The 115,343-nt window shown below is 42.6% G+C and carries 109 protein-coding genes and 2 tRNA genes (2 of these 111 cut by a window edge); 34 read left to right on the top strand and 77 right to left on the bottom strand.

Annotation, left to right across the window (positions count from 1 at the left end; translation table 11 throughout):
* From G509_RS0109720 to G509_RS0109685, 8 genes are all read right to left on the bottom strand, one after another.
* Window positions 1-504, bottom strand: the start of a protein-coding gene (locus G509_RS0109720) for a tetratricopeptide repeat protein (RefSeq protein ID WP_026991355.1). Its footprint begins 1,191 nt before the window's first position; only the first 504 of its 1,695 coding nucleotides appear in the window; it begins with the start codon at window positions 502-504; its stop codon lies beyond the left edge, outside the window.
* 43 nt (window positions 505-547) lie between these two features.
* Window positions 548-1,480, bottom strand: coding sequence for a PstS family phosphate ABC transporter substrate-binding protein (locus G509_RS0109715; RefSeq protein ID WP_026991354.1), 933 nt, complete (start codon window positions 1,478-1,480; stop codon window positions 548-550).
* A 33-nt stretch (window positions 1,481-1,513) separates the two neighbouring features.
* Window positions 1,514-1,750 carry a hypothetical protein gene (locus G509_RS0109710; protein ID WP_026991353.1) on the bottom strand — a complete coding sequence of 79 codons (237 nt, stop codon included), beginning with the start codon at window positions 1,748-1,750 and terminating at the stop codon, window positions 1,514-1,516.
* Between the two features lie 12 nt (window positions 1,751-1,762).
* Entirely contained in the window at window positions 1,763-2,587 is an 825-nt protein-coding gene (locus G509_RS0109705; protein ID WP_026991352.1) for an energy transducer TonB, read from the bottom strand.
* A 30-nt stretch (window positions 2,588-2,617) separates the two neighbouring features.
* Window positions 2,618-3,172, bottom strand: coding sequence for an ExbD/TolR family protein (locus tag G509_RS0109700; protein WP_026991351.1), 555 nt, complete (start codon window positions 3,170-3,172; stop codon window positions 2,618-2,620).
* Window positions 3,173-3,192: 20 nt separating this feature from the next.
* Window positions 3,193-3,840 carry an ExbD/TolR family protein gene (locus G509_RS0109695; RefSeq protein ID WP_026991350.1) on the bottom strand — a complete coding sequence of 216 codons (648 nt, stop codon included), beginning with the start codon at window positions 3,838-3,840 and terminating at the stop codon, window positions 3,193-3,195.
* Between the two features lie 90 nt (window positions 3,841-3,930).
* On the bottom strand, window positions 3,931-4,794 hold the full coding sequence (locus G509_RS0109690; RefSeq protein ID WP_026991349.1) for a MotA/TolQ/ExbB proton channel family protein: 864 nt from the start codon (window positions 4,792-4,794) through the stop codon (window positions 3,931-3,933).
* A gap of 639 nt (window positions 4,795-5,433) precedes the next feature.
* Window positions 5,434-6,777, bottom strand: coding sequence for an FAD-dependent oxidoreductase (locus G509_RS0109685; RefSeq protein ID WP_026991348.1), 1,344 nt, complete (start codon window positions 6,775-6,777; stop codon window positions 5,434-5,436).
* Window positions 6,778-6,958: 181 nt separating this feature from the next.
* Between G509_RS0109685 and G509_RS23325 the strand changes: the two genes are divergently transcribed.
* A complete protein-coding gene (locus tag G509_RS23325; RefSeq protein WP_026991347.1) occupies window positions 6,959-7,117 on the top strand; it encodes a lmo0937 family membrane protein in 159 nt (52 codons plus the stop codon).
* A 142-nt stretch (window positions 7,118-7,259) separates the two neighbouring features.
* On the opposite strand, the gene G509_RS0109675 is transcribed toward G509_RS23325, so the two are convergent.
* The 22 genes from G509_RS0109675 to mraZ form a co-directional block, all read right to left on the bottom strand.
* Entirely contained in the window at window positions 7,260-10,361 is a 3,102-nt protein-coding gene (locus G509_RS0109675) for an efflux RND transporter permease subunit (protein WP_026991346.1), read from the bottom strand.
* A 9-nt stretch (window positions 10,362-10,370) separates the two neighbouring features.
* Window positions 10,371-11,459, bottom strand: coding sequence for an efflux RND transporter periplasmic adaptor subunit (locus tag G509_RS0109670; protein ID WP_026991345.1), 1,089 nt, complete (start codon window positions 11,457-11,459; stop codon window positions 10,371-10,373).
* Window positions 11,460-11,462: 3 nt separating this feature from the next.
* Window positions 11,463-12,728 carry a TolC family protein gene (locus tag G509_RS0109665; protein WP_035738807.1) on the bottom strand — a complete coding sequence of 422 codons (1,266 nt, stop codon included), beginning with the start codon at window positions 12,726-12,728 and terminating at the stop codon, window positions 11,463-11,465.
* 147 nt (window positions 12,729-12,875) lie between these two features.
* Complete coding sequence (locus G509_RS0109660; RefSeq protein ID WP_026991343.1) at window positions 12,876-13,265, bottom strand: hypothetical protein; 390 nt, start codon at window positions 13,263-13,265, stop codon at window positions 12,876-12,878.
* A gap of 84 nt (window positions 13,266-13,349) precedes the next feature.
* Window positions 13,350-14,255: a leucine-rich repeat domain-containing protein gene (locus G509_RS21805; protein ID WP_051200102.1), complete on the bottom strand. Its 906-nt coding sequence runs from the start codon at window positions 14,253-14,255 to the stop codon at window positions 13,350-13,352.
* A gap of 74 nt (window positions 14,256-14,329) precedes the next feature.
* Window positions 14,330-16,882 carry an alkaline phosphatase PhoX gene (locus G509_RS21800; protein ID WP_051200100.1) on the bottom strand — a complete coding sequence of 851 codons (2,553 nt, stop codon included), beginning with the start codon at window positions 16,880-16,882 and terminating at the stop codon, window positions 14,330-14,332.
* Window positions 16,883-17,132: 250 nt separating this feature from the next.
* On the bottom strand, window positions 17,133-18,956 hold the full coding sequence (locus G509_RS0109645; RefSeq protein WP_026991342.1) for a cytochrome-c peroxidase: 1,824 nt from the start codon (window positions 18,954-18,956) through the stop codon (window positions 17,133-17,135).
* A gap of 246 nt (window positions 18,957-19,202) precedes the next feature.
* Window positions 19,203-19,276 (bottom strand) — tRNA-Arg (locus tag G509_RS0109640).
* Window positions 19,277-19,352: 76 nt separating this feature from the next.
* Window positions 19,353-19,802: a GatB/YqeY domain-containing protein gene (locus G509_RS0109635; RefSeq protein ID WP_026991341.1), complete on the bottom strand. Its 450-nt coding sequence runs from the start codon at window positions 19,800-19,802 to the stop codon at window positions 19,353-19,355.
* An 89-nt stretch (window positions 19,803-19,891) separates the two neighbouring features.
* Window positions 19,892-21,886, bottom strand: coding sequence for a cell division protein FtsZ (gene ftsZ / locus G509_RS0109630; protein WP_035738806.1), 1,995 nt, complete (start codon window positions 21,884-21,886; stop codon window positions 19,892-19,894).
* Between the two features lie 12 nt (window positions 21,887-21,898).
* Window positions 21,899-23,314 (bottom strand): cell division protein FtsA, encoded by a 1,416-nt coding sequence (gene ftsA, locus G509_RS0109625; protein ID WP_026991339.1) that lies wholly within the window; start codon window positions 23,312-23,314, stop codon window positions 21,899-21,901.
* 5 nt (window positions 23,315-23,319) lie between these two features.
* Window positions 23,320-24,042 carry a cell division protein FtsQ/DivIB gene (locus G509_RS0109620; protein WP_026991338.1) on the bottom strand — a complete coding sequence of 241 codons (723 nt, stop codon included), beginning with the start codon at window positions 24,040-24,042 and terminating at the stop codon, window positions 23,320-23,322.
* Window positions 24,029-25,378: a UDP-N-acetylmuramate--L-alanine ligase gene (gene murC / locus G509_RS0109615; RefSeq protein WP_026991337.1), complete on the bottom strand. Its 1,350-nt coding sequence runs from the start codon at window positions 25,376-25,378 to the stop codon at window positions 24,029-24,031. Before murC ends, G509_RS0109620 begins: the two co-directional genes overlap by 14 nt.
* 106 nt (window positions 25,379-25,484) lie before the next feature.
* Window positions 25,485-26,579 carry an undecaprenyldiphospho-muramoylpentapeptide beta-N-acetylglucosaminyltransferase gene (murG, locus tag G509_RS0109610; RefSeq protein WP_026991336.1) on the bottom strand — a complete coding sequence of 365 codons (1,095 nt, stop codon included), beginning with the start codon at window positions 26,577-26,579 and terminating at the stop codon, window positions 25,485-25,487.
* A 97-nt stretch (window positions 26,580-26,676) separates the two neighbouring features.
* On the bottom strand, window positions 26,677-27,990 hold the full coding sequence (locus G509_RS0109605) for an FtsW/RodA/SpoVE family cell cycle protein (RefSeq protein WP_026991335.1): 1,314 nt from the start codon (window positions 27,988-27,990) through the stop codon (window positions 26,677-26,679).
* Window positions 27,991-28,027: 37 nt separating this feature from the next.
* The gene (gene murD / locus G509_RS0109600; protein WP_026991334.1) at window positions 28,028-29,359 is read right to left on the bottom strand and encodes a UDP-N-acetylmuramoyl-L-alanine--D-glutamate ligase; all 1,332 of its coding nucleotides are present in this window, start codon (window positions 29,357-29,359) and stop codon (window positions 28,028-28,030) included.
* Window positions 29,360-29,361: 2 nt separating this feature from the next.
* Window positions 29,362-30,591, bottom strand: coding sequence for a phospho-N-acetylmuramoyl-pentapeptide-transferase (mraY, locus tag G509_RS0109595; RefSeq protein WP_026991333.1), 1,230 nt, complete (start codon window positions 30,589-30,591; stop codon window positions 29,362-29,364).
* A gap of 5 nt (window positions 30,592-30,596) precedes the next feature.
* Window positions 30,597-32,057: a UDP-N-acetylmuramoyl-L-alanyl-D-glutamate--2,6-diaminopimelate ligase gene (locus G509_RS0109590; RefSeq protein WP_117590895.1), complete on the bottom strand. Its 1,461-nt coding sequence runs from the start codon at window positions 32,055-32,057 to the stop codon at window positions 30,597-30,599.
* On the bottom strand, window positions 32,057-34,054 hold the full coding sequence (locus G509_RS0109585) for a penicillin-binding protein (RefSeq protein ID WP_026991331.1): 1,998 nt from the start codon (window positions 34,052-34,054) through the stop codon (window positions 32,057-32,059). Before G509_RS0109585 ends, G509_RS0109590 begins: the two co-directional genes overlap by 1 nt.
* Window positions 34,045-34,392, bottom strand: a complete 348-nt coding sequence (locus G509_RS0109580; protein WP_026991330.1) for an FtsL-like putative cell division protein — start codon at window positions 34,390-34,392, stop codon at window positions 34,045-34,047. The genes G509_RS0109585 and G509_RS0109580 overlap by 10 nt, the downstream gene beginning before the upstream one ends.
* Window position 34,393: 1 nt before the next feature.
* Window positions 34,394-35,290, bottom strand: coding sequence for a 16S rRNA (cytosine(1402)-N(4))-methyltransferase RsmH (gene rsmH, locus G509_RS0109575; RefSeq protein WP_026991329.1), 897 nt, complete (start codon window positions 35,288-35,290; stop codon window positions 34,394-34,396).
* Window positions 35,277-35,747 (bottom strand): division/cell wall cluster transcriptional repressor MraZ, encoded by a 471-nt coding sequence (gene mraZ, locus G509_RS0109570; protein WP_026991328.1) that lies wholly within the window; start codon window positions 35,745-35,747, stop codon window positions 35,277-35,279. Before mraZ ends, rsmH begins: the two co-directional genes overlap by 14 nt.
* 430 nt (window positions 35,748-36,177) lie before the next feature.
* Between mraZ and G509_RS0109565 the strand changes: the two genes are divergently transcribed.
* Together G509_RS0109565 and yihA are read left to right on the top strand one after the other, a co-directional pair.
* Window positions 36,178-36,939, top strand: coding sequence for an alpha/beta fold hydrolase (locus G509_RS0109565; protein ID WP_026991327.1), 762 nt, complete (start codon window positions 36,178-36,180; stop codon window positions 36,937-36,939).
* A gap of 476 nt (window positions 36,940-37,415) precedes the next feature.
* Complete coding sequence (gene yihA / locus G509_RS0109560) at window positions 37,416-38,036, top strand: ribosome biogenesis GTP-binding protein YihA/YsxC (RefSeq protein WP_026991326.1); 621 nt, start codon at window positions 37,416-37,418, stop codon at window positions 38,034-38,036.
* 74 nt (window positions 38,037-38,110) lie between these two features.
* Here the strand turns inward: yihA and G509_RS0109555 are convergent, their stop codons facing one another.
* Window positions 38,111-39,292, bottom strand: a complete 1,182-nt coding sequence (locus tag G509_RS0109555) for an alkaline phosphatase family protein (RefSeq protein WP_051200097.1) — start codon at window positions 39,290-39,292, stop codon at window positions 38,111-38,113.
* Between the two features lie 246 nt (window positions 39,293-39,538).
* On the opposite strand from G509_RS0109555, the gene G509_RS0109550 reads away from it, so the two are divergent.
* Entirely contained in the window at window positions 39,539-40,630 is a 1,092-nt protein-coding gene (locus tag G509_RS0109550) for a helix-turn-helix domain-containing protein (protein ID WP_026991324.1), read from the top strand.
* A gap of 18 nt (window positions 40,631-40,648) precedes the next feature.
* On the opposite strand, the gene gldC is transcribed toward G509_RS0109550, so the two are convergent.
* On the bottom strand, window positions 40,649-40,996 hold the full coding sequence (gene gldC, locus G509_RS0109545) for a gliding motility protein GldC (RefSeq protein WP_026991323.1): 348 nt from the start codon (window positions 40,994-40,996) through the stop codon (window positions 40,649-40,651).
* A complete protein-coding gene (gene gldB / locus G509_RS0109540) occupies window positions 40,996-41,958 on the bottom strand; it encodes a gliding motility lipoprotein GldB (RefSeq protein ID WP_026991322.1) in 963 nt (320 codons plus the stop codon). Before gldB ends, gldC begins: the two co-directional genes overlap by 1 nt.
* 82 nt (window positions 41,959-42,040) lie before the next feature.
* Between gldB and nadE the strand changes: the two genes are divergently transcribed.
* Both nadE and G509_RS0109530 read left to right on the top strand, forming a co-directional pair.
* A complete protein-coding gene (gene nadE / locus G509_RS0109535) occupies window positions 42,041-42,847 on the top strand; it encodes an NAD(+) synthase (protein WP_026991321.1) in 807 nt (268 codons plus the stop codon).
* Window positions 42,848-42,921: 74 nt separating this feature from the next.
* Complete coding sequence (locus G509_RS0109530) at window positions 42,922-43,551, top strand: response regulator transcription factor (protein ID WP_026991320.1); 630 nt, start codon at window positions 42,922-42,924, stop codon at window positions 43,549-43,551.
* Between the two features lie 229 nt (window positions 43,552-43,780).
* Here the strand turns inward: G509_RS0109530 and dnaG are convergent, their stop codons facing one another.
* Both dnaG and G509_RS0109520 read right to left on the bottom strand, forming a co-directional pair.
* Window positions 43,781-45,787, bottom strand: coding sequence for a DNA primase (gene dnaG, locus G509_RS0109525; RefSeq protein WP_026991319.1), 2,007 nt, complete (start codon window positions 45,785-45,787; stop codon window positions 43,781-43,783).
* Window positions 45,788-46,082: 295 nt separating this feature from the next.
* A complete protein-coding gene (locus G509_RS0109520) occupies window positions 46,083-47,507 on the bottom strand; it encodes an SDR family oxidoreductase (protein ID WP_026991318.1) in 1,425 nt (474 codons plus the stop codon).
* 234 nt (window positions 47,508-47,741) lie between these two features.
* Between G509_RS0109520 and G509_RS0109515 the strand changes: the two genes are divergently transcribed.
* Window positions 47,742-48,206, top strand: a complete 465-nt coding sequence (locus G509_RS0109515) for a nucleotidyltransferase substrate binding protein (protein ID WP_026991317.1) — start codon at window positions 47,742-47,744, stop codon at window positions 48,204-48,206.
* Window positions 48,203-48,511, top strand: a complete 309-nt coding sequence (locus G509_RS0109510) for a nucleotidyltransferase domain-containing protein (RefSeq protein ID WP_026991316.1) — start codon at window positions 48,203-48,205, stop codon at window positions 48,509-48,511. Before G509_RS0109515 ends, G509_RS0109510 begins: the two co-directional genes overlap by 4 nt.
* An 8-nt stretch (window positions 48,512-48,519) precedes the next feature.
* Here the strand turns inward: G509_RS0109510 and G509_RS0109505 are convergent, their stop codons facing one another.
* The 10 genes from G509_RS0109505 to G509_RS0109460 all read right to left on the bottom strand — a co-directional run bounded on the left by G509_RS0109505 (window position 48,520) and on the right by G509_RS0109460 (window position 61,232).
* Window positions 48,520-49,425, bottom strand: a complete 906-nt coding sequence (locus G509_RS0109505) for a cation diffusion facilitator family transporter (RefSeq protein WP_026991315.1) — start codon at window positions 49,423-49,425, stop codon at window positions 48,520-48,522.
* A 229-nt stretch (window positions 49,426-49,654) separates the two neighbouring features.
* A complete protein-coding gene (locus tag G509_RS0109500; RefSeq protein WP_026991314.1) occupies window positions 49,655-50,671 on the bottom strand; it encodes a hypothetical protein in 1,017 nt (338 codons plus the stop codon).
* Window positions 50,672-50,705: 34 nt separating this feature from the next.
* On the bottom strand, window positions 50,706-51,437 hold the full coding sequence (locus G509_RS0109495; RefSeq protein WP_154657766.1) for a hypothetical protein: 732 nt from the start codon (window positions 51,435-51,437) through the stop codon (window positions 50,706-50,708).
* Entirely contained in the window at window positions 51,424-51,984 is a 561-nt protein-coding gene (locus G509_RS0109490) for an RNA polymerase sigma factor (RefSeq protein ID WP_026991312.1), read from the bottom strand. The genes G509_RS0109495 and G509_RS0109490 overlap by 14 nt, the downstream gene beginning before the upstream one ends.
* Before the next feature lie 163 nt (window positions 51,985-52,147).
* Entirely contained in the window at window positions 52,148-53,353 is a 1,206-nt protein-coding gene (locus G509_RS0109485; protein WP_026991311.1) for an aspartyl protease family protein, read from the bottom strand.
* A gap of 216 nt (window positions 53,354-53,569) precedes the next feature.
* Complete coding sequence (locus G509_RS0109480; protein WP_026991310.1) at window positions 53,570-54,547, bottom strand: polyprenyl synthetase family protein; 978 nt, start codon at window positions 54,545-54,547, stop codon at window positions 53,570-53,572.
* 271 nt (window positions 54,548-54,818) lie between these two features.
* Window positions 54,819-55,877 (bottom strand): dual-specificity RNA methyltransferase RlmN, encoded by a 1,059-nt coding sequence (gene rlmN, locus G509_RS0109475; protein WP_026991309.1) that lies wholly within the window; start codon window positions 55,875-55,877, stop codon window positions 54,819-54,821.
* 93 nt (window positions 55,878-55,970) lie between these two features.
* On the bottom strand, window positions 55,971-56,585 hold the full coding sequence (locus tag G509_RS0109470; protein WP_161627176.1) for a hypothetical protein: 615 nt from the start codon (window positions 56,583-56,585) through the stop codon (window positions 55,971-55,973).
* A 38-nt stretch (window positions 56,586-56,623) separates the two neighbouring features.
* Complete coding sequence (locus tag G509_RS0109465) at window positions 56,624-58,906, bottom strand: T9SS type A sorting domain-containing protein (RefSeq protein WP_026991307.1); 2,283 nt, start codon at window positions 58,904-58,906, stop codon at window positions 56,624-56,626.
* A 40-nt stretch (window positions 58,907-58,946) separates the two neighbouring features.
* The gene (locus G509_RS0109460; RefSeq protein WP_035738803.1) at window positions 58,947-61,232 is read right to left on the bottom strand and encodes a T9SS type A sorting domain-containing protein; all 2,286 of its coding nucleotides are present in this window, start codon (window positions 61,230-61,232) and stop codon (window positions 58,947-58,949) included.
* A 261-nt stretch (window positions 61,233-61,493) separates the two neighbouring features.
* Between G509_RS0109460 and G509_RS0109455 the strand changes: the two genes are divergently transcribed.
* Window positions 61,494-62,135, top strand: coding sequence for an O-methyltransferase (locus G509_RS0109455; RefSeq protein WP_026991305.1), 642 nt, complete (start codon window positions 61,494-61,496; stop codon window positions 62,133-62,135).
* On the opposite strand, the gene G509_RS0109450 is transcribed toward G509_RS0109455, so the two are convergent.
* The 18 genes from G509_RS0109450 to G509_RS0109365 form a co-directional block, all read right to left on the bottom strand.
* On the bottom strand, window positions 62,094-62,708 hold the full coding sequence (locus tag G509_RS0109450) for a phosphatase PAP2 family protein (protein WP_026991304.1): 615 nt from the start codon (window positions 62,706-62,708) through the stop codon (window positions 62,094-62,096). The genes G509_RS0109455 and G509_RS0109450 overlap by 42 nt on opposite strands.
* 4 nt (window positions 62,709-62,712) lie before the next feature.
* Window positions 62,713-63,018 (bottom strand): Sec-independent protein translocase subunit TatA/TatB, encoded by a 306-nt coding sequence (locus tag G509_RS0109445; protein WP_026991303.1) that lies wholly within the window; start codon window positions 63,016-63,018, stop codon window positions 62,713-62,715.
* Window positions 63,019-63,134: 116 nt separating this feature from the next.
* Window positions 63,135-63,422 carry a type II toxin-antitoxin system RelE/ParE family toxin gene (locus tag G509_RS0109440; RefSeq protein ID WP_051200095.1) on the bottom strand — a complete coding sequence of 96 codons (288 nt, stop codon included), beginning with the start codon at window positions 63,420-63,422 and terminating at the stop codon, window positions 63,135-63,137.
* A complete protein-coding gene (locus tag G509_RS21795; protein WP_035738802.1) occupies window positions 63,422-63,652 on the bottom strand; it encodes a hypothetical protein in 231 nt (76 codons plus the stop codon). The genes G509_RS0109440 and G509_RS21795 overlap by 1 nt, the downstream gene beginning before the upstream one ends.
* A 112-nt stretch (window positions 63,653-63,764) precedes the next feature.
* Window positions 63,765-64,802, bottom strand: coding sequence for a T9SS type A sorting domain-containing protein (locus G509_RS0109430; RefSeq protein ID WP_026991301.1), 1,038 nt, complete (start codon window positions 64,800-64,802; stop codon window positions 63,765-63,767).
* Window positions 64,803-64,933: 131 nt separating this feature from the next.
* Complete coding sequence (locus G509_RS0109425) at window positions 64,934-67,192, bottom strand: M1 family metallopeptidase (RefSeq protein WP_026991300.1); 2,259 nt, start codon at window positions 67,190-67,192, stop codon at window positions 64,934-64,936.
* A gap of 5 nt (window positions 67,193-67,197) precedes the next feature.
* Window positions 67,198-67,701: a DUF6702 family protein gene (locus tag G509_RS0109420; RefSeq protein ID WP_026991299.1), complete on the bottom strand. Its 504-nt coding sequence runs from the start codon at window positions 67,699-67,701 to the stop codon at window positions 67,198-67,200.
* Between the two features lie 68 nt (window positions 67,702-67,769).
* Window positions 67,770-68,351, bottom strand: a complete 582-nt coding sequence (locus tag G509_RS0109415; protein ID WP_026991298.1) for a MiaE family protein — start codon at window positions 68,349-68,351, stop codon at window positions 67,770-67,772.
* Between the two features lie 97 nt (window positions 68,352-68,448).
* Window positions 68,449-69,828 (bottom strand): formimidoylglutamate deiminase, encoded by a 1,380-nt coding sequence (gene hutF, locus G509_RS0109410; RefSeq protein WP_026991297.1) that lies wholly within the window; start codon window positions 69,826-69,828, stop codon window positions 68,449-68,451.
* Between the two features lies 1 nt (window position 69,829).
* A complete protein-coding gene (locus G509_RS0109405; protein WP_035738799.1) occupies window positions 69,830-70,624 on the bottom strand; it encodes an N-formylglutamate amidohydrolase in 795 nt (264 codons plus the stop codon).
* Between the two features lie 692 nt (window positions 70,625-71,316).
* The gene (locus G509_RS0109400; RefSeq protein WP_026991295.1) at window positions 71,317-72,141 is read right to left on the bottom strand and encodes a hypothetical protein; all 825 of its coding nucleotides are present in this window, start codon (window positions 72,139-72,141) and stop codon (window positions 71,317-71,319) included.
* Between the two features lies 1 nt (window position 72,142).
* A complete protein-coding gene (locus G509_RS0109395; RefSeq protein ID WP_026991294.1) occupies window positions 72,143-72,883 on the bottom strand; it encodes a carboxypeptidase-like regulatory domain-containing protein in 741 nt (246 codons plus the stop codon).
* A complete protein-coding gene (locus tag G509_RS0109390; protein ID WP_026991293.1) occupies window positions 72,873-73,661 on the bottom strand; it encodes a hypothetical protein in 789 nt (262 codons plus the stop codon). The genes G509_RS0109395 and G509_RS0109390 overlap by 11 nt, the downstream gene beginning before the upstream one ends.
* On the bottom strand, window positions 73,654-74,403 hold the full coding sequence (locus G509_RS0109385; RefSeq protein WP_026991292.1) for a hypothetical protein: 750 nt from the start codon (window positions 74,401-74,403) through the stop codon (window positions 73,654-73,656). The genes G509_RS0109390 and G509_RS0109385 overlap by 8 nt, the downstream gene beginning before the upstream one ends.
* A complete protein-coding gene (locus tag G509_RS22835; protein ID WP_051200092.1) occupies window positions 74,396-75,160 on the bottom strand; it encodes a hypothetical protein in 765 nt (254 codons plus the stop codon). The genes G509_RS0109385 and G509_RS22835 overlap by 8 nt, the downstream gene beginning before the upstream one ends.
* A complete protein-coding gene (locus tag G509_RS0109375) occupies window positions 75,157-75,900 on the bottom strand; it encodes a hypothetical protein (protein WP_026991291.1) in 744 nt (247 codons plus the stop codon). The genes G509_RS22835 and G509_RS0109375 overlap by 4 nt, the downstream gene beginning before the upstream one ends.
* Before the next feature lie 5 nt (window positions 75,901-75,905).
* Entirely contained in the window at window positions 75,906-76,607 is a 702-nt protein-coding gene (locus tag G509_RS0109370) for a hypothetical protein (protein ID WP_026991290.1), read from the bottom strand.
* Window positions 76,600-77,331 (bottom strand): hypothetical protein, encoded by a 732-nt coding sequence (locus G509_RS0109365; RefSeq protein ID WP_035738798.1) that lies wholly within the window; start codon window positions 77,329-77,331, stop codon window positions 76,600-76,602. Before G509_RS0109365 ends, G509_RS0109370 begins: the two co-directional genes overlap by 8 nt.
* A gap of 112 nt (window positions 77,332-77,443) precedes the next feature.
* On the opposite strand from G509_RS0109365, the gene pepE reads away from it, so the two are divergent.
* Together pepE and G509_RS0109355 are read left to right on the top strand one after the other, a co-directional pair.
* The gene (gene pepE / locus G509_RS0109360; RefSeq protein WP_026991288.1) at window positions 77,444-78,151 is read left to right on the top strand and encodes a dipeptidase PepE; all 708 of its coding nucleotides are present in this window, start codon (window positions 77,444-77,446) and stop codon (window positions 78,149-78,151) included.
* Window positions 78,152-78,561: 410 nt separating this feature from the next.
* Complete coding sequence (locus G509_RS0109355) at window positions 78,562-79,002, top strand: hypothetical protein (protein WP_026991287.1); 441 nt, start codon at window positions 78,562-78,564, stop codon at window positions 79,000-79,002.
* A gap of 42 nt (window positions 79,003-79,044) precedes the next feature.
* Here the strand turns inward: G509_RS0109355 and G509_RS0109350 are convergent.
* Window positions 79,045-79,117 (bottom strand) — tRNA-Gly (locus G509_RS0109350).
* Between the two features lie 126 nt (window positions 79,118-79,243).
* Between G509_RS0109350 and G509_RS0109345 the strand changes: the two genes are divergently transcribed.
* Together G509_RS0109345 and G509_RS0109340 are read left to right on the top strand one after the other, a co-directional pair.
* On the top strand, window positions 79,244-79,681 hold the full coding sequence (locus G509_RS0109345; protein WP_026991286.1) for a GNAT family N-acetyltransferase: 438 nt from the start codon (window positions 79,244-79,246) through the stop codon (window positions 79,679-79,681).
* A 221-nt stretch (window positions 79,682-79,902) separates the two neighbouring features.
* Window positions 79,903-81,495, top strand: coding sequence for a L,D-transpeptidase family protein (locus tag G509_RS0109340; RefSeq protein ID WP_026991285.1), 1,593 nt, complete (start codon window positions 79,903-79,905; stop codon window positions 81,493-81,495).
* Here G509_RS0109340 and G509_RS0109335 read toward each other — a convergent pair.
* Complete coding sequence (locus G509_RS0109335) at window positions 81,478-82,179, bottom strand: murein L,D-transpeptidase catalytic domain family protein (RefSeq protein WP_026991284.1); 702 nt, start codon at window positions 82,177-82,179, stop codon at window positions 81,478-81,480. The two genes, G509_RS0109340 and G509_RS0109335, sit on opposite strands and share 18 nt — an antisense overlap.
* 327 nt (window positions 82,180-82,506) lie before the next feature.
* Here G509_RS0109335 and gpmI point away from each other — a divergent pair, with 327 nt between their 5' ends.
* From gpmI to G509_RS0109315, 4 genes are all read left to right on the top strand, one after another.
* Window positions 82,507-84,027, top strand: coding sequence for a 2,3-bisphosphoglycerate-independent phosphoglycerate mutase (gene gpmI / locus G509_RS0109330; RefSeq protein ID WP_026991283.1), 1,521 nt, complete (start codon window positions 82,507-82,509; stop codon window positions 84,025-84,027).
* Window positions 84,028-84,301: 274 nt separating this feature from the next.
* Window positions 84,302-85,120 carry a type I methionyl aminopeptidase gene (gene map / locus G509_RS0109325; protein WP_026991282.1) on the top strand — a complete coding sequence of 273 codons (819 nt, stop codon included), beginning with the start codon at window positions 84,302-84,304 and terminating at the stop codon, window positions 85,118-85,120.
* 56 nt (window positions 85,121-85,176) lie between these two features.
* Window positions 85,177-85,548, top strand: coding sequence for a GxxExxY protein (locus tag G509_RS0109320; protein WP_026991281.1), 372 nt, complete (start codon window positions 85,177-85,179; stop codon window positions 85,546-85,548).
* 55 nt (window positions 85,549-85,603) lie between these two features.
* Window positions 85,604-86,371 (top strand): class I SAM-dependent methyltransferase, encoded by a 768-nt coding sequence (locus G509_RS0109315; protein WP_026991280.1) that lies wholly within the window; start codon window positions 85,604-85,606, stop codon window positions 86,369-86,371.
* Window positions 86,372-86,537: 166 nt separating this feature from the next.
* On the opposite strand, the gene G509_RS0109310 is transcribed toward G509_RS0109315, so the two are convergent.
* Entirely contained in the window at window positions 86,538-89,345 is a 2,808-nt protein-coding gene (locus G509_RS0109310) for a M16 family metallopeptidase (RefSeq protein ID WP_035738796.1), read from the bottom strand.
* 164 nt (window positions 89,346-89,509) lie between these two features.
* Between G509_RS0109310 and G509_RS0109305 the strand changes: the two genes are divergently transcribed.
* The 3 genes from G509_RS0109305 to pruA all read left to right on the top strand — a co-directional run bounded on the left by G509_RS0109305 (window position 89,510) and on the right by pruA (window position 93,337).
* Window positions 89,510-90,775, top strand: coding sequence for a type IX secretion system plug protein (locus G509_RS0109305; RefSeq protein ID WP_026991278.1), 1,266 nt, complete (start codon window positions 89,510-89,512; stop codon window positions 90,773-90,775).
* A 113-nt stretch (window positions 90,776-90,888) separates the two neighbouring features.
* Window positions 90,889-91,275 carry a Co2+/Mg2+ efflux protein ApaG gene (gene apaG, locus G509_RS0109300; RefSeq protein ID WP_026991277.1) on the top strand — a complete coding sequence of 129 codons (387 nt, stop codon included), beginning with the start codon at window positions 90,889-90,891 and terminating at the stop codon, window positions 91,273-91,275.
* A gap of 436 nt (window positions 91,276-91,711) precedes the next feature.
* Window positions 91,712-93,337 (top strand): L-glutamate gamma-semialdehyde dehydrogenase, encoded by a 1,626-nt coding sequence (gene pruA, locus G509_RS0109295; RefSeq protein ID WP_026991276.1) that lies wholly within the window; start codon window positions 91,712-91,714, stop codon window positions 93,335-93,337.
* A 70-nt stretch (window positions 93,338-93,407) separates the two neighbouring features.
* Here the strand turns inward: pruA and G509_RS21785 are convergent, their stop codons facing one another.
* Window positions 93,408-93,875, bottom strand: coding sequence for an endonuclease domain-containing protein (locus tag G509_RS21785; protein WP_051200090.1), 468 nt, complete (start codon window positions 93,873-93,875; stop codon window positions 93,408-93,410).
* Between the two features lie 82 nt (window positions 93,876-93,957).
* Window positions 93,958-94,587, bottom strand: a complete 630-nt coding sequence (gene rsmG / locus G509_RS0109285) for a 16S rRNA (guanine(527)-N(7))-methyltransferase RsmG (RefSeq protein ID WP_026991275.1) — start codon at window positions 94,585-94,587, stop codon at window positions 93,958-93,960.
* Between the two features lie 110 nt (window positions 94,588-94,697).
* On the opposite strand from rsmG, the gene G509_RS0109280 reads away from it, so the two are divergent.
* From G509_RS0109280 to G509_RS0109250, 7 genes are all read left to right on the top strand, one after another.
* A complete protein-coding gene (locus tag G509_RS0109280) occupies window positions 94,698-95,792 on the top strand; it encodes a fatty acid desaturase family protein (RefSeq protein ID WP_026991274.1) in 1,095 nt (364 codons plus the stop codon).
* A gap of 21 nt (window positions 95,793-95,813) precedes the next feature.
* Entirely contained in the window at window positions 95,814-97,001 is a 1,188-nt protein-coding gene (locus tag G509_RS0109275; RefSeq protein ID WP_026991273.1) for a pyridoxal phosphate-dependent aminotransferase, read from the top strand.
* Between the two features lie 139 nt (window positions 97,002-97,140).
* Window positions 97,141-97,395, top strand: a complete 255-nt coding sequence (locus tag G509_RS0109270; protein ID WP_026991272.1) for a type II toxin-antitoxin system Phd/YefM family antitoxin — start codon at window positions 97,141-97,143, stop codon at window positions 97,393-97,395.
* Complete coding sequence (locus G509_RS0109265) at window positions 97,385-97,648, top strand: Txe/YoeB family addiction module toxin (protein ID WP_026991271.1); 264 nt, start codon at window positions 97,385-97,387, stop codon at window positions 97,646-97,648. Before G509_RS0109270 ends, G509_RS0109265 begins: the two co-directional genes overlap by 11 nt.
* Window positions 97,649-97,724: 76 nt before the next feature.
* Window positions 97,725-98,891, top strand: a complete 1,167-nt coding sequence (purT, locus tag G509_RS0109260; RefSeq protein ID WP_026991270.1) for a formate-dependent phosphoribosylglycinamide formyltransferase — start codon at window positions 97,725-97,727, stop codon at window positions 98,889-98,891.
* Window positions 98,892-98,960: 69 nt separating this feature from the next.
* Window positions 98,961-99,446: a nuclear transport factor 2 family protein gene (locus G509_RS21780; protein ID WP_051200088.1), complete on the top strand. Its 486-nt coding sequence runs from the start codon at window positions 98,961-98,963 to the stop codon at window positions 99,444-99,446.
* Window positions 99,447-99,483: 37 nt separating this feature from the next.
* Complete coding sequence (locus G509_RS0109250; protein ID WP_242604884.1) at window positions 99,484-100,161, top strand: YiiX/YebB-like N1pC/P60 family cysteine hydrolase; 678 nt, start codon at window positions 99,484-99,486, stop codon at window positions 100,159-100,161.
* A 111-nt stretch (window positions 100,162-100,272) separates the two neighbouring features.
* Here the strand turns inward: G509_RS0109250 and G509_RS0109245 are convergent, their stop codons facing one another.
* The 7 genes from G509_RS0109245 to G509_RS0109215 form a co-directional block, all read right to left on the bottom strand.
* Window positions 100,273-100,590, bottom strand: a complete 318-nt coding sequence (locus G509_RS0109245) for a hypothetical protein (RefSeq protein WP_026991268.1) — start codon at window positions 100,588-100,590, stop codon at window positions 100,273-100,275.
* Between the two features lie 36 nt (window positions 100,591-100,626).
* On the bottom strand, window positions 100,627-101,052 hold the full coding sequence (locus G509_RS0109240) for a hypothetical protein (RefSeq protein ID WP_026991267.1): 426 nt from the start codon (window positions 101,050-101,052) through the stop codon (window positions 100,627-100,629).
* 78 nt (window positions 101,053-101,130) lie between these two features.
* Window positions 101,131-102,120, bottom strand: coding sequence for an aspartate-semialdehyde dehydrogenase (locus tag G509_RS0109235; RefSeq protein WP_026991266.1), 990 nt, complete (start codon window positions 102,118-102,120; stop codon window positions 101,131-101,133).
* A 193-nt stretch (window positions 102,121-102,313) separates the two neighbouring features.
* Window positions 102,314-102,709, bottom strand: coding sequence for a large-conductance mechanosensitive channel protein MscL (mscL, locus tag G509_RS0109230; RefSeq protein ID WP_026991265.1), 396 nt, complete (start codon window positions 102,707-102,709; stop codon window positions 102,314-102,316).
* Between the two features lie 59 nt (window positions 102,710-102,768).
* Window positions 102,769-105,216 (bottom strand): bifunctional UDP-N-acetylmuramoyl-tripeptide:D-alanyl-D-alanine ligase/alanine racemase, encoded by a 2,448-nt coding sequence (locus tag G509_RS0109225; protein ID WP_026991264.1) that lies wholly within the window; start codon window positions 105,214-105,216, stop codon window positions 102,769-102,771.
* Between the two features lie 4 nt (window positions 105,217-105,220).
* Window positions 105,221-105,637 (bottom strand): type II toxin-antitoxin system VapC family toxin, encoded by a 417-nt coding sequence (locus tag G509_RS0109220; RefSeq protein ID WP_026991263.1) that lies wholly within the window; start codon window positions 105,635-105,637, stop codon window positions 105,221-105,223.
* Window positions 105,637-105,894, bottom strand: coding sequence for a DUF6364 family protein (locus tag G509_RS0109215; protein ID WP_026991262.1), 258 nt, complete (start codon window positions 105,892-105,894; stop codon window positions 105,637-105,639). The genes G509_RS0109220 and G509_RS0109215 overlap by 1 nt, the downstream gene beginning before the upstream one ends.
* Window positions 105,895-106,002: 108 nt before the next feature.
* On the opposite strand from G509_RS0109215, the gene G509_RS0109210 reads away from it, so the two are divergent.
* Window positions 106,003-106,338, top strand: a complete 336-nt coding sequence (locus G509_RS0109210; protein ID WP_026991261.1) for a hypothetical protein — start codon at window positions 106,003-106,005, stop codon at window positions 106,336-106,338.
* Here the strand turns inward: G509_RS0109210 and G509_RS0109205 are convergent, their stop codons facing one another.
* Window positions 106,339-106,965: a thymidine kinase gene (locus G509_RS0109205; protein ID WP_035738794.1), complete on the bottom strand. Its 627-nt coding sequence runs from the start codon at window positions 106,963-106,965 to the stop codon at window positions 106,339-106,341.
* Window positions 106,966-107,066: 101 nt separating this feature from the next.
* On the opposite strand from G509_RS0109205, the gene G509_RS0109200 reads away from it, so the two are divergent.
* The 3 genes from G509_RS0109200 to G509_RS0109190 are packed head-to-tail and all read left to right on the top strand — an operon-like array spanning window position 107,067 to window position 110,250.
* On the top strand, window positions 107,067-108,680 hold the full coding sequence (locus G509_RS0109200) for a hypothetical protein (protein WP_026991259.1): 1,614 nt from the start codon (window positions 107,067-107,069) through the stop codon (window positions 108,678-108,680).
* Complete coding sequence (gene rsmI / locus G509_RS0109195; protein ID WP_026991258.1) at window positions 108,680-109,405, top strand: 16S rRNA (cytidine(1402)-2'-O)-methyltransferase; 726 nt, start codon at window positions 108,680-108,682, stop codon at window positions 109,403-109,405. Before G509_RS0109200 ends, rsmI begins: the two co-directional genes overlap by 1 nt.
* Window positions 109,406-109,437: 32 nt before the next feature.
* Complete coding sequence (locus G509_RS0109190) at window positions 109,438-110,250, top strand: hypothetical protein (protein WP_026991257.1); 813 nt, start codon at window positions 109,438-109,440, stop codon at window positions 110,248-110,250.
* Window positions 110,251-110,418: 168 nt separating this feature from the next.
* Here G509_RS0109190 and G509_RS0109185 read toward each other — a convergent pair whose 3' ends face one another.
* Window positions 110,419-112,047 carry a hypothetical protein gene (locus G509_RS0109185; RefSeq protein ID WP_026991256.1) on the bottom strand — a complete coding sequence of 543 codons (1,629 nt, stop codon included), beginning with the start codon at window positions 112,045-112,047 and terminating at the stop codon, window positions 110,419-110,421.
* Between the two features lie 447 nt (window positions 112,048-112,494).
* On the opposite strand from G509_RS0109185, the gene G509_RS0109180 reads away from it, so the two are divergent.
* The 3 genes from G509_RS0109180 to G509_RS0109170 all read left to right on the top strand — a co-directional run.
* The gene (locus tag G509_RS0109180; RefSeq protein ID WP_026991255.1) at window positions 112,495-113,169 is read left to right on the top strand and encodes a response regulator transcription factor; all 675 of its coding nucleotides are present in this window, start codon (window positions 112,495-112,497) and stop codon (window positions 113,167-113,169) included.
* A gap of 2 nt (window positions 113,170-113,171) precedes the next feature.
* On the top strand, window positions 113,172-114,548 hold the full coding sequence (locus tag G509_RS0109175) for a sensor histidine kinase (RefSeq protein ID WP_026991254.1): 1,377 nt from the start codon (window positions 113,172-113,174) through the stop codon (window positions 114,546-114,548).
* Window positions 114,549-114,688: 140 nt separating this feature from the next.
* Window positions 114,689-115,343: the 5' portion of an adenine nucleotide alpha hydrolase family protein gene (locus G509_RS0109170; protein ID WP_026991253.1), read on the top strand. Its footprint extends 68 nt past the window's final position; the window shows 655 of its 723 coding nt (coding positions 1-655); the start codon lies at window positions 114,689-114,691; its stop codon lies off the right edge, out of view.

Genomic DNA, 115,343 nt, shown 5'->3' with positions numbered 1-115,343 from the left:
GTAGTAAGCCTCACCTAAATAAAGGTAAGCAGGTGCATATTTAGCATCTTTGGCTACAGCTTTGTTAAGCACGGCAACCGCTTTTTTATAATCGGGCTTGCCCGCATAAATGTAAGCGCGGCCAATGTAAACCAATTGCTCTACATCTCTTTTTTTAAGGTCTTTTTCTACAGCATCAAATTTTGCCTGGGCACCGGCAGCATTGCCGTTGTTAAGGTCGATATGGCCAAGGCCAATATCATTAAAGCTGGCATTATCTTTTGCAGCTTTACCTTTAGTAAAAGTAGCCGCAGCAGAATCCTGCTCCATTTGTGTTAAGTATACATCGCCTAACAAAAAGAAGTTTTTTCCATCTTCCGGTTTCGATGCAATCAGCGATTTTAAAATTGTTTTTGCCTTTTGGTATTGTTCAGCATCAATTGCTTTCTTGGCCTCGTTTGCATCCTGTGCATTTGCCATACTGAAAAGCAATAACGATAAACCGAGGAATTTAAATTTATTCATAATCATTTTAATTTCTCCTTTTTATTAATATTTAGTGGTTATTTTATAGTTCACTTCTAACTTCTATCTCTCTTGTGGGCATTGTTGCAGGCACTAAACCCGACTTTAAAATTAGCCTTTGTCCAGACTCAGCAGTTAGGTAGGTTTCAAAACCTATGCCCAAACCGTTTTTGCCCTGATAATTTAACACATACAGCTTGCGTGTAATTGGGTATAAGCCCGCAGCTATGTTGCTTTGAGATGGTTTGTAATATTTTTTGGACGACTTATCAATTTTAACATTATCAACGCCTAAAACACGCACGTTTTCTACATATTTTTCCCATCCTAATGGGGGTTGCACCAACCAGTTTACCCCAATTATGCCAATAGAACCGGGATTTTCGTGAACGTATTTTAATACAGCCTCGGTATCTTTAAGAGAATAAACATCGGTAGTGGCAATTTTAGTTACACCCGCCTGCTTAAGCAGCAGTTGTACCGTACCCGAATTTGAATTATCAAAAATAAGCTTTTTTACGGTAGCCGACGGCTTGCCCTGCAATACTTTGTAAACTTCCTGCAGGTTAACAACCGTATCTGTAGATTTTTTATTGGTAATAAGCGCCAGGGCATCGGTAGCAAAAAATGTTACCCTTGGTGTAATACCCTGCTTTGTAAAATGCGCTTCTTCCTGGGTAGTAAGTGGCCTTGCCAGTACTGCAACATTTGCAGAGTCTTTAATAAGTGCATTTACAACTTCGCTCTCGGCGCGGTTTACCTGTTTTATGCGGGCTTTAGGATAAATGCTATGAAATACAGCCAATGCATCTTCTATAATGGGCTGGGCTGTGGTATCTACATAAAGCGTTAAGTTACCCGATGTCATGGTTTCTACAGGGGCAGCGTCTCCAGAACCCGAAACTTCCTGCTTGCAGGAAAACATGATTGCCGATGTTACTACAACCCCCAATGTAATGCTAAAGCTATTTTTCATTTTATTTATAATTGAACCGATTAAATGTGCCGCTTATTGGTCTTTATAATTTTGGATAACCCTTATAAACCTAAAAAAAGCATACACCAAAAGTATAACACCCATGGTTAGCCTGCCCGTTTGGGTTATATTAAAAGGGTTACGATCCCAAAAAATAAACATAAGGCCCAAAACCAGGTATGCAATAAATACGAGTATGCCAAAAACAAGCAGAAATCGCTTTTGGGGCGATTTCTGTGTTTCGTAGCGCGATCTTCTTCCAGTAACCATCGCTATTCTAATTTATGATTTTATGTTAATTGTAATAGGCAGGTTGTATGATGCCCTTACCGGTTTACCGTTCTGGATACCCGGCGACCATTTAACTTTAAGCGACTTAAGTACACGTTCTGCTTCTTTACCAAGGCCGTAACCCGGGTCTCTAAGAACTTTGATAGCTGTAAGCGTACCATCTTTCTCAACAACAAAAGAAACGTATATTTTAGCGTTCATATCATTATCTAATTCCGGCACACGGAAGTTTTTGTTAACATAGCTGTAAAAAGCAGCTATACCACCTGGAAACTCCGGCTGTACCTGTAAACCTGCAGAACTGTATACTGCATTATCAGGAGCTTCTACACCTTTATCAAGGTCGCCCGATGGTTTACCTATGTTGATATCGCCTGTTGGGCTGGCCTCTGCGTTACGAGAACTTGGGTCGGCCTCTTTAAATTGTGAAATCTTAGGTGGATCTTCCGGTACTTCTTCTTTCTTGGCAGCCTCAAGTGGTTTGAATTTTACTTCTTCCACGATTGATTTTGGCGCCTGGTACACTTCTACCGGCGGCGGTGGCGGAGGTAAAACCTCTACCGGTGGCTCCGGGATATCAACTACCTCTATAATTTGGTCTACCTGCTCTTCTTTCTCTTTTGGAGATAATTCGCCCAAATATTTATAAATAATTGGAGAAGATGCAGCAGTAACAAAAAATATACTTCCTATGATAATAGCTAACGTAGTAGTTTTTGGATTTTCTGACCTAAGCTGGTAAGCGCCGTACTTTTGGTTACGCCCCTCAAAAACCAGGTCTATCCATTCTGTTTTAAATATATTCAGTTTTGACATAATCTATATTTTTTGGTTTAACGCCAAAGCTTAATATAAGCCTGTTTGTTTTAACAGGTCTATCTCTGCAGGTGTAATATCACCTATAGCATATAACTGCACTTTGTTAATAGCCATTTCATCTAATATATCTACAAGGTTGCGGTAGCTGGCTACATCACTTGCTTTTATATTTACAATAAGACCTTCTTCTTCGGGCTTATCAGTATTAGCTTTTGCAATGGCAGTGTTTTTTAAGATATCTTTCCTGATACTGTTTTTACCATAAGCAGCTTCTGTAGGTGCAATTGTAGGTGTTTCAAATTTACCCATGTACCAAAGCAGCTTATTATCTTTACCAATAAGTATAGTCATCATCCTTGCTTCAGGAATCTTAGTATTGTCTTTTGGCTCATTTTTTGGATCCTTATCCGGCATTGCCAAAGGCATCGACTGCGGTTTTGACAGCGTTGTGGTAAGCATAAAGAAGGTAATTAATAAGAAAGCCAAATCTACCATCGCGGTAAGGTCTACCCCGGGGTTTGATTTTTTACTTCTTACTTTACCGCCCTTGCCACCGTCGCCGCCGGTATTTAATTCTGCCATTTTATATTATTTTTATAATATTAAAAATCTTCGTTTCTTAATCCTGTAACAAGATAGAATTTGTTTTTCTTCTGAGCCTGCAGGATATCAATAATCCTCTTGATAGTAGGATAATCTTCTTTCGCATCACCTTTTATAGCAATATCAAGGTCTTTATATTTAACCGTTTCATCGCCATCGGCAATACGTGCATCAAGCACAGCCTTTTCGGCTTCCCTTGCCTGCTCTACCCAGTCTCCAAGCTGGTTACCAACAGAATCGTAAGGAATACCTTTTTGCATATTTGGTGCATTACGCTCGTTAACACTAAGGGCTAATAAGCCTTTAAGCTGGTTAAGCGGCACACCAAAACCATCCATACCCACAAATTTTTTAATTTCTTCCTGAGTAAAAGTAACATTGTATTTTGTAGCCATACGCGATAGCGTACCTTCTCTTGCTGCTCTTGGAATGGTAAAAAACACCTGCTTATCTCCAACAGATATTGTAGCTACACCCTCTTCAGGAAGCTTATCCAATACCGTAGAAACAGGCGTATCAACCGGCTTTGGCTCTGGTTGCTTTGCAGTGGCAGTCATTACGAAGAACGACAGCAAAAGAAACGCAACATCGCACATAGCGGTCATGTCTATCCTGGTACTCTTCCTTGATATTTTAACTTTAGCCATTATTGTTTTTTATTAGCTTACAGACCCCAAAAGTGCCTTATATTAATTAACGCACTTTTGGCCTGTAATATTATCAAATACTCTTTTTAATTATGCGTTGTTAGCACGAGCCCTAAACCTTCTGTAAGTTTGGGTAATTGTGAAACCAGCCTCGTCAATAGAGTAAGTAAGTTTGTCAATTTTAGATGTAAACACGTTGTAAGCAATAATTGACACAGTTGAAGTACCAATACCTGTAGCTGTGTTAATAAGTGCCTCAGAGATACCTACAGCAAGCTGAGCAGAATCTGGCGTTGTACCGGCACCAAGTGCAGAGAACGCTTTAATCATACCCGATACTGTACCAAGTAGACCAACAAGTGTACCAATAGATACAAGTGTAGAAAGGATAACAAGGTTTTTCTCTAACATTGGCATTTCAAGAGAAGTAGCCTCTTCTAATTCCTGCTGAATAGCAGCTTCTGCCCTTTCGCTATCAAAACCTTCTCTTTTAACTTCTTCATATTTTAAAAGACCTGCTTTTACAACGTTAGCAACAGTACCTTGTTGTTTATCGCACTCAGCCATAGCCTCGTTAATGTTACCAGCTTTAATCTGAGCCTGTACTTTAGCCACAAAAGACTCTAAGTTACCTTTACCGGCAGCTTTGCTTATTACAAAAAACCTCTCTATAGAGAATACAAGAGCCATTAATAATAATCCAAGTAGCGCAGCAACAATAACACCACCTTTATATACTGTACCTAAAAAGTTACCATTAAGCGGGTGACCGGCTTCGGCTCCTTTTTCAGTCATTTCTTTAGCGTTTTCAAAGTTTGCAGGAGCACCCATTATAAATTTCCATACAAGAACCCCAACTAATAAACATACAACGATAGCTAATCCAGCAAATATATTGGACCCTTTAGAACTACCTTCTTTTTTTTCAACTTTTTGAACAGATGCGTTTGCCATTTTTTTTAAATTTAGTTTTCTGATTTTTTAATAATAATCTCTTACTTGTTAAAATTATTTTTTACATAAGAATGGCAAATTTATATTATTAGAGGATAAAAAAAAACAAAATGATTTTTTTTATCAATTCTTAACAATAATTTATTGCAACATTAATCAAATCCAAACACCAATTAATTAGGAATTGTTTATGCAAAATCAATTTTTACTCACTCAAAACTACCATTCGTTATAAATTATTTTAAATAAATATAGATTGCCTATAAATAACACAAATTACATTTGTTTATTGTGTGGCCTCTTAAATTTTATTTTAACACCTTTTATTTATGGTTAAATTAACCATTTGCGCCTTACTAAAACGATTATACTAAAGTAAATTCCTACAATAAAATATTTTTAAATCGATTTCGGACTTTATTAGTATACCAATCTTATATAGAATTAAATGTACGAAAGTAAGACGGATTAATTGGCACTACCCTACCAGTTATTTTTAACTGTTTGCAGCACCACACTCACTTTACCCTTAACATTAACTTTACAAACGGTTGTTTTTAGCAACCATTTGTGTTAACTATTTAAGGCCATTACATAGTATAAAACACCAATTATATTAAACCGGCTATCTAAGAAATACTATTGCTCTAACAGCTCCAGTATGCGTGCATCTACAATGGGCTTATCCCAGTTGTTTTCTATACCTTCCATGCGCATTACTTCGTCCATTATTGCCTTTTGCCTGTCGCCTATTGCAAGGGCCTCGCTGTAGGGCCTGTAACTAAAGGTTACCCTACTGTAAAGGGGCAGCCACTTATCGGGGTACTTTTCAGAAAATCGTTTCTCTATCTTTTTTTGCAGGTGAAATTTATCATCAGCCGTTTTAGAGCTCATCTCTAAAAAGTTTCGGTAAGACAGCTCAGCAATAGCATCGGCATTAGGTTTGCGGCTCTTTTCGTATTCTTTAAATATGGTTGTCCAATCGTCGCCATACTGCTCCATCATCTGGCTAAGTATGGTAATATCTTCAAAACCGGCATTCATGCCATGCCCGTAAAACGGCACTATGGCGTGGCAGGCATCGCCAATAAGAGCAACTTTGTCCTGAAACGTCCACGGAAAGCACTTCATGGTAACCAGCGTACTGGTAGGGTTTTTAAAAAAATCTTCAACCAGATTGGGTATAACATCTACCGTGCTTGGAAAATGCGTTGCAAAAAACTGCTCCAGCGTTTCTTTATCCTTAAGCGATTCGAACGACTTTTCGCCTTCAAACGGCATAAAAAGCGTACAGGTAAAGCTGCCATCCATATTAGGCATGGCTATAAGCATAAAATCCTGCCTTGGCCATATATGGAATGAGTTTTTGTCTAATTTATGGGTACCATCTGCATTCGCCGGAATGTTAAGCTCTTTGTAACCCATGTTTAAAAATTCCTGAGAATAGTTAAACCTGTTTTGGCGCTGCATGCGGTGGCGAACTCGTGAAAAGGCACCATCGGCACCAAAAACCATATCATAATCCAAATCGGTCCAGGCGCCCCTTTCGGTTTCGCCGGTGTGTAGTGTAGCTGTTTCCAGGGATACATCCCACACGCGCGACTCGAAAAAAAAGTTTACTCCTTCGGCTTCGGCCAGGCTAACCATTTTGCGGTTAAGCAGTCCACGCGATATAGAATAAATGCTCTCGCCCTCTTTACCATAATACTGGTAGGCCAGCGGCTGCCCTACAAGGTGTATGGCGCGCTTTTCTAAAGGTATGGCCAGTTTTCGTATTTCGTCTCCCAAACCTACCTCGTCTAACGCGCGCCAGCCGCGGTGCGACATAGCAAGGTTAATAGACCGGCCGGAAAATTGAATTTTTCTTATATCGGGGCTTCTATCGTAAACATCTACAGTGTGCCCTGCTCTTTTAAGGTATATTGCCAGCAGCGATCCTACAAGTCCGGAGCCTACTACTGCAATTTTTAAGGGAGTTTGCATGAAAATATATTCTATATACTATACAAAAGTACTTAATTAATGCGGAGGGGGATTTTTTTTAGTAAATAATTTGCAATGAATTTATTAAGAAAACTTTGGCTATTAAAGGATTCTTAATGAATTAACACCCGCTTGTATTAATGAGTAATTTTATCTCACTAACTTTTAAAAACATAGTATCATGAGAGATTTAATCTGGTTAATTGTTGTAATCCTTATAATAGGATGGCTTGTAGGATATTTTGGCTTTGCAGAATCTGTTGGTAGCCTTATCCACATATTATTAGTATTGGCTATTATTGGTATTCTTTACAGGCTTGCCGTGGGCAGAAGGCCGTAAACTTTTACTCAATAACCTACCTACTTACAAAAGCAAAAAAAATCCCCGTTTGGGGATTTTTTTATGCCTTAAATTAAAACAGAAATCGCCCGAAGAATACTCTCCAGGCGACTTCATCTCACATAATTAACCAACAACTATATTATTCCATTAAATTTTGATGCTTTTTGCGCATGGCCCAGTAAAAGAAGTTAGGGAACACCAACAGTGTAAATACCGTAGCTGTTACCAAACCGCCAATAATAGATATGGCAAGGGGTTTTTGGGATTCTGACCCGATACCGGTTGAAAGTGCCGCCGGCATTAGCCCGATGGCTGCCATTAAGGCCGTCATTACCACGGGCCTGGTTCTGGATTTTACCCCCTGTATAATAGCATCTGTAAGCGATAGCTTGGCCTTGAGGTTGGTATGAAACTCTGAGACGAGTATTACCCCGTTCTGGATACAGATACCCAGGAGCGCAATAAACCCTACCCCTGCCGAGATACCAAAGTTAATGCCCGTTATTTGCAGCGCCAGGATACCGCCAATTACCGCAAACGGCACATTGATGAGCACCAACAGCGAATCTTTTATATTGCCGAACATTATAAACAGCAGCACAAAAATGAGCACTAACGATATGGGCACTACCTGCGCCAGCTTGGCACTTGCCCTTATCTGGTTTTCGTACTCGCCCGTCCAGCCCACGGTATAGCCATCGGGCAATTTTAATGTTTTTACCTTGGCCTGAGCCTCGGCAATGGCACCACCAAGGTCGCGGTCGCGTACAGAGAATTTAACCCCAATAAAACGTTTGGTATCATCGCGGTACACAAAGGCAGGGCCGGTCTCGGTAGTAACGCTGGCAATTTCTTTAAGCGGCACTTTGCCCCCACGAAGTGTTGGCACCATAAGGTTCATAATATCTTCTTCATCTTTACGGTACTGCTCTTCGTAACGCAGCCTGATGTCAAATTTCTTTTCGCCTTCGTATTTCTGGCTGGCGGTTTTACCGCCAATGGCCATTTCTATAATGCCCTGTGCATCGCGTTTTTGCACACCGTAGAGCGCCATTTTTTCTTCGTCGAACTTAACGCTAATGCCCGGCTGCCCTAAGTTGCGCAGTACACCAACATCTTTAATACCGTCTATAGGTTCTATTTTTTTCATTACCTCGTTGGCAATTTTATCTAAAACCTGTAAGTCATCGCCATAAATTTTTACCGCGTTAGATGCTTTAAAACCGGCAACAGCCTCGGCTACGTTATCTATAACCGGTTGGCTATAGTTATAGGTAATGCCCTGGTACTTACTCAGTTTTTTATTCATCTCCTCAATCAACCCATCAACGGTTAGGTCGCGTTTCCATTCTTCGTGAGGCTTCAGGTCGACCTGAAACTGCAGGAATCCAAATCCGTTAGGGTCGGTACCATCGTTACTACGGCCGGTTTGCGAAAGCACATCGTTAACCTCTGGGAACGATTTAAGTTCTTCGCGAATTTTGCGGGCTGTTTTTACACTCTCTGTAAGCGAGTTGCTAATGGGCAGTTCTGCCGTTACCCAAAGTGCGCCCTCATTAAGTGGCGGCAAAAATTCTGTACCCATAAATTTGGCCGAAAACAGGGTAACCACCAATATTACAACCGACACGATGATAGAGGTACGTTTGTTTTTAAACGTAACGCCAATGCCTTTGCCTACAATTTTATCGAAAAAGTTTACAACGGGGTTGTGTTTTTCTTTTACATTTTTTCTAAGCAGTATAGAGCATAATACCGGCACTAAGGTCAGCGTAAATATTAATGCACCCAATAAGGCAAAACCAAGTGTCCATGCCAGGGGCGAGAACATTTTACCTTCCACCTTTTCGAATGCAAAAATGGGTAGCAGGCCTGATATGATGATCAGCTTACTAAAAAATATGGCCACACCAAGTTTGGTGCCTTCTTTACGGATTAATCCAAGCTTAGACAGTTTATTAAAACGGTCTGGCCCTATACGGTGCTGGAGCTGGTCGAGCGCTACAAAGAGCCCCTCTACCATTACAACGGCACCATCTATAATAATACCAAAATCTACCGCGCCCAGCGAGAGCAGGTTAGCACTCATGCCCTTTAATTTTAGGCACAAGAACGCAAACAGCAGCGCCAGCGGAATAATTATGGATACGATAAGCGTAGTACGCCAGTCGGCCATAAAGAGAAATACGATAACCGTAACCAGCAGTATACCCTCTACAAGGTTATGTGTAACGGTGTGGGTACAAAACTCCATTAGCCTGTCGCGGTCGTAAAACGTTACCATTTTTACATCTTTAGGCAGCACGTTTTCCTGCACGTAGGCAATTTTTTCTTTAAGGCGGCCCAAAACTTCCGATGGGTTTTCGTTCTTGCGCATTACCACAATGCCCTCTACCACATCATCATTATCGTTCAGGCCCACCTGCCCTACGCGCGGCACGTTAGACTCGCTTACTTTGGCAATGTTTTTTACCAGTACCGGGTTGCCATTGCGCTGTGCCACAATGGTGTTTTCTATATCCTGAATGTTATCCAGCAGACCAATGCCCTTAACTACGTAGGCCTGCCCGTTTTTCTCAATAACATCGCCACCCACGTTAAGGTTGGCTTTGTTTATGGCCTCGTACACCTCGGGCGAGCTAAGCTCATATTTTTGGAGTGCTATAGGGTCTATGCCCACCTCGTATGTTTTTTCGCGGCCACCAAAGGCAACAACATCGGCTATGCCGGGCACTGCCCTTAACTGCCTGTCGATTACCCAATTTTGCAGGGTTAAAAGTTCTCGCGTATCTTTAGTGTCGCTGTGCAGGGTGTACCTGTAAATCTCGCCGGTTGGGCCATAAGGGGGTTGTACCTCGGGTTCTACATCATCGGGCAGCTGCACGTTGCGCAACTGGTTGTTTACCTGAAAACGCGCAAACGTATCATCTACATCATCATCAAAAATAATTTTGATAACAGACAGCCCAAACATGGTAATACTGCGCACGTTGGTTTTTTTCTGAACCGAATTCATGGCAATTTCTATAGGCGAGGTTACAAAGCGCTCTACCTCTTCGGCGCTGCGGCCGTTCCATTCGGTTACAACAATTATTTGTGTATTGGTAACATCCGGAAAGGCCTCTACCGGAATATTCTTGTAGCTTATTATACCCGCAATAACTACAACGCCCACCCAAAAAAAGGTAAACATTTTATTGCGAAGCGAGAAGCCAATTATGTTTTTTATCAACTTATTCATGGCTTATATTTAGTCGTTAATGGCATCGTAGATTAGCAGGTTATTTTTTACGATAACTTTTTCGCCCTCTTTTAATCCGGACGATAAGTAGGTAGTATCGTCTAACGCCCTGTAGATGGTAACCTCGCGGGTCTCTACATCGGTTTTAGACTTAAATACCATTACAAAATATTTGTTCTTATCGAACACCACCGCCTGAGACGGCACCGATACAAACTTTTTGGTGTCGGCATAATGTACTGTTACCGTGGCATTCATTTCCGGCTTTAGGGCTACATCGGCGTTAGGCACTTTTATAAGTGCTTTGGCAGCGCGGGTATCAGGATCTATAACATTAAATATCTTGTCTATTTTACCTGTAATTTTTTTATCAGGGTAGGCAATAGTCTGTATGTTTACCTCCTGCCCCTGCTTAATATTTCCCAGGTCGCTTTCGTTTACGTTGGCCAGTACCCAAACATTATCCAGCTTCGCGATGGTAAAAATGGCCTCGTCTCGGTTGCTGATAAGCATTTCGTTAGGGCTAACATCTTTAAACACCACATAGCCGCTAATTGGAGCGTACAGGTTGTAAACCGATCCGCTTTTAAGCCTGTAAATGTTGTTAACCTCCTTCATCCTGCTTTTTTCAGATTTTGCCTTATCCAGTTCTTTTTGAGCCACAACCAGTTCTTTTTCAGAGGCCAGTTTGCCCTCGTACATATCTTTAACGCTTTGCAGGTTACGCTCTGCAATAGACACATTAGCATCGGCATCGGTAGTCTGGCTCTGGTAGCCGGCCACCTCGCTGCTGCGGATGCTTGCCAGCAACTGCCCCTGCTTTACGTAGTCGCCCAGTTCGGCGTTAATGCTAATTACATTACCCCCCACTGCCGGAAACACCTGCGCCATGTTATTATTATCGGCCGTTACTTTACCAAACAGGCGGATCTCGTTCTGTGCAAACTCCGTTTTTGCATCGGCAAAAGTGCTTTCGCCGTACATTTTATCGGTCATTTCAAATTGCTGCTTTACTTCGGCAACTTCTTTCTTTTTCTCGCAGCCGGTTAGCACCAGGGCCGTAATGGCTGTTAGCAGTATATATTTAGATTTTTTCATGGTTTAAAAGTTGTTGGTTCCTGTTACATAATTAATTTGGGCAGCGGCAATAGCAAGCTGTTTCTTAACCCTTTCTACCTCGGTTTGTGCCTCGTTGTACGATTCGAAAAAATCGGCAAACTCGATCATCGATACATTGCCTTTCTGGAAGTTGGAGGTAATACCATTGTACACGGCATCAAAATCCTGGTTAATAAGCTGGCTGATGCGCTTGTACTCGTCTACACTGCGGGTGTAGTTTTGGTAGGCCGCCAGGACCTCGTTCCGGATTTCTAACTCTTTGTACGAAACATTCTGGGTTTGCTGCTGCTGGTTAATTTTTGCCGCCTGTATGTTACCCCTGTTCCTGTCGAAAACCGGCAGCGGTATGGCAAGGCCAACATTATACTGGTTGTTAAAGGCATCGCCCTGTTGGTTGTAGCCTGCGCGCAATGTAACATCGGGTATCAGCATTCGTTTTTGTAACGAAACATTAAGCTTGGCCGACTCTATGCCCAGTTTTGCCTGGTTAAGGTCGGGGCGGTTTTCTAACGATTTATTCAGTACATCGTCATACAGTACGCCTTTATCTGAATACGCATTGGCATCGGCACTGGTGTAAATGGTATTGGTACTGGCCGTTATGCCCAACAGGATATTGAGTTTTTGCTGCTCTTGTATTAGCACGGCGCTTTCTTCGGATTTATCGTTGTTTATTTTTACGTAAACCGATTTTAAGCGTACCAGGTCTTTAAGGGCTATATTATTTTTAGCTACCTGAACCTCGTAGCTGTTAATAAGCGATTGCAGCTTATCCAGCAACTGGTTGTATTTTTCGATAACTTTTTGCTGGTGGTGCAGGGTGTAGAACGAGTCCCAGATTTGTTGCTGCAGGTTGCGGGTAAGGTCGGTAAGCTCGGCTTCAGCCATTTGCTTGTCTAATTTGGCCAGCTCTATTTGCTTACGGCGTTTGCCACCAAGCAATATAAGCTGCTCCAGGCCTGCGGCAAAGTTGCCCTGTTTACCGGTGGGGAAGTAATTATTGTTCTGCGCTTCGTAAGCAATCATATCGGCAGAAATTTCCGGGTTGGGGTATACCTCAGATTGTATTATCTGGGCATCGGCCTTGTTGATGTTGTATTGCTGGGCCAGCAGCAGGAAATTATTTTTAAAAAACAGCTCTTCGGCCTGCTTTATGGTAAGTGTAACCGGCTCAGGAGACTGCGCAACGGCTACTGCCTGGATAAACACAACGGCTATCCAGACAAAGAATTTACTTTTAAATTCCATGATAAAAAATTTTAAATACTATTAAGGGAGAGTGCCTTGCAGCTTAGCCACAAAACATAACAATACCAAAGCCTGCTTTACTGCTGTTGCAATAAAACAAAGGGCTGCCTGTAGCAATTTGCTAAGGCCGGTAATAAATAATAGTATTTAAGCCTCCGGTGGCGGAGAAAAGATATTCACTAAAGGTGAATTGTAGATGGGTTTATGGTAAAAGTCATCGGCAAACACGATCCTGAAATTTTCGGCAACGGCGGCCTTAAATTGTATGGGTTCGTACTGCTCAAATGTCCAGACTACTTTTTTGGCATTAAATTTATGGGTAATTGGCGTTTTAGAGTGATGCTCTGGTATTGCATTTTCAATACACATTACATCCTCTAACACTAACTCTACAACCGAGTCGACCTCGTTAAATTTAGCGTCTACCTTGTTACCTTCAAAAAGGGTGTGGGGGTTATCTATACTAAAGTTTAGTATGTGTAATGCCATAAGCAAACACAACGTGCGACCATTAATATATTTGTTGATAAACTTCATTCCTTTTTTCTGAACTGCAAAAGTATTACATTAAAATGTGATGTAACACAAATCCTGCCAAAAAAGCCAATTTTTATATATTTGTTAAAAATATATTTTACAATTTGGCAATTCCTGTTTTAAGCGCTGCTTTTCGGCGGGTGTAACGGGGTTGCCCGTTAATATTAATGTCCTCAGTTCGGCAAGCTTACCTATATTCCTGGGCATTTCTTTAATGTTATTGTTAGCTAACGACAATAATTGCAGGTTGGCCAAATTGGTAAAACCATCGGGCAAGGCTGCAAGCCTGTTGTTATTAAAGAACACGCTCTTTAAGCTTTTAAGATCGCCGATAGATTGCGGTAGCTCTTTTATATGATTGAATTCTATGTTAAGTTCTTCCAATGCCGGAAATTTTGTCCACTGGGCATCAAACTCGTTAAACTGGTTGTAGCTCAGGTTAAAATTCTTTAGCTTTTTTAGTTTCGAAATTTCCTGCGGCAAAAAACTTAGCTGGTTGTTATCTACAGCAAGTACCTCTAATGCTTTACAGTTGCCAATGGTGGTGGGCAATGCTGTTATAGCATTATAAGAAAGGTGAAGGAAACGCAGCTTTGTTAACTTTCCAATTTCTGAAGGGATGTAGGCAATGGAATTATCGGTAGCATCAAAATTGATAAGCTTGTTTAGGTTGCCAATGCTTTTAGGCAGGTACCTAAGCGCATTAAGCTTAACGGTTAGTACCTCTAATTGCTTCAGCTTAAAAACATCATCTTCTAAAACCTCCAGGTTGTTGCCCATAAGGTTTAAAAAGTGCAGCTGCTGTAAAGTACCCAACTGTTCGGGTAAGTGAAAAACGCCCTGATCTCTTAAATTAAGTTGTGTTGCAGGCTTGGGTGCCGCCAGTGCAGTGGCTACGCTGCCGTAAACCGGCTCTTTTATAGGGTTTGCATTTTGCGCCTGTGCCATAGCGGCCAAAAGGCAAAGGGCAATGGATATTTTTGTTTTCATAAAAAAATTTTAATAGTAAAAAAGGACCGGCAACATGTGCCGATCCTTCTTTTGTATATATACTTTGTAACGTATTAGTTTTTAACCAATTTGTAGCTACCTGATTTATCGCCCACATTAAGTTTGATAAAAAACACCTGGTCGCCCATTAGGTTAGCAAGGTTAAGCTCTATTTTTTGGCCTGCACCTGTAGTCTGGTTTTCTGTATTGTATACTTTTCTACCTAAAAAGTCGTATACCTCTACAACCACTTTCTGGCCTGCCTCTTCGTTAAGCTCTACGGTTATATTACCTTTTGTAGGGTTAGGGTAAAGGGTTACATTATTTAAGCCCGTAACACCATCTACACCTGCAGTTTGCTCTACAACAATATAGTCTGACTTAGTTACTGCTTCGCTGCTGCCTGTTGTATTACTTGCTACAAGGGTAACATTATAAGTACCTGCTGTAGCATACGTAACGGTTGGAGCCGCTGCTGTAGATGTTGCCGGTGTACCACCTTCAAACGTCCATAACCAGCTTGTTGGCGTGTTAGTACTAAGATCTGTAAAGGTTACAACCTGGTTGGTGTTAACTGTTAAATCGTCTGCAAGGAAATCGGCCATTGGGGCATTAGCACCAAGGTCTTTAGCTAAAGAGAACACAACTATAGACGATGAGTTTATGCTAACCTCTGCACCTGTAGCATCTGTTTGCGGCGTGTTACTGCCATTAGGGTGCTGTACAGAGAAGAAACCGTATTTAAAATCGGGTGTAAAAGTTAGGCCTGTAGGCTCTGCACCGGCCGGCATAGAAGAGTGAAGCAATACTTTAGGAGCGCTCTGTACGTGGTCTGGCCTTACAACCCAAATGTAGTTAAGCCCACCATCCTGTAGCATCCATAAGTTACCTTTATCATCAAACGTAAGGTTATCGTTACCATCACCCCAAGGCTCGCTAACCGTACCTGTAGCAGTTTCTATTGGATATGACATACCACCAACAAACGTTTCAAATTCAGATGCGGTAGTACCGTTATCTTTAAACCTGTAAACACGGTTTCTGCCTTTTGCAGCAAAGTATATTTTACCATCTATAGGGCTAATATCGCAATCTTCAACACCGTTAAAGTTAGTACCACCAAGTGTACCTGCTACAGTGTTTAGGTTGTTACGGTCGGCCTGGGTAGTGTTAGGCACCTGTATCCACTCTGCAGTGCTTGAGTTTGGCTCATCGTTAGACAGGCCTAAGTTTAATTTAAGCACATATACCGTACCCGATGTTAAGTCTCCGGCAGTATCGGCTACAAATTTGTAAACACAATGCGTACCACCATCTTCGCCATAATAGCAAGTTTTGTTATCGGCAGCTACAACCACGTTTTCGTGGTTCATACGGCCCATAGCCCAAAGTTTTTCCTGACCGTTACCGTAATCTTTAACAGCAGCAGTAACAGGGTCTATTTCTACCAACCAGCCCACATCCTGGTAGCCATCGCCATTAACATCGCCTGCAGCCGTAGCTTCTTCGGCAGTTATAGATGTACCCCAATGTGTAATACCACCAGAACAGTTTCTGTTAGTTGTAACCAAAGCGGTATTGTAAAGGTCTACTTTTTCTGATGTATCTAACGACCATAACGACTGGGCAGTATCTAAATGCAGGTTTACAATAGAAACACCACCCGGGTTATTTTCGTGGTTAACGGCAAGGCGGCCCTCTTTGCTGCTACCATCTACAGGCAGGTAAGCGCAAAAATCGTGAAGACCAGGCACGGTACCAGAACCATCGGTATACGCATCTCCTTCTTTAAACATAAGCTGGAAACGGTGTTCCTGAGGTATGATAAGATTAGGCGTTTGCGCTGTTGGGTTGATTGATGTAAAGCAACCAAGGTGCTCTTCGTCGCAATTTACAACAAGGCTCGAATCAAAAGCATCCTGAATATACATATCAAATTTAAGATCTGAGCTTTGCCCGTCGCGGTTGTGAATTTCTACCGCTATCCTGTTTACACCCTGTGTAAAAGCAGTTTTAGGCACCTGGTGTACGTAGTACCTGTTCTCATCGGCATCGTTAATAGTAGATGCTGCATTGGTAAGATACGTAACAGCGCCTGTTGGCATGTTATCTCTAAATACCTCTACACCGTTTACATAAACTACAGCACCATCATCTCTTTTAAGTCCGAAATCTACAAACTCGGCCACATTGGCAAGATCGATGTTAATATCTCTTGTAAAGTAAGAGGTAATGTATTTGTTACCAGAATCGGGTCCGAAAGAGATAAGCGTGTTCTGGGCATCGCCGTAGCCAAGTGGCGCAGCACCGCTGGCCCATGCTGTGTTATCGTAAGAGGCAACTTTCCAGGCAACAGCATCAAGGCTGGTACCGTTGTCTAAATACGACCATTGCGAATCTTTACCTAACGGATAGGTTGCAGGGTCTAAAGTAAAAGCGGCAGCGTTAACTTTGGCGGTGGTGTGTAACACTGCTTTGTTAGCTGCTTTTTTTACTTTGTTGGTTTCTGGGGCTTTGGCCTCGGTTGGAGCCGACATTGGCTTAAACAACGGCACGTTGCCCGATACTACCACTGCAAAACTCCACATAGAGAATAGCAGCGATAAAGAAAGTAGGCTTTTTTTCATAATTAGTTTTTGTTTGTAAAATTTTTGTACGCCAAAAGTAATTTGAAAAACATGCCTGCCCCTTAAGCCATTTTTAAAGTATAATTAACGAATTGTAACTCCAAAAGTGAAATATTAAGCCTTTGTTACCCAAAACAGCCTTTAATATATTTATTAATAACATTGCCCAAACAGGTTATTAAACTTTAGCTAAACCGTTTTTTGATAACCGCCTGAAAAACGAGCTACTGCATTGTTAACACCCGCCCCATTAGTAGGATAGCACGTTGGTAAGCGATTTTATAAAGGCTATAAGGTCTTTCTTTTCCTGTTCGGTAAGGTTAAGCGGATCTGGCGAGAGGGTTTGGTTCTTTACATTAATGCCGTAACCTGCGCCACCACCTTTGTTGTAGAACTCTACCACTTCCTCCAGGGTCTTGAAGGCACCGTTATGAAAATAGGGCGCCGTAAGGGCTGCATTTCTTACCGTTGTAGTTTTAAACGACTTCTCGTATATCCAGGCATACTCTGTAAACACCTCGTTATCAAGCCTGCCGTTATCTGCATCCAGGGTTTTACCTTCGGGCATGTTCAGCACGCCCAGTATTTCGCTTTCGTTATCATTATAAAAGGGAGGTACCAAGCCCGAGAAGGTTGGCGAATAATGGCAAGTGGCACAGGCGGCCTTGCCCGCAAACAGGTTAAAGCCCCGTGTAACTTCGGGTGCAATGGTGGGTATTTCGCCACGCATGTATTTATCGAACTCGCTGTTGAATGATTTTAACGATAACACATAAGATGCCAGCGCTTTAGAGAAATTTTGCCTTGTAAGGCTATTTTTGCCAAAAACGGTTTTGAATTTATTGGCGTATTCCGGTTGGCCTTCAAGCTTTTTAATTATGGCGGCGTAGGCGGTGTTAAACTCGTCTTTATTAAAGATAACGTGCTCTGCCTGTTGCTCTAACGTAAAGGCACGCAGGTCGTAAAAATAACGGTCGGCATACACGGCGTTAAGCAATGTGGGGGCGTTGCGCAATACGGTTTTGCCCTGTATGTTGCTAATAGACTTGGCAAAACCATCGCTATAGCCTTTTTCGGGCTGATGGCAGGTGGCACAGCTAACTTTACCATCGTTACTTAGCACAGGATCAAAGAATAAGGCCTTACCTAAAGAGCGCAATTGTGCACTATCCTCACCCTCTTTAAGTTCTGAAAAGAAATACGGGTTTAAAAAGTCTTCCGAAAAAATAGAGTTGCTGCCGGGATTCCATGCGGTGGTTTGCTGCATGTATTCCGACTCTTTATCGTTTTCCAGCCTGCCTAACTGTTTATAAATAGGGTCGATATAGTTTTTAAAAAACGTTACCCTATCAAAATCATCAAAAGAAACAGGCTTTTTAAGTTGCGCTATTGCATTGTTAAACAAGGTAATGGTAGCGACATCGGCGTTTTTGTAATGTTCCTGCAGGTAGCTTAGCATGCCGGTTAAGGAGGCTTCGGTTTCCTGTATGCCGTTAAGCGAACCCGGTGTATCAAACCCCGTTATGCCCATGGTAAAAATTCGCACCAGTTGCAGCCTCATGGCTGTAATGCCGAATTTGCCCGCTTGTTTGTTCTTATCCAAGTCGTTAAAAAGCTGGCCGTAAGTTACCCGCAGTTTTTTGGCCAGTGCGGCTATCTGTACTTTTTCTTCAGAGGCTTCGTCAGAGAATACCAATTCATCTAACACCTGTAAACCGACAGGCACTACCACTTTTGGGCGGGTACCTTCTTTTTCTATCTGCATTAGCGGGGCGCCGTTAATGTTGCCCTTAACATATTCAGGGTAATGGAAAGCGAGGTAGAACTCTATTTTTTTATAGCTGAGCCTTGTGGCGGCCAGTGTATTTTTAAGGGAGTCGGCACTTATCTTGCCCTGCTTAAAGCTTTCGGCGGCGCCATCGAGGGTTATTACGGCTTGGTTAAATTCGTAACTGTAATTGGTTATTACACTGCTGGCAGCATACACCGGTTTAGCCGTAAAAGAAAAAGAAATTACTGCCGCAACACTTAGCACTATAGCCAGTGATGCAGCTTTTAAATATTGAAAAGACATGTTAGTTCGCGTTTTGCGCAAACTTAAACCTCTAATAAAAAATGCGTATTAATTAGGAGTTAAGAAATAGTGAAGGAAAGGACAGCAGCACACCATTCAACGCGAGAGAATTAATTCCCTACGGGAAATTGGTTTGGATTCTATCCGGTTGCTACCGAAATTAAATCGCTACGCGATAGCATAACCTATATACAATAATGGTAATGTTGATAAACAAAAAAGCGCAACCCTAAGGTTACGCCTGTGTGACTGCGGAGGGGTTCGAACCCCCAACCCTCAGAGCCGAAATCTGATATTCTATCCAGTTGAACTACGCAGCCAGTAATGTTGTTTCGGGTTTAAAGTTTAAAGTTTTTTTCCGTTCTGTACGGCAACCTGAAACTTTAAACCCTTAAACTATGCTAATGATTTTTTAACTACTGTAGAAATGGTTTTACCATCGGCGCTGCCGGCAAGCTCTTTAGAGGCTATGCCCATAACTTTGCCCATATCGGCCATGCCGCTAAAGTTGTTATCGGCTATGATTTTTTTAACCACGGCTTCTACTTCTTCTTCGGTTAATTGTGCAGGCAGAAATTTTTCAATTACCGCAGCCTGTTCCAATTCGGGGTCGGCAAGGTCCTGGCGGCCCTGCTCTATGTATATTTTAGCACTGTCTTTACGCTGTTTTACCAGCCTTTGCAGCAGCTTAACTTCGTCTTCTTCAGATATCTCTTGTTTAGCGCCGGTTTCTGTCTGCGCCAGCAATATTGCCGATTTTACAGCCCTTAACGATTCTAACGTAACGGTATCTTTTGCTCTCATGGCCGTTTTTATGGCCTCCATAATATCATTTTGCAAACTCATAGTGTAGTTTTAAATGTGCCAGCGAAGATAAAAAAATAACCCGAAAATACATAGCATTTTCGGGTTAAGGTTCACATTTGTTGGGTTAGTTAATCTACATTGTCATGCAGGAACGAGTTGTTAGAACGCAACTGTAGGTCGTCGTTACTATCCATTCCTAAAGACAAGCGCGATTTACTGTTGTCTACACGGCTATCGTTTAGGTCGATACCCATTCTTTTATATGCGGGCTCCCTTTCAAACTCATCTACTTTAGATGCGTTATTGTGGAATTTATGGTTAAAATCTTTCATTTTCCTTCTGCGCTCTTCGGCCCTTAAGCGTAGTGTATCTTCAATAGTCATATCCATTGGCGATACCGGCTGCTGTGGCTCTGCAGCAATATGCGTAAACTTAGGTGCTTCCGGCTGTACGGGTTGTACCGGCTGCACGGGCTGTGCCGTTTGTACCGGCGCGGCAGACGACCTAAGGGTAAACCTTAATTCTTCCGGCTCTTCTTTTACCGCAGCAGGTTTAGATGTTACCAGTTCGTTCTCTTTTTCAAGGTACTCCTCTAAAGAGTAACGGATAATGCCGGTTTCGTTAAGCTCTGTTACAGGCACAACCTGTACCGGCTCCTGAACGCGTATGTTACGGGTTTCTTCGGTTAGGCTAAACAGTAGTTTTTCTTCGCTTTTAGCATTATCTACAGATAAATCAAACGAAAAAGTAAACTGCTCCTCCTGCTTTTCTACAATTACAAACTCAGGTTCCCTAACTTCAATCTCCCTTACATCCTTAATAACGGGTACTTGTACGGGTGTTGCTTTTACAGGCGAAACGATTTCGAAGAAAACGTCCAGGCTGTTTATGTAATCTGAAGTGGGCAGGGCCTCCGCTTCAGCTATTGGCTTTTTTTCAGATACTTCCTCCTCAAGCGCATACACTATTTTCTCTTCAACAACAGGCTCTTCGGCTTTAGCTTCATGCCTTGTTTCTAAAGGTGCAGAAAAATCAAACGATGGTACCAATGGCCTTTGTGTAAGGTCGCGTACCATTTTCTGGTCTTCTTCAAGAGCGTGAACAATTTTTTTAGGCTCTGTATTAACAATCTCGTTTTGCTGCTCTACGTTAAAGCCGGTAGCAATAATAGTAACTGCAACAGCATCGCCAAGGCTTTCATCTTCGCCAACACCCATAATGATGTTTGCGTTGTGGCCGGCCTCGTTTTGTATGTGGTCGTTAATTTCGCCTATCTCGTCAATCGTAATCTCTGTAGTGCCCGATACAATTAGCAACAGTACGTTTTTAGCGCCTGTAATTTTGTTATCGTTTAATAACGGAGAGTCTAATGCGTTTATAATAGCATCTTTTGCACGGTTATCTCCAGATGCAGTGGCCGATCCCATTATTGCTGTACCACTGTTAGACAGTACCGTTTTGGCATCTTTTAAGTCGATATTCTGGGTGTAGTGGTGTGTAATAACCTCTGCAATACCGCGAGATGCTGTTGCCAACACTTCATCGGCCTTAGAGAACCCTGCTTTAAAGCCAAGGTTACCATATACCTCTCTAAGCTTGTTGTTATTGATAACAATAAGCGAGTCTACCTGTTTTCTTAAACGCTCTACACCTGCCAGTGCCTGGTCTGATCGTACTTTACCTTCAAACTGAAAAGGTATGGTAACAATACCAACGGTAAGGATATCCCTTTCCCTGGCAAGCTGTGCCAATACCGGGGCTGCACCTGTACCGGTACCGCCGCCCATACCTGCTGTTATAAACAACATTTTGGTATTGGTATCGAGCATTTTTTCTATTTCTTCTATACTTTCCAAAGCCGACTGCTGCCCCACTTCGGGGTTTGCGCCGGCGCCAAGGCCCTCGGTTAAGTTAAGGCCAAGCTGTATTTTGTTAGGCACAGGGCTGTTTTGCAAAGCCTGTGCATCTGTATTACAAACTACAAAGTCTACGCCTTTAATTCCCTGTTTAAACATGTGGTTAATAGCATTGCTGCCTCCGCCTCCTACACCAATTACCTTGATCACGTTTGACTGGTTTTTGGGTAGATCAAACGAAATGCTTCCAAATTCTGAGTTCATCATAATCACGGGTTTTTATTCTGCGTTATCTAAAAAATCTTTAATCTTATCTATATACTTATCAAAAAACGACCTTTTAACTTTCTTCTCGGTCGATTCCTGTGTTGCTGTCCTTACAGGTTGTTGTACAGCAACGGTCTCCATTTCCTCTTCTTCATAAACAGGCTCCGGCGTTGGGGCAACCACTGTATTAACCACAGGCTGTGGCCTAACAATGGGCTGCGGCGCTGCCGGTTTTTGCAGCTCTACCAACGGCGTTGCGCTGCGGGTGTTGTTACGAAGGCTGTTCATTACCAAGCCTACCGCCGTGGCGTAAAGTGGGCTCGAAATTTCTTCGTTACTGTTGCCTGCCAAATGCTCGTTAGGGTAGCCAATGCGGGTGTCCATACCGGTAATGTACTCTACCAGCTGCTTAATGTGCTGTAGCTGTGCGCCACCGCCTGTAAGCACTATGCCGGCAATAAGTTTTTTACGCGGGTCTTCGTGCCCGTATGCTTTTATCTCTGCAAATACCTGCTCTATAATTTCTACCACGCGGGCGTGGATGATTTTAGAAAGGTTTTTAAGCGATATCTCTTTTGGCTCACGTCCCCTTAAACCGGGTATTGATACAATTTCGTTATCCTTATTTTCGCCCGGCCATGCCGACCCGAATTTTACCTTAAGCAGTTCTGCCTGTTTTTCTATAATAGAGCATCCTTCTTTAATATCTTCCGTAATAACGTTGCCGCCAAACGGTATTACTGCCGTATGGCGAATGATGCCGTCTTTAAATATGGCAAGGTCTGTAGTACCGCCACCTATATCGATAAGCGCTACACCGGCCTCTTTTTCTTCCTGGCTTAATACGGCATCTGCCGAAGCCAATGGCTCCAGCGTAAGGCCTGATAAATCTAAGCCCGAACTTTTAATGCAACGGCCCACGTTACGGATGGATGATGCCTGCCCCACTACTACGTGAAAGCTGCTCTCTAACCTGCCGCCGTACATGCCTATTGGCTCTTTTATTTCGTTTTGCCCATCAATCTTAAATTCCTGCGGCAATACATGTATAATTTCTTCGCCCGGTAACATAGCCAGTTTGTGCACCTGGTTAATAAGCATATCAATATCGGCATCGCCAATTACCTCTTCAGGATTGTTCCTGCTAATGTAATCGCTGTGCTGAATACTGCGGATGTGCTGCCCGGCTATGCCCACAACAACATCGTTTATTTTATAGCCTGAATTAGACTCTGCTTCCTGTATGGCATCCTGAATAGACTGAATGGTTTGGGTAATGTTGTTTACAACACCCCTTGCCACACCAAGGCTTTTAGATTTACCTACACCAAGGATCTCCAGTTTTCCATACTCATTTTTCTTGCCTATCATGACAACAATCTTTGTTGTCCCGATATCTAAACCAACTGCAATGCTGTCTTTTTCCATAACCTCTATTTTTTGGTGCACACTACCTGTTGTGTAAACTTCAGGTTAATTGTTTTGTAATTTGTAATCAATGTATCTCTAACGGCATCCTGTAAAAATGCTTTATAGTTTTTAAACTTTTTGTCGATGTTAATTGGCGCGCCAAACATAATCTCATAATCATAGCCCCTGCTTTGCATTACTATGTTGCCACCCGGCAAAACACTAAGCCCAATGATGTTCTTTTTTAAAAAATTATCATCATAAATATAATCCAGCAGCTCGTGCAATTTTTTGGCGTTGGTTTTAGCAATATCGCCGGTAACCAATGGCACCCTTGCCGTTTCGTTATCCGATAGCGGCATTTTGCCCCCTTTGTGATCCAGGTAATACGATTGCGACCCCGAAAAAATTCTTGCAACGGGTTTTCGCTGCGTAACAATCGCTTTTAATTTTCCGTCTACGGTAGCATAAACCTCTGCTCTCTCGACCATAGGGTTTTTACCGATACTTTTTTCCACCTTATTCAAATCTAATTTATCTTTTTGAATACCTGTTATGGAGCCAAAATTTTGTATCAACAACTTATTAACTATCTCCTTAGTAATAAAATTCTCACTATCAGTAAATTCCACTTCGGCCTGTGTCATCATTCTTTCTGCATTGCGTTTAGACGAGAAAGAATACAGGAAAATAACGATGCCTAAAATAAGCACCAATCTTACGTTGTTCCAGTTAATTTTTTTCATCTAAAATGCGTTTAATATCGGGTACCATTTCGCCTATATCGCCGGCCCCAATAGTTACAATAACGGTGGCATCGGTAACTTTTAATAAGCCCGCAACATCGGTTTTTTCAACCAGTTTTTTGTTGGGGTTTTGTATCATATCCAACAGCCATTTGCTGGTAACGCCCTCTATAGGCTGCTCCCTGGCCGGGTAAATATCTAACAATGCAATATTTTCAAATTGCGACAGGCTCCTGGCAAAACCATCGGCAAAATCGCGGGTGCGGCTGTACAAATGCGGCTGAAATATAGCGAGTACCTTATCGTTAGGGTACAGCTCTGTAACCGCCTGGTACACCGCATCAATCTCGGTTGGGTGGTGTGCATAATCATCTACATACACCAATCCCGGTTTTTTTATCTGGTACGAAAACCTGCGCCTTACCCCCTGGAACGACTCTAATGCCTTAGCAATATCAGCCGAAGCCACACCGTAGGTTTTAGCCATAGCCAGCGCCAGCATGGCGTTGGTAAGGTTGTGCCTGCCCGGAAGGCCAAAACGCAAATTGGTAATGGTCTCTGTAGGCGTAACGGCATCAAAAACATACCAGCCGTTTTCTATACGGATATTTTCTGCAGAGAACTGCCCGCTGTTAACCCCCACGGTTATTCCTTTCAGCGGGAGCCCTCCCGTTATAAACAAATGCTCTTTATCTTCTACCTTATCTGCAAACTCCCTGAACGAGGCCTCTATAGAAGCCGTATCGCCATAGATATCCAAATGGTCGGCATCCATAGATGTAATGCAGGCAATATTGGGGTGCAGGTGTAAAAACGACCTGTCGAACTCATCGGCCTCGGCTACGGTAACCGTCTTGCCGCTGCCTATCAGGTTGGTGTTGTAACCCTCTACAATGCCGCCTAAAAAGGCCGTAACATCTACACCGCTCTGGTACAGTATATGCCCCAAAATGCTCGATGTGGTAGTTTTGCCATGCGTGCCCGCAACAGCAAAGCAAAACGTATCTTTAGTAATGATACCCAGCACCTCGGCACGTTTTTTAACCTCGAAACCGTTTTGCAGAAAATAATTCCACTGCAGGTGGTTTTTAGGCACTGCCGGCGTTACTACAACCAGGGTATTTTCTTTATTAAGAAATTCTAAAGCAACAAGCTCCAGTTTATCATCAAAATGGATGCTTACGCCTTCGGCCTTTAGCTCATCGGTAAGATGGGTAGGCGTTTTATCGTAGCCCGCAACATTTTTGCCTATAAATTTAAAATAGCGGGCCAGGGCACTCATCCCTATGCCGCCAATTCCTATAAAATAGACATTATGTATTTGGTTTAATTCCATTTGTTTTTATTAGGTTCTTAGTTGCTTAGTTGGTAAGGTACTTAGATTTTAACCCGGATTCTTACAATTTAACAACTACAATTTTTTCAGTCAGCCCTTTAGATCCTTAGTTCTTCAGCAACTTTACTATCTCTTCAACAATATCTTTTGTGGCGTTTACTTTTGCCATCTTTTTAATGTTCTCTGCCAGTTTGGTTTGCTTGTCGATATTGCTTAGCAAATCGGCAAATACGGGCTGAAACTGTGTATCCAGCTGTACCTCTTTTAGCATTAGCGCACCGCCTTTATCTACAATGGCCTGTGCGTTTTTTGCCTGGTGGTCTTCGGCTACGTTGGGTGATGGTATAAACAATACCGGCTTGCCCACAATACATAACTCTGACACTGATGATGCGCCTGAGCGCGATATAACCACATCGGCAGCGGCGTATACTAAATCCATCCTGTCTATAAACGACAGCACCTGTACACCCTCTTTATCGCCATAGTGCCGGTATTCTTCAAAATAAAATTTACCACACTGCCATATTATCTGTACGCCCTGTGCCTGTAGCCATGAAAGCTCTTTGGCAATAAGCTGGTTAATGCGCCTTGAGCCTAAGCTGCCGCCCAATACCAGTAACGTTCTTTTAGCAGGGTCCAGGTTAAAGCGGTTTAGCGCATCTTCTCTGTTATCCTCGGTATTAATAAGGTCCTGGCGCACCGGGTTACCTGTAAACACTATTTTTTGTGCGGGAAAAAACCTCTCCAGGTTATCGTAAGCCACACATATTTTATTCGCTTTTTTAGACAGCCACTTGTTGGTAATGCCCGGAAACGAATTTTGCTCCTGTATTACCGTTGGCACTCCCAGTCCGGATGCTGCCCTTAACAACGGCCCGCTTGCAAAACCACCGGTACCTATAACCACATCGGGCTTAAAGTTTTTTACTATTTTGCGCGACTTAACCAGGCTGCTCATTAGCTTTAGCGGAAACAATGCATTATCTAACGTAAGCCTGCGCTGTATGCCTGCTATCCAAAGGCCTGTTATTTTGTAGCCTGCCTGTGGCACCTTTTGCATTTCCATCTTATCGCTGGCACCTACAAAAAGTATCTCGCTATCCGGAAAACGCTCTTTTAACTCATTAGCAATAGCAATAGCCGGGTAAATATGCCCGCCTGTACCGCCACCGCTTAATATGAATTTTTTTTGAGCCATTTCTTTTTATAGGTTCTTAGAAGCTTAGGTTCTTAGCTACTTAGTACCTCTCTATCCTATTATCTATTGTCTTACGTCTATCCTCTTCAATCTTAACTTACTTGCCAAACACCGCACTCATGGGGTTAACCGATGTATCTTCTACAGAGTAGGCTGCGGGTTGTTCCAGTCCAAGGGCTTCGGCTTCTTCACGTTGCTTTTCCCTTAAAATGTGTTCGTCTATTAGTTGTTGCAGGGCAGCTTCGCGTTCTTCTTTCTCGGCCAGTTCCTGCGCTATTTCTTCTTCTTTCTTAGTTACACTTATTATAATGCCTATAGAGATACACGTCATCCAGATCGAGCTACCACCACTACTTATAAGCGGAAGTGTTTGCCCCGTTACCGGAAGCAGCTCTACCGCTACGCCCATGTTAATAAGCGCCTGGAAGATGATGGGAAACCCGAGGCCTACTATTAGCAGTTTACCAAAAAGCGACTTGGCCTTATGTGCCGATACCAGAAACCTAAAAAACAGTATTAGGTACAGGCCCATTACGGCAAGGCCACCTATAAGGCCATATTCTTCTACTATAATGGCAAAAATAAAATCGGATGACGATTGCGGTAAAAAGTTCTTCTGGATACTCTTGCCCGGCCCCACACCATATACCATACCGGTTGCTATGGCTATTTTGGCTTTTTCTATCTGGTAATCGTCTTCGTTAGGGCGGTTATCAAAAAAGCTGTCTAATCGGCTCATCCAGGTGTCTACCCTATTGGGCATGGCATCCGGAAATGCCTTTGCAAACAGCACGAACAATACCAGCATGGTTATACCCATACCTATTATTGCCCCTAAATACCTAAGCGGATACCTGCCTACAAATACCAGCATGCACACCATAGAAAATATAAGCGCCGCGGTACTAAAGTTGGCGGGTAATATTAGCGCCAGTATTACAAATACCGGAACCCACAGCTCAAACAACGACGATTTGAATGTTATTTCTTTATCCTGCATTTTAGCCAGGTAGCGCGCCACATAGATCATTAACACAATCATGGCTAATGATGATGTCTGGAAGGTTACCCCAATAAACGGTACCTTGATCCATCGGCTGGCATTGGCACCATCTATAACCGTGCCCTGAAAAAACGTGTACACCAACAGTACCGCCACTACCGGCAATGCCAGTTGACTAAGGCCCCTGTAATAATGGTACGGCACTTTGTGCACCAGGTATATTAACCCAAAACCTATAAATATATGAACGAGGTGTTTAACCAGATACCCTATTGTAGAGCCCTTGCCTATCACATACACAAGGTTGGTACTTGCGCTAAAAACCGGCATGAACGAGATAAGGGCCAGTAGCATTACAAACGACCAGATACCTTTGTCTCCTTTTAGGTTATTGATTAATTCTTTCATTACTTTTTACTTTACGACTTTCGTCTTTATGACTTACCTACAAATTCTGAACGGCAGCCTTAAATTGCTTACCGCGGTCTTCGTAGCTTTCAAACAAATCGAAACTTGCACAGGCCGGTGACAGCAATACAGTATCACCTTTTTCCGACAGTTTTTGTGCTGCCTTAACTGCCTCTGCCATGCTGGTGGTTTCTACCATTACATCTACCACGTTGTTAAAGGCATTTATAATTTTAGCGTTGTCTACCCCAAGGCAAATAATAGCTTTTACTTTTTCGCGCACTAACGGCATAAGCTCGTTATAATCGTTACCCTTATCTACACCACCCACAATCCATACGGTTGGGCCAGTCATGCTATCCAGCGCATAATATGTAGAATTGGTGTTGGTAGCCTTGCTATCGTTAACGTACTCTACGTTTTGTATTTTAAGTACCTTTTCCAGGCGGTGCTCTACGCCCTGAAAGTTGGAAAGACTCTCCATAATGGTCTTCTTCCTAATGTTCTTTAGCTGGGCTACACTAATAGCGGCCATAGCGTTCTTAACATTGTGCTTTCCTTCTAATGACAGTTCGTTTATTGGCATGGTAAATTTTACTTTTTTTATATTGCTTATAATGGTATCGTCTTTAACATATACCCCTTTTTTGGTTTTACCCGATAGCGAGAAGGGTATCAATTTCGCTTTAACTTTATTTTCGCCCAGCCAGTTGCTTATTGCTTCGTCATCCGCATCATACACCAGGTAATCATCCTCGGTCTGGTTCATGGTAATCCTGAACTTGGCGGCTATGTAATTTTCGTACTTGTAATCGTAACGGTCTAAATGATCCGGACTAATGTTGGTTATTACTGCTATGTGCGGGGCATATTTTACAACGCCATCTAACTGAAAACTGCTCAGCTCTAACACATAACCCTCAACCTTATGCTCTGCTACCTGCCATGCAAAGCTTTTGCCTATATTACCTGCAAGCCCCATATTTAAACCGCCCTGTTTTAACAGGTGGTGCGTTAGCATGGTGGTAGTGGTTTTGCCGTTACTGCCGGTTATGCCTATGGTTTCTACATCATTAAACTGGTTGGCAAACTCAATTTCAGATATTATCGGGATGCCTTTTTTAAGTATCTTTTTTACGATGTCTGATTTTTCCGGTATGCCCGGGCTTTTCATTACAACATCGGCATTAAGTATCAGGTCTTCGGTGTGCAGGCCTTCTTCAAAGCTTAGCTTATTAAGAGCAAGAACTTCTTTATAATTATTTTTAATCGTACCGCCATCGGATATAAACACATCATACCCCTTTTTTTTACCCAGGATAGCAGTACCTATACCGCTTTCTCCTCCACCTAATACCACTAATCTCATATCTATCGTAGTTTTAATGATACTAAAGAGAAAATAGACAACACTATGGCAACAATCCAGAAACGGGCTACTATCTTACTTTCATGATACCCCTTTTTCTGGTAGTGGTGGTGCAGCGGCGCCATAAGGAAAATCCTCTTGCCCTCGCCAGTTCTTTTCTTGGTGTATTTAAAGTACGTTACCTGTAGTACTACCGACAGGTTCTCTGCCAAAAACACCCCGCACAATATGGGTATAAGCAGCTCTTTACGTACTGCAATAGCCAGTACCGCTATAATACCCCCTATGGTAAGGCTGCCCGTATCGCCCATAAATACCGATGCCGGATAGGTGTTGTACCACAGGAAACCCACCAGCGCACCTGCAAAGGCCGCTATGTACACAGTCATTTCGCCGGAGTTGGGTATGTACATTATATTCAGGTAATTCGAGAAAATAATGTTACCCGATACGAAAGCAAAAATACCCAGGGTTAATACGGCTATAGCCGATGTGCCTGCCGCGAGCCCATCGATACCATCGGTAAGGTTGGCCCCGTTAGACACTGCCGTAATGATAAATATCACAATCGGGATAAATATCAGCCAGGCGTAATCTTTATAGTTATCGCCTAAAAATGATAGTATCTCGGCGTAATCAAATTCATTATTTTTAAAGAACGGTATGGTAGTGGCCGTAGATTTTTCTTCTACCGGCGATGGCGAAATAGTGTTCTGGGTTTGCTCTGCATAAATGTTAACCCTGCCTGTATCTGTACGCACCGTTACCGATGGATGAAAATACAGTATGTAACCCACTATTAAACCAAGGCCAATTTGCCCCACTACTTTAAACCTGCCTTTTAAGCCCTCTTTATCTTTTTTAAAGATCTTAATATAATCGTCTATAAAGCCAATAGTACCCATCCATAAGGTGGTAACAATTAGCAGCATTACATAAATATTATCCAGCTTTGCCAGCAGTATTACCGGTATAAGCGTTGCAATAATTATAATAAGCCCACCCATTGTTGGTGTACCAGCTTTTTGCGACTGCCCTTCTAAACCCAACTCTCTAACTGTTTCGCCAATTTGCTGCCTGCGCAAAAAGTTAATTATTTTTTTACCGAATACCGTAGAGATAAACAGCGATAATATTACAGCCAGCCCCGAACGGAAGGTTATATACTGAAACACCCCGGTGCCCGGCACATCCCATTTTTTATCTAAAAATTCAAATAAATAATATAGCATATACCCTATTTGTTTAGTTGCTCTAAAATTTCTTTCACTGTTTGCATATCATCAAAATCATACTTTACACCTTTAATCTCCTGGTAGGTTTCATGGCCTTTGCCGGCTATGAGTATAATATCGTTAGGGCGGGCTAACTGGCAGGCTAACTTTATGGCCTGCTTTCTGTCTACCACCGCTACCGTTTTTTTATAGTTTTGGGGCTCTACACCCTTTTCCATATCTTCTATAATATCCTCGGGCGCCTCGCTGCGCGGGTTATCACTTGTAAAAATGGCCCTGTCGCTCATGTTAGATGCTATGTGCGCCATAACCGGGCGTTTGGCAGTATCTCTGTCGCCGCCGCAGCCCACAACGGTTATTAACTGCTCGTTACGGGTACGGATGGTTTCTATAGTGCTAAGTACATTCTCTAACGCATCGGGCGTGTGGGCATAGTCTACAATTGCGGTAATGTTACCGGCCGATACTATAAACTGGAACCTGCCACTAACACTTTCCAGCAGGCTTAGCAAACGCAATACCTCAAGCTGCTCTAAGCCAAGGTTAATTGCCGCTGCATAAATAGCCAGCAGGTTGTAGGCATTAAAGGTGCCTATAAGCTTAACCCAAACCTCTTCGCCGTTAATTTTTAACAGCAGGCCGCTTAACTGGTTTTCCAGTATTTGCGCCCTGTAATCAGCATAGGTTTTAAGGGCGTAGGTAATTTTTTTAGCTGCGGTATTTTGCAGCATTACCAACCCGTTTTTATCATCGACATTTACAATGGCAAAAGCCGATTTTGGCAAATGGTCAAAGAACGATTTTTTAACATCCCTGTACTCAGCAAAACTGCTGTGGTAATCCAGGTGGTCGTGCGAAAGGTTGGTAAACACACCCCCTTCGAACACCAGGCCCTCTGTGCGGTGCTGGTGGATACCGTGCGAGCTAACTTCCATAAAGCAGTAATCGCAGCCGGCGTCTATCATTTCGCGAAGGTATTTGTTTATCGTAAGCGAATCGGGCGTGGTATGTGTAGCCTTGTGCTCTACGTTATCTACCATTACCTTTACCGTACTTAGCAACCCTGCTTTAAAGCCCGCATTTTTAAACAACTGGTACAGCAATGTTGCAATAGTTGTTTTACCGTTGGTACCCGTTATGCCTACCAGTTTTAAACTGGCCGACGGGTTACCGTAATAGTTGGCCGACATATACGCCAGTGCCGAACTTGCGCTTTTTACCTGTACATAGCTTACGCTATCTATAATGGTATCGGGCAGTACCTCACAAACTATGGCAACAGCGCCTAATGCTATGGCTTTATCAATAAAGGCATGACCATCGCTTTGTGTACCCCTTATGGCTACAAACACATCGCCGTTGGTTACAAGGCGCGAGTCGAACTCAATTTTAGAAACAGCAACATCCGTAGGCCCTTTTACGGCCTGGATAGCGGTTTTATATAATATGTCTCTTAAGAGCATCACGACAATTCTAATATTATAGACTGGTTTTTACTAAAGGCCTGGCCCGGTTTAAGCGATTGCTTTTTTACCTTGCCCATGCCTATTACCTGCACTTTAAAGCCCATGTTACCCAAAAGGGCTACGGCATCCATGCCGCTCATGCCAATGGTGTTGGGTATAACATCGGTCTTACCCTTGTTTTGCTTATCGTAATACACAGCATACAGCTGGTCTTGTTTTTTAATGTCTTTATCTATGGCCTTAACCCTGTCTGAACTTGGCACATCGGTAAATATTTTTTGCGCTATCCTGCGGAATACCGGCCCCGACACATCGGCCCCGTAATACCCCTTGGCAACGTGTGGCTTGTTAACTATAACCACACAGCTGTACTGCGGCTCATCGGCAGGAAAGTAGCCCACAAAAGTTGACGAGTAATACATATCGCCATTGGTCTTGCCGCCTTTAGCATAGTTAACCTGCGCCGTACCGGTTTTGCCCGCCATAGAAAAATGGGGCGAATACAGTTTTTTACCTGTACCCTTTTTAACCACGTTTTCCATAATAGCCCTAACCTTGTTAAGCGTTTCCTGGCTGCATATTTTAGGGTTCATTACCTCTTTGTCAAACTTTTTAACCGTCCTGTCCCACTCTTTTATCTCTTTTACAAACAGTGGCCTAACCATTTCGCCGTTGTTTGCAACAGCGTTGTAAAACGTAAGGGTTTGCAGCGGTGTAAGGCTTACATTATAGCCAAAGCCCATCCACGGCAGGGTTGTACGCGACCAGAATTTATCGGTTGTCTGGGGTATATAAGGCCTGCCTTCTCCTTTTATGGCAACACCCAGTTTTTTATTTAACCCAAAACCGTTTAAACGGTCCACAAAGCGCTGCGGGTTGTCTTTAAAACTTTCGTAAACTGCCTGCACCAATACGGTGTTAGACGACAACTCGAAGCCCCTTGCCAATGATATTTTACCGTAACCCCCTTTGTGCGAATCGCGCACGTGGCGGCCAAAATAGGCTACATCGCCACCATGCGTATCATATACTTTACTGGTATCTATTTTCTGGTCTTCTAATACCGATATTAATCCTGCCAGCTTAAAGCTCGACCCCGGTTCAGACGATTCGCCTACCGCGTAGTTAATGGTTTCGTAGTACGACCCATCGGTAGCGCGGCCCAGGTTAGAAATGGCTTTTACATAGCCTGTTTTGGTTTCCATAACCACCACACAGCCATGATCGGCTTCATAATACTCCAATTGCTTAAGCAGCGCATGGTGGGCAATATCCTGAATGTACACGTCTATGGTAGAAACAACATCATAACCATCAACCGGCTCTACCTCATTAAGATCGCTAATGGGTTTCCACTGGTTTTTGGCTATTTTTTGCATCATGCGGCGGCCGTTCTTGCCTTTAAGGTATTGGGCAAAAGCACCCTCTATACCCACATCGCGCTCTTCGTCATAACCAATAGTCCTTTTGGCAATTTTGCCTATAGGGTGTTCTCTTATAATTTTTTGCTCGGTAATAATACCGCCTTTAAATGCCCCTTTATTAAACAGCGGAAAGCTTTTTATACGAAGCAGCTCTGTATACGATAAATCTTTAGCCACCAGCATGTACCTGTTTTTGTTGGTACGTGCCTTACGCAGGTCGTGGTAATATTTGGCGGCAGGCTGCTGGCCCAGCATTACGGCAAGAGAATCGGCCAGGTCCTGTACATTATCATCAAAATCTTCCCTTTTTGGCGCCAGGGCATCAAAACGTATGGTGTAATTGGGTATAGATGTTGCCAAAAGGCTGCCATCGGCACTGTACACATTGCCCCTGTTGGCCGGTATATCAAAATTTTTAACCGTACGGTCTTTAGCAAGCTGGCGGTAATAATCGCCCTCTACCCACTGTATGTTGGTAAGCTTTATAGCAATAAGGCAAGCCATCACAAAAATTGCGAAGGCTACAATATATATCCTGAAGGATATTTTTTTGTCCTCTACTACTCCCATAGCTTTTGCCAGATGTTTTTATCGTTTGGTTTTACCACTTCTATTTTTTTTGGCGGAACAGACGATGGGAAAATTTCCCTTTCTTCCATTTTAGCCGATACGGTGCTTTCCATCTTAAGCTCCATAAGCTCGCTCCTGCGGTCTACAAACTCAGCCCTAAGCTCTTTTACTTCGCTTTCGAGCGCACTTATCCTGTATATTTTTTGCTCGTAATTGTGCGAGTTGGCGATCATTAGTATAGCTACCAGTATAAGAAATACTATAAAGCGCCAGTTTCTCATAGACCCCTGGTCTACAAGATATTTTGCTTTTAATAATCCGTATACACTATCTTTCATGCTATTTCTTTTCAGCCACCCTTAACCTTGCACTACGGGCCCTGTTGTTTATTTTAATCTCTTCTTCGGTTGGCACAATCAGTTTTTCGATAATCTTAAACGGCACCTCAAAGTTGCCAAACATATCGCGTTCCGGCTCGCCCTCAAACATACCGTTACGCACGTAGCGCTTTACCAGCCTGTCCTCCAACGAATGGTACGCTATAACACTTAGCCTTCCGCCCGGTTTAAGCAAATCCAGCGACTGCTCTAAAAACTCTTTAAGCACATCCATTTCGTGGTTAACCTCTATACGGATGGCCTGGTAAATTTGCGCCAGTATCTTGTTGCTTTTGTGTGCCGGTAAAAACCTGCCCAGCACCTGCTTAAGCTCGCCCGTGTTGGTAATAGGCTTTTCTTTACGCGCCTCTACAATTCTTGATGCTAATGCTTTAGAGTTGCGCAAATCGCCATAATCAAAAAACATACGGCTCAGGTCGGCTTCCTCATAATCATTAACCACCTTAAATGCATCCAGGTCGTTCTTTTTGCTCATTCGCATATCCAGCATGGCATCAAAACGGGTACTAAAACCGCGCTCTGCCACATCAAACTGGTGCGATGATACACCAAGGTCGGCCAGGATACCATCTACCTCTTTAATATTATAAAACCTCAGGTATCTTTTAATAAACCTAAAGTTTTCGGGTATCAGGGTAAACCTTTCATCGTCTATTACATTGGCCTGCGCATCTTCGTCCTGATCAAAGCCAAACAAACGCCCGTTGGGGCCCAGCCTGCTCATAATTTCGCGAGAGTGCCCTCCGCCTCCAAAGGTTACATCTACATACACGCCGTCGGGCTTTATATTAAGCCCATCTACCGTTTCTTTTAACAATACCGGGTTATGATATTCCATCGTCGTCGTTTAAATTGCCCATTACCTCTTCAGCAAGATCGGCAAAGTCATCTGCCGACTCATTAATAGAGTACTCATATTTGTCTTTGTCCCAAATCTCCACGATATTTACAGCCGAAGAAAGCACTATGTCACTCTTAATGTCTGCAAAAACCACCAGGTCTTTAGGTATCAGCAGCCTTCCGGCGCTGTCCATCTCAATAACTTTTACACCCGCGGTAAACCTTCTTATAAAATCGTTGTTCTTTTTTACAAAACGGTTTAGCTTGTTTATTTTTTCCATCATCTTGTTCCACTCCGCCATTGGGTACAACTCCAGGCAGGGCTGGAAAACCGAGCGCTTTAAAACAAACCCTTCTTCCAGGCCTTCATGCAATTGCTTCTTCAAAGGAGCAGGCAACATGAGCCTTCCCTTAGAATCTGCCTTACATTCGTATGTGCCTATGATGGTATTCAAGCAGTTAGGTTTAAGATGATTTTATAGCAAATATATATATATTTTACCATTTTTTACCACTGCCTCCCACTTTGTTCATAAGTTTTGCGATTTTTTACCACCTTAAATGCCCTGTTGCACGCATACCGCGGCATAGCGTTTTGAAAGATTTTAAACGCTAACAATTATTTAGTAAGGGTTATTTAAAACTTTAAGAGTTCTTAACAGTAAAAATGCAAAAGGATGAATATTTTGCTGAGTGGTACTTTAACGAAAATTTGACATTTTGGGTGGTAAATTGTGGTGGGAGCAACCGTAATGCGGGCTGCCGTGTTATGCTAATGTTATGCGGGCATACGAAAGTGAAAAATAACCCAAATAATGTGCGGTTAAACTTATTTTTATGTATAATATCATATATTTGTGCTGATTTGAACGATTACAAACCCTTATGCAAAGCACACAAAAAGAAGGAAAATACAGCTACTACGAAGCTGGAGAAGGTACACCAATAATTATTTTACACGGCCTTATGGGCGGTTTGAGCAATTTTGACGGTGTTGCCAAGTATTTTCCTGAACACGGATATAAAGTAGTTATACCCGAATTACCCATATACACACAAAGCATTTTAAAGACTAACGTTAAGGCTTTTGCCCGATGGGTAAAAGATTTTATTACCTATAAAGGTTTTGACAGGGTTATACTTTTAGGCAACTCGCTGGGCGGCCACATTGCGCTGTACCACACTAAAATGTACCCCGAAAAGATGTTAGGCCTTATTATTACCGGAAGCAGCGGCCTTTATGAAAGTGCTATGGGCGACAGCTACCCACGCCGTGGCGACCGCGACTATATTAAAAAGAAAGCCCAGGAGGTATTTTACGACCCCGCCATTGCTACCGATGAGATTATAGAAGAGGTGTACGCCCTGGCTAACGACCGTATTAAGCTTATTAAGACACTTACCATTGCCAAGAGTGCCATACGCCACAACATGGCTAAGGACCTGCCTAAAATGCATGTGCCAACAGGTATTATATGGGGCAAGAACGATAGCGTTACCCCACCCGATGTTGCCGAAGAGTTTGATAAGCTGCTACCCAACTCCAGCCTGTATTGGATAGACAAATGCGGGCATGCTGCCATGATGGAGCACCCGGACGAGTTTAACCGCTTAATGCACGAATGGCTTAAGAAGTCGGGACTTTAGGAAAGTTGGCGGTGTTCAGTAGGCAGTGTTCAGTGTTCAGTGTTCAGTGTTCAGTCTCAGTCGGCAGTTACATTGAAGGTATTTAGTTGTCAGTTGATAAACCGGCAACTGTATTCTTTCAACCGACAACCAGCAACAGACAACCAGCAACAGACAACCAACAACCAAAAATACATAAGAGCTATTAGCTCCACAAAAACCACCTTGTTTTAAACCGGTGGTAAATTGTGGAACTGATGGCTCTCTTTTTTTTTATGATCGGGATGTAGTGATAATTTACCCATGTTATTTTTTTATCTGATCGGGAAATTTGTCCGCCGGAATGAGTCCATTTAAAACAAGTGGTAAAAACACGCTAACTCGAAGTCCGAAAGTGAAATATCAATGTTAAAATGAGGCGAAAAAAGCAATTATGCTCCAAATTTAAAATGCGTATCTTTGCACTTTAATAAGCGCAAGCGCTAAAATATACCCCTATGAAAATTAATACTGCCGAATTTATTGTAAGTAACTCTGATGTAAGCAAATGCCCTAATGAGCCGTTGCCGGAGTACGCTTTTATTGGCAGGAGTAATGTGGGCAAGTCGTCGCTTATTAACATGATTACCAACCGTAACAGTTTGGCAAAAACATCGGGTAAGCCCGGTAAAACGCAGTTAATCAACCACTTTAAGATTAACGAGAACTGGTATCTTGTCGATTTACCCGGCTACGGCTATGCCCGTGTGTCTAAATCTACTAAGGAGACCTTCCAGAAATTTATAACCGATTACTTTGAGCGCCGCGAGCAGCTAGTATGTGCTTTTGTACTGATAGACATACGGTTAGAGGCCCAAAAGATAGACCTTGAGTTTATTAACTACCTGGGCGAGACCGAAGTACCTTTTTGCATTGTATTTACAAAGGCCGATAAAATTAGCCGTGGCAAGGTAGACCAGCATATTGCCGCCTACCGCAAAAAACTGCTTGCCAACAACTGGGAAGAGATGCCGCAGCACTTTGTAACATCGTCTACAGAGGGCACAGGCCGCGACGCCTTACTATCTTATATTGAAGAAGTTAACCAGGGCATTTTTAAAAACCAGGGGTTTGTATAGCAGCCCTTTTACCTTATAAAACAAAGGCGGAGCAATTGCTCCGCCTTTATTTTTAGTACCTAACCAGTCGGGGTTTACCTGTATAGCCAGGCCGCTACCTTGTAGTTACGGTCAAAATACTCAGGCTTAGGTGCCTGCCTGGCATTAAACACAAACAACGGAACAATACACTCGTACAACGACCCGTGGCTACGGTAATTTGGCGCTAACGTCTCATTTTCAGCCTCAGACAGTTGTCCAAAAACCGTTGTTTTGTTGCCCAGCACCATTAAATCGCCTACACGCTCGGGCATAAGGCTGTATTTTTCAATAGCTTCGGCTTTGGTTAAAACGGCCTCCACCCCATTTAGAGACAGCAGGGTCTTTTTTACCTTCTCCAAATCCTTAATGTCTTTTAAGTACACATAGGCACTGCCCCCCATACCGCGATGGTGCTTAAAATAACGGTCCTTTTCCGGTGATATTGAGATACGTATAGGCGTTTTACGCTTGGCACATGCTTTCTCTAAATCCCAGCAAAGGTCTTTATGGTTAAGGCCGTGGTCTGCCGTTATTAGTATGGCAGCATCGGGTGCGGTGGCCCTTATCTTGCCTATATATTCATCAAGTTTATGGAGGAACTCCTTTGAGTCCTTTTCTTCCGGAGCCCAGGTATGCATTGGGTAATCAGTGGTATGAATGTACACCAACCCATACTCAGGGTTGTTTTTAAGGGTATAAATAGCCGACTCCATAATCCAGTAGCTAACATCTTTAGTATACACCGCAGGTGGCGCACCAAACTGCTTAGCCCAAACCGATTCTTCGGCACCATCGCACTCCGGGCATAACGATGCATCGGTGCTAATACTCATAATATCAATGGTTTTCTTCTTTACACTAAACAATGCCGACTTGATTCCCAGTTTCTTAGCCCTGTCAAAAATAGTGGGCACGGTAATCATATCGGGGTCTTCAATAAACTCCTCCTGCCCTGTGGCAGGGTTCATCCAAACGTTGCCCGTAATACCGTGCTTATTAGGCAGTTCTCCGGTAGCAATAGCCACATTGTTTACGTTAGTAACCGCCGGCATAATAGAGGGCACTACTTTAAAGATGCCTTCCTTCTCCATCTTGTTCAGGTTGGGCATATCGCTGGCGCGGTAATAGTCTTCGCCAAAGCCGTCTATCATTATAACAATGGTGCGTTGCGGCGTTTGGGCATGCAGTAGCTGGGTTGCAAACAGCAGTAATGCTGCTTTTAAAATTGACTTCATAAATACTGTTATTTTTTTGATGCAGCAAAGTTGCACCTACCCAACCAACCCCACGACTATTTCAAGCTAAGAAGTAAATCTCGGTCGATTTTTACCCGTAAAGCTCTGGTAGTATTGCGCTTAATGCAATATTAATTTATTGTTAAGCACCAATAATTGTATGCGAAAATCAATTTGGTAACATTTAAGCAACGCTGTTTTAACCAACCACGAGCTATTTTTGCCATTAGAAAACAGCATAAGCTAATGAATTATATAATTGCCGCCGGATTAGTACAGGTACTGTTATGCATAGCCTTTCTGTTCATCAACAAAAAGAAAGATACCAGTAACTACCTGCTAATTATACTGCTAACCTGTATAGGCTGGCACCTGGCCACTAAATTCTATATTTTTACAACGGTTAGCAACCCGGCGGTGGCCTTTAGGATGCATACCTTTATACAACTGGCCTATGGCCCGCTGCTGTATATGTATGCCCGTAAAAAGAACGACCTCAACTTTTTACCCGCCCGCCTGTGGTACCTGTTTGTGCCGCTTATTGTGGTAATGACGCTCTATACCTGCACCACCATTGCCATTTACCAATATCCTGCTTACAGCACCACCATTTTAAAGCTATACAATACAATAGTGTTTTTACCCATAGTGCTATCGCATCTTATCTTTAGCTACCTTTTACCCCGAGCAGCTACTAACCCTAACGAATACAGCCTTATAACCGCCCTTAAAATAGTGCTTGGACTAATAGGCCTGACCGAAATAGCCTTGCTTGTTGGTGGTAATCTAAGCCAGGCCATTAACCCATATATAAGGAGTGTATTGTACTTGTTGCTAAGTGCCGTGCCTGTTTTAATTATCCGTTATAAATATGTTGGCAGCGCAGGCCTTTCGGCAGAATTTCCGGCTGTAGCCGAAGAAGTGCCAAAGGTTGAGACTATTGATATAATTGCCGAACGCAGGTTACTTTTGGAAGCCGACAGGCACGCCCACATTTTCAGCAAGTTAGAAGAGGTACTAAGAAGCAAAAGGCTGTATAACGATGAAGACCTTACGCTCGAAAAACTGTCGGCGGCATCGGGCATTAACCGCCACCACATTTCTGAAACGCTCAATGTGTTTGCGCAAAAGTCTTTTTACCAATACATTAACGAGTACCGCATTAAAGAGGTACTGCACCGGTTGGATGCGCCCAATCAAAAATCTGTAAGCCTGCTTGCCATTGCTTACGACTGTGGCTTTAAAACCAAAGCATCGTTTAACCAGTACTTTAAAAAAATAGTAGGCCTAACACCATCGGGCTACCTAAAAAACAAAAAAGCGGCCGAAGCCGCTTAATTAAATCTGTATAACTGATTACTTACCTTTCTTAATTTCAAGCTTTTCGGCAAAATAATCGCAAAAGTCTTTCATGCTCTCGCTCATTTTTTTGTCGCCTGTAGCACGCTCAAAAGTATCAGACATAGACACTAATGTTTGATGAAAAAACACCTTCATCTCGTCTACCGGCATATCTTTTGTCCAAAGGTCTATACGCATGCTTTCCTGCGGCTTGCTGTCCCAAACGCTTAGCATCAAGGCTTTGCTCTCCTGGTTAACCACACCGCCATCCTGGGCGCTCCAAACCAGTTTCTCCGGCACGCGGTTCTCGTCCAGTTCTACTACTATCTTAATTTCCGACTTTATTGTTGTGTTATCAGCCATTACTTCTTGGGTTTGTATTTAGAATTATCAAAAATAGTTTTGGCATCGGCTGCCAAAAGTTCCTGCAAAGTTACATTTTTATTGTTTTCCATGTAAGCTTTTACAATTTGCCATCCCACCCACTGGCCTAACCTGCCGGGAGTCTCATTATCAAAACCTTCCTGAAACTTGCTAAACGGCGCCGGGTTTATAAACCTGCCGGGCAGCTTGGCATCGTTACTGTAAAACAATTTATTTTCTACAAAATAGCGCCACATCTCGGCTTCGTTGGCAATAGCCCAGCCTATCTGGTCTTTGGTGTAGCCAATTTTATCTTCATCGGGTGTTTCCGGCAGCAGCACATCTTTTAGGTATAGCTCTTTACCGTAGTATATCATAAACGAAAGCAAATTCTTATCTGCCGGCGGGGCAATCTTACCATTGCTGAACGACGTTACCACATCGGGCAATATCTGTGCGGCATCAAACTGTTGTATCTGGTATTTGGGCAGGCCCTCATATACCTTATTGTCTCTACCCAAATAAAGGCTTAGTGGTATTAAAACAAGCTTATTGGCATACACGCTTTTAACCTCAAGATCATCAGACACTAAGGCCACCACCTTTGGCGTCTCCACCTTAGGATAGTAGTATTTTATGTGCTGAAATAATGCCGCAAGATCTTCGTTAAGCGCATTTGTATTGGGGAATTTCTTAAGCACCTCATCATACAACTTTAGCAAAAAAGGGTCTTTCATGTTGTTTAGCCACACGGTATCGTCGTTACCGGCAGGAAACAGGTACGGAAACTCCTGTTTTATTTTAGGCAGGTCTTCCGGCTTGCCGCCAAAGAAAATCTTGTCAAAACGCACTACCTCAACCTTAGGCACAGGCACGGCGGCTACCTTGTCTTCTACCTCATTTTCGTTTTTGCACGATACCGCAGCAAGCGCCAGGGCAAAAAACAGGATATATTTTTTCATTTTATGAGTTTATTACTTACTTCTTAATCTTGGATTTTTTAATTTTATGGCAAATATACAATCTCTAATACTTTATACAACCATGCACACCTGCAGCAATTTTCAGGCCGAGGCCATAAACAACCATATTGTAAACTGGCTTAGAACCTATGCCGAGAACGCTAAAGTTAAAGGTTTTGTTGTGGGAATATCAGGCGGGATAGATTCGGCGCTTACATCGTCGCTTTGCGCACAGACCGGTTTGCCTGTAGTTTGTGTAGAAATGCCCATACACCAGGCCGAAAGCCACGTTAGCCGTGCCCGCCACCATATTAAAAACTTAAAGGCCCGTTTTGATAATGTTACATCGGTGGAAGCCGACCTTACTCCTGTTTTTGAAACTTTTAAGCAACAGGTACCCGATACGGATAACCCCTATTTATACGACCTTACCCTGGCCAACACCCGTGCCCGCCTGCGTATGACTACCCTTTACTACATTGCAGGCATACACAGCTCTTTGGTGGCCGGTACCGGTAATAAGGTAGAAGATTTTGGCGTGGGCTTTTATACCAAATACGGCGATGGCGGTGTGGATGTGAGCCCTATTGCCGACTTAACCAAGACCGAGGTGCGCCTGTTAGCTAAATACCTGGAGGTGCACGATGCCATACTTATTGCCAAACCTACCGATGGACTTTTTGGCGATGACCGTAGTGATGAAGACCAGCTTGGCGCAAGTTATGAGGAGCTGGAATGGGCTATGGCCGAGGCCGAAAATGGCAGTACGCACAACGATTTTAGCGGCCGCGAAAAAGAGGTTTTTGAGATCTATAAAAGACTGAACACCATTAACCAACATAAGATGCAGCCAATACCGGTATGTGAAATTCCCTTAAATTTGAAATAAAATTCTTTCATTCACAATACTTTAAGAAACTAATTGCTAACTTTACTTAAATGTAGAACCCAAAAAACGCAATTATGATCAAATTATGCCTTGCGGATAACCATCCTGTTGTGCATTACGGGATGAAGTCGTATTTTAGCGACAATCCGCAAATTAGTTTTGTGGGGGTGGTAAATAACCTGGACAGCCTTTTGGATGTTTTGAGCAAAAAAACGGTAGATGTTGCCGTTGTAGATCTGGAGTTGGATGGCCTTACCAGTATCAGTTCTGTAAAGTCGCTGATAAAGGAATTTCCTGAAACTAAAGTTATTATATTTACCAACCTTGCCGAGCAAATTTATGCCCCAAATGCACTTAAAGCCGGAGTATCGGCCTATGTACACAAGAGTGCCAAAATGGAAGAGTTGGAAAGCGCTATTAAAAAAGTAAACGAAGGCGAAGTAGTATTTAGCGACACCGTTAAAAAGAACTTAGCCCTGCTTAACAAAGGTAAAAAATCAGAGCGTTTGTACAGAAAGCTCTCTTCGCGCGAAATTGAAGTACTGCGCTACCTTAGCGAAGGCAAAAAAAACAAAGAGATTGCCCGATTACTGGAACTTAATGAAAAAACAATTAGTACCTATAAACTTAGGCTGCTTACCAAACTACACGTTACCAACCTGGTAGACCTGGTAAACAAAGCTAAAACTTTGGATATTGTTTAAACCCTTAACAACCAATTACCGGAACAAACAACTACACTAAAAAGAATCTAAGACTAAATGTTAATCTGGCGCAGGCCATGTTACCTTACAGCAAGACAAAACGCCCCCTTATCACTACGAGGGGGCGTTTTGTGTTTATAGGGCTTGTCTTATTGTCCCCTGACTTTAGCTGTGGGTTAATGCAGGTTACATGTTGGCTTTAGCCAAATATAATTTATGAAAGCTGTCTCTAAAAAAAACTACTCCTAAGCCTGTTTATCTTACGCGATAAATAGTTTACAAGCGTGTTATAATCGTTTACCGACATAAGTATCTCCATATTATCTGCATCGGGGCTTACCTGCATTTTAAGGTCTTGTATAAGCCTGCCAAGCAATAGCCAGCGCAGGTCGATAATATGTTCATTAGTATAAGCCGCAATAGACATTGCCTTATCCTTAACGGGAATTTGTTTCTTTTCTTCCCAATCGTGCAGTATGTATTTTTCGTCCTGCATAAAAATATCGGTAGCCATATACTGCAGGTCGGGGTGCAGGCCGTTTAAAAACACATCCACATTCATTTCCTGGTGCGCCATGTAGTGGTCTATAGCAGCCTTGTAGATATCTTTAAACACAGGGTTGGTAAATTGTATCTCGTCTTCCTGTAGGTTAAGGTAAATACGATCGTACACCTTATAATTTTTCTTTTCAGAATGCTCAAACTCCTTACCAAACTCGTCGTACTTAATGTACACATCTTCAAACTCCTGCTCTGTACCGCCGTAAAGTAATAGTATTTCTATCATACGGCGTTCCAGCCCATCCAGTATATTAATGCGCTCCTGTTGCTGGTCGGGCGGCATGGAGGGGTCAAAATACTCCTCCTCGGGCACTGGGCGCATGGCGTTGGCCCGTTGCTCGTCTTTCATTTTCCTGCCCGTGTCGGCAATATCTTTAGATATAAGCTGCGCCAGGGTACTTGCAAGCACCTGCTCGCTAATATCCATTATACGGGCACACTCCTGTATGTAAACTTCACGCTGTATCTTATCCGGAATTTTGGCAATAGAACTCACCATATCGCGAATAAGCCCTGCTTTTTTAACCGGGTCGTTCTTGGCCTCATCCATTAGTAATGATGCCTTAAACTGGATAAAATCCTTGGCGTTGGCATCAAGATAGGCCACTAACTCATCATACGATGTTTTACGGGCAAAACTATCGGGGTCATCGCCATCAGGAAACGTACAAACCTTTACATTCATGCCTTCTTCCAAAATAAGGTCGATACCACGTATGGATGCTCTAAGCCCGGCAGCATCGCCATCAAATAAAACGGTAATATTTTTAGTAAGGCGATTAATAAGCCTTATCTGGTCGGGCGTAAGTGCCGTTCCGCTGCTTGCAACCACGTTTTCTATACCTGCCTGGTGCATTTGTATTACATCAGTATAACCCTCAACCAGGTAGCAATTGTCTTTTTTGGCAATTTCCTGCTTGGCATGATAAATACCGTACAGCACCTTGCTCTTGTGGTAAATATCGCTTTCGGGGGAGTTTAAGTACTTGGCGGCTTTTTTATCGTTGCCCAATATACGCCCACCAAAGCCCAGCACGCGCCCAGACATACTCTGGATGGGAAACATTACCCTGCCGCGAAAACGGTCGATATGGCGGCCGTCTTCCCTAACTATGGTAAAGCCGGTTTTATCTAAATAGTATAATTTATAGGCTTTGCCCAACGCCTCTTTACTAAAGGCATCCCACTCTTCGGGCGAATACCCCAGGCCGAATTTCTTAATGGTATCGGCTGTAAAGCCACGCTCTTTAAAGTACGAATAGCCAATAGCCTGGCCTTCATCGGTATTGAGCAATATATTCTGGAAGTACTTTTGCGCAAATTCAGACACCAGGTACATGCTTTCTTTTTCGTTAGCCTGTTCTTTTTGTTCTTCGCTTTGCTCGGTCTCCTCTATTTCTATATTGTATTTTTTGGCGAGGTATCTTATGGCTTCGGGATACGAAAAATGCTCGTGCTCCATTAAAAAAGCCACGCTGTTGCCACCCTTGCCGCTACTAAAATCTTTCCATATTTGCTTTACCGGCGACACCATAAACGACGGCGACCGCTCGTTGCTAAACGGGCTCAGGCCTTTATAGTTGGTTCCCGACTTTTTAAGGTTAACGAAATCGCCAATTACCTCCTCTACGCGGGCAGTTTCAAATACGGTATCTATAGTGTTTTTAGAGATCAAATCTTAGTGGAAGTTGCAATGTTATTGAGCGGCAAAGTTACAAGTTTTTTAGGTATGGAAGATTATACTTTATTACAAACAACCCCACTTTAAAGTGCCGCTCCAACCACTTTGCGTACCAATAAAACTAAATTATAATTACAAGTCCTCACCCCCGACCCCTCTCCAAAGGAGAGGGGAGCCGAGAACGGGTACAGTTCGAAGATATAATCGGTATTATTTTAAGGATGAGTGTAGCTGTCCCTCTTCTTTGTAGAGGGGTTGGGTAGAGGACAATACTTATAACCAACCGCCATTATTTAGCCTCTTTAACAAGGCTATCTATAAGCCCGTTAAATACAAAATAATGAAACGGCAACACACTGTACCAATACAGCCTGCCCCATAGGCCTTTTGGCCTGAATACCGCCCTTTGGTAAAGTTTATCTTTTTCTATCCTAAATTCGAGCCAGGCTTCACCGGGTAATTTCATTTCGGCATAAAGCAGCAGGCGTTTTTCTTTTTTATCGGCCAGTACCACACGCCAAAAGTCTAACGCATCGCCCGCCTGTATGTTAGTTGGGTGGGTGCGGCCCCTACGCAGACCGGTACCTCCAAATATCTTATCTATAAAGCCACGGGCTTTCCATAAATAATCGCCGTAATACCAGCCGGTTTGCCCGCCGAGAGCCCAGATTTTAGCCAGCACATTTTTCTCGTTGGTAACGGTACGTTCTTTTTTATCCTCTACAATTCCGAATTTGGGAATGGTAATATATGCCGAAAGCTTTTTGCCAAAACGACTGCTTACGCCACTGTCTTTCCAACTCGATGGGCTGCCGTCGTGCTCCATAATGGTAAATGCTTTGCGTACGGCTTCTTCGTAACTTAACGGATGCACATCCAGCATTTGCTGAAGATTGTTTGGCCTGCCCACTACCTCAACCTTCATACTGTCTACCAACGATGCTGCCAGCTTGTATGATGTAGAGGTTACAAAATACAGCCAATACGACGAGAGCTTGGGCGTCATAATCGGGAGGGTAAAAATATAGCGTTTTAGTCCCCGTATTTTAGCAAAGATCAGCAGCATTTGCTTATAGGTAAGCACATCAAGCCCGTAAATGTCGTAATTATTGTTATAGAGCCTTTCGTCTCCGGCAGCTTTAGAAAGGTACGCCAGCACATCGCGTATGGCAATGGGCTGCGCTTTGGTGTTGAGCCATCGCGGCGTTATCATTACCGGAAGTTTCTCTACCAAATCGCGGATAATTTCGAATGATGCACTACCACTGCCCACAATAATGCCTGCCCTAAAGGTTGTATTGGCATATTGGTCAGACTGCAAGGCTTCTTCTACCTGCTTGCGCGAATTAAGGTGCTTAGAGAGTTCGGCCTCGTTTACAATTCCGCTTAGGTAAATAACCTGCTTTAGGTTAGTGCCGGCTACGTATTTTTTAAAATTCTCGGCACATTCCAGTTCCATCTTACCAAAATCGCCGGCAGAAGACATAGAATGCATCAGGTAGTAGGCACATTCTATATCTTTTGGAATAGTTATAGAGGAGTCGTATTTAAGAAAGTCTACCTCTATAAAGGTTATCTTGGGCTCTTCCTTAAAACGTTCGGGTGCGCGGCCGGCATCCCTAACGCAGCATACCAGTTCGTGCCCCGCCTCTATTAAAAACGGAATTAGCCGCTTGCCTATATAGCCTGTTGTGCCTGTTACAAGAATTTTCATACCAATAATTTACTTAAATGTAGCAAATTACAATGGTTAAGGCTCTTAAACAGTTGTTATTGTTTTGAGAATTGTTACTGTTGGAGCTATTCCACAGAGATACGCAGAGGAAGCCCGGAGATTCACGGAGTTTTATTTGAGGACACTTTTCTGAGCTCCTTCTATGCATCTCTGTGGTACAAAAACAACGATGTATAAAAAGAAAAACATAAATTTGTACTATAAACTAAAGGCATGGGTAATACAGATATACGGTGGGAGCAGCGATTTACAAATTTTAATAAGGCATTTGCTAAATTAAAAGAAACTGTAGATACGCTTGATCCTGAAGCTGATAATTTTAGCGATGCCTTATCTGATCTGGAGAAGGAAGGACTAATACAGCGTTTTGAATATACGCATGAGCTTGCCTGGAAAGTTATGAAAGACTACATTGAATACCAGGGTTCAACTGACATTGGCGGATCGCGCGATGCTACCCGCGAAGCTTTTAAAATGGGCTTAATTGATAATGGCGAAACCTGGATGGATATGATAAAGAGCCGTAACCTTACTACCCACACTTATAACGAGGCTACTGCCGAAGATATTTTTACGAAAATTGTAAATGATTACTTTAAATTATTTACAGCTTTCCAAAGCAAAATGGAACACTACAGAAGCAGGGAACAACAGGACATTTTTTCTATTGAGCTATGATGTACGGGCTTGATGAAAATACAGTTAATAAGATAATTGGCGAATTTAAAAAATTTGCCGAAATAGAAACAGCCATCTTATACGGTTCCAGGGCTAAGGGAAATTTTAAACCGGCATCTGACATTGACCTCACATTTAAAGGCGAAGCGCTAACCTCTAATTTACTGAATAAATTAAGCTGGGCTTTAGACGATCTTATGCTGCCCTATACGTTCGACATTTCGTTACTTAACCACATTTCGCATCTGGATTTGTTAGATCACATAAACAGGGTTGGAATTGTTGTATATCAAAAAAATAATTAGTGCCGGCACTATTCCTTTAAATGCTCGCAGCTCTCGCCTTCCAGTTCTATTTCAATAGTATAATGCGTAAACGGATATTGTTTTAAAATATCTTTTACGGCACGCTTTACTGCTATAACTTCTAAAAAGGTATTTATGCCTTGTGTTTTTACGTGGGCGGTGTAAACATGGTGTTCGCCCTCTAACGACCAGATGTTTACATGGTGCATAGACGTTACATGGTCCAGTTGTAGTATCTTATTCCTTATCTCATCGGCATCAATGTCGGCAGGAGTACCTTGTAGCAGTATAACCATTGTTTCTTTTAGCCTGCCAATCACGTTGTACAAAATAAACAGGGTTATACCTAACGATAGCGCCGGGTCCAGCCACGGGGCATCAAAATACATCATAACAATAGATGCTATTAGTACGGCCGCCCAGCCCAGTACATCTTCTATTAAATGCCAGGATACCACTTTTTCGTTCATAGACGTGCCACTACTTAGCCTGAAAGCCGCATAGCCGTTTACCAGTATACCTACAATGGCAAATACAAGCATACCCTTAGCATCGGCATGTTCGGGGTGCATAAGCCTTTTAACAGCCTCGTACACCACAAAACAAGACCCCGTAATTAAGATAACGCTGTTGATCAGCGCACCTAACAGAGAGAATCGGCTGTAGCCGAAGGTAAACTTGTTATCGGCACCTTTTTTAGAATGGTTGTGCAGGTACCACGAAATGCCCAGTGAGAGGCTGTCGCCCAGATCGTGCAGTGCGTCTGAAAGTATCGATACACTGTTTACATAAAAACCACCCACAACTTCGAGTATGGTAAACCCAAGGTTTAAAAAAAAAGCAACCTTTATATTCTTGGCCGATATGTTATGAGCGTGGTCGTGGCCATGGCTGTGTGCGTGATCGTGGGGCATTTTGTAGTTTTGTTTGGTATAAATTTACGAAAACTATTACAGCCTTTAATGGCCTTAACTTTATCTTAAAGCAAAAGATATATTGCAACCTCAATATTTTACGATAGTGTAAATTCTTTACTATTAAAACATCAGCAAAACTGCCACCGCCAATTTATAAAAACAAAAAAAGGTGCTCCATAACCCACGGAGCACCTTTCTTCAAAAGTACAAAACTAACCCTTAATTATTAATTGAAATCAAAACGTATGCCAAGCGATAAATTATTCTGGTCTATTTCGTTATTAGAAAAAACCGGCTGCAAATCGTATTTAGCATATAAGCTTGTAGACCTGTAGCCTATGTAGGCGCTAACACCGTACACAAAGTCGTTTACGTTATAATCTCCTTTGGTTTTATTTTTAACGTTGTTGCCGTTTTCGTTCTCGTATTTTATTATTTGTTTTTCTTTAACATTAACCCCGGCATAGCCACCAAGGCCTACACGCACGCTTTTATGCGACGGAAAATAAGTTCTGTCATCAGTAGTGCGTTTTTTGGTAAAGTCTAATTCTAAAAATACCGGCACTACAAGGTTTACATATCTAAGGCGTGCTACATCAAGGTCAATTCCAGAGTCGGCCAATACCGTTTTACTGCCCTCTTTTACAAATATCCTGTTGTTATCAGGGCGCAGGTTGTTGTACTGTAAAGACAAACCGTATTTAATGTGCAGCAGGTTGTTTTCTTTAAGCATCCTGGTGTTCCAGCTAAGGCCCCACTCATAAAAATCAGATCGCCATTTAAAATTCTCATCGGCCTCGCCATCGTTAATCAGGCGGTTAACACCAAAGGCAAATACCAGTTGCGATGTTGTTCTCCTATAATCTACCTCTTTGGTTTTGGTGGTATCTTTTTTCCAGTTAAACTTAAAGGTTTTATTCTCCTCTAAAATTTTACCATCTACCTTATCTTTAACAAGGTCGGCCAGTTTTTGCTGCTCTACGGCAACGCGGTCTTCAATATTTTTAGCACGTTTTTCGGCAAGCTGTTTTTTTAGGTTATCCGCTTCGGTGTTCGATATTTCTTTATTGTCTAAGCGATCGTTAACCGCTTCTACTTCTATTTTAAGCGAATCTTTTTCCTGTTTTGTAATTTGCTCAATGCTGTTGGCAATCATTTCGGCCCTGTCTTCAAAGCTTTGTGCGCTAAGTTTGGTAGCGGCAAGGCATAGCAGTGCCACTACATAAAAAGTAATAGTTTTCATGTTGTTTAAATTAAATTTTTGTTATTGATGATTGTTATTGGCGATTTCTGTTTACCACGGCCGTTTTTACCTCGTCCAGGTTTTTAATAATACCCTGAAAGGCTTTGGTCTTAAAGCTGTCGTTAAGTTCTCCTTCTACCGATGACAGCAGCGAATTGGCGTTGACCTTAACACCTGACTGTTTAAGTTGCGGACTGTTAAGCTTTGGGTTATTAACCGATGCCAATAGCTCGTTGGCATCTACTTTAATTTTTGCAGGTTGGGCTACTTCCGGATTTGTAGTTACCTGCTGATTGTTAACCGCTACAGCCTCGTTACTAATTAATACGTTAGGAGTATTGTTTATATTTTTAGCAGTAGCAGCACTTTTAACCGAACCGTTTCTTGTTACTCGCGGCTTAGCCTGTGTTGGCGTGTTTACCGATGCAACAACTTCTTCTGTTCCTGTAGTAATTTGTGGAGATGCAGTTGCGCCGATCTCTGTTTCAGATGGCTTATCAGCATTTGTAGTAATTACTACGCTATTAGTATTATTGTTTACACCATTAACAGGATTTTCTTTTTGCTGGTTTAAGTAAAGCGCCCCCACCAGCAACATGGCCAAAAAACTTGCCGCCATATACATCCAGCTGCGGCTGGGTTTATTTTTCTTTTCGGCAACCGTAAGCATGGCATCCAGCCTGTCCCAAGCCATTTCTGTGGGCTGTATGGTGCGCTGCTCCAGCTTTTGTTTAAAATCTTGTTCTATAGTGTTATTCGGTTCCATTTTCATAATTCTTTAATTTGTTTATTTGCTCCTGCAGCATTTTGCGTGCGTGGCAAAGTTGCGATTTGCTTGTACCCTCATTAATCCCCAGCATCTTAGCAATTTCTGCGTGTTTAAAACCTTCAATCGCATACAGGTTAAACACCATTTTGTAACCATCCGGCAGGCTGTCTATCAAAGCCTGTATATCTTCTACACTAAAATGGCTCTCTATATTGTTAAACGTATCTTCAACATAATACTCGTCTTCTAAAAAGTTTACTTTTTTTTGTACCCTTATATAGCTAATGCACTCGTTAACCATTATCCGCCGTATCCATCCTTCAAAACTGCCTTTGTGCTCAAAATTTTTAAGGTTGGCAAACACCTTCATAAAAGCAGTTATCATTATATCTTCGGCCAGGTGCAGGTCTTTAATATACTGCCTGCAAATGCTTAGCATCTTGGGCGCATACTTAGAGTACACCTTTTGCTGGGCATGCCGGTTGTTATCTGCCGCCAGCTTTATAAGGTCTTTCTCGTCCTGGTGTAAGGCTATTACTTTCAAAACTCGTGTTGTTTGGTTGGTTGGATGATTTCGGCTTGCTAATTTTTCAACTTACTAACCGACTTCTATTATCATAGACGATTAGGGTTGTAAAATGGTTGCATGCGAATTTAAACATTTTACATTAAAAAATTTAAATATTTAAAAATCAAAACATTACATGCTAAAAAAATTTCTCTTTTTTGATGATTATTTTTTTAGGCTTGCCGTTTTGCTGTACCGTTAAGGTTAAAACCGATTCAGTTTCGAGCATTGCGCGAAAGGTTTCGCGGCAATCGCAATAATCGGCACAGGTAATTTTCAGGTTATTAATGGCTGTAACCACATCGCCGGGTTTAAGGCCCAGCTTATCGGGCTGGCTGCCCTGTATTATTGTCGCCACTTTACAGATGCCTGCTTCGTATTCCAGGCTAAAGCCGAAACGCTGCCACCCATCTTTTGGCTCGGCACCCTCTATAGGTTCAAAGTACAGGGCTTCGTCTTCAAAATCGAGCGTAACAATATAATTTTTAATTATTGGACTGCCTACCAAATTTAGGCCACTACCGGCACGATAATGAACCGGCTTACCGGTAAGTTTTAAATTGCCCATCTCAAAATCTGCTTTAAATACGTTAATGGTGTCTTTTACCCTGCCGTGGTGTGTTTCTACCGTGCCACCCAAAATTTTGGCATGGGCAGTGGCTTCGGCTGTATACTTAGCGGCATCTTTAGGATCGAGATACAGCAACGATGAGCAGCCGGTATCGAACATAAACCATTGAAAGTGCCCATTTAACTGAGCCATAAAATACGGCTGGTAATGGCTGTTTAAATGCACATGCACTTTTGTGGCTTTATCAAGGCTTTTGAGTTTTGATATCCTATCGGTTACAATAATTTTCTTGTTGGGATAATCGATCTGCCAGATGTAATTTTTAAGGATAGCCGAACCAATAAGTCCGCCATCCATAAGGCATTGCGCTGTAGGCGAATTATCAAAATTTACCTGGTAGGCTTCTACATCGTTAAAAACAAGGTTGCCAATAGCAAGGCTGTCGGCGCGCACAATATTAGTGGGTTTTGTTAGCCCGTTGGTACTGCCAAGCAACTCATTTTTAATTATAATAAAGTTGCAGGCTTTTTGCAGCGCATCGGTAATCATGGTATAGCCACCGGTATCCAGCCCAAAATTATAGATTGTACCACCTACGCCTACCTTCAATATTATAGCACCCGGATATTCAAACGGAATTTCGTAATAAAAATCTTTAGCGTTAGTAGTTGTTGCTTTTAAGGGCTTGAATACAGGCATGTCTTCGCCACCCTGGGCAAAAGCCACAGCACAGCACAAGCCAAAGAGCAGGTATACTACATTTTGTAACGCCATAGTAAAGGTGATTACTACTAAGGTAACGAAAATTACAGGTAGATGCGTATAAATATTTTCAGGAAATAGTGAGGAATTAAACCTACAAGGTTTTTGAAACCTTGTAGGTTGCGATGTACCGTAAATTTATGCGTACTTCCTGCAAGGTCTCTAAAGACCTTGTAGGTATAAATTAGCCCAAATTAAATACTGGAAAATTTTAAGAATACAGGAAAATTATATTTTCCTTTCGATAACGTAGTTTACCATTAAAACCAGCGCATCTTTATACGGGGAAGATGGGTAGCCCGAAAGCAGCAACAAAGCCTCTTCGCGAAACAGTGCCATTTTCTCTTCGGCATAACTAAGGCCGCCCTTTTGTTTTACAAAGTCGATAACCTCTTTAACGCGCTTTTTGTCTTTGTTATGGTTTTTAACCGAATTAATGACCCATTTTTTCTCGTCTTTACTGCAGTTGTTTAGAGCGTAGATTAGCGGGAGCGTCATTTTTTGTTCTTTAATATCTATACCGGTTGGTTTGCCAATGGCATCATCGGTATAATCAAAAAGGTCGTCTTTAATTTGGAATGCCATTCCTATAAGTTCGCCAAATTTGCGCATTTTTTCGGTGTCATCCCCTTCCGGGTTAACCGAACACGCCCCCAGCGAACAGCAGGCCGCTATAAGGGTAGCGGTTTTTTGGCGGATGATTTCGTAATAAATATCTTCGGTAATATCCAGCCTGCGGGCTTTTTCTATTTGTAACAGCTCGCCCTCGCTCATTTCGCGCACAGCGACGGATATTATCCGCAACAAATCGAAATCACCATGATCTATAGAAAGCAAAAGCCCTTTAGAAAGCAGGTAATCTCCCACCAGCACGGCAATTTTGTTTTTCCACAATGCATTTACAGAAAAGAAACCACGGCGGCGGTTGCTATCGTCTACAACATCATCGTGCACCAGGGTAGCGGTGTGTATAAGCTCTATAACGGCAGCGCCACGATAGGTGCGCTCGTTAACGGTGCCGCCACTTACCATTTTGGCGGTAAGAAACACGAACATGGGCCGCATTTGCTTGCCCTTGCGGTTTACTATGTAGTGGGTAATGCGGTTTAACAACGCCACTTTAGACGACATGGAATCACGGAATTTTTTCTCAAAAATTTCCATTTCCTGCCCTATGGGCTGCTTTATTTGCTCAACGATCTTCATTGTGCCCCAAAGATAATAAAACAGTTTGATTATTATTTATTGGCAATTGAATATTGATTTATAAATAATACAATTATGGTGTTGGTGTAATGATGTGCGGATGTAATTACACATACACGTAATCTAATACATAACGTGATTACGCGCAACACGATTACACGTAGGGCGATGCCCTACGCTAATTTGTTAAATCCATTCAGGGTTTGAAAGATTGTGGGATGCTTACTATTTTTAGACGTTGCAGTGTAACGTCTTTATCGCTGCAAACTGTTTACTCCTGGCCTACCGCCTCATTCTTATTAGCTAATTGCCCACAGGCAGCATCAATATCTTTACCACGGCTACGGCGTACCTTAACCACAATATCGTTACGTTCCAGTGCTTTTATGTAAGCATCGATAGCCTCGGGGTCGGCTTGCTGAAATTCGCCATCGTCTATGGGGTTGTATTCGATAAGGTTGACTTTACACGGCACGTATTTACAGAATTTAACCAGGGCTTCGATATCTACCCTGCGGTCGTTTATGCCCTTCCAAACCACATACTCATAAGTAACGCGGCTTTTAGTCATGCCGTACCAGTATTCTAACGATTCGCGCAAATCGGCCAATGGAAAATTAGCGCTGAACGGCATAATTTTAGAACGAACATCGTCTATACCCGAATGTAATGATACCGCCAGCTTGAACTTTACGTTATCGTCGGCCAGTTTCTTGATCATCTTGGGTAAACCCGATGTAGACACCGTAATACGCCTTGGGCTCATGCCCAAACCTTCGGGCGAAGTAATTTTTTCTATAGCCTTAAGCACGTTGTTATAGTTCATAAGCGGTTCGCCCATGCCCATAAATACAATGTTGCTTAATGGCCTGTTATGGTACAGGCGGCTCTCTGCATCTATGGCAGCCACCTGGTCGTAGATTTCATCAGGATTTAGGTTACGCATGCGTTTTAGGCGTGCGGTAGCGCAAAAGTTACAGTCAAGGCTGCAACCCACCTGGCTGGATACACAGGCTGTAGTACGCGTTTTGGTAGGTATAAGCACACTCTCTACCACCAGGCCATCGTGCAGGCGTACCGCATTTTTAACGGTACCGTCGCTGCTTTGCTGCATCTGGTCTACGTGAATGTGGTTGATAACAAAGTTATCCTGCAGCATTTGGCGTGTTGCCTTGCCAATGCTGGTCATATCATCAAAACTATGCGCGCGCTTGTTCCACAACCATTCGTACACCTGGTTGCCACGGAATGCTTTATCGCCATGTGCCACAAAAAAATCGCGAAGCTGTTCTTTTGTAAGCGCCCTAATATCTTTCTTCTCCGTTTGCATGCTGCAAAGGTAGTAACTATTTGCCAATTAACACAACTACACTAAATAGTAGATTTGGCGGTTAAAATTAACAAATTAAAGCGTTAACTATAATTACCATACTATAAACCAATAAATCAAAGTTTTTTTATCCAAACTAACGGCTACACCTTTCGAATAACCGTTTGCCCATTCAATAGGCATTTGAGGATTTGGTTTTAGATTGTATTCTTTCCAGAAATTTCCAGATTTAGCACCTAAAACATACAATTCAAATTCCTTATCTAAAAACCCATTACTTTTACTTGATGAGTTATAGTTTATAAAATTCGGTGTAGGATAAAAATTCTTGTAACAATCCCTATTGACTTTCAAACTATCTGTGATTTCTACTACCTTCCTATTTTCATAAGTATCAATTGTCTCAAAACGATTTACAATTAATAAACAAGGATCTTTACTACTATACTTGCCTATTGAAATATCTCTAATTGAGTTCAATACTGAATCTACCTTATTTAAATTTGCCTTATACTCATAAAGTATAAAGCAAAAGTTGTTTTTAGATATGTTCTTGTCCTTGATTATTTCTCTCGGATAGGTAGCCAATTCATTCGGAAAATGCTCGGTTAGCGAATCATTAAATTCACTTTTAGATTTTAGATACTTGTTTTGGGAATTGGATTGCCCATTACACCCACATAATAGGAAACTAAAAACTGTTAGCAAGATGTAACGATTTTTTATAAACTCAAATATCTGCATCCTTACTCCTTTACCAATTTAAACGTACCCACTGCGCCGGTAGCTTTATCGGCAACCTTTAGCAAATAAACCCCGTTAGCCGCTGCGCTTAAATTTACAGTACCGTTACCGGATGCCAGCATGCCTGCCGTTACCTCCTGCCCCAATAAATTGTAGACTTTATATTCCGGGCTGTAGCCCGATGGTACCTGTACCGTAAACTGCCCGGCAGACGGGTTAGGATATACTTTTATAGCCGCAAAAGTATTAAACTGATTAATGCCAAGCGGTGCCTCCAGCTTAAACGATACCGATTCGCCCTGACCGTATTCGCCGCCGGCTATAATAACTTCGCCATCAGCCGTGGTTAACGAGTAACTGCCCTGGCCCTGACCGCAGCAAATACCATCGCCGTAGCCGTCGTGTATAGCAAACGTGTAGCAGCCTGCATTGGTTAAATTAAATACCTGGCTATACGATTCGCCATCTTCATACGTATCCTGATCTACGCTGTAAAGCACGTCGCCATTTTGGTTGGTTAGCACCCAGCTTATTTCTTCACCATAATTATCGGCCAATAGATTAAGCGTAACATCGGTTATGGTGTACGACTGGTTTACTATAAAGTCGGCTGTAGCTGTATTGTTAGTTACATTACCATCTGTAGCGCCATTAGGGTTAGTAATAGTTATGGTAACAGTATTATTGCCTAAAACACCTGTAAGTTCAGGAAGGTCTACAAAGGTACTGGCATTCTCGGCTAAATTGCCCGTCCAGTTTAGCACGGATGGCGTAGCATCATTAATACTATACTGTATTTGTACCGATGTTAAGTTTTGCGTACCATAGTTTACAAGCCTTATAACCGGTGCTGCATTGGCAGCACACTCTGCATGACCAAGCTCGTACAAAACAACTTTAGCATCTACCGCATAAATTTGCTGTGCCGGGTAGGCATCTACAACCGTAACCCCGGTATTATTAGGGTCCAGCCATTCTTTAAGGCGCGCATCGGCTGTGGCGCCGGTATCCCACGATTTGCCTAAACGCCCGTACTGGTCGCCGCCACCGTTAGACTGGTTACCCTCGCAACCCGAAACACCCCTCCACAACTGGCCAATAATCCTGCCGTGGTTATCTAATAGCGGCGATCCCGATGAACCGCCCTCGGTTACACCAAGGTCCCAGCTTTGTACATCCCAAACAAATTCGCCCTCTTCGGTATCCAGTAATGTAGGCGCATCAAGATCGCGGCACACCTTCATAATATCGCCCGCGGGGTGGTGCACGCAGTAGGTAAAGGGCGATGTAGTTTCGCTCCTGTCCCATCCGGCCCATACCGTTCCCCATTCGGTGGGAATGTCCGATGTTATTTCCAACAACATAAAGTCAGATTCCTCACGCCTTGCCCTTAGTATAGCACCGCTAACTGTTTGCACCTCGTTAATACTGCCATCGCCATCAAGAAAAGACGGGCAGGCAGGCACCGGGTTTATCCAGTTAAAACGGAAGGTGTACATGGCCGTTTCAGACCACGCATGGTTGGCCGAAAGCACATAAGGTGTACCATCGTTAGCCGTATTATTAATCAGCGCACCGGTAGCTAAAAAAGCACCATCGCCCGTGCTGCCCAGCATTCGGGTAACCGACTTTTTGCTGATATCTTTTAAGTTATCAATACCTTCTACAAAGCACTCCACATCATAATTACAATCGCCAGATAATACTTCCTGCCCTGTTTTATCGGCACCATATAGTTCGCGGTAGCCGTGGCCTACTTTAAATATCTCAAGTTTGCCCTGCCCAGCCTGAGCTTTTGGTTCAAAATACTCTATAAACACACTCTCGCCACTAACCGGCCAGGTGCCAAAATACGGGCCGCTGCTGTTTTGTTTAGAAGTATAAGCCCCCAGCAAATCAGTATGATTGGCATTATAAACATACAGCGATGCACCTGGCGGAATATAAAAATTCCTGAACCAGAAGTGCAGGGTTTTGGCTTGCGCCGATGTTATGTTGATGCGCCATACCCTGTCGCCGTTAGGCATGGTATACCAAGTACCGCTATTGTCCAGGTTATAGCTTACATTAAATTCGTAAGCAAAACGCCATTGGGTTTCTTTTTGTTTGGCAGCAACAAGGTCTTGCTGCTGTAACACAGCAACATCTATAGCAGGCATGTTGTAAGCTGCAACACTTTGCTGTTGGGTAAACTTCCAGCTTATGGGCTTGCCCTGGTTAGTAACCTGCGCTGTGCCTAAAACCGTAATAAAAAGAACAGAGAATAGGGTAATATTAAATTTCATGTTGTGGTAGTATTGTGTAAATATTCTTGTATTATTATGCTTATTCTTTAACCAGTTTAAAAGTGGCTACTGCACCGGTAGTTGTATCGGCTAATTTTAGCAGGTAAACCCCGCTGGCTACACCACTTAGATTTACAGAGCCAGTACCATTAGCAATGCTACCCGCAGTAACTTGCTGCCCCAATAAATTATAGACATTATAATTTGGGCTATAGCCCGATGGCACCGTAACGGTAAACACCCCTGCTGATGGATTTGGATATACTTGTATCTGGCTTGCCAAAACTGCCTGCCCTGCAGATAATGGCAACTCTATACGGAAAGGCACCTGCTCGCCACCGCCATAGTTACCGCCTACTTTTATAACAGTTCCGTCTTCGGTAACTAAAACATAACCACCCACCCCTTCGCCGCAGCATATACCATCGCCATACGTATCCTGTATGGTAAAAGTATAGCAGCCCGAAGCGGTTAGCTCAAATTCCTGCGAATAAGTTGTTGCCTCCTCATAAGTTCCGGCAGCCACGCTATAAAGCACAGTGTTATTTTGGTCTTTTAAAGACCAGCTAATTTCTTCTGGGTAATTATCTGCAACAACGCTTAAAATAACCAATTGCGAAGTATACGTAGGAGCGATCTCAAAACTTGCCGATATAGCATTATCTATAGGATTTTGGTCTTCGGTATTATTAGGATTAGTAACTGTAACCGCAACAGTATTATCTCCGGCAGTTCCCGTAGCCGATGGCAGCTCTACAAGGGCACTCTCATTGGGCTCAAGGTTGCCCTCCCACTCAATTACCTGTAGCACATCATTTAGCGTGTAGTTAACCTGCGCCGATGTAAGGTTTTGTGTGCCGTTATTAATAATACGTACTACAGGAGCAATAGTGCTAACACAGGCATCGTTGCCAATTTCGGCAAAAATTGTTTTGGCATCTATAGCATACACCAGTTGTGGCGGATACGCATCGGTAGTAAAAGCACCCGTATTTTGAGGGTCTAACCATTCTTTTAACCTTGCATCGGGAGTTATACCGGTATCCCAAGATACATTAAACCTGCCATAGCCGCTGCTTTGTGCACCTACGCTTAAACCATTACAAACCGGGTTACCGTAAATATACCATGCCTGGCCACGTACGCGCCCGTTATTATCGAACATTGGCGAACCCGATGAACCCGGCTGTAATCCGCCAATATCCCAGGCAGCAATATCCCAAACGGTGCCAAAAGGGGCTTCGCCATCATACATGGTGGGCGCATCATAATCGACACTTACTTTCATAATATCGCCCGCGGGATGGTGAACACCGTAGGAGAATTCAGGTATTGTAGTGGTTCTGTCCCACCCGGCCCATACAAGGCCCCAATCGTCCGGAAGGTTAGCCGTGATTTCAACCAATGTAAAATCGCTTTCTTCCCTCCTTGCTTTTAAAGTAGCCCCACTAACCGTTAAGTGGTAGTTAGGCGCATTACTTGTACTTGGCAAACCGGTAGCACATTGCGGGTTAGGATTTATCCAGTTGAACATAAAAGCCCATTCGGCGGGATCTGAATAGCAATGGTTGGCCGTTAAAAAGTACGGCGTACCATCGTTACTGGTGTTGTTAACCAACGAACCTGTACACCAGTTAGAGTTGCCCACAATTATTAAGGCAACCGATTTTTTACTGATCTCTTTTAAGCTGTTAATACCTTCTATATAACATTCAACATCGTAATTGCAATCGCCCGATGCGTTTATACCGCCCTCCGGGTCTATGGTTGTTGGCGGCATAGAACGGTAGCCGTGTATCACTTTAAATATCTCCAATTTGCCCTGGCCTGCCTGTGCGGCGGGCTCAAAATATTCTATCCAGATATCATCGCCTTTTACCAGCCATGTACCCAATACCCTTTCGGCATTGTTTTGTTTTTCATCATAAGCGCCCAATAAATCAGTATGCTCGTTATTATACAAATACAGTGTAGCACCTTTAGGCATGTAAAAATCTGTAAACAAAAAATTTAAAGTCTGCGCCCCTTTAGACTGGTAACGTATCCTCCAAATCTTGTCGCCATTAGGCAACGTTGTCCAGTTACCGCTGTTTGTAAGGTTATGGTCTACCAAAAGCTCATGCCCAAAACGATAAGGTTTATCCTGCCTGGCATCGTTTATTTTATCTTCTTCCTGTAATGCTTTCAGGTCAAAGCGTGGCATAACCTTAGCCTCCACATTTTCAAAGCCGTTAAGCCTCCAGCTGGCGGGTTCTCCCTGGTTAGAAACCTGTGCAAAACCTGCCGATAGTATAAAAAGCAGTAGTAGGGTAATTTTTGTTTTCATTCTGATATGTTTATTTTTACACGCACGCCCTTTTAAATTCTGTAAACATTTAACGTTACCGTAAATAATTTAAAGCCTATTTTGCAAATACGCCGCAACCTACTAAAAAAATATATAGAATTGAGTTTTACACAAATAAAAAAAGCGACATTTTACACATTATCAGCAAATAGTGAGGATAGCCAACCATCGCATACAATAATTATTTTATGGATTTTATAGTAAGTAAAAGCAATTAGTACCTTTGTAAAAAATTTACCCATGCATTTTATATCTGAAGAACTGGAAGACTATGCTGCCCTGCACAGCGAAAACGAACCGCAACTGCTGGAGGCACTAAACCGTGAAACCCACCAGAAAATCCTGCAGCCACGCATGTTAAGCGGGCATTTTCAGGGGCGCGTTTTAAGTATGATAGCCAAACTGGTTAACCCACAGCATATATTAGAAATTGGCACCTTTACAGGATATGCCACACTTTGCCTTGCCGAAGGCCTACGTGAAGGTGGTACTTTAGATACGGTTGATAATAACGAAGAGCTGGTAGATTTCCAGAAGAAATACTTTGACCAATCTGCATGGAAAGGCCTGATCTTTCAGCATCTGGGCAATGCATTGGAAATTATCCCTACGCTTAATAAAAAGTTTGACCTTGTTTTTATTGATGCCGATAAGGAAAATTATCCCAATTATTTTGAGATGGTGGTACCGCTTATGAATAAAGGCGGCATTATACTTAGCGATAATGTTTTGTGGAGCGGCAAAGTTTTAGAACCCGTAAAGCCGAACGATAAAAGCACTAAAATTTTACTGGAATACAACCGCATGGTTAAAGAAGACCCGCGGGTGGAAACCGTTTTGCTACCCATTCGTGACGGGCTCACTGTTAGTAGGATTATCTAACTCTTCCTGCTCTTGCGGGAAGAACCTATCCCTTAAATAAATATACAATTTAAGCACTAACCAGCCTGTAAATATACCGTATAAGTAGCCCATTAGTATATCACCGGGATAATGTAGCCCAAGGTAAATACGGCTATACGCAAATATTAAAGGCCACAGAAAAAAGAAGCCCATGTATTTTATATAAGGATGCATTACCCTGTATAAAAAGAAGGCCACCGCCATAGAGTTAGACGCGTGCCCAGATATAAAACTGAATGATTTTCGGCGTTGTACGGCTCTAATTAGATCGGCAATATCGGGGTTATTGCCCGGCCTAAGCCTTTGTATTCCGTTTTTAATAAGGTTGGTAGTCTGGTCTGTAAGCAATAATAAAACCGTTATCATGCCCACAACCAAAAGCGCATGGCGCCAGCCAAGCCTTTTAAAAGTAAGGTAAAAAATAATGGCAAAAATGGGTATCCAGCTTGTAAACTTTGTTATAAGTAACCAAAGGGGGTCAAAAGTCTCAGATCCAAGGGAATTTAAATATACAAAAACATCCCTGTCTATTTCTACCAGTTTTTCTAACATGCTCTTATTTAATACGTTTAATAGGGCCAGACATATCTTCTATGTCTTCTTTTACTTTATCGATCTCGCCATTAATAGTATTATGAATACCATCTGTATCAATGCCTGATCCAATCTCGGTAAACGATTTTTTAATACCCTCTACGTCTGCACTCTTATGTATTTCGCTTTTAATATCGTTAGTAGCATCTTTAAGCTGCTGCATGCCACGGCCAAGGCCACGTGCAATTTCAGGAATTTTATCGCTTCCAAAAAGCATTAGCACTACCAGGATGATAAAAAAGAATTCTCCTCCTCCTATTCCAAACATAACTTTGAATTTTAATATACAAATGTAACTATAATTACGTTTTTAATGCCCGCTTTGGATGTTGATTTAAGCACTTTTTAATCTTATTTAACGTAAATGATTACCATCAACGCTATTTACTTTGGCTTTTTAACCCAATCGCGATTCGTATTAAATACTGAAAACACGATTATTTTGTTTCCTGTAAACTGATAAATTATTAAAAAAGGGAATTTAGAAATTAAAGCCTCACGATAAGGGCTTCGCTTTATCTGATAATGTTCGGGATATTTTTTTATTCTCTCAAAATAAATTTCAAGCGAATCTAAAAATCGCTCTCCCAATCCGTTTTGCTGTTCTTCATAATAAAGGTAAGCTTCAGTAATTTCTAAATCAGCTGCTTTACGAATTTCAATATCAATCATTATTTCTTCGCATTTCTTGCGTTTTGCTTTACTTCTTCCCAGCTTAATGATTCTCCCTGTCCATGCTCATATTCTTCTCTGCGCTCATCTACCATCGCATAAAAAGCATCATTTTGCATACGATCGTCCTGTGCTTCTTCCAATATAGCACGCACTTTATTTAAAACTGTTTCTTTAGTAGTATGCAAAAGCATTTCTATCAATTCGAGTTTAGAAAGTTCTTTGTCCATGATACAATTGTTTAATAACTCAAAGATATAAATTAATACAAATACCTTTTAGCCACGCTTGGTATTTAACTAAAAGCGGCCGGGAGTTGTACCCGGCCGCTTTATTATTATATTATTTTTTAACCATTTTTTGAATGGTAACACCGGCCTCTGTTTGTGCCGCTACAAAGTATACACCTGTATTTAAACCACTAACATCTATATTATTAGATGCGTTGGTGTTCAATACTACTTTACCGGTAACATCTGTTATTGTAACTGCTTTTATTATTGCATTGCCCGAAAACTGCAGTAAGTTATCTACAGGGTTAGGTACAATAGCAAATGCAGCCCCTAAAGCAGGTTTATCTGTACTTAACAACTGACCAAAATACGACTCTAAACTACTTACAGTCTGGTCTAAGCTCATAGCAGGCACATTAATAGTGGTTGTTATGCTCCTAAATATTGGGCCTGTAGATACTGTAGTGGCATTGTAGTAGCTGTATATAGTTTGCACAACTGTGCCCGCCGGGAAACCAAGATAATTTAATGTAAGATTTTGAGTGGTTTTTATGCGAGATACCGGTGTGGCATTAGCAGCACCCTCGTTAACGGTAAGGGTTCCGTAAGCATCGAATGTAGAAACTCCTGTACCGGTAAAAGTACCTTCTATGCCCTGGGCTTCAAAGTCGCCGGCAACAGGACCTGTAACCGTGTCTTCAAAATCAAGTGGAAAATTACCTATTAAAGCGTTGGTAGTATTATAGTTTAATATAATGCTCGATGTTTCTGCTCCTGTAACCGATACAGCTCCTGTTAACGCCTGACCAAGATAATATTTGGTTACATTACCACCACCTGTATTTGGAAACGTAGCCGTTTCTACAATGGCAGAGGTGTTAGGAAACTCCTCAACCTGAGCAGCAGTTGGCACTTTTACTTTGGTTGTTGTTGTACCAATCGATGTAAGCTGGTTAAAATTCCACACCTGGTTAGCGCCCGCAGCAGCCTCATTAAGATTTACCGACGAAGTTACCAGCGAGTAAATATCTCCTTCTTCGGTGCCGGCCTGGTTAGAGCCTGTAAAATTGTAAAAAAATGTAATGGGCTCTTGTGCAAAAGCCGCAAAGGATAATAATAGTGTAGATAAAAGTAATTTTGATTTCATAAGGCAGATAGGTTTTTAAGTTGCTCAAAAATAGCAATAAACACTATACCTGCCTTACAAATAAGCGACAAAAATTAGCTAAACACCTAAATTTACGCCGCTTATACCTCAATTTAAAATTAAGTCTTTACTTATTTATTCTCAAACTTGTCGAATTTAGACTTTGCTGCCTCCTGTGGCCACACGTTGTTAGTAACATCAACGTCGGCAGTTTGCAGTTTAGGATCCAGTGTAATTTTTTTAACCGGCTTATCTGTAGCAAATACCCTAACAGCCGTCTGGTTGTTTTTTCTCCATATCTGTGCCGGGAAGGTGGTGGTTTGCGTAGTGCCGTCATCAAAAGTAAGCTCGGCAATAATAGGCATAAACATACCGCCCGGTTTATTAAAAGTAACTTCGTAAAAATATTTAGGCTGTTTTAATTTCGTCCTTTCTTCGGCAGTAAATTTTTCCTGAATGTAATCGTTAAGCAGTTTTACCTCTTTGGTATCCAAAGGTTTTGGGGCCGTTTTATTGGCATCGGGGCCGTTGGCAACCATGTACACAAACGGACCAGTTTCCTGCCCAAACCTGCCTTTTTTAACCGTAGCATCTTTTAAGTCTTTAGGCTGGGTATCGGTAACATAATATTGTTTAACATCGGCAATGCCCATATCTACATAATCGGTAGTATAAAACCATCCTCTCCAGAACCAGTCCAGGTCTACTGCCGAAGCATCTTCCATCGTCCTGAAAAAATCCTCTGGGGTTGGGTGCTTAAACTTCCATCGGTTGGCGTAAGTTTTAAAGGCATGGTCAAACAGCTCGTGCCCCATAACGGTTTCGCGCAACATGTTTAAACCAGTTGCCGGCTTGGCGTAGGCGTTAGAACCAAATTGGTGAATAGCCTCTGAATTGGTCATTATCGGTTCCAGAAACTTTTGCTCTCCTGCCATATACGGCACAATCTTGGCCGCAGGGCCACGGCGCGATGGGTAGTTAGGCATAAATTCCTGCTCGGTTAAATACTGTAAAAAAGTATTAAGGCCCTCATCCATCCAGGTCCACTGCCTTTCGTCGGAGTTTACGATCATTGGAAAAAAGTTGTGACCCACTTCGTGTATTACAACACTCATCATACCAAACTTTAACTGGTCGCTCATGTAGCCCTTTTCATCCGGCCTGCCGTAGTTCCAGCAGATCATTGGGTACTCCATGCCCTGGTCTGCCGCCGAAACCGATATGGCTTTAGGGTACGGATAATCAAACGTGTATTTAGAATAGGTTTTTAGCGTATGTGCTACTACTTTGGTAGATGTTTCGCCCCAATACGGGTTAGCCTCAGGCGGATATAGCGATATTGCCATTACCGATTTCTCTGAAAGCTTAACCGCCATAGCATCATATATAAACTTACGTGATGTAGAGAACCCAAAATCGCGCACATTGTTGGCCTTAAACTTCCATGTTTTCTTTTTATCTGAAAATGCTTTTTGCGAGGCCTCCGCTTCGGCCTGGGTTACAATAACCACGGGCTTATCATACGTTTTTGTAGCCAGTTCGTAGCGTTTATTCTGCTCGGCAGTCAGTACCTCTTTACGGTTTTGTAGTTCGCCCGTACCATCCATAATATGGTCGGCCGGCACGGTAATATTTACCTCGAAGTTACCAAACGGCAGGGCAAATTCGCCCGAACCCCAAAACTGCATGTTCTGCCAGCCCTCAACATCGTTATATACCGCCATACGTGGGTAAAATTGCGCCACAACGTACAGGTTGTTACCATCTTTATCAAAATGCTCGTAACCGCTACGGCCGCCAATAATCTGGTAGTTGTTAATATTATACCACCATTTTATAGAGAACGATATTTTTTCGCCATGCTTAAGCGGCTTAGGCAAATCGATACGCATCATGGTTTGGTTTACCGTGTATTTCATAGGGTTGCCCTTGGCATCTTTTACATACTCCAGTTTAAAGCCACCATCAAACTCCTGCTCCATATAGGTACGTGCAAAACCATCTGCCTTGTAGGCAGAATTCATCTTTTCGCTATCAATAAGGTTGCCGGGCGAGTTGGCTGCATGCTGGTTTTGGTCCAGCTGCACCCACAGGTAATCTAAACTTTCGGGCGCGTTATTATGGTAAGTAATAGTCTCTGTACCATACAGTTTTGTATTCTTATCGTCCAGCTCAATATCCATTTTATAATCGGCTTGTTGCTGGTAATAGGCAGGTCCGGGTGCCCCCGATGCCGTGCGGAACATATTGGGCGTAGCCAACAGATCGTACATCTGGCTAAACTTGTTATTATCTCCGTGGCCGGGTTCGGTGGCTTTTGGGGCAGGATTATCCTGCGCAACAGCCTGAAGGGCAGCAAGAACAGAAAGGGTGTACAGCGCTTTTTTCATAAGTATTAAAATTCTACGGTGCCCAATGGGTTATCGTTAGTAAGCAAGAGACTTTTTTTGGTGGTGCCCACTTTGGTATGGATAATGTTTTGCTGTTCGGCAAACATCTCAAAAAGCAGGGTATTGTTAACTTCTACAGAGGTTACTTTAGTTTCGGCAGGTATAGTAAAATAGCAGATAAGTACGTCATCTTCAGTCTCCCGACCTAAGAATTTGAGCGTTTTTGCCGTGCCGTTTATCTTTATATGTATTTTCTCTGCAAAGTATTTTGTAAGGATGTCTTTGGCTTCCGCCGACTCTTTTGGTGTGGCCAGGTACAGTTTTTTGCTGTACTTTTTATTGAGGCCGTTTTCCAGGTCGTCTATAAAAATGCGGGCGGTTATTTGCATTTCTTTCTTAGCCGGCACATATTCCATCTGAAAAACAGACACATAGAACTTGTGCGCAGCCGCAGCCGTTAGCGTTACCGCCAATATTAAAAGAACTAAATACGCACCGGCCTTTTTCATAGTTCGCTAAAATACAAAGTTTAGCCGAATATCCAAATACAAGACGCATAGCAATGCGTGTCTAACTACTACCCGTGTATCGCCTCCGATTTACCGTAACTCTGGATAAGCTCGCCTTCGTACTCCAGCCATTCTGCCCAACGCTTGTCTACATCAACATCTATCGTATACTTTCGGGCGAAGCCTAAAAATGTGGTATAGTGTGTAGCTTCAGATACCATAAGGTCGTAATAAAACTTGGCCAGGTCTTTGTCGGCTATGTTTTGGTACAGTACCCTAAAACGCTCGCAGCTCCTGGCCTCTATCATGGCCGAAAACAGTAACCTGTCTATAAATGAGGTATTTCGGCTGCCGTCCTTCTTGGCGAACTTCATCAGCTGGCCCACGTAATCGTCCTTCCTTTCCCTGCCCAGGGTATAACCGCGCTGACTGATAATGGCCAATACCTGCTCAAAGTGCTGCATTTCTTCAATGGCAATTTCGGCCAGTTTCTGGATCAAGTCCAGGTGCTCTGAATTGTTAACTATCAGATACATAACATTAGCCGCCGCCTTTTGCTCGCACCAGGCATGGTCTGTAAGTATTTCTTCCAGGTTAGATTCGGCAATATTAGCCCATCGGGGGTCGGTTAAAAGTTTCAGTCCAAGCATAAAATTAAATTATAAGGTCAAAAATACATAATTATAGGGTGTGGGCATCAGGGTAACGTAAATATCACACTTCGGCAAGCTGAGCATGATACTATTTCTACAACCTCGTTCCCAGTTCTTTAATAACTGCAACAAAGTTGTTTACAACTGTTTCGTGCTGAGCAGATTCGCCGTTTTTGCACACCCACTTACCGGCTACAATGGTGCCTGCCATATCGCTAACATCGGCTGAATATACAAACGTATTGCACAGATTACGAAGGCTTGCCGTAGCAATAAGCGGCGACGTTGCCTTAATAACGGCAGCGTCAAACGGCTGGCCCACAGCAAAAAAGCTTTGGTGTGGCGCGCCCATAGCCTTACGGCCCGACTGCCATGCCATTTTTATGGCATTAAAACCGCTTTCGCCCTGATTGGGAGTAACATAGGTGGTGCGCTTGTGCGAAATGAGACGTTGCCCATAATCCAGTAACCGTAACTCTTCCAATGGGTTAAGCCCTACATGGCTATCGGTGCCGATGCTCCAGTTACCGCCCTGACCCTTATAGTCTTCGAACCTAAACAAACCATCGCCAAGGTTACCCTCGGTGCTTGGGCACAGCACCACATTGGCGCCGCTTTTGGCAACACCCGCTACTTCGCTGTTGTCCAAATGGGTAGCATGCACTAAATGGTAATTTTGGTCGACATTACAGTTATCTAAAAGCCACTGTACCGGGCGTTTACCATGAAAGGCCAGGCAGTCTTCTATCTCCTTAAGTTGTTCAGATACATGTATATGGAACGGCATCGTGCCATCGAAAGCATTGCAAAGCGCAACAACATCCTGCGGTTTAACCGCCCTAAGCGAGTGGATACCTATGCCTATATTAGCGCTATCATAGTGCTTTGTGGCTGCTGCGCTGCTTTCCAACAGCTTGTAATATTCTTCTATCGTATTGGATATGAATCGTTTCTGACGCTCTACCGGCTCCTGGCCGAAGCCCCCCTGTTGGTAAAACATGGGCACCAGCGTTATCCTGATGCCTGCTTTTTGGGCTGCGGCAATCAGGCGTGCACCCATTTCGGCAAGGTTGGCATAGGGTTTACCGTCTTTATCGTGGTGCAGGTAATGAAATTCGGCTACAGCCGTATATCCGTGGCGCGCCATTTCGCTGTAAAGCATAGTAGCCACAGCCTCTAACTGACTGGGCGACAAGGTTAATGCCAAGCCATACATGGCGTTGCGCCAGCTCCAGAAATCGTCCTGAACGGCGGTATCCACATGCAGTTCGGCAAGGCCGGCCATGGCATACTGAAACGCGTGCGAATGCGCATTCTGGAACCCCGGCAAAGCGTATCCATTTACAAATTCACCCTCTAATATTTCACTTTCGGACATTGAGATTACGTTTCCGAGCGCATCTAATTTTACAACGGCATTTTTAATCCAGCCCTCTTCGGTCAGCAAGCCTTTAAAAGTATATGTAGCTGCCATTTTATTGCAGTGTTTTTATAAGTTGGGTAAACATATCGGCCAGCACCCCGCGCATTGCCGTTGCATTGGCATCGTCATACTTAGTTTCGGTAGCATCCATATAATTGGTCTTGGCCATTTCGAGCTGCAGGGCATGTACGTTTTTTTTAGGCTTGCCAAAATAGCGCGTAATGTGCCCGCCCTTAAACGGGTGGTTATGCTCGGCCTCATAGCCGCTGTTTTGCAACACCTGCCAGGCCGTATTGATAATCTCGGCCGACGCCGATGTACCATCGTTATCGCCCAGTATAAGCTGCGGAAACGGCTCTGGCCTGATGCCCGGCACCACCCTGCGGATAGAATGCGCATCAAACAACAGGGCCACACCAAACTGGCTAACCGTTTGTTCTATAAGCTCTTCTATTTTTTCGTGATACGGAAGGTAGTATTTGTGTACCCTTTCGGCAATTTCGCTTGCATCGGGTTCGCCGGTAACGTATAATGGGTCGCCGTTAAAGTTAGTAAGCGGCACAAGCCCGGTAATAACGCGCCCATCGGTATAGAGGGGTTTGCTCTCGGGGTCGCGGTTAAGGTCGATTACCCAGCGGCAGTAATTTGCTTTTATAAGGGTAATGCCCATTTGCGGGGCAAAATCGTACAGGCGGTCTATAAACCAGTCGGCATCATCGGGGGTTTGCGCCATTTGCGGCGTAAGCCGCGAGGCTATTTCCTGCGGAAAATAGGTGCCCGAATGCGGCGAGCTTATTATTATAGGCACTTTAGGTGCTGTAGGTTCTGTAATATGGTATATATCCATAACGGGGTTGGTTTTGTAGCTGTAAAAAACAAAGGTATAAAATGTTATTGGGATTTGTAATGTAGTACGCTACGGTAGTAGGCCTCACCCCCAACCCCTCTCCAAAGGAAAAGGTTGGGGTGAGGCCAGTATATTATATAAATGTATGATGATATGCTACATCGAAAAACCACCACGGCTTTCAGCCACCCCTCCAAAAGAGCTATCGTGTGGACCCATCTTTTTTAATTTTACCACAAAGCCAGGGCAAATACTTAAACACAAGGTTCACAAAGATTTATTTATACTCCATCAGTACACCACGGACAAGTTTGTTATCTGCAAAGAACACAAGGCTTTATGGATATTGATACAGTTTTTAATGGCCCCAGCCTTGTGTTCTTCCACATTTAGATGGTTGTCTTAGCGGGCTTTGTGCTTTAAGGAGTAAGTATTGCTTTGTGTCTTCTTGGTAAAACATAAAGCATTATGTTTTAAATAAAAATATGTATCCACACGATAGTCCAACAGATGGGAATGCCACGATTGCCAATTTCAGGGTAAGACAGTTGAGTAAATTCCCCCTCTCTTTTGGAGAGGGGTTGGGGTGAGGACAAATGAGGAATAGTACTTAAATGTATGATGATAGTCAAAAAATAAATGCCGCGCTTCGACAAGCTCAGCATGACATTTACTTTATCCGTGATGACTACTTACTTCCTCCCCTTTAAATACTCCTCAGATTTTGTAACAAGGTAATCGGTAAGTTCAAATTCTTTTTTAGGCTCCAATAGGGCTTTAGAGGCTTCTCCGGTATCGCTAAAATTAAGGAAGAGGGCAATTTCGTTAGCCGGAATCTTTAGGGCTTCGGTAAAAAAGTTATAGGTAAACCGCTCTTTAACGGCTTCGGCAAAAGTTTTTTGCGCCTCGGCAGAATATACCTCACCGCGGTCTTTTTTGGTTTTCTTGTCTTTTTTAATGTACAGCCTGTAAATACGGGCAAAGTCTACACCCCGAAGCGGATGCATTTGTGCCGGCAAAGCCCCGTTAACAACCTCGTCTACCTTATACTCTATGGGCTTAAACTTCATTTCGGTATAAGTGTCTTTAAGGTCTACCCCATCAATGCCCGATGTTATGGTGTTGGTTTTGGTGTTTTTACTTACCGTACCCAGGTCGCCTATCATTCGGGTGGGCAAAATTATTACCTCATCCAGCACCGTAACATTTACGTTGAGCTTTATAACGAGCTGCCTCTGGCTAAAATCGCTTTCTTTAAGTACAATTTTTACAGGATGGATGTTTACGCTCGAAAATGTAAGGGTATCATTAGCACGGGCATAGATGGTAAAAAGGCCTTTTTCATCAGTCACCGCACCAATGTGCGAGCTTATGTTGTTTACATTAAGGCTTTCTACAGCGAGCGAATCGGCTATTACCTTGCCGTTTAGTATTTGACGCGGACTTACCTTTTGCGCAAACGCAGCCACCGGCAGTACTAACAGCATTACCAACAGCAGTGTTTTATAAGCCTTCATGTTATTGTTTGGTTTTAAGGTATTGTTCGCTTTTGGTGCTTAGATAGCTTATAAGCTGAAACTCGTTATTAGGATTTAGCAGGTAGCGAACGCTCTCGCCTTCATCGCAATACGCCAGGAATAAAGTTATGTCTTCTTTTCTAATTTTAAGGCTTTCCACAAAATATTTATCGCTGTAAAGCTCGCGCACGGCAACGGCAAAAACCTTATCGGTTATAAATACCTGCTTGGGAGGTGTTACGCGTTTAGGAGGCCCGGATACCATACGGCCAATGGCCAGAAAGTCCATACCCCGGCCGTTACCGGCTACGCTTTTTATATACAGGTCTTTATTTATTTGGTGCACATCAAATTTTTCGGCAGGGGTTTCTACAATTCTTGCATGTTTACTATCATAAGCAAGGTTGCCGGTAAGGCCGCTAACAACCACCTCGTCCAGCATGGTAATGTTGCCCACTAAGCGAATAACAATTAGTCCTTCCTTAAAATTTTCGTTGGTAACTTTTACTACGGCATCAGAAAACGAAATTCCCGATACCCTGAGCGTATCGCCCACACGGGTATTGATACGGAATTTTCCGTCGGCATCTGACACGACTGATGCTGATGACGACAGGTTTTTGATGCTAACATACTCCACCTTCATGGTATCGGATATTACACGCCCGTTAAGCAGTTCTCTTTGTTGCGCAAAGATGGTTAACGGCAATAAAAGTAACAGGTAAAGTAGTTTAGTCTTCATTTGCAGAGGGTATATGGCCGCCGGTTAGCGTATTATTTATTGCACCACCTTCTATTAAAAGGTCTACATACATTGGGGCAAGGCGCAATATGTGTAGCCTGCTCAGCTCGTTATTGTTAGAGCGCAGTGCATCGCGGCATTCGGCATCATCAACGGCATAATACACAAAGCCTTTTATATATTCCTGTGGGATGTTAAACTGCGCTGCAATTTCCTGGTCAGTATATAGTCCGTTAAATTCGGCAATGGCAAACTCTTTACGCTCAGTTTCCAGAGCTTTCTTAAGCATTTTTATGCGGCCGGAAATAGCATTTATAATACCATCTAACGATACCGTAAAGCCAAGCCCAACGCCTACCTCTCCGCCTGCGGCGTATAGCCTGCGTTCGGCCACCGTTCTGCGTAGTTGATTTTTTGGCACAAGGCCGAGTGATTCTGATGTAATAGTCTGCTCTATAACCACTTCTTTTAGTTCGTACGACCTGGGGTTTACCGCCATTACAAACGGCACCTCTTTAAACGTAAATGCATTAACCGAAAATTCGCGAACATCAATACGGTCGCTGTACACTACAAGGGCATCGCCCAGTTTAACAGGTAGTGTAAAATTGCCTTTAGCATCGGTCTTTACCTCTTCGCCCGTATTTTTATTGATAACAAACACCCCATTAGCCACTGCATTGCCTGCCACCACATGCCCCTGTAGCGGCTTGCGGTCCTGGCACCAGGCCGATAATGTGGCCAGCAGCAATAGTAATAAGGTAATTGTTTTATTCATCTTCCTTTATTATAGCAATGTATTTAAGGGCAAGGTTAGCTATGGTAAGTTTTGCTAAATGATTGTTCTTGGCTTTTAAGGCCGCAACATAACCGGGGTCTTCTGCCGCATAAAAAATAAAGCCCTGCACATACTCCTGTGGTATTTGCAGTTCGTCTTTAATTTCCTGCTCGGTATACAAACCGTTTATATTATCTATAGCAAACTCCTTACGCTCTGTAGTTAACGCCTTTTTAAGCATTTTGGTACGTCCGCTAATGGCATTTATAATAGCATCTGTAGGGATGCCAATGCCGGGCATGTAGCCCAAAAAGAAATCGGGCTTAAACTCCGATGCTGTTTTAAGCCGCCTTTCGGCCGGAGTGTAGCGCTTTTGGTTTTTAGGCACCAGCCCTAACGATTCTGATGTTACGCCCACATCGTTAATAACCACCTCGTCCAATTCGTAAGCCGTGATTTTAACAGCCATAACATAGGGGCTATCCGTAAAGGCAATAGGGTTTATTATAAAATCGCGCACCTCGGTGCGGTTGCTGTAAACAGTAAGCACATCGCCCACTTTGGCATTAAGGGTAAAATTGCCCTTATCATCGGTCTTAGTCTCAGTGCCTGCTTTTTTATTAATTACAAACACATTGGCAACAGCATCGGTACCTGCAACAACACGCCCCAATAGCGGCTTGCGCTCCTGGGCCATAAGCGGTAAGGTAATGCACAGCAAAAGGTATAATAGTTTATTCATCTTCTTCGCTAAGTGCTAAATAGTCTAATGCAAGGGCACTAATACGCGCCCTGATACGATCGTTATTGTTGGCTGCAAAAGCCGACTTAAATTCGGCATCCTCAACCGCATAAAATATAAACCCCTGTACGTAGTCTTCGGGTATTTTAAGGTCTTCTATAATTTCTTTTTCGGTATACAGGCTGTTAATCTTGTTAATACCGGCCTCGTTTTTCTCTGTCACCATTGCCTGTTTAAGCATCTTTTTACGGCCGCTAAAAACATTGGCAATAACATCGGTAGGGATGCCCACCCCGCCGGTGCCCGTTAAACCCGTAGAAGGTTTAATGCTATTGGCCTGTTTGGCGCGCCTTTCGGCAACGGTATATCTGGGCTGGCCGTCCTTTACCAAATTAAGCGATTCGGTTGTAACCGATTTCTCATCTATAACCACCTCTTTAAGCTCGTAGGCTGTTACTTTAACTGCCACCACATAGGGCTGGTCTTTAAACGATTGCTGGTTTACAATAAAATCGTGCACCACGGTGCGCTTGCTGTAAACAGTAAGCACATCGCCTGCTTTGGCATCCAGGCTAAAAGTACCGGTAGCATCGGTTTTAACCTCTACAGCGGTAGCTTTGTTAATTACAAATACGCCACTAACAGGCAAAAAGCTGTTATCAGTTTCCACCACGCGGCCTAAAAGGGGTTTGCGCTCCTGCGCGATGATGGGGAGTGTAATAAATAGAAGTAGTATAAGGACGGCTAATTTTTTCATTCTTGTTGCTTTAAAGACACGTATTTGTTTGCTAAATCTATCATCAATAACCTTACCAACGATTGATTATCGGCGCGGGTGGCAGCAGCAACCGCCGGATTTTCTATAGCATAGTATACAAAACCCTGCACATGCTCTTTGGGCACCTTAAGCCCGTTTATAATTTCGTCTTCGGTGTAAAGGCCATCAATATAGTCTGATGCGGTTTCTTTTTTCTCGGTAGCAATACCCTCTTTCATACGTTTAGTACGGCCATTAATAGCATTAAGAACCGGATCAAAAGGCATCGATCCGCCTAAAATATGCAGCAGGTCAATCCATTTAAAATCGCCTGCGGTATATAACTTTTTTTCGGCCGGGGTATATTTACGCTGATTTTTAGGCACAATATTAAGCGATTCTGCCGTAATAGCGCTGGCCGTAACAGTAACCTCTTCCAATTCATACGGCTTATAGTTTACTGACAGTACATACGGGTTGTCTAAAAAACAAGCCTCGCTAATGGCAAATTCCCTAACCTCTAATGTATTGCTATACACTACAATTTTATCTCCCGCCTTTGCAGAAATAATAAAATTACCGGTACTGTTGGTTGTAACTTCTGCACCCAGTGTTTTATTAATAACAAAAACATTACTTATCCCGGCTGTGCCATTAACCACGCGGCCGTTAAGAGGTTTGCGCTCCTGGCTAAAACCCACTGTGGTAATAAATAAAAGCAGGTAAAGCAGTTTAGCCATAATTGTTACTGTTTTATTGATGCAAGGTACTGTATGCTAATATCTATAAGCTTTAATTTTACAAGCGATGGGTTATCGCCTTTAATAGTCTCTATAATGTTTTTGTTCTCGGCAGCATAAAACAAAAAACCCTGTACATTTTCTGCCGGAATTTTAAACTCCTCAATAATCTCTTCGTCAGTATAAAGGCCATTTAAATATTCTATAACACCTACTTTCTTTTCGGTCTCCACTGCCTTTTTAAGCATTTTGCTGCGTCCGCTAATAGCGTTAAAAATAGCATCGGTACCATCTTCGGCAGTAAAAAGCTTTTTCTCGGCGGCGGTATATTGCTTTTGGTCTTTAGGCACAATACCCAGGCTAACGCTGTTTATGGTACTGCCCTCTACCACTACCTCTTCCAGCTCGTACGCATTATAATTAACCGATATTACATACGGCACTTCGGCAAACGATGCCTCGCTAACCGCAAACTGCCTAACCTGCGTTTTTGTGCTGTACACCACCAAGAGGTCTCCGGCCTTGGCCTGAATAGTGAAATTACCCTGGGCATCGGTCTTGGTTTCCAACGCGGTGGTTTTGTTAATAACAAATACATCGGGCACAGCAAGATCGCCGGTAACAACCCGCCCCTGCAGGGCTTTACGATCCTGGCATACCGCCGGAAGGCACACAAAAAACAACAGTATAGAAAGCAGTTTATTCATTCTCGTTTATTAAGGCCAGATACTTGGTAGCCAGGCCTGCCAATAAAAATTTGGCCATGTTCTCGTTCTTAGCATTCATGGCATTGCTAAAATATTTGTTCTCTACCACGTAAAAAACAAACCCGCGCACATAGTCGGCCGGAATTTTAAGCTTGGCCACAATATCTTCGGCAGTATAAATATAATTAATTTTCTCCATTAAATCCTCCTTCTTCTCAATATCGGCGGCATCTCGCAGCATGGCGGTACGCCCGGAGAACATATTAATAATGGGGTCGAGCCCAAGCGGATTCATTTTAAATTTAGATGCTGTAGCCAGTTTTTTCTCGGCAGGGGTGTATTGCTTTTGCCCTTTGGGTACAAGGCCCAGTGTTTCGGTATTGATAATGTGGCTGTAATCTACAATTACCAATTCGTTTAGCTCGCGGTGCAGCACCTCAAGCGGAACAAACAGCAGGTCGGCATTGGTATTTTCTTCGCATACCACAACAGTCTTCGCCTCAAATTGTAAGGATGAAAATACAAGGGTATCGTTAACGGTGGCCGGGATATTAAAATAACCGCCGCGGGAAGTTAAAACACTTTTATCGGCATTTTTGTTAATTACGTAAATGCCCTCAAGGTCATCAAAATCAGAAACAACTTTACCGCTGATGGGTTTACGCTCCTGCGCATATAGCGTTACAGAAGCTAATGTTAGCAGTAGTAGGAAACAATTTTTCAAGAATATATAGTTTGGTTGATGGGTACTCTGTAAAATAAGGCAGGTTAAAAAACATGTGTCCCCCTGCATAAAAATCTTTGTAACTTTACCTTTTCTTACACTAACTTAACGAATGAAAAAACTAATTATTGCAAGTACCAGTACTTTGCACGGCGGCAATTACCTGGAATATTTACTGCCTGCGCTGCAGGATCATTTTAAAAACTGCAAATCGCTGGTGTTTATTCCCTATGCCAGGCCGGGGGGCATTAGCCATGACGACTACACAAAACGTGTGGCCGACTTCTTTGCAAAATTAAGCATTACCGTAAAAGGGGCACACGAATTTGAGAGCCCTGCCGCGGCGTTAACCGACGCTGAAGCCGTGTTTACCGGCGGAGGCAATACTTTTTTACTGGTTAGCCAACTTTACAAAACCGGCGTTATGACTACTTTAGAAAAGGCCATACAAAACGGAACGCCCTATTTGGGCAGCAGTGCCGGCAGCAATATTTGCGGCCTTACAATGCAAACCACCAACGATATGCCTATAATTTATCCGCCCAGCTTTACCACCCTTGGCGCGGTGCCGTTTAACCTTAACCCCCATTATTTAGACCCACTGCCTGATTCTACCCACATGGGCGAAACCCGCGAGACCCGCATTAAAGAGTTTCACCAGTTTAATACGCAGCCGGTATTGGGCTTACGCGAAGGCAGCTGGCTGGACGTTAAAGGCAATACGATTTTACTGAAAGGCGACCTGCCGGCAAGGCTGTTCAGGCAAAACGCCGAACCCGAAGAACTGGAAGCAGGAAGTGATTTGAGTTGGCTGAAGTAAGGCATTACACCAAGGTTCACAAAGAAGATAGTCCTCTCCCCCAGCCCCTCTCCACACGAGCATAGCGAACTGGCAAAGCAAAGGAGAGGGGAGCCGAGAACGGGTACTATTCGACAATAACTTATATTATTGTTAATCCAAACAATTGAGTGTAGCTGCCCCCCTCTGCTTCTGCGAAGGGTTGGACGAGGCCAAATACCACTCATTAAACTAACTTCATTATTTTTTTTTACCCAAGAGTGTAGCTGCCCCCCTCTCCTTCGGAGAGGGGTTGGGGGAGAGGACAAATACCACGCATTAATGTAACTTCTTGATTTTACCCAAGAGTATAGCTACTCCTCCTTCACAAATCATGCAGTTGCTTAGCAAATTAAATATCTTAAACCTAAACTTTCATTAAATCACATTATATGAATAAAAAGCAATCAACATTAGTTCTTATTGCTTTCGGTATTTTTTTAATATTTATAGGTTTCCAATTCTACACCTCTAAACAGGAAAGCAAAATAATAGCATCTAAAAATCTTCAATTATCAGGAAAAATAACAACTATCCAAAAGCTAAAATATGGTCATGAATTTGGTTACCTCTTTATAGATATTAAAAAGTCGAATTATAATTTTATCGACGAGAGAGATACTGACAATGATTATTCGTTTATAATAAAAAATGGCAAATGCCTTTTAGTTATTAGCGGATTGCTTACTATTAAACCCGGAGACGATATAAAAATTGATAAAGACAAATATAGTATATACAGAAATGGCAAGGTAATTATAGACCAATCCAACATAGCAGTATTGCCTCGATATTTATATGATGATCCAAGCTCGCTTTTACTAAGCAAATAATCAAAAAAAAAGCCCTTAACTTTCGTTAAGGGCTTTTTGCAGAGCGGAAGACGAGGCTCGAACTCGCGACAACCAGCTTGGAAGGCTGGAGCTCTACCAACTGAGCTACTTCCGCATTTGTGGGTGCAAATATACATATAAACTTTTCTTAGATGCAAACTTTTTTTCAAAAACTTTTAACCTTGCGCTACTTTCCCGTTTAATATATTTAGCCTTAATTTGTTACCCTAAAATAAATTTAATGCCCACCATCAAACAAATACCCTCTCAGGCTACTTTTGCCGTTCGCCAGCCTGTTTTAAGACCCGGAAAATCAACAGACACCTGTATTTTTGACGGAGACGACCTGCCCACCACCAATCACTTCGGGATTTATGAAAACGAACAAATTCTGGGTGTAATTTCTATTTTCCAGGCCAACCATGAATTTTTTAATGAGGAGCGCCAATACCAGATACGCGGCATGGCAGTTTTGGAAAACCAGCAGAAGAAAGGCCTGGGCGACCAGCTTGTGCAGGCAGCAGAGCAGTACGTTTGCCAACAAAACGGTAAAAAAATATGGTTCAACGCCCGCGAAATTGCCGTGGGTTTCTACAATAAAATGGGCTATACCGTTATTGGCGAGCCGTTTAACATTGGCGATATAGGCACCCATTTTGTTATGCATAAAACGTTGTAAATTAACCTTTACCCAACAAAAAATTACATTTTTCGCAAGATATTCTTCGGCGGCTGTTTTGTACCTTTAATAAGAATTTTGATAGTGGCCTACCCACAGTCCGCCCATACCCGTACCTGCTCGCGGAGCACTTAGTCTACGTCCGGATACACACTGCCCCCGTTTGGCAGCGTTGGTGGCCTGCCATTAGCAGCATTCGTTTTAACCAAACACAAACCAATATGCTTAAGGCCGCCACCATAGTAGTACTGCTGCTGTTGCTATTTCCTGCTTGTAAAAACACATCGGCAGGCAACATCAATGTAACCGTACGCCCCGCAAACACAGCACACTTAAAAAACACCGCGCTCAATATAGATAGTTCGCTTTTAGAAAAAGCACCGGAATCGGTACAGGCTTTTTATGCCGCTAACGATAATAAAACGGTGTGGACCACACAGGCCGACCGCCTGGAACTGCAAAAAGCTATAAACGATGTGGTTACCGATGGGCTTATGCCCAATGATTACAACATTACCTTTTTAAAAGAGTTTGAAGCCCTTACCGCTATTAGCGAAGAAGAGTGCATGCGCTACGATATTTTAATGACAGAGTCGTTCGGCAAACTGGCATCGCACCTGTTTAAAGGCAAACTAAAACCCTCTAAAGTATATTACGACTGGGCTTTATCACCTAAAAAAATAGACACCAACAAACTGCTTACCCAAGCGTTAAAAGAGCATGGGGTACAGCAAATTGTTGCCCAATGCAGGCCACGCCATGCGGTGTATACCGGCCTTCGCGAAAGCCTTGCTTACCTCAACACCCTGCCCGAAGATAAAGACATCCCTAAAATAGAAGTATCCAAATCGGTATCCTTAAACGATTCTACCGCCGTTGTAGGCATCATCAAACAACGCCTTATCTATTGGGGCGATATGGATGCATCGGCTTCCGCCGGAACTGTTTACGATAAGGCTACCGCAAAGGCGGTTAAGAAATTTCAGCTAAGGCATGGCATTGTTGCAGACGGCACCGTTAACAGCCGCACTGCCGATGCCCTTAACTTTAGCCGAAACGCCCGCAAAGAGCAGGTAATTGCCAATTTAGAACGTTGGAGATGGTTCCCGTACGATTTTGGAGAGCGTGCCATTGTAATTAATATACCCAACTACCGTTTGGCGGTGTTAGAAAACAATAAAGACACTGTGCAAACCTACAATGTGGTGGTGGGCAAACCCGGCAGGAGGAGCCCGGTTTTACATTCGGTGCTCAGCAACCTCGTGCTTAACCCTACCTGGACAGTACCGCCTACGTTTATGAAGGAAGACCTAACCCCATCGGCCATAAAAGACACCGCTTATTTTAGCCACCTGGACATGAAAATTTTCAGGAAAAATGTAGAAGTCCCCGTTGCCGAGTGGGATTCCCTCAAACCAGACCATTACGTGTATGTGCAAAGCCCGGGCAACCACAACTCACTGGGCCGTATAAAATTCAACTTCCGCAACAGCTTTAGTGTGTATTTACACGATACCAACCACCGCGAATACTTTAAAAAACCCTACAGGGCATTAAGTAGCGGCTGTGTTAGGGTGCAGGACCCGTTTAAACTGGCAGGCTATGTACTGGATAACGAAGAGGCCGGATGGACCAAAGAGAGAGTAGACGAAATTGTTGCCGAAGAAACAACCCAAAGTATTGGGCTAAAAAAAACCACCCATGTGCACCAGTTATACTGGACCGCATGGATGGATAAAGACGGGCTGCAATTTAGAAATGATATTTACAGCCTCGACAAAATATTGTATGATAAATTACGAAGCCAGCGCTGATGATTTTACATACTTCTCTGTAGGATGGTATATAAAAAGGCATGATCTGTCTTTAATAAGGTTGATAACTTCTTTAGTAAGGTTACCCGGCAGCGCAGGGCATCCCTGGCTTCTGCCTAATCTGTGGTGCATTTTAATAAAGCTTTCGCTAACATAGTCGGCTGCGTGTACAACCACTCCCCTGCTGCGTGCATTGCTGTTTATGCCTTTCTCTAAACCGTCTAAACGTAACGACTGGCCGTGCTTGCCGTTGTAAATTTCGCCGGTGGCATAAAAGCCAAGGCTGCTTTGATTAGAGCTGTTATCGTTGCTAAACGCCGTAGCAAACTCATCGCCACTGTTGCGGCCGTGTGCCACAAGCGTGTTGTACAAAACGGTTTGTGTTGCCATGTCTATTATCCAAAGCCTTTTGGTGTTAGATGACTGGCTAAAATCGATAACCGTTAAAAGGTCTTTCTTAATTTTTCCTTGTTCCTTAAGGTGTTTAAAGCCATTCATTGCCTTAGTAAAGCAGGCAAAGCCGGGCATTGTTGCAGAATGTGCCTTGATCATGTTGTAAACAGATTCTGTTTCGGCAAGCGCATTGTTGGTAGTGGTAACCACTGGTGTTGCAGCGTTTTTTGGTGTTGTTGATGTAAAAGAAAAGAACAAAAATAAAACCGACGTAAAAAAGTTGTAACCCATAGTAATCTTGTAGTTGTGTGTTTAACGTGGTTGCTAAATAAGTTAATAAAATCTTAAAAACCAAAAGCAACTGTGTTAAAATCAAATATTTAACATTTTCATTTGGCAGGGACTCGTTCCTGTGCCGTTCTCACTTCATTATCTGTATAACGGGTTAAAAAAGAATGTTATTGCCCGGCAGTTAAAATTTATGATAAAAATTTTAGCGGGACTGCGTTAAACTTAACCCTAATAAAATATAAAACTTAACCAATTTATAGTAATTTTATGGCTTGCTTCTGCATACATAATGCAGTAATCATGCCAAAACGTTATAATTACTTGAAAATGAACAAAAAAGTTATCCTAATGATACTGGATGGCTGGGGAAAATCGCCCGACCCAAAAGTATCGGCTATAGACAATGCCAACGTTCCGTTTATAAATAGTTTGTATAAAGATTACCCAAGCGCACAGCTGCGTACCGATGGCCTTAATGTAGGCTTACCGGAGGGACAAATGGGCAACAGCGAGGTAGGCCATATGAACCTTGGCGCAGGCCGCATTGTATACCAGGACCTTGTAAGGATTAACCTTGCCGTACAGGAAAAAACCATTGCTAAAGAACCTGCACTGGTAGACGCCTTTAAATATGCTAAAGACAATAATAAGAAAGTACACCTTTTAGGCCTTGTGTCTAACGGCGGCGTACACTCGCACATAGACCACCTTAAAGGCCTTGCCGATGCTACGCAGGATGCAGGACTGGATAAAGTGTTTATCCACGCTTTTACCGATGGCAGGGATGTTGACCCAAAATCGGGCGTTGGATTTATATCCGACCTCGAAAACCATATTAAAAATACCAACGTTAAGCTGGCTTCTATAATTGGCCGCTACTACGCTATGGACCGCGATAAGCGCTGGGAGCGCGTTAAACTGGCTTACGACCTTATTGTTAATGGCCTGGGCACACCAACCACCAACGCTATAGATGCCATTCAGGAAAACTACAAAGAGGGTGTTACCGATGAGTTTATCAAACCAACGGTTATAACTACAGATGGCACAACGCCTGTTGCCGTTATAGAGCCCGATGATGTGGTTATCTTCTTTAACTTCCGTACCGATCGTGGCCGCGAGTTAACCGAGGTGCTATCGCAATTTGACGTTCATGAGCAAAACATGCATAAGCTTAAGCTGTATTTTGTTACGCTTACTAATTACGACGATACTTTTAAAGATATCCACGTTGTTTACGATAAAGATAACCTTACCGAAACCCTTGGCGAGGTGGTATCTAAAGCCGGTAAAAAGCAAATTCGTATTGCCGAGACAGAGAAGTACCCACACGTTACATTCTTTTTCTCAGGTGGCCGCGAAGAGCCTTTTGAGGGCGAAACCCGTTTGCTTAGAAATTCGCCTAAAGTAGCAACTTACGACCTGAAGCCCGAAATGAGCGCTTTTGAACTTAAAGATGCTTTGGTGCCCGAACTGCAAAAAGGCGAGGTAGATTTTGTATGCCTTAACTTTGCCAATGGCGATATGGTGGGCCACACCGGCGTTTTCGAGGCTGCCATTAAAGCCTGCGAAGCTGTTGATGCCTGCGTTAAAGAGGTTATTACTGCCGCCTTAGAAAACAACTACACCACTATTGTAATTGCCGACCACGGCAACTGCGAAACCATGATAAACCCAGATGGCAGCCCTAACACGGCACACACTACTAACCCGGTGCCAATTATCCTGGTAGATAAAGACCTTAAGCATGTTAAAGATGGTATTCTTGGCGATATTGCCCCTACTATCTTAGACCTTATGGGCATACCACAGCCCGAAGTAATGACGAGGCATTCGTTAGTTTCTTAATAAAGGTGCTTAGATACTAAGGTGCTTAGGCTCTTAGATAAAACAAAAACCCGCAGGTGCATTAGTCCTGCGGGTTTTCTGTTTTTGAGGTTTTAAGGGACTTAATGGCTTAGACGCTAAGGAGCAGAAATTATAGGCAATATTCAGCTTCAGAACTTAGCCCCTTATAACCTAAGCCCCTCAGCCTCTTAAAACCGATAAAACTCATGTTTTTAAGAGGTTTAGAATAATAGATGGGAATGTTGTACTTTTGTACCCGAAAAATTAGACACACATGATTATTCCTAAAACGAGAGAACAGATCGAATTGATGCGCGAAAGCGCCCTGATAGTTTCTAAAACCCTTGGCATGATTGCCTCTGAGATAAAACCCGGGGTTACTACCCTGCATTTAGACCGCCTGGCCGAAGAGTTTATTCGCGATCACGGTGCCCTGCCCGGCTTTAAAGGCCTTTACGGATGCCCAAGCACCCTGCTTACCAGCGTAAACGAACAAGTGGTGCACGGCCTGCCTACCAACCGCCCTATCGAAGAAGGCGATGTGGTATCGGTAGATTGTGGTGCCCTTAAAAACGAATATTACGGCGACCACGCTTATACTTTCGAGATTGGCGATGTAGCCGAAGAAACCAAAAAACTGCTTAAGGTTACTAAAGAGTCGCTGTACGTGGGCATCCGCGAGTTTAAGGCGGGCAACCGTGTAGAAGATGTGGGTAGCGCCATTCAGCGTTACACCGAAGCGCACGGCTATGGCGTAGTGCGCGAGCTTGTGGGCCACGGCCTTGGTAAAAAAATGCACGAAGGTCCCGAGATGCCTAACTACGGCAAACGCGGCCGTGGCAAAATGTTTGTAGAAGGCCTTGTGGTTGCTATTGAACCCATGATCAATATGGGTACTAAAAATATCCGCCAGCTTAAAGATGGGTGGACTATTGTTACCCGCGATGGCAAGCCAAGCGCCCACTTTGAGCACGATGTTGCCCTTATTGATGGCAAGCCTGAGCTGCTTAGTACTTTTGCTTATGTGTACAAAGCCCTTGGCATTGTAAGTGATGAAGAGAATGAGTTTAGGAGGGAGCCTTTTGTGGTTTAAGTAAGATGGCTATTTCACAGAGATGCACAGAGAAATCACAGAGACACACAGAAAATATGGAAATTAATGATTTGACTGGCAAAATCATTGGGCTGGCAATAGAAGTTCATAAGAATTTGGGTCCTGGATTACTTGAATCCGCTTACTCTGAATGCTTAGCCTATGAAATTTATAATTCCGGGCTGTTAGTAGAAAGGCAAAAACCTTTACCGATTATATATAAAGACATTAAATTAGATCACGGATATAGGATAGACCTGTTGGTTGAACAAAAGCTCGTTATTGAACTTAAAACAGTTGAATGTTTTACTGACGTACATTTTGCTCAGATCCTTACTTATATGCGATTAGGCAATTATCCAGTTGGTTTGCTAATAAATTTTCACACAAAAGTTTTAACTCAGGGTATAAAACGATTTGTAAATTAATAAATATAAACTCTGTGAATCTCTGTGATTCCTCTGTGCATCTCTGTGAAATTCGATGAAGAAACTTTTTAAACTTATACTTAACACCATACCCCGCCCGCTGCTTATACGCTTAAGCTATGTAGCGCGTCCGGTACTGGCTTTTGCCCTTAAGGGAAACACCTATACCGACCCGATAGACGGCAAAAGCTTTAAAAACTTTTTGCCGTATGGTTATGGGCACCAGCGCAATAATGTGCTGGCACCGGGCACACTGTCGTTAGAGAGGCACCGCCTGCTATGGCTGTACCTTACTAATGAAACCGACTTTTTCTCGGCACCAAAAAAGGTATTGCACTTTGCCCCTGAGCAGGCGTTTTACAAACGCTTCAGGAACCAGAAAAATTTAGATTACACCACAACCGACCTTTACTCGCCCCTGGCAGATGTAAAGGCAGATATTTGCAACCTGCCGTTTAAGGATAACGAATACGACCTTATATTGTGCAACCACGTATTAGAACACATTCCAGATGATACTAAGGCCATGCAGGAACTGTACCGCGTGCTTAAACCCGGCGGTATGGCAATACTGCAAATTCCGCAGGACTTAAACCGCGAAACTACTTTTGAAGACAACACTATTGTTGACCAGAAAGAGCGTGCCCGCATTTTTGGCCAGTACGACCACGTTCGTGTTTATGGCCGCGATTATTTCAACAAACTTAGAAGCATAGGCTTTAGGGTGGTTGAAGAAGACTATACTAAAAAAATAGACCCACAGGATGTAGAGCGTTATTGTTTAGCCAAAGGCGAAATTATACCGGTTTGCTATAAAAATTAATTCTTTAGCCACGAATTACACAAATTGCCCCAATTTATTTCTTTGACTTAAATCAAACAAAGCCCGGATATTTGTGAAAATTCGTGTAATTCGTAGCTAAAGACATCAAAATAAAAACCCCTTAGTAAAATCACTAAGGGGTTTTCGCATTTTAACCAGGAACAATTTATTTAGTTTCAGGCATTAATATGCCAATAACTTTATCTTTAGTTAGGTACTTTTTAGCAACATCCTGAACTTCTTTAGCCGTAAGGCCGTTTACTTTACCTTCAACCGCAAAAATCTCCTCAGGGTTGGTGTTGTTAGTAAACGAACGCTCCAGGTAATCCATCCAGTACGCGTTCTCTTTAATATCCTTTTTATATTCTAAAAGCTCAGCCTCTTTATATTTGGCAAGATCTTTAGCCTCGGGACCATTATCAATAATTTTCTGAAGTTCCCTAAGTGCCGATGCCGTTAACTTCTCGGCATTATCAGGTCCGCACGGAAAACCAATATTAAAGCTGTACGAGCCATAAGGCACCTTGTTCATGCTGCCACGGGCACTAATGCCATACACACCGCTTTCGTTCTCCCTAAGCTCTTCTATAAGCTTAATGGTAAGAATTTCGCCAAGTGCCTTTATGGCCAGCGCCTCTTTAGGGCTGTAAGACGTGTCGCCGTAGTACATAATGCTAACATTACTTTTAGGATCAGAACCTTTATTCACTATTTTTTTATGATCGCCTTTAAGCATACGGTAACCCAGATCGGTAGGTTTTTCCCTCTTATCGCTTGCCGGCAACGATGCTATGTACTTGGCCGCAAATATTTCCATAGCCTTATCGTCTACGTTACCCACAAAGTAAAACTCAAAGTCGGCAGCATTGGCAAAACGTTCTTTGTATTTATTGTAAGCCAGCACATAATCGGTTTGTGCCCATGATGCCTCCGTAGGTATAAGTCCGTTAAACCTTGGATTTTCCTTATACAAATACCCGTAAAACTCCTGCTGGAAATAAAAGTTAGGCTGCGATGCCATATTTTTATAAAACGCCGACTGTTTTTGCTTGTAGCCCTCAAAAGCGTCTTTATCAAGGTTAAGGTCGGTAAAATAAGCATGCACCATCTGAAACATATATTCAAGGTCTTTAGGTATAGCACTACCGCTTAAACCTTCGGTAGTACCGCCAATGTAAGGCCTAACCTGGGCAATTTTACCCGTCATAAACTTATTGATATCGTTAAGCTTAAGTCCGCTAAAACCCGCTTCAGAAAGTGCGTTGTTAGCAAACTGCACTTTTTTAATATCATCGTTACTGTACAGATTGCTGCCACCAAAGCTTATAGCCTCCAGCAACACTTCGTCGTTCTTAAAATCGGTTTTTTTATAGGTAACCTTAGCGCCGTTGCTAAGGGTAAGGGTGGTAGTGCCCAGCTTGGCATTACTTTCTTTTTTAGCAATGCTGCCCGGTTTAATATCGCCTCTTAAAAGGCTGGTAGCCGCAACGCCGTCTTCATAAGGCGTAAGCTTATCAGTATTAACATTAAGCACTGCTAACACCTCTTTTTCGGTAGGCTGCTTAAGGCCGTCTTTTTCGGGACCGGTAAAAATAACCACCCTGTTATCGGTAGTAATATAATCTTTAACCATGCCATTAAGATCGGCCAGCTGAACCGTTGGCAACACTTTTTGCATGGCCTTAAACGTCCACTCTATGCCCGGCACAGGCTCCTGCTCCAAAAAGTGATTCTGGTATTCGCTAACAAAATTTTCCGATTCGGTTTTATCCTTGTCGTTAAACTGGCTTTCCATCTGGGCCAAATACTCGGCTTTAGCCCTTTCGAGTTCGCCCTGGGTAAACCCGAATTTACGTACCCTTTCGTTTTCTTCAACAAGCACCTTAAGAGCGTCGAGCTGCTTGTCTTCCTGCGTTACTGCGAACGACTGGTATGCCTCTTTGGTACGCGCCCACGTGCCACCATGATATGTGTACCCGTAAGTAAAGGGAGGTGTAGGGCTGTTAGTAAGCTCTGTAAGCCTGTTGTTAAGCATTACAGAGAATAACCCCTCGTTAATATATTTTTTAAAATCGTTAATGGTAACCAGCTTTTTAGGCAGGGTATGGTCTTTATAAATAAGCCTAACACGCGAGTACGATGCCTCTTTATCGCTCTCCACCGCTACAAAAGTCTCTTTATGGTTAGGCACTTCGTATACCTTACGCGGCCTTTCGTTCTTAGGGTTTTGGTACGATGCAAAATGCTCCTGGATCTTTTTTTCCATGGCAGCCACATCAATATCGCCTACTACAATAACCGCCATAAGGTCTGGCCTGTACCAGTCTTTGTAAAACTTGGTAATTTTATCGTATTTAAAATTTTCCAGAATTTCTTTTTGCCCAATCGGCATCCTGTCGGCATAATGCGACTGGTACATCATTTTAGGCATAAAGCGGTTGGTCATCCTTTTTTCGGCGCCAAGCCCAATACGGTATTCTTCTAACACCACGCCACGCTCTTTATCAATTTCTTCGGGCGTAAGCACCGCATTAAAAGCCCAGTCTTCTATTACCTGAAAGCCTTTCTCCAGTTTTTCGGGGCTATCGCTTGGTATGGGTAAAAAGTACACGGTTTCATCAAAACTGGTGTAGGCATTAAGGTGCTGCCCAAATTTTACGCCAATGCTTTGCAGGTAATCTACCAGTGCATTTTTAGGAAAGCGTTTAGTACCGTTAAAGCACATGTGCTCCATAAAGTGGGCAAGGCCCTGTTGGTCGTCATCTTCTAAAATAGAGCCGGCATTAATAACCAGCCTAAGGTCTACTTTGTTTTCCGGCTTGGTGTTTTTCCTTATGTAATAGGTAAGGCCGTTTTTAAGTTTTCCGGTTTTTACATTAGGATCGAACGGAATAGGGTCGATGCCCTTGAGTTCCTGTGCTGCCGTAAGCAACGGCGCAGCAACAAGAAACATCCATAAAGAAAGGTGTTTCATAAGATGATTGGTTTTGATTGGTGATATTAGAAACTAAGAAAATTCCTGTTTATTACAAATTTTAACAGTTTATGCTAAAATTAGGTTAAAAATCGCAAACATAAACCGCTGCACGGGTTATAATATTATTAGTATCTTTACGTTGTCGAATAAAACAAACAGAAATGATTAAGCCCGCCTCCCGGTTAATTGCCTTTGCTCTTTTACTATTATCGTTTACAGCCGTTGCACAGGTGCAGCAAGAAATAGCACCTCCTTATAATATTAAAACAGCTTCTTTTATGAAGGAGGGTGCCAATGTTTACCCATACTTTAGGCTTGGCGATAGTTTTACACTGGAGTTTGACGATTTGTTTGGTAACGAGGCTAACTATTACTATACCATTACGCATTGTAATTACGACTGGACACCCTCTACCCAGTTAACCGTTAACGATTATATAGAGGGCTTTGATAACCAGCGTATCCAAAATTACAATAACTCGTTTAATACGTTACAAATTTACTCGCGCTATACATTGTCTTTCCCTAATAAATTTACGCGTATACTGCTTAAAGGCAACTACATACTTAAAATACTTAACGACGACCGCGAGGTGGTTTTTACAAGGCGCCTTATAATATACCAGGAAGAGGTTAGTGTGCCGCTACAGGTAAAACGTGCCCGCGATATGGATGTGATACAGGAAAAGCACAACCTTGATTTCTCGGTAAAAACCACGGCGTTTAACTTTCAGAGTCCGCTGCAAAACGTAAAGGTGGCCTTGTTTCAGAACGGCCGTTTTGATAACGCCATTTACAACGTTAAGCCACAGTACACCATTGGTAACGACCTTATTTACAAATACGATAAAGAAACCCAGTTTTGGGCCGGCAACGAATATTTGTATTTTGATAATAAAGATATTAGAAACGCCGTAAACAATATTGCCCGCATTACCGCCGGCGATATTTACAACACTATTTTATATACTAACGATGCAAGGTCGAGCAAAGGGTACACGTTTTTCCCAGATGTTAATGGTAATTTCCAAACCAAGAACATTAACCTTAGCGTGACCGACCAGGCATTGGAATCAGACTATTCGTGGGTGTTTTTTAAACTGAGTGCCCCTGCATTTTTTGAGAAAAAAGACATTTACATAGGCGGCATGTTTAACAACTACACCAAAACCGATGAGTACAAACTGGAGTACGACGAAAAAACAGCCACATACGCTAAAGCCATTATGGTTAAACAAGGGTTTAACAACTTTATGTACATTACCACCAATAAAAATGGCACCGTTGACGGAAAAAATGCTGTAGATGGCAATTATTACCAAACCGAGAACGATTATAATATTTTTGTATACTACAGGCAGAACAACGAACGTTATGATAGGGTAATTGGCCGCGGAAACGCCAACTCAGAAAACATTATTAACTAACAAGCAAAGAGTTAAATATTAATTTGAGTTAATTTAATATGTGTAACGTAGCCCCACAGTGAATAATTTTGTATTTTTGCGGGTGTATTTACATCTGTAAACCCAATAGCAGTATGGTATCACAAATAACAAGAGGCATTAAAATATCTGTATCAACCAGTTTTGAAGGCACGTACTTTAAGAACTACCGAATCCAGTTTGCTTTTAGCTACGAGATTACCATAGAAAACCAAAGCAAAGATTCGGTACAATTAAACACCCGCCACTGGGAAATTTACGATTCTTTAAACGATATCGAAATTGTAGACGGCGAGGGCGTTATTGGCAAAAAACCCGTACTTAAACCCGGCGAAAAACACACCTACAGCTCAGGCTGCCTTTTGGCATCGCCATTTGGAGCTATGAGGGGGTATTTTAGCATGATCAATTTTACCAGTACCCGTAACTTTAGGGTTATAGTGCCTACCTTCAGGCTTAGTGCTCCTTTTGCATTGAATTAAGGGTTTTATTTCACAAAGATTCGCAAAGAAACACAAAGGCTCACAAAATTTTGCAGAAAGCCCGACTGCTTTTGTACTGAATTAATCAGACACGAATTTCACGAATTTTTACGAATTATATTCTAATGTTAGACCCTTTCAGGGTCATTACATATCGCACGCAATCATAGGGCGCTGCCCTATGCTATTTTATATAACCCTTTCAGGATTTGAGCCTCTAATAGCTATCGTCAAAATCATTAAATTTTAATATGACCCTGAAAGGGTCTAACATAGTAGCGTGGGGCATCGCCCTACGTTTGTGCATTTGGCATTAACCAAATTATTTTTTAATCAGCATATTGCGTTTTTTGCTGCTGTATCTTCAAATACAGTATGCATAATTCTTTGTATATTTGCAATGCTTAAAAATTTAATTCTTTAATACAATTATATCATGCCAAAAGGAATATACAATGTACCCAAAGCTATTAACGAACCGGTTAAGGGCTATGCCCCCGGAAGTAAAGAAAGAGAGCAGGTACTTGCCGCATTTAAAGAACTTTACAGCACTACCGTAGATGTGCCGTTGTACATAGGCGCCGAAGAAATTCGCACCGGAAAAACCAAAACCATCAACCCGCCTTTTGACCATAAAAAAGTTGTAGGCACCTATCACGAAGCCGAAAAAAGCCACATAGAAAAGTCTATTGAAGTGGCGCTTACCGCTAAAAAACAATGGGCTTCTTTAGCATGGGAACACAGGGCTTCGATATTTTTAAAAGCTGCCGAATTGTTAGCCGGGCCTTACCGCGCTAAAATAAATGCCGCTACCATGATAGCCCAGGCTAAAACGGTACACCAGGCCGAGATTGATGCAGCGTGTGAGTTTATCGACTTTTTACGTTTTAACGTAGAGTTTATGTCACAAATTTATGCTGAGCAACCAGTATCGAGCGAAGGCATCTGGAACCGTTTAGAGTACCGCCCCTTAGAAGGCTTTATATATGCCATTACCCCGTTTAACTTTACAGCAATTGCCGGTAACCTGCCTGCTGCACCTGCCCTTATGGGTAATGTGGTAGTTTGGAAACCGAGTGCATCTCAGGTATATAGCGCCAACGTAATTATTGAAGTGTTTAAACTTGCCGGATTACCCGATGGTGTTATAAACATGGTACACGGCGACCCGGTTATGATTACCGATACGCTTGTTTCTCACCCTGATTTTGCAGGTATCCACTACACAGGCTCTACACAGGTGTTTAACGATATCTGGACAAAAATTGGCGGTAACATTTCTAAATATAAAACCTATCCAAGAATAGTTGGCGAAACCGGCGGTAAAGATTTTGTGGTGGCACACCCATCGTCTATTCCTGCACAGGTAGCTACTGCGCTTACAAGGGGTGCTTTTGAGTACCAGGGGCAAAAATGTTCGGCTGCGTCAAGAGCTTACATACCGCAGTCTATTTGGCCTGCTGTAAAAGAGCATTTGGTAAACGATATTAAATCGTTTAAAATAGGCTCTCCTGAAGATCCTTCAAACTTTATATCGGCTGTTATACACGAAGGTTCTTTTGATAAACTTGCAAAATACATCGATGCTGCCAAAGCTGCACCGGATGCCGAAATTATAGCCGGCGGTAACTACGATAAATCTGTTGGCTGGTTTATAGAGCCAACCGTTATTGTAACTACTAACCCTAATTACGATACGCTTTCTACCGAGTTATTTGGCCCGGTATTAACCATCTACGTTTTTGAAGACAGCAAATGGCTGGAAACCCTTAAACTGGTAGACGAAACATCGCCATACGCCCTTACAGGCGCTATTTTTAGCCAGGACCGCTATGCTATAGAAGAGGCCGCTAAAGCTTTGGAGAACTCAGCCGGTAACTTCTACATTAACGATAAGCCAACAGGCGCCGTTGTAGGTCAGCAGCCATTTGGTGGCGCAAGGGCATCGGGCACTAACGATAAAGCCGGGTCTATCCTAAACCTTTACCGTTGGGTATCGCCACGCACCATTAAAGAAACGTTGGTTCCACCAACAGATTACAGGTATCCGTTTTTAGGATAATCTTTGCTGATATTAATACAAACGGCCCCGCAATGCGGGGCCGTTTTTGTTATGCTATTTTGGGTCGCTATTATTCCCCTCCCTTGGAGGGGTGCCCGAAGGGCGGGGTGGTTAACCCCTTATTAGAATAGGCATCAACAATATAATTTTCGAACTCAATCATTACATTATTCAAATCGTGCAATATCCGTAATGATGAAATTCTATAAATTTTAAGTTTAAAAGACATTAGATATTGCTCCCTCAAATCATCATAAACATCTTTATCATTATGACTTGAGCCATCAATCTCTATTATCAAACCCAAAGCCTTTATATAAAAATCTACAATATAATTTCCAATAATACGCTGCCTGTCAAAATCCAATTGATAAAAACTACCAGATCTTACTTGTTGCCAAAAAACAACTTCAGGATAATTACCTGCTTTTCTCAGATTTTTAGAACGATGTTTCAAATCTGGATTATAGGGTAAATTTTGAATGAAATTTCTATATATAGGATTTCCATTTATGTAAGTTAGAACTTCCTTTTCCATTAGAAATTAGTTTTTAACCACCCCGGCTTTCAGCCACCCCTCCAAGGGAGGGAATCCTCACGCAGCTGTAAACCCCAATCTACTACGCCTTAAACTTCAGCGGCAAATGCACTACCTTTTTGGTCTCGAAAAACTCATCGTTAAAAATCTCAACAAGGTTATACTCTGTAGCTTTCGGAAAATCCTGAAGTTCCTCGGTAAGGTCGCCGCCCTTCAGATATAATATACCGTTTTTAAGGTCGTGCAGTTGTTTCTTTTTAGTTCTATCCTTAACCCACTTAACAAAATCGGACATGTTGGTAACGGCGCGGCTCACAATAAAATCAAAGTCTTCGTTAACCAGTTCGGCACGCTTTTGTTCGGCCCTCACATTTTCCAGTCCAAGGGCAGCAGCTACTTCCTGCACCACTTTTATCTTCTTGGCAATAATATCTATCAGGTAAAATTTTGTTTCAGGAAACAGTATCGCCAAAGGTATTCCCGGGAAACCACCCCCTGTGCCAACATCTAATATAGAGGCGCCCGGCATAAAGGGCACAACCTTTGCAATAGCAAGCGAGTGCAGCACGTGTTTAGTGTACAGCGCATCGATATCTTTGCGCGATATTACGTTTATCTTGGCATTCCAGTCTTTGTATAAAGCCTCAAGATTGGTAAACTGCTCTATCTGTTGTTCTGTAAGATCCGGAAAATAGCGTATTATTTCCTCCATTATTTTAAATTTTTGACAAAAGTAATCATTTCCGTTATGAAATTTTACCCTTATTAATGCGTTTACCTTTTGATTAATAATTATCTTTGAAACCAAGATTGCAAGAACTTATGAATGTAAATCCTCCAGTTTTCTCGAAAACCGACTCAATAAAATTCTTCAGGACGCTTACCAAACGCGTTAACGATTATTTTAAGGATAACAACCTTAAAAAAACCGGTAACTGGAAGCTGCACCTTAAGACTATTATAATGTTCTCGCTATACCTTGCCCCCTATTTTGTATTGCTAACGCTGCATTTACCCGTTTGGGCACAGCTGCTGCTTACCATAGTTATGGGCGTGGGCATGGCCGGCATAGGCATGAATGTTATGCACGATGCCAACCACGGGTCGTACTCATCTAAAAACTGGCTTAACAAAATAATGGGCGGCAGTATGTATTTGCTTGCCGGCAACGTAAACAACTGGCAGGTGCAGCATAACGTTTTGCACCACACCTACACCAATATACATGGGCATGACGAAGATTTGGAGGCCGGACGTATTATCCGTTTCTCTAAATCGGCCGACTGGATGTGGATCCATAAATTCCAGCACTACTACTCTATTTTCCTTTACGGATTACTTACTTTTAACTGGGCCATTACTACCGATATTAAACAGATGAGGCGCTATATTAAACGCGGCTTATCGTACGGTAAATTCCAGAGCCCTGTAAAGCAATGGACCATACTGGCCGTTACAAAAATTATTTACGTTTCGGTTTGGCTTGTGCTGCCAATGGCGCTGGGAATAACCTGGTGGAAGGTACTTATAGGCTTTTTTGTAATGCATTATGTAGCAGGGCTTATACTAAGTATTGTATTTCAGCTGGCGCATATTGTTGAGGAAACCGATAACCCATTACCCAATGAACTTGGCGAAATGGAAAACACATGGGCCATTCACCAATTGTATACCACAGCTAATTTTGCTCCTAAAAACCGTTTTGTAAACTGGTTTACAGGCGGGCTTAACCACCAGATAGAGCACCATATTTTTCCAAACATCAGTCACGTACATTACAGGAAAATAGCCGAAATAGTAAAACAAACCGCCAGCGAGCACAACCTGCCCTACCATGAGTTTAAAACCATGAGTGCCGCTGTTGCTGCCCACTTTAAACATCTTAAAGAACTGGGAATGAAACCTGCATTAAATTAAATTTAAAACCACTATAACACAATGAGCGCGCTTTCAGACAGGATTAATAACTTATCTACATCGCAAACACTTGCAATGGCTGCTAAAGCCAGGGAACTTAAAGCACAGGGTAAAGACATTATAAGCCTTAGCTTAGGTGAACCCGATTTTAATACTCCCGATTTTATTAAAGAGGCTGCCATACAGGCCATACACGATAATTACAGCACTTACTCTCCTGTAGATGGTTACGCAGAGCTTAAAGATGCTATTTGCCGCAAGTTTAAGCGCGATAACAACCTGGATTATAAGCCATCGCAAATTGTGGTTTCTACCGGTGCCAAGCAATCGCTTTATAACCTTTGCCAGGTGTTGCTTAACCCGGGCGATGAGTGTATACTGCCTGCCCCGTACTGGGTAAGCTATGCCGAAATGGTTAAAATGGCCGAGGCTAACCCTGTAGAAGTACCTACTACTATAGAAAGCGACTTTAAAATTACGCCTGCCCAGCTTGAGGCGGCCATTACGCCAAAAACCAAGCTAATTATGTTTAGCTCGCCTTGTAACCCAAGCGGATCTGTTTATAACGAAGCCGAACTTACTGCCCTTGCCCGTGTTCTGGATAACTACCCGAACATTTATGTGGTAAGCGACGAGATATACGAGCACATCAACTTTTCAGGAAACTTTTGCAGCATAGCTACAATTCCCGGAATGTACGATAAAACCATTACCGTAAATGGTGTGGCTAAGGCTTTTGCCATGACCGGCTGGAGAATTGGCTACATTGGCGGACCTGAATTTATTGCCAAAGCCTGTACTAAAATGCAGGGCCAGGTAACCAGCGGTGCCAACAGTATTGCACAGCGTGCTACTATTACTGCCGTAGATGCAGACCCTGCCGTGCTGAAAGACATGGTTGCTGCTTTCCACAGCCGTAGAGATTTAGTTGTTGGTTTACTAAAAGAAATTCCGGGTGTTAAGATAAACGTACCAGAGGGTGCATTTTATGTTTTCCCAGATGTTTCTTCTTTCTTCGGAAAAACATTAAAAGGAGTAGAAATTAAAAATGCCGACGATCTTTCTATGTATCTGTTAGAGCATGCCAACGTTGCAACCGTAACCGGCGATGCTTTTGGCAACCCTGATTGTATAAGGTTCTCTTACGCTACCAGCGAAGAAATTTTAACCGAAGCCTTAAAACGAATAAAAGAAGCTTTAGCTGCTTAATGATACTGAGAGTCCCGCAATAGCGGGACTTTTTTTATAATGATGTTTACACTCTTATGCGCAACCGAACAATTGTTCGTTATCACACCGAACAAATTGTACATTATTTTGTACATTTGTAAGTACAACACTTTATAACATGAAAACGATAAGCGTAACCGATTTAAGGAAAAACCTGAAAGAAACCCTTGATAGTGTAAGTGGCAATAACCAGGAAATTATTGTACACAGGCCTAATAACGAAGATGTAGTATTAATATCGCTGGCTGATTACAATGCCCTTAACGAAACTTCTTACCTGTTATCTTCAGAAAAAAACAGGGACCGCCTGATGTTAGGTATTAATCAGGTAAAGGCGGGTAAAACAACCAAAGTTAACCTGGATGAGCTTTAGTATTGAATTTACCAACACTGCTTTAGAAGATTATAATTTTTGGAAGAAAACTAACAACCTTCAAATCCTAAATAAAATTAAATCACTTTTAGCCAATATGCAGCAAACACCCTTTACAGGCATAGGGCAGCCCGAAGCATTACGGCATGAGCTAAGTGGCTACTATAGCCGAAGAATTAATAAAGAACATCGCATAGTATACACCGTAGATGATTCTACAATATATGTCATTCAGTTAAGAGGTCATTATTAATCCGGCAAAAGCATTAAAAAAACTTTGTAACTTTGCCGCCTTGTAACTTTGTTACGCTTAAAAACCAATCATACAAATGCAAAAAAAGATAGTACTATTAGGATCTGGAGAGTTGGGTAAAGAATTTGTAATCGCGGCACAGCGCATAGGCCAGACCGTTATTGCGGTTGACAGCTATGCTAACGCCCCTGCAATGCAGGTTGCCCACGGTTTTGAGGTTATAAACATGCTTGATGGCGATGCCCTTGATGCTGTTATTGCCAAACATAAGCCGGATTTTATAGTACCTGAAATTGAAGCCATTCGTACCGAACGTTTTTACGATTACGAAAAACAGGGCATTACCGTAGTGCCATCGGCTAAAGCGGCCAACTTTACCATGAACCGTAAAGCCATACGCGACCTTGCGGCTAAAGACCTTGGCCTGCGCACTGCTAACTACCGTTATGCAACTTCTGCCGATGAGCTTCAAAAAGCGGTTGCCGAGGTGGGTATGCCTTGCGTGGTTAAGCCATTAATGTCGTCTTCAGGTAAAGGGCAAAGCACCATTAAAACACAGGACGATATAGAAAAAGCATGGAAATATGCGGTTGAAGGTTCGCGTGGCGATGTGGTAGAGGTTATTGTAGAGGCATTTGTAAATTTTAATTCGGAAATTACCCTGCTAACGGTTACACAAAACAACAACCCTACCCTGTTTTGCAGCCCTATTGGCCACCGCCAGGAGCGCGGTGACTACCAGGAAAGCTGGCAGCCCGCCAACGTTACCGATGCTGCCCTTGCCGAAGCGCAGGATATGGCCCGAAAAGTTACCGAGGCCCTTGGTGGTGCCGGTATTTTTGGTGTAGAGTTCTTCCTTACAGATGAAGGTGTCTATTTCTCGGAGCTTTCTCCACGCCCGCACGATACCGGTATGGTTACCCTTGCCGGCACACAAAACTTTAATGAATTCGAACTGCACTTACGTGCGATACTAAGCCTGCCTATAGCCGAAATTACGCTGGAAAAAGCCGGTGCAAGTGCCGTTATTTTAGCAACCGATACCAGCGATAGCCCAACATTTACCGGTGTAGAAAAAATTGCTGCCCTGCCTAAAACTGATTTCAGGTTGTTTGGCAAGCCCACTACCCGCCCGTACCGCCGCATGGGTGTTGCGCTGGTTAGCGATAGCGTAGATACACCTGTTGAGGGCATTATAGAAAAGGCCAAAGCGGCTGCGGCACTGGTTACTGTAAATAAATAATAATTATACAGGTATTGTTTTGTAATACCAAAATAGTACTTTTACACAAAAATATAACAACCTCTTTTTATGAAAAAATTATTTTCGATCGTAGCATTTATGTCGATGGCAATGCTTGTATCATGTTCAGACAATAAAGTTGAAGCTACAGCTAAAAGCTTTTTAGAAAGCACCGCTAATGCTGATTTTGCCACGGCCAAAAAATATTGCGACGAAGCTACCGGCTCTATGCTTGGTATGGCAGAAAGCATGATTGACCCTGCAAAAAGAGAAGAAATTAAAAAGCAAGGCATTAAAATAGAAATTGTTTCGAGCGAAGTTAAAGACAGCACTGCTGTTGTTAAATACCAAAGCACCTCTAAAGATAAGCCTAAAGCTGAAGGCGAGCCTAAAGAACTAAAGCTTGTTAAAGTGGGCGACGAGTGGAAAGTAACTATGGGCAAAGAAGCTCCTAAAGGTGGTGTTCCTGCTCCTCCTGCTCCGGGCCAGGCTCCAACAATGACTGCTCCTGAAGCTCCTGCAACCGAAGCTGCTCCTGCAGCACCGGCTCAATAATTACATTATCTGCCGTTTAACGGCCAATATAAACATTGTGAAAAAACGCTACCCAATTAAGAAAGTATTTTTATTTGTGGCAGCGTTTTTTTGTTTAATGGCACTTTGCTATAAACTCTTTTTTATAGCCGACCACAATGCCGAAACCCTGGCTATAGCCGAAAATAAAGCCGTTACCCGCCTTAACCCAACTGAAATGGCACAACTGCACGAAGGCGACTTTATACTGCGTAAGGGCTTTGGCTATTTTAGCGATATTATTGCCAAAAACCTCAACCATGGCAGTATCGATGTTACCCATGCCGGCATCTTGGTAAAACGCAATAGCAAATGGTTTGTAATTCACGCGCTATCATCTGATGTATCGGATATTGACGGGATGCAGATACAGCCGCTGACCGATTTCCTTAACTATTCTGCACCCGGGAAAATAATTATTACCCGCGCTAAAAATGCCGATGAAGCCACAGGCAAAAAAATCGCGCAACTGGCAGAGAGCTACCTTGCCAAACACATTCCGTTTGACCATAAAGGCGTGATAGATGATACCTCTACACTGTTTTGCACAGAGCTTATCTGGGTTATTATAGAGAAAGACCTCCACATACTTACCCTGCCCCACGAGACTGAGATCCGCGAAAAATTGTTCTATTCTATGGAACCTATGTACAACACTGATTATTTTGATATTGTAATTAATCAGTACGAGAAATAGTATGATGAAGGGACTAATATTAATTCCCTAAAGGGAAATTTGATGTGTGGTATTATTTTTCTACCGAAATTAAATCGCTACGCGATAGGTAAATCATTTTAGCGATACAAATTAATCATTAGTTTGTACAGATTTAATAAACATAATAATTCCACCAACAAAGGACAGTAAACCACCATAAAAAAGCAGGCCTGAAAGACCTGAAACCAAATTACTGCTACCAAACCCATAACCCGCAGCGAAAAATCCCCCGATCAGCATTAATAGTGAAACTATTAAAAATTTATGACGTCTTTGCATTATTATAATTATTATTAAAATAGAACCTAATTTGTTTTTATTCTGTAAATCAACTAACTCTAATGTATTCCAGTCTAAAAGTATAAGATATGATTCTTCTCCAAAAATATATAATGCATCATTTATCATTGGGGAATAACTTATCCATAAACCTTACGAATGTTGCTACAAAAGCTCTACAATCTGATCAATATTCTGATCCGTTATTTGTTTTAAATCTGAACTTATTGACTTGTCCTGATGTGTAGTATGAATGAAAATTATTTGTTTGCCAACCCCTGATAAGGTTTTTAAATAGTTGATAATTTCAACAATAGAATCCTTTGAAAGTCCAGCAGTACCTACAATAAGACGACTATTTACCTGCAACAAATGCAGTAACGAACTAAGCAATTTGTTAGGATGGTCTGAATAAGAAGTAATAACATTGCTAATACATTCAGGTTTATTATCCTTAAAATATTCTGGCACTTTAAGCGAGTCCGGCCTGCCGAGATTAAGCAACACATCCGATCCAGCTCTAATAGAATCTACTAAAAGTTCATCATTACTAAAAACTATATAAATATCGCGAGAAAAATCCTTATACATGTGCGAAAAATTATATACAAATGTAAAAAATAAGGCTACCCTTTATGGATAGCCTTGTTTAAAATTTTAACGATAGCTTTACACCAAACCATTTGCAACCAAATACTCGGCAATTTGCACGGCATTAGTGGCAGCACCTTTACGAAGGTTATCGGCCACTATCCAAAGGTTTAGGGTGTTGGCCTGGCTTTCGTCTCTGCGGATACGCCCCACAAAAACATCGTCTTTACCCTCGGCATATAATGGCATTGGGTAGTCAAACAAAGCAATGTTATCCTGTACGGTAATACCATCAGTATCTTCTAATATCCGGCGGATGTCGGCCAGTTCAAAATCGTTGGTAAACTCTACGTTAACCGCCTCGCTGTGGCCTCCTACGGTTGGTATGCGCACGGTTGTAGCCGTAACCTGTATAGAATCGTCACCAATAATTTTCTTGGTCTCGCGCGTCATTTTCATCTCCTCCTTAGTATAGCCGTTGTCTTCAAACACGTCTATCTGCGGTATTGCATTACGGTGAATTGGGTACTTGTAGGCCATTTCGCCCTCTATACCGGCATATTCGTTTTCCAGCTGCTTAACAGCCTTAACACCTGTACCGGTAACGCTTTGGTAAGTAGAAACCACCACGCGCTTAATATTGTATTTTTTGTGTAGCGGCGCCAGTGCCAGTACCATTTGTATGGTAGAGCAGTTAGGGTTGGCTATAATCTTATCATCTTTAGTCAGTTCGCCGGCATTAATTTCGGGCACTACCAGTTTTTTGGTAGCATCCATACGCCATGCGCTGGAGTTGTCTATAACGGTGGTTCCGGCCGCAGCAAATTTTGGGGCCCACTCTTTAGAAGTATCGCCGCCGGCAGAAAATAACGCTATTTCCGGCTTCATGCTAACCGCAGTCTCAAGGCCAACAACCTTGTACTTCTTTCCCTTATACTCCACCTCTTTACCTACAGATCGCTCGCTGGCAACAGGTATTAATTCAGTTATCGGAAAATTTCTTTCTGCCAGTACTTTTAGCATTACTTCACCTACCATTCCGGTAGCGCCTACAACAGCAACTTTCATATTTACTATGTTATTAATTAAACGTTTGCAGCAAAATTAGTTATAAAAGTGTTTCAACACACAAAAATATAACAAAGAAAAACCGCCTTTTAGGGGCGGTTTTGTTAAACAATAGAATATTTAGTGTAGCGGAAACGTCTTTTTATACCGTGTGTGATAAAACAAACACTTTTGCTATAATCAGCAAATTTAATTACACGTTAGGCCTGCTTTTAAGGGCATCCCTAATTTCCATAAGCAATTTTTCTTCGTTACTTGGTGCCGGTGGTGCGGCAGGTGCGGCTGCTTCTTTTTTACGTGTTGCATTTACCCCTTTAATAATCATAAACAATACAAAGGCTACAATAATAAACGAAATTACATTAGAAAGAAAATTGCCATACTTAACCGCCGTGCCCGGTATGGTAAGTTCGGCAAGGTTTTTAAGGTTAGCAGCCTCCAGTGCAGGGGTTAGCAGCAAGGGCGTTATAATATCTTCTACCAGCGATTTTACAATTGCGTTAAAGGCAGCACCAATAACAACACCCACTGCAAGGTCCATTACATTGCCTTTTAGTGCAAACTCTTTAAATTCTTTCATTAATGCCATAGTGTACTTTTTTGGGTTATGTTACAAATTGTTTGGTAAGCTAAGTTACAAAAAACAATTTACTCTTTATAAAAAACCCTCTTAACACGTTGTGAAATGCTCGTTAAAATCTCGTAAGGTATTGTGCCCAATGCCTTGGCAATATCGCTAACGGTGGGTGCTTTGCCAAAAATAATGGCGGTATCGCCTTCTTTGCACTCTATGCCTGTAATATTTACCATCATCATATCCATAGATATCGTGCCAATAATCATGGCCTTGCGATTATTTATTACCACATAACCCCTCTCGTTACCCCAGGCACGCGGTATACCATCGGCATAACCAATAGGCAGCGTTGCAATACGGGTATCCTGCCAGGTGCGGTATTTTCGGCTGTAGCCGATGCTCTCCCCCCTCGGGATATCTTTTATCTGAAGGATGATGGTTTTAAGCGTACCCACGGTTTCCAGCTGGGCACGTTCGGTTTCATCGTTACCCACTCCATAAAGGCCAATACCCAGGCGCACCATATCGTACTGCGCTTCGGGGTAATTGTAAATGCCCGATGTGTTGAGTATGTGCCGTAGCGGATTGATGCCTAAAACCTCTATTAATTGCGCCGACCATTGGTCGAACTTTGCTATCTGTCCTAAAGTAAAATCACGGTACTCCGGCACATCGCTCGAAGATAGGTGCGAGAAAATAGTTTTAACCTCAACAAGGTTATTGTTGCGCAGCAGGTCAATAAGCTCCTCTAACTGGTTTTCTTCAAAACCCAGTCTGTGCATGCCGGTATCTAACTTTATATGTATAGGGTAATTACTTAAATTTTTTTGTTGTGCTACGGCTATAAAAGCGCGCAGCTCTTTGGCGGAATATATTTCCGGTTCCAGATTATAGGCTGCCATGGCCGCAAATGCAGAACTCTCGGGATTCATAACTATAATGGGTGTGCTGATGCCTGCATTGCGAAGCGAGATACCTTCATCGGCGAAAGCCACACCTAAATAATCGACTTTTTGGTGCGATAGTGCCTTAGCAATTTCGTAACTACCGCTGCCGTAGCCAAATGCCTTTACCATTACCATTATTTTGGTAGACGGCAGTAGCCGGCTTTTATAGAAATTAAGGTTATGGATGATGGAGTTCAGGTTAATTTCCAACACCGTTTCGTGGGTCTTTTCTTCGAGGAACACCACGATCTCGTCGAACCTAAAGCTACGTGCACCTTTAACCAGTATGGTTTCGTCTTCAAAAGAGCTGGCTTTGTAATGTGCCAAAAACTCCTGCGTGGTTTTGTACGGAAAGAAGTTAGGATAATCGGCCAGCTGCTCGCTGATTTTCTCGCCTATACCTATTACCTGGCTTATGCTGTGACCCGATAACAGCTTGGCGACTTTGGCGTACACCAATTCGGTATCAAATCCGCTTTGGAAAACGTCTGACAGTATAACCGTTTTTTTCTGGTGGGTTTTGTGCTGCTCTAAAAAATCGAGTGCAATTTTAAGCGACTGATAATCGGAACTAAAACTATCATCTATAATGGTACACCCGTTGTTGCCGTTTTTAACCTGCAGGCGAAGCTCTACCGGATATAGGCCGGCAAGCCTGTCGGTTATCGTTTCATAACTGTAGCCCAAATGCAATAGTAGCATAAGGCAGGTAATAGCATTTTCTACAGAGGCTTCATCCGTAAACGGAATTGCCGCCTGAAAGGTAGTATCGTTATAATAAACATCCAGTTGTGTGCTGCCGGTGTTGTGTTGTGTAATAATTTGCACATCGGCGCCCGGCTCAAAACTCCATGTAAATGTTTTTAACGGATACGATGCCAGCAGTTCCGACTCTATAAATTTATTTTGCTGAAGTATAAGTGTTTTTACATTAGCAAACAGCTTTAGCTTTTCCTTAATCTTTTCGATACGGGTGGCAAAGCCTTCATCGTGGGCAGCACCAATGTTGGTCAGTATACCAATATCAGGCCTTATGATGGGTTCCAGTTTTTCCATTTCGCCCACGGTAGAAATTCCCGCTTCAAAAATGCCCAGGTTGTGCCTCTCGTTAATACCAATTATAGAAAGCGGTACCCCAACCTGCGAATTGTAGCTCTTAGGGCTACGGATAATGGTATAATCGGGGCTCATAAGGTAGTTGAGCCATTCTTTTACAATGGTCTTTCCGCTGCTGCCCGTTATGGCAATTACCGGAAAGTTGTATAGCTGCCTGTAATAAATGGCAAAATCCTGAAGGGCAGTAAGGGTATTTTGTACCACAAAATAGTTGGCCTTGCCAATAACCTCAACAGGTATATGGCTTACCACAAAATTAAGTACGCCTTTTTCTATAAGCTGAGCAATGTACTGGTGGCTGTCGCGGTTTTGCCCAATAAGCGCAAAAAACAGCGTGCCAATATTGTTTTGCAACGATCTGCTGTCTATAGATACGTTATCTATTTCCATATCGCGCTGCCTCCCTTCAAAACGGGAATGCATGGCGGGTATAATGTCCTGGGTATTTACGCTCAAGGGGTTATTTGTTTAAAGATGCTAAAAATTCTTCGGGTGTGATTACTGGTATTTCAGCTTTTTTGAAATCTTTTTTATTACGCGTAATAAAAATATCACATTTATGGTGGATAGCACTATAGTACTGCACAGCATCTTCAAAATCGCTGAAACCTGAATGTAAACTTTTATCTATCATTATTTCATCAATAGAAGATACTTCACAAATAATCCTGAACCGGGTAAGCATATCAAAAAGCAGTGGTTTTTCATAAGATCTGGCAAGTACGTAAAATGCATTTACAAATGACAATGACGAAGCCACTATTTTAATTTTTTCCTGCTCAATTAATGTAATTATTTGTGCAATATCTTTGTAAAACGGTTGCCTTTCTGCAAGCAGGTCAATCATTACATTTGTGTCTATAAATAGTTTAGCCATTATTTATATCTTTCAGCATAATAGTCTCCCAACTCTTTTTTGTAATCAAGGTCTGCCGGTATATTTGATTTCACAGAAAGACTTTTAACAAATGGAGAGATTTTTATTTCATTCGCTTTCTCTTCCTTATTTTCTAATGTTAGAACCTGTAAAAAAGATTCTATTATAGATGATAAGCTTTTGTTTTGCTTTGCAGCATATTCTTTAGCTTTTTCAATGATATCCTTATCTAATTTCAGCGTGAGTTTGGTATCCATAAACTTTAATTTAATCTGTACGTACAAATATACAAAATAAATCCGTACAAATAATTCATCATAAAATTACAAACAATTCTCTAACTTTGTTTTACACTTTACAGCAAGATGGGTACAATAATAGGCTCCTTTTATTTAAAACCAACAGATAATGGCAACCTTACAGGCGAGTTTACCAACAACCGCCTTTTTACGGTTGCCACAGAAAACGCAACTTTGGTTGAAAAAGGCACCGAACCCTTTATTGGCAAATATTCTTCAACATGGGATGGTGTAGACGGGCCTGCAACAGGCAACCTTACCATTGCTTTTATAGAAAGCACAGTACCCAGCAACGTAAAGTATAAATTGGTGTGGACTGATTGGGATGGAACCGTTTTATTTACCGGCGAGGCACTATTAGCCGAAGGCCTGCTTATAGGGCATTATGTATCGGTAAAATAATTACTCCGGCTTATCCACCTTCTTATTAGTAATCGCATTTTGTTCCTGCTGCTCGCGTAGTGCCTGGTAGTAGGCAGCACGGCTAAGGGGTTCGTATTCTTCGGTTTCGCCTAATAGTACCAGGTTGTTATTATTGGCTTTCCTAAAACTGTAGTTGGCAAGGTTACCGGTACGGGTGCAAACAGCGTGTACTTTGGTAACATATTCGGCGGTAGCCATAAGAGCAGGCATGGGGCCGAAGGGGTTGCCTTTAAAATCCATATCCAGTCCGGCTACAATAACGCGTATGCCGGCGTTGGCAAGGTCGTTGCAAACGGTAATAATCTCATCATCAAAAAACTGCCCTTCGTCTATACCCACCACATCGCAGTCCTGCGCAAGTAAGCGTATCATAGCGGCCGATGTTACGGGGGTAGACCGTATTTCGTTGGCATCATGGCTAATAACCATTTCGTCGTGGTAGCGGGTATCTATAGTGGGTTTAAATATCTCTATTTTTTGCTGTGCAAACTGCGCCCGCTTAAGCCTGCGGATAAGTTCTTCTGTCTTGCCCGAAAACATGGAGCCGCAGATGACCTCTATCCACCCAAACTGTTCTTTATGGTTTACTGTATTTTCGAGAAACATTTTGTATTTTTCAGGCTGTAAAACAGAAATGTTTTCTGTTACTTTGTATAAAACAAATTTATTAAAAATCTATTGCGCCAACCCCTATTATTCTAAAAGTTATGAAGAAAAGATTAGAAGCCGACCTCATTAGCATTGCCCACCGTATACTAAAACTTAAGGACAGGGCAGAGATCGACCAACTGCAGCAGGAAACGCTAAAGCTTTACGAAAAGCTGTCGATGCTTAAATTTGTAGAAGATAATTTTAAAGGTGCCACCCCAACTATTGGGCATGCATCGGCTTTGTTTAAACTGGAAGATGTTTACGGGCTTAGCGAAGAGGAGCTTGTAAAGCCGGAACCGGGCGAACTGGATAAGGAGGCTGATGAAAAAGCGGCAGAGCGCAAGGCTAAAAAAGTGGCTGAAGCCAAAGAAGAGCCAAAGCAGGATAAAGAGAATAAAAGTGGCGAAGGCGTAGACACTGATACTGATGGCAAACAACCTGTTGCCGACGAAGAGAAAAAAGAAACTCCTGAAGCTACAGAAACTGTTCCTGCCGAGGAAGAAAGCGAAGTAGCCGAAGAAGCAGAACCAAAGCAGGATAAAGAGAATAAAAGTGGTGAAGGGGTTGATACTGATAGCGATGACAAAGAACCCGTAGCTGAAGAGGAAGAAAAACAAACCCCCGCTGAGGCTAAAGAAACTGTTCCTGCTGACGAGGAAAGCGAAGTGGCCGAAGAGGCAATAGAAGAAGATACTGCCGAAGAAGGCGAACCAAAACCGGAAGAAGAAGAAGAAAAACCGGAGGTAGAAGAGCCAAAGGCTGAACCGGAAGTTGAAGAACCTAAAGAGGAGCCTAAAACTGAGGCTAAGGCCGAAGAGCCAAAAGCAGAGGAAACCCATGAAGAGCCTGAGGTAAAAGTTCAGGTAGAGAAACCGGCAGAAGATATTAAGGCAGAAGAAGCCTCTGCGGCAGCGGTTTACGAAAACGAGCACGAAAGCAGCCCCGAAGAGGAAGAAAAAGCTGCCGATGCCGAAATTAAAACCATTGAGCCCGATGCCAATACTAAGGCAGAGGATAGTAAAACAGGCTTTGAATTTGCTTTTGAGCGCCCAGCTGCGCCAGAAACACCTGCGAAACAAAAAGAGATCTCGTTTGAAGATTTTCACGATTATAAAGAGCCTGAGTTTATTAAAAAGGGAGATGATGCACCTAAGGCAGAATCTGACCCGAACGACTGGCGCAACTGGCAGCCTAATAAACCGGCTACCGATGAACCGGCTAAACAACCCGAGCCTTTAAAAGAACCGGAGCCCGTAAAAGACTGGCGCGATTGGGAACCTACCCCATCTACACCGGCGGCTACCCCATCGGCACCCACAGCTCCTGAAGCTCCAAAGGCAGAAGAAAAAGACTGGCGCGACTGGGAGCCAACTCCATCGGCGCCAAAAGCCGAAGAGGCTAAACCGGCTGCGGCTCCAAAATCGTTTAACGATGGTTTTGTAAAGGCAATATCTTTGGCGTTGAACGACCGTATTGCTTTCGAAAAAAACCTGTTTAATGGCAGTAGTGATGATCTTAACCGTGTTATATCACAACTTAACACGTTTAACGGCTACCAGGAAGCCCAAAACTTTATAGAAGACCTGGTTAAACCCGATTATAATAACTGGAAAGGCAAAGAAGAGTACGAAGAACGCTTTATGTCCATTGTAGAAAAAAGATTTAGTTAATGTCTAAACTTTATATTGTTCCCACGCCCATAGGCAATCTTGAGGATATGACCTTCAGGGCCATAAAAGTACTTAAAGAAGTTACCCTTATCCTGGCCGAAGATACGCGTACCAGTGCCAAACTGCTTAAGCATTTTGATATTGGCACGCACATGCACAGCCACCACATGCACAATGAGCATAAAACGGTAGAGGGCATAATCCAACGGCTGCAAAGTGGCGAAAGCATTGCCCTAATTAGCGATGCCGGTACGCCTGCTATATCAGACCCCGGATTTTTGCTAACCCGTGCCTGTGTGCAGCATAATATACCCATAGAGTGCCTGCCCGGTGCCACGGCTTTTGTGCCTGCATTGGTCAATAGCGGCCTACCCAATGATAAGTTTGTTTTTGAGGGCTTTTTACCCGATAAAAAAGGCAGGCAGACCCGCTTTTTGGCTCTGGCCGAAGAAGTACGCACCATGATATTTTATGTGTCGCCACACAAACTGGTAAAAACCCTGGCTGAATTTGTACAGTACTTTGGGGCAGAAAGGCCGGTATCGGTATCGCGCGAGCTGAGCAAGCTACACGAAGAAACCGTTCGCGGCACTGCTACAGAGGTGCTGGAGCATTTTACTAAAAAAGAGCCTCGTGGCGAAATTGTAGTGGTGGTTGGTGGTTTTGTTCCGGAGCCGAAAGCAAAAAGGAACAGAAATGCAGACGACGCGGATTTGGCAGATTAACACCGATTTCTTAATTCTCATAATAGTGGCGTATGAAATTACCTGTTTACATTGGCCTACTTTTACTGGCGGCAACAAGCTGTAAAAAAACGGAGGAAGTACAACAAACCGAAACGGTAGTAACTGATACGCTACCTACGCCAACTACTACCCGGGTAAATGAGCCGCTTGTTTTTGAAAAGCAATTGGGTGAAGGTATTATTATTGATAAAACCCTACCCGAATATGATGCCAATTTTAATGAGACAGGCACACTTGCTACCGATGGTTTTAAAAAGGTACAGATACTGGAAGTTACCACAAAAATGGCTAATCTAAAAAACAGTTCCGACTATTGCGAAAGGGCCCATTTTGTAAAAATTAAGCTCAACAACAAAGACCATATTGTATTTGGCAGGCAGGTTTTTAAAATTGACAGCAAAAGCATTTTCCCCGTTCAGGATGCGGTGGGCGATAAATTCTCTATATTTTCTGCGTCTGCTTTTGAAATGGGAGCATCGGATGATGATGGCCTTACCGATTGCGACGAGTACAGTATGGTACTTATAGAAAATACATCAAAACAAACGCTATCGTTAATTAATGCGCCATCAAATAAAGAACACCGCGATCAGATGAGCATTAAAAGTGTCGTGCTTTTTAATGACCAGGGATCATCTGAAGAGATTTATAAGGCCACCATTATACACGACACACTGGTTGTGGGAATAAAAGCCACCTACCAGGAAGGCGGAGGCCTGTTTAATATCAAGTCGGCATTAAAAGACAACTTCTCAAAATCGATAATTACCAATTATAAGCGCTTTGAAGAAGACCAGATGGACGAGCTGAAAAAGATTAAGTAGAGATTCCTCCTATCCTAAACCTGACATATCAGTATAACATTTTAAGCTCCACCTGTTCTTTCTATAAATATGTCGCTCTCAGGAGCTTCTATGCTGCACTCATATCCCAAAAAAAAATCCCTTTCAACAGCTGCTGAAAGGGATTTTTTTTAATATCCATTATAAAACTTACTTACCTCCTAATTTTAAATTATCGAAGGTAGAAACATCTATAACCTCTTCGCTGTCCAGGTCGAATGATATGCTAATGCTATCGCCCACCTGGGTTACAGGCAGCTCGTTAGAAAGCTGCGACGAGCCAATAAATATTTTAGGCGAACCCTCTACCGTAAAATAGTAAAAACTGTTGCCGTTTTTAATATCGCTATGTATGCGGGTTACTACATTAAGCAGGTTTTTTCTGTTAGCCTGTGCCGTTGGGTTTATGCGGTTACCGGCCATATTAAACACGTTTTTGTAACTCATAAGGGTTTCGCGCATGGTGTTACCCACGCCTACAATAGTATAATCGCCAATGGCAACCATAGCATACATTTTTACGAGTCCGCCGCCATCTTTAAGCGTCATAACATAGGTAGGAATGTTGTTAATGTTGTACGGAATAGGCAACGATGCCTTATACCCTTTTTCCTGCACCTTACCTTCGGCAGAGCTTTGGGCAGCATACTCGGTAGCGCCACTCTGGTTGTACATGGTAGCCTCTTTAGTACGGGTATCTACCAATATGAAACCAACAGCCGATTCTTCTTTACCAACCGATGATACACCGGTGTACCAGTACGAGCGGTTATCGTGGCCGTAAACCAGGGTAAGGCCTTCGGTAATCATCAGCTTATCTTCGTTGCTAAAGTTCCAGAAACCGTGCACATATTCGCCCCAGTCGGCCAGCTGCTCTTCAATAAACTCTATGGGCTGAATGCGGTCTATCCAGGCAGGCACTTTATCCAAGCTATATTCTCTGATAGCACCCGTTTGGGCATCTACCGTAACAATACCCACAGCATCGTTACCGGCAAAACCAATTTCTTTACGGTATTTGGTGGCAACCCAAAACGGCTTACCGGCTTCGTCTATCTCAAAATTATAGTCGGCCAGGCCGGTGCTTTCATAACCATTAAAATACAGGTGGCGCTCAATCTTACTACCAAAAAAGGCATTCGGCTGAAACTTAATTTTAAGGTCGGCCCCGGCAAGGTTCTGTACCAGCTTAACATCGCGTTCGTTAGTGGCACTAACCATTACGTAGCCCTCTGTACCGGCGGTGTTATTAAGCCACTTAAAAAATCCTGAATGCAATAGCGGGGCAACCCAATACAGCTGGTCGTTTACTTTCTGAATAAAAAATTCGCCCAGCTCGGCCTTGCTACCAAGCGCAGGGTCAGACCCTAATATTTTTTCGCCCAACAGGGTGGCAAGCTCTTCGTCTACCACACGTATACGGTCTAACGATATTGGTGCAATGTGATTGGTGATTTTTTCGCCCTTATGCACCTCACCCACCATTTCGCGGTAGTCCTGGCTTCTAAGTAATGGAGCAGTAGTAAATAACGGAACAAGGGTTAAGTATAAAAAAAGCACTATTAAGGCTACCATTGGTATACGGTGCCATTTTAAAAACTTAGTGGTGGTTTTGGCGCCTTTAACTTCGTAAGTCGCGGTCATTACAATACTAAGTATCAGCAATAACATAAGCATTAACGGCAGCTGAATAAAGCCGTAGTTAAGTACGGGCATGCCAAAATAGAAAAACAAAAATGTAATAAAAGCCAATGCAATAATGACTAATGTTCTTTTCATGGTTTAGGTGTTTGGGGTATTAGTCGGCATTATTGCAGAAAGTTACATTTTAAAAAAGATTTTTAGATGGTAGACATAAGATAATAGACCTGGGCCCAACCCTGAAAGGGTTGCACAAATTAGCGTGGGGCAACGCCCTACGGAATATATTATAAGATTTTTAGATGAGATACGTAAGATAATAGCCTTTCCGCCCAACCCTGAAAGGGTTGCATAAATTAGCATGTGGCAACGCCCTGCGGAATATGTTTATAAGATTTTTAGATAATAGACATAAGATAATAGATCTGCACTCAACCCTGAAAGGGTTAAACAAATTAGCGTGGGGCAACGCCCTACGGGCATTAGAGATATCACCACAAATACAATAAATTTACTCATTTAATTATTTAGCCCAATCTTTGCGACTAAATTATTATTTTTGTTGAGATTACCTTAATTCTGCCCATGAAGCTTCTTATTGTTGAAGACGAACCTAACCTTCTTTCGGTTATCCGGAAGGGGTTATCTGAAAAAAACCACGATGTTAGTGCCGCGCTTGATGGCACAACAGCATTAGAGATGCTTGCCAACAACGCTTTTGATGTTGTTGTGCTGGATGTGATGCTGCCAGACATTAACGGTATAGAAATTTGCCGAAGGCTTAGGGCTGCCGGAAATTTTGTGCCTATTTTAATGCTTACCGCTCTTACCAGCAGCGAAAACATTGTTAACGGCCTTAATACCGGTGCCGACGATTATATGGCCAAGCCTTTTAGGTTTGCCGAACTGGAGGCGCGCATTAATGCCCTTGCACGCCGTGCGGGACAGGAACACAAACAGCCGGAAATTATTACTGTAGAAGACCTGGAAATAAACCAGCGCTCTAAAACCGTTAAGCGTGGCCAGGATGCTATTATTCTTACCGCTAAAGAATTTAACCTGCTGTATTACCTGGCCAAGAACACCAAGACCATACTATCGCGGGAAAAGATACTGGATAACGTTTGGAACATTAATTTCGATATGAATACCAATGTGGTAGATGTGTACATTAATTACCTGCGCAACAAAATAGACAAGCCCTACCCTAACAAGCTTATCCATACCATTAAAGGTTTGGGCTATGTGCTAAAACCGTAAGCATGCAAATAAAAAAGAAAATTACCCTTACTTATATTACCCTTTCGGGTATTAGTACACTATTGCTGTGTGTGGTGGTTTTTGTTTTATTTAAGCGTAATAACGAGTATTATTTTGTAAAACGCCTGGTAGACAGGGCTAAAATTGTGGCGTCTATTCATTACCAAATAGACCCTGAAAAAGCCAATTACTATCGCGCGCTTAAACGCAATGGCCTGCCCGAACTTATCGATGAGCACGAGTATGTGCTTAAAGTCAACGGACCTAATTCTTTTGAGTACAACACGGCACTTAAGCTTCCACCGGAGTTTTATGCCAACGCACTATCTAAGGGCAGCGACTGGTTTGCCGACGGGTACACCTATTATTATGCCCAACTGTTTAATGAAAATGGCATAAAATACCTGGTTATTGTATCGGCTAAAGACCGCCGCGGCAATACCACTACTTTGTATATTACCCGCATTATGCTTTTTGGTGGGATAGCCTTTTTGTTGCTCGCCTACTTTTTTGGCCGCTTTTTGGCACGCAGGGTTATTAACCCCGTAGCGCGTATTACTAAAGAGGTTAATCATATTAGCGCATCCAACCTGCATAACCGACTACCCATGCCCGATGCCGATGAGAGCGACGAGATTTACAAGTTGGCCAAAACGTTTAACAACATGCTCGACAGGCTGGAAACAAGCTTTGAAATTCAGGCTAATTTTATTAATAACGCATCGCACGAGCTTAAAACACCCATTACTACCATTATTGCCGAGGCAGAAATTGCCCTACTTAAAGAGCGTAATACTGATGAATATGAACAAGTGCTTGGCAACATACAGCAACAGGCCACACGCCTTGCCAACCTTACCGAAAGCCTGCTAAAATTAACCCAGACCGGTTACGATGGTAAAAAACAGGTTTTGGATGTTGCCCGTATAGACGAGCTTTTAATGGATTTAAAATGCGATCTGGATAAACTCTATCCCAACAACCGTATTACCATTAACCTTAGCCACATTCCTGAAGATGCCGACCTGCTAACCCTGCCCTGCAACCGCCCGTTGCTGGAACTGGCTATTGGCAACATTATTAGCAATGGCGTAAAATATAGCGATAACGAAGAGGTTTTTGTAACCTTATCGGCCAGCCAGGAAACCATTAAAATTGTTATTACCGATATTGGCATTGGCATACCGCCCGAAGATATTCCGTACCTGTACGAGCCGTTTTTCCGTGGAAAAGAAGCTACCCGATATACCGGTTACGGCCTGGGGCTACCCCTTGCCATGAAAATTATCCGTATGCACAATGGCGAACTGGTTATACAGTCGGAGCCCGGAAAAGGCACCGTAGTAGGTATTGTTTTTAAGAAGCATCAGAAAGCGTAAGGAGATTGGGAGGTCCGACCTCCTTCCTCAAATCCTCACATTAAAAACACTAATGTAAATTCTAAGGGAATTCTAACCATAACTTAAGCATTCTCTAATATTAAGATGGTTAATTTGTGGTGTACGCTAAATGTTACACCATGAAAAACATACTAATACCCACCACTTTAGAGGCCGATACCATAGGTGCTGTAAAAACAGCCGCCCAACATGCATCAGGTCATAACTGTGCTGTTGTATTAATGTTGGTGTGCGATGTGCCCGATACCTACTCGGCAGGTTACCTGCTGCAAAAAATAAAACCCGCTTACACAACAGCACAATCTGATGTTTTAACACGCTGCAAGCAACTTATTAAAGCCACCCCCAATTGCGTGTTGCAGGTACATTTACAGTACGGTATGTCGGCGCCATTGCTAAAAAACATTATAGAGCACAAAGCCATTGGCCTTACGCTGCTTACGCCAAGCTACAAGCAGGAAAAAGAAAAAATTTACCGCTATTGCACTGCCCTGCTACTCAACAGCAAATGCCCCATATTGCACTTAGGGCAAAACTGTACCGGCCAGCAGCTTAACAAAGCCATGTATTTAGAGCAGGAAAAAACCACTATTGGCTTACCTCAACTGCAACGCCTTTTAAAGGGCCGCTTTAGCTTTACCATTGTTAGCCGCGCCACCCTTGCCGAAGAACACAACCCCGAAGACCTTGCACCCCTGCTTGCCGAAACTATTTTTAAGAATGATATAGACCTGCTGGTTGAAACCCGTAAGCCCGAAAAACTTAAGCTCTCTA

The sequence above is a fragment of the Flavobacterium subsaxonicum WB 4.1-42 = DSM 21790 genome, from assembly GCF_000422725.1.
Taxonomy (GTDB): Bacteria; Bacteroidota; Bacteroidia; order Flavobacteriales; family Flavobacteriaceae; genus Flavobacterium; species Flavobacterium subsaxonicum.
This window is presented reverse-complemented; position numbering and strand designations above follow the sequence as displayed.

Bases quoted from the DNA above. Each gene is read 5' to 3' on its own strand.
- G509_RS0109425 (WP_026991300.1), bottom strand. From the start codon at position 67,192: ATGAAAAAAGCGCTGTACACCCTTTCTGTTCTTGCTGCCCTTCAGGCT.
- G509_RS0109495 (WP_154657766.1), bottom strand. From the start codon at position 51,437: ATGGAACCGAATAACACTATAGAACAAGATTTTAAACAAAAGCTGGAG.
- G509_RS0109670 (WP_026991345.1), bottom strand. From the start codon at position 11,459: ATGAAAAAATCTAAATATATACTGCTAACAGCCATTACGGCCCTGGTG.
- pruA (WP_026991276.1), top strand. From the start codon at position 91,712: ATGCCAAAAGGAATATACAATGTACCCAAAGCTATTAACGAACCGGTT.
- G509_RS0109205 (WP_035738794.1), bottom strand. From the start codon at position 106,965: ATGTTTCTCGAAAATACAGTAAACCATAAAGAACAGTTTGGGTGGATA.
- G509_RS0109280 (WP_026991274.1), top strand. From the start codon at position 94,698: ATGAATGTAAATCCTCCAGTTTTCTCGAAAACCGACTCAATAAAATTC.
- G509_RS0109235 (WP_026991266.1), bottom strand. From the start codon at position 102,120: ATGAAAGTTGCTGTTGTAGGCGCTACCGGAATGGTAGGTGAAGTAATG.
- G509_RS21785 (WP_051200090.1), bottom strand. From the start codon at position 93,875: ATGGAAAAGGAAGTTCTAACTTACATAAATGGAAATCCTATATATAGA.
- G509_RS0109690 (WP_026991349.1), bottom strand. From the start codon at position 4,794: ATGGCAAACGCATCTGTTCAAAAAGTTGAAAAAAAAGAAGGTAGTTCT.
- G509_RS0109555 (WP_051200097.1), bottom strand. From the start codon at position 39,292: ATGAAGTCAATTTTAAAAGCAGCATTACTGCTGTTTGCAACCCAGCTA.
- G509_RS0109185 (WP_026991256.1), bottom strand. From the start codon at position 112,047: ATGAAAAGAACATTAGTCATTATTGCATTGGCTTTTATTACATTTTTG.
- murG (WP_026991336.1), bottom strand. From the start codon at position 26,579: ATGGCTCAAAAAAAATTCATATTAAGCGGTGGCGGTACAGGCGGGCAT.
- G509_RS0109515 (WP_026991317.1), top strand. From the start codon at position 47,742: ATGGGTAATACAGATATACGGTGGGAGCAGCGATTTACAAATTTTAAT.
- G509_RS0109180 (WP_026991255.1), top strand. From the start codon at position 112,495: ATGAAGCTTCTTATTGTTGAAGACGAACCTAACCTTCTTTCGGTTATC.
- G509_RS21780 (WP_051200088.1), top strand. From the start codon at position 98,961: ATGAAAAAATTATTTTCGATCGTAGCATTTATGTCGATGGCAATGCTT.
- G509_RS21805 (WP_051200102.1), bottom strand. From the start codon at position 14,255: ATGAAAACAAAAATATCCATTGCCCTTTGCCTTTTGGCCGCTATGGCA.
- G509_RS21800 (WP_051200100.1), bottom strand. From the start codon at position 16,882: ATGAAAAAAAGCCTACTTTCTTTATCGCTGCTATTCTCTATGTGGAGT.
- G509_RS0109315 (WP_026991280.1), top strand. From the start codon at position 85,604: ATGAAGAAACTTTTTAAACTTATACTTAACACCATACCCCGCCCGCTG.
- G509_RS0109395 (WP_026991294.1), bottom strand. From the start codon at position 72,883: ATGAAGACTAAACTACTTTACCTGTTACTTTTATTGCCGTTAACCATC.
- G509_RS0109265 (WP_026991271.1), top strand. From the start codon at position 97,385: ATGAGCTTTAGTATTGAATTTACCAACACTGCTTTAGAAGATTATAAT.
- G509_RS0109675 (WP_026991346.1), bottom strand. From the start codon at position 10,361: ATGAATAAGTTGATAAAAAACATAATTGGCTTCTCGCTTCGCAATAAA.
- G509_RS0109480 (WP_026991310.1), bottom strand. From the start codon at position 54,547: ATGAAGATCGTTGAGCAAATAAAGCAGCCCATAGGGCAGGAAATGGAA.
- G509_RS0109400 (WP_026991295.1), bottom strand. From the start codon at position 72,141: ATGAAGGCTTATAAAACACTGCTGTTGGTAATGCTGTTAGTACTGCCG.
- G509_RS0109500 (WP_026991314.1), bottom strand. From the start codon at position 50,671: ATGAAAACTATTACTTTTTATGTAGTGGCACTGCTATGCCTTGCCGCT.
- G509_RS0109405 (WP_035738799.1), bottom strand. From the start codon at position 70,624: ATGGATATATACCATATTACAGAACCTACAGCACCTAAAGTGCCTATA.
- G509_RS0109485 (WP_026991311.1), bottom strand. From the start codon at position 53,353: ATGGCGTTACAAAATGTAGTATACCTGCTCTTTGGCTTGTGCTGTGCT.
- G509_RS0109390 (WP_026991293.1), bottom strand. From the start codon at position 73,661: ATGAATAAAACAATTACCTTATTACTATTGCTGCTGGCCACATTATCG.
- gpmI (WP_026991283.1), top strand. From the start codon at position 82,507: ATGAACAAAAAAGTTATCCTAATGATACTGGATGGCTGGGGAAAATCG.
- G509_RS0109240 (WP_026991267.1), bottom strand. From the start codon at position 101,052: ATGTATAAGGATTTTTCTCGCGATATTTATATAGTTTTTAGTAATGAT.
- gldB (WP_026991322.1), bottom strand. From the start codon at position 41,958: ATGAAAAAATATATCCTGTTTTTTGCCCTGGCGCTTGCTGCGGTATCG.
- G509_RS0109175 (WP_026991254.1), top strand. From the start codon at position 113,172: ATGCAAATAAAAAAGAAAATTACCCTTACTTATATTACCCTTTCGGGT.
- rsmG (WP_026991275.1), bottom strand. From the start codon at position 94,587: ATGGAGGAAATAATACGCTATTTTCCGGATCTTACAGAACAACAGATA.
- gldC (WP_026991323.1), bottom strand. From the start codon at position 40,996: ATGGCTGATAACACAACAATAAAGTCGGAAATTAAGATAGTAGTAGAA.
- G509_RS0109335 (WP_026991284.1), bottom strand. From the start codon at position 82,179: ATGGGTTACAACTTTTTTACGTCGGTTTTATTTTTGTTCTTTTCTTTT.
- G509_RS0109590 (WP_117590895.1), bottom strand. From the start codon at position 32,057: ATGCTCTTAAGAGACATATTATATAAAACCGCTATCCAGGCCGTAAAA.
- G509_RS0109620 (WP_026991338.1), bottom strand. From the start codon at position 24,042: ATGAAAAAAATTAACTGGAACAACGTAAGATTGGTGCTTATTTTAGGC.
- G509_RS0109275 (WP_026991273.1), top strand. From the start codon at position 95,814: ATGAGCGCGCTTTCAGACAGGATTAATAACTTATCTACATCGCAAACA.
- G509_RS0109530 (WP_026991320.1), top strand. From the start codon at position 42,922: ATGATCAAATTATGCCTTGCGGATAACCATCCTGTTGTGCATTACGGG.
- G509_RS0109705 (WP_026991352.1), bottom strand. From the start codon at position 2,587: ATGTCAAAACTGAATATATTTAAAACAGAATGGATAGACCTGGTTTTT.
- mraY (WP_026991333.1), bottom strand. From the start codon at position 30,591: ATGCTATATTATTTATTTGAATTTTTAGATAAAAAATGGGATGTGCCG.
- G509_RS0109200 (WP_026991259.1), top strand. From the start codon at position 107,067: ATGAAGAAAAGATTAGAAGCCGACCTCATTAGCATTGCCCACCGTATA.
- G509_RS0109685 (WP_026991348.1), bottom strand. From the start codon at position 6,777: ATGCAAACTCCCTTAAAAATTGCAGTAGTAGGCTCCGGACTTGTAGGA.
- G509_RS0109565 (WP_026991327.1), top strand. From the start codon at position 36,178: ATGCAAAGCACACAAAAAGAAGGAAAATACAGCTACTACGAAGCTGGA.
- purT (WP_026991270.1), top strand. From the start codon at position 97,725: ATGCAAAAAAAGATAGTACTATTAGGATCTGGAGAGTTGGGTAAAGAA.
- G509_RS0109445 (WP_026991303.1), bottom strand. From the start codon at position 63,018: ATGTTTGGAATAGGAGGAGGAGAATTCTTTTTTATCATCCTGGTAGTG.
- G509_RS0109585 (WP_026991331.1), bottom strand. From the start codon at position 34,054: ATGGGAGTAGTAGAGGACAAAAAAATATCCTTCAGGATATATATTGTA.
- G509_RS0109665 (WP_035738807.1), bottom strand. From the start codon at position 12,728: ATGGAATTTAAAAGTAAATTCTTTGTCTGGATAGCCGTTGTGTTTATC.
- G509_RS0109415 (WP_026991298.1), bottom strand. From the start codon at position 68,351: ATGCTTGGACTGAAACTTTTAACCGACCCCCGATGGGCTAATATTGCC.
- G509_RS0109450 (WP_026991304.1), bottom strand. From the start codon at position 62,708: ATGTTAGAAAAACTGGTAGAAATAGACAGGGATGTTTTTGTATATTTA.
- yihA (WP_026991326.1), top strand. From the start codon at position 37,416: ATGAAAATTAATACTGCCGAATTTATTGTAAGTAACTCTGATGTAAGC.
- G509_RS0109310 (WP_035738796.1), bottom strand. From the start codon at position 89,345: ATGAAACACCTTTCTTTATGGATGTTTCTTGTTGCTGCGCCGTTGCTT.
- G509_RS0109460 (WP_035738803.1), bottom strand. From the start codon at position 61,232: ATGAAAACAAAAATTACCCTACTACTGCTTTTTATACTATCGGCAGGT.
- G509_RS0109430 (WP_026991301.1), bottom strand. From the start codon at position 64,802: ATGAAATCAAAATTACTTTTATCTACACTATTATTATCCTTTGCGGCT.
- G509_RS0109420 (WP_026991299.1), bottom strand. From the start codon at position 67,701: ATGAAAAAGGCCGGTGCGTATTTAGTTCTTTTAATATTGGCGGTAACG.
- G509_RS0109190 (WP_026991257.1), top strand. From the start codon at position 109,438: ATGAAATTACCTGTTTACATTGGCCTACTTTTACTGGCGGCAACAAGC.
- murD (WP_026991334.1), bottom strand. From the start codon at position 29,359: ATGAGATTAGTGGTATTAGGTGGAGGAGAAAGCGGTATAGGTACTGCT.
- G509_RS0109375 (WP_026991291.1), bottom strand. From the start codon at position 75,900: ATGGCTAAACTGCTTTACCTGCTTTTATTTATTACCACAGTGGGTTTT.
- G509_RS0109520 (WP_026991318.1), bottom strand. From the start codon at position 47,507: ATGAAAATTCTTGTAACAGGCACAACAGGCTATATAGGCAAGCGGCTA.
- ftsZ (WP_035738806.1), bottom strand. From the start codon at position 21,886: ATGATGAACTCAGAATTTGGAAGCATTTCGTTTGATCTACCCAAAAAC.
- G509_RS0109580 (WP_026991330.1), bottom strand. From the start codon at position 34,392: ATGAAAGATAGTGTATACGGATTATTAAAAGCAAAATATCTTGTAGAC.
- rlmN (WP_026991309.1), bottom strand. From the start codon at position 55,877: ATGCAAACGGAGAAGAAAGATATTAGGGCGCTTACAAAAGAACAGCTT.
- G509_RS0109270 (WP_026991272.1), top strand. From the start codon at position 97,141: ATGAAAACGATAAGCGTAACCGATTTAAGGAAAAACCTGAAAGAAACC.
- G509_RS0109510 (WP_026991316.1), top strand. From the start codon at position 48,203: ATGATGTACGGGCTTGATGAAAATACAGTTAATAAGATAATTGGCGAA.
- G509_RS0109465 (WP_026991307.1), bottom strand. From the start codon at position 58,906: ATGAAATTTAATATTACCCTATTCTCTGTTCTTTTTATTACGGTTTTA.
- hutF (WP_026991297.1), bottom strand. From the start codon at position 69,828: ATGGCAGCTACATATACTTTTAAAGGCTTGCTGACCGAAGAGGGCTGG.
- G509_RS0109340 (WP_026991285.1), top strand. From the start codon at position 79,903: ATGCTTAAGGCCGCCACCATAGTAGTACTGCTGCTGTTGCTATTTCCT.
- G509_RS0109695 (WP_026991350.1), bottom strand. From the start codon at position 3,840: ATGGCTAAAGTTAAAATATCAAGGAAGAGTACCAGGATAGACATGACC.
- G509_RS0109320 (WP_026991281.1), top strand. From the start codon at position 85,177: ATGGAAATTAATGATTTGACTGGCAAAATCATTGGGCTGGCAATAGAA.
- G509_RS0109440 (WP_051200095.1), bottom strand. From the start codon at position 63,422: ATGATTGATATTGAAATTCGTAAAGCAGCTGATTTAGAAATTACTGAA.
- G509_RS0109305 (WP_026991278.1), top strand. From the start codon at position 89,510: ATGATTAAGCCCGCCTCCCGGTTAATTGCCTTTGCTCTTTTACTATTA.
- G509_RS0109505 (WP_026991315.1), bottom strand. From the start codon at position 49,425: ATGCCCCACGATCACGCACACAGCCATGGCCACGACCACGCTCATAAC.
- G509_RS0109550 (WP_026991324.1), top strand. From the start codon at position 39,539: ATGAATTATATAATTGCCGCCGGATTAGTACAGGTACTGTTATGCATA.
- pepE (WP_026991288.1), top strand. From the start codon at position 77,444: ATGAAAAAACTAATTATTGCAAGTACCAGTACTTTGCACGGCGGCAAT.
- G509_RS23325 (WP_026991347.1), top strand. From the start codon at position 6,959: ATGAGAGATTTAATCTGGTTAATTGTTGTAATCCTTATAATAGGATGG.
- G509_RS0109370 (WP_026991290.1), bottom strand. From the start codon at position 76,607: ATGAATAAACTGCTTTCTATACTGTTGTTTTTTGTGTGCCTTCCGGCG.
- G509_RS0109455 (WP_026991305.1), top strand. From the start codon at position 61,494: ATGCATTTTATATCTGAAGAACTGGAAGACTATGCTGCCCTGCACAGC.
- rsmI (WP_026991258.1), top strand. From the start codon at position 108,680: ATGTCTAAACTTTATATTGTTCCCACGCCCATAGGCAATCTTGAGGAT.
- G509_RS0109605 (WP_026991335.1), bottom strand. From the start codon at position 27,990: ATGAAAGAATTAATCAATAACCTAAAAGGAGACAAAGGTATCTGGTCG.
- G509_RS22835 (WP_051200092.1), bottom strand. From the start codon at position 75,160: ATGAAAAAATTAGCCGTCCTTATACTACTTCTATTTATTACACTCCCC.
- nadE (WP_026991321.1), top strand. From the start codon at position 42,041: ATGCACACCTGCAGCAATTTTCAGGCCGAGGCCATAAACAACCATATT.
- murC (WP_026991337.1), bottom strand. From the start codon at position 25,378: ATGGAATTAAACCAAATACATAATGTCTATTTTATAGGAATTGGCGGC.
- G509_RS0109715 (WP_026991354.1), bottom strand. From the start codon at position 1,480: ATGAAAAATAGCTTTAGCATTACATTGGGGGTTGTAGTAACATCGGCA.
- mscL (WP_026991265.1), bottom strand. From the start codon at position 102,709: ATGGCATTAATGAAAGAATTTAAAGAGTTTGCACTAAAAGGCAATGTA.
- G509_RS0109700 (WP_026991351.1), bottom strand. From the start codon at position 3,172: ATGGCAGAATTAAATACCGGCGGCGACGGTGGCAAGGGCGGTAAAGTA.
- G509_RS0109635 (WP_026991341.1), bottom strand. From the start codon at position 19,802: ATGAGTTTGCAAAATGATATTATGGAGGCCATAAAAACGGCCATGAGA.
- G509_RS0109645 (WP_026991342.1), bottom strand. From the start codon at position 18,956: ATGTCTTTTCAATATTTAAAAGCTGCATCACTGGCTATAGTGCTAAGT.
- ftsA (WP_026991339.1), bottom strand. From the start codon at position 23,314: ATGGAAAAAGACAGCATTGCAGTTGGTTTAGATATCGGGACAACAAAG.
- apaG (WP_026991277.1), top strand. From the start codon at position 90,889: ATGGTATCACAAATAACAAGAGGCATTAAAATATCTGTATCAACCAGT.
- G509_RS0109245 (WP_026991268.1), bottom strand. From the start codon at position 100,590: ATGATAAATGATGCATTATATATTTTTGGAGAAGAATCATATCTTATA.
- G509_RS0109345 (WP_026991286.1), top strand. From the start codon at position 79,244: ATGCCCACCATCAAACAAATACCCTCTCAGGCTACTTTTGCCGTTCGC.
- G509_RS0109220 (WP_026991263.1), bottom strand. From the start codon at position 105,637: ATGGCTAAACTATTTATAGACACAAATGTAATGATTGACCTGCTTGCA.
- G509_RS0109385 (WP_026991292.1), bottom strand. From the start codon at position 74,403: ATGAATAAACTATTATACCTTTTGCTGTGCATTACCTTACCGCTTATG.
- G509_RS0109660 (WP_026991343.1), bottom strand. From the start codon at position 13,265: ATGAAGTTTATCAACAAATATATTAATGGTCGCACGTTGTGTTTGCTT.
- G509_RS0109215 (WP_026991262.1), bottom strand. From the start codon at position 105,894: ATGGATACCAAACTCACGCTGAAATTAGATAAGGATATCATTGAAAAA.
- map (WP_026991282.1), top strand. From the start codon at position 84,302: ATGATTATTCCTAAAACGAGAGAACAGATCGAATTGATGCGCGAAAGC.
- G509_RS0109355 (WP_026991287.1), top strand. From the start codon at position 78,562: ATGAATAAAAAGCAATCAACATTAGTTCTTATTGCTTTCGGTATTTTT.
- G509_RS21795 (WP_035738802.1), bottom strand. From the start codon at position 63,652: ATGGACAAAGAACTTTCTAAACTCGAATTGATAGAAATGCTTTTGCAT.
- G509_RS0109210 (WP_026991261.1), top strand. From the start codon at position 106,003: ATGGGTACAATAATAGGCTCCTTTTATTTAAAACCAACAGATAATGGC.
- rsmH (WP_026991329.1), bottom strand. From the start codon at position 35,290: ATGGAATATCATAACCCGGTATTGTTAAAAGAAACGGTAGATGGGCTT.
- G509_RS0109710 (WP_026991353.1), bottom strand. From the start codon at position 1,750: ATGGTTACTGGAAGAAGATCGCGCTACGAAACACAGAAATCGCCCCAA.